We start from the raw sequence: 114,703 nt of genomic DNA, 5'->3' as shown, positions 1-114,703 counted from the left end.
GCCGCGGACTGCCTCCTTCTCGCCCTTCTCGTTGAGGTTGACGTCCACCCAACCGGTGAACAGGTTCTTCGCGTTCCATTCGCTCTCGCCGTGGCGGAGGAGGATCAGCTTGTACGGTGCGTCGGCCATGGCGTCGAGCGTAATGGAACGGACTGACGCGCCGCTCCCCCGGTCGGCAGACGGACAGCGACGCTCTGGCGAACGTCCGCCGGTTGACGGCTTCTGTTAATCGAGTGGCCCTCACGGGCCGGACTCTCGTAAGTTGTGCCCACCGCCCGAGCCGCTTACGCGCCTGCCTGACCTGGGGTCCGCCATGCCACTAGCCGTGATGAGACGTGCCGTCCGAGAGACCGTCTCAGGGCTGCCCCGTGAGTTCTGGTGGCTGTGGACCAGCACCCTGGTCAACCGGCTCGGCGCCTTCGTGGCCACCTTCATGGCCCTGTACCTGACGCTCGACCGCGGCTACTCCGCCTCGTACGCCGGTCTCGTGGCGTCCCTGCACGGCCTCGGCGGCGTCGTCTCCTCGCTCGGCGCGGGGGTGATGACCGACCGGCTCGGGCGGCGGCCCACCCTGCTCATCGCGCAGACCTCGACGGCGGCCTCCGTCGCGCTGCTCGGCTTCATGCACGACCCGGTGAGCATCGCCGCCGTCGCCTTCCTCGTCGGCATGGCGAGCAACGCCTCGCGGCCCGCCGTGCAGGCGATGATGGCCGACATCGTGCGGCCCGAGGACCGGGTCCGGGCGTTCTCCCTCAACTACTGGGCGATCAACCTCGGGTTCGCGGTCTCCTCGATGGCCGCCGGGTTCATCGCCGAGTTCAGCTACCTCGCCGGCTTCCTCATCGAGGCCGGCATGACGCTGGTCTGCGCGCTGGTCGTGTTCGCGAAGCTGCCGGAGTCCCGGCCGGTCCGCACCGCCAAGGAGAAGGCCGACGAGGCCGGGCTCGGGACCGTGCTGCGCGACCGCCGCTTCATGAGCGTCGTCGGGCTGTCCTTCCTGGTCGCCCTCGTCTTCCAGCAGGGGTCCGTGGGGCTGCCCGTCGCGATGGGCCGGGCCGGGTTCACCCCGGCCGACTACGGTCTGGCCATCGCCGTGAACGGTGTCCTCATCGTCGCCCTGCAGATCCCGGTCACCCGCTTCATCCAGCACCGGGACCCGCGGCGGCTGCTCGTGATCTCCTCACTGCTCGCCGGGTACGGGTTCGGGCTCACCGCCTTCGCCGGCTCGGTCGGCGTCTTCGCGCTCACCGTGTGCGTGTGGACCCTGGCGGAGATCGTCAACGCGCCGACGCAGACCGGGCTGGTCGTCCAGCTCTCCCCCACCCACGGCCGCGGCCGGTACCAGGGCATGTACACCCTCTCCTGGTCGCTCGCCGCGCTCGTCGCGCCCCTGATGTCCGGCGTCGTCATCGACCGGCTCGGCGCGGAGTGGCTGTGGGGGCTGTGCGCGGTGGTGGGCACGGCCGCGGGCCTCGGCTACGCGTTGCTGATGAGCCGCGTCCCGGCGGAGGAGCCCGCGGTCCAGGTGCCCGCGGTACCGGCGGCACCGGCCGTGCCCGCAGCGCAGATGCCCGCCGTACCGGTGGTGGCGGCACCGGTGGCATCGGCCGCTTCGGCGACACCGGCGGCACCTCTGAGGGACGCTTCCCCGGCGAAGGTTCCCGGGACGAAGGTCGCCGGGACGAAGGTGTCCGGTGCGAGGACGGGACCGGGCACGGCCGAGGAGACCGCGGTGGAGGCCTGACCGGCCGGCGACAGGGGTGCCGGCCGGTCGCCACGCGGTGACCTCACGGGCACCTGCCGCGCCCACCGGCCAGGGACGCGTCCGCACCGCCGGTCCCGGTCCCAGGGGCACACCCAGGTCCGCCGGGGCTCACCACCGCCCCGCCACACGGCCGCCCCGCACCACCCCGCCCTCAGGGATGCATCCGCGCCCCCTTGAACACCTTGTCCACCCCGTTCCGCGGCCCGTACACGGCGAGTCCGACCAGATCCAGTGCCGCGGTCGGCACGGCCCGTACCGCCGCCCGGTTGTCCCGGTCGTTGCCGGTGGCGAACAGGTCGGACGTGAAGACCGCCCGCGGCAGCGCCCGGACCAGCGCGCGTCCGTGCGCCGCGGCCAGCGTCTCCTTGCCACCCTCGAAGATCATGACCGGCTGGCGGAACATGGGCAGGTACGGGATGCCGTCCGCGTCGGCGTAGGGCTCGCCGACCACCTCGGGAAGGGTCGCGCCGAGGCCACTGACCAGGAAGGCGGTCACGTTGAGCCGCTGCCAGGGCTCCAGGTCGTCCCTCAGCAGCACGGCGATCTTGGTGTCGAAACGGATGGGCTCGTTGTCCGATGTGCTCATGGACCGAGACTGCCGACCGCCGTACGGCCCCGTCTTGTACGTTGTTTGCATGGCGGCCCAGCGGGAGATCTTCGCGTGGCGCCCGCGGATCCCGGGCGTCGTGGAGGTCTTCCACGCCCACTACACCGAGTACGCGTACCCGATGCACGTCCACGAGGCCTGGACGCTGCTGATCGTCGACGACGGCGCCGTACGCTACGACCTCGACCGGCACGAGCACGGAACCCCGCACGACACGGTCTCGCTGCTGCCGCCGCACGTCCCCCACAACGGTTCGCCGGTCACCGAGGACGGATTCCGCAAGCGCGTCCTCTATCTCGACCTGAGCCGGCTCGACGAGAGCCTCATCGGGCCCGCGGTGGACGGTCCCGATCTGCGCGACCCGCTGCTGCGCCGGCGCGTCGGCCAGCTGCACACCGCGCTCACACACCCCGGTGACGAGCTGGAGGCCGAGAGCAGGCTGACGCTGGTCGCCGAGCGGCTGCGCGGCCATCTGCGGCCGCGCGCCGCCGAGGAGACCCGCCCCGACCCCACCCTCGCCGACCGGCTGCGCGAGCTGCTGGACGCACGGCTCGTCGACGGCGTCTCCCTCGACGAGGCCGCCCGGCTCCTGCACGCCCATCCCGCCCATCTCGTCCGGGCGTTCAGCGGTGCCTTCGGGATCGCGCCGCACCAGTACCTGATGTCGCGGCGCGTGGACCGCGCCCGCCGGCTGCTCCTGGACGGCGGCAGACCGGCCGAGGTGGCGGCCACGGCCGGTTTCTACGACCAGTCCCACCTCACCCGCCAGTTCAAGCGGCTGGTCGGGGTCGCCCCGGGCCACTACCGCGGCGGAACACGCCCACGGCCGGGCCCGTCGGCCCGATGAACCCCACGGAACCGTTGAGCCCGACGGACCGGTGAGCCCAGGGCAGGCCGGTGAGTCCGTCGGACCGGTGAGCCCGGGACAGGCCGGCGAGCCCCCGCGCGCCCACGCCTCTCAGAGGTCGCGCTGCGCCTCGTACAGGTTGCGCGGCCGTACGACGTCCGTCGTCCCGTACAGCTCCAGGCGGGAGTGCAGGTCTCCGGTGAAGTCGGGTACGTCGATCTGGTCGAACTCCGTGCAGGTGTTGACGCCGACCGTGGCGCTGTAGGGGGCGAGCTCGTCGATCTTGGCGAGGCCGGCGCGGTTGTTGGTGACGCGGATGTTCCAGTGGGTGAAGCGGGCGCCGAAGAGCGGACCGGCGGAGGCGTCGCCGCCGTGCCGGCCGTTGTTGTTCACGGTGATGTCGGTGCGGACGTTGGCGAAGGGCATCCCGCGGTGGGAGTCGAAGGTGCCCATCCGCATGTCGCCGCGCGACCACACGTTGTGGGAGGAGAGCCCCTCCACGTTGATGCCGTGGAGCTGGGTGTCCGCCCGGGCCGGGACCGTGCGCTGCTCGACGGTGAAGTCCTCGACGAGGTTGTCGTGCGAACCCTCGCGGCAGAAGTACGGGTGGTGCGAGCCGCGGCCGGCGACCCGGGTGCGGCGCAGGGTGCAGGCGGAGGCCGCCACAAGTCCGAAGCCGTTGTCCACATGACGTACGACGACGTCGTCCGCCCAGCAGTCGTACGCGCACTGGAACACGACCCCGTTGTAGCCCTTGTCCAGGAGGTGCGGCGACTGCGGGGTCTCGACGGCCTCCAGGGTGAGGCCCTCGACGCCCGAACCGGTCAGCGCCTCCACATGGGTGGTCAGGCGCGGGTCCCACTCGGGGCGGATGTCGAGCGGCAGAGGACGTTCCAGGGTGACCTCGCGGCCCCGGACACCGGTGACGCGTACGGGCCACTCGTAGGGGACGTAACTCGTCAGCTTCGTCTTGTCGTCCCAGTAGTACGCCTCGGGGCCGGGGCCGCCGCCCGCCATGTGCTCCAGCAGGGTGTGGCCGACGTCGTCGGCGAGACGGAGCAGCACGAGCCGGCCAGCCCTCAGGCGACGGGGGTCGGTGACCGTCACGGTCCATGAACCCCGGCGGGCGGGCGCCACCGTCGTCAGCGTCTCCCACTCGTCGCGGCGGTTGCCGGTCCAGCCCTCGAACGGCCAGGCCTTCGCCCGGACGGCGGTGATCAGGGAGTCGAGGCGGGCCGTGGGCGCGAGCCAGACGAGACCGCCCGCCCAGGACCAGGAGGACTTGTCGCCGCCGTAGCGGGAGCCGTACACCCCGATGAGCTCGGTCAGGTTCTTGGTCGCGTACAGCGTCGTACGGTCGCTGCCCGCGCCGCGCAGGACGACGTTCGAGTGGCCGACGCGGATCAGGCCGTCGATGCGGAAGGTGCCGGACGGGATGAGAACCGTGCCACCGCCGGCCCTGCCGGCAGCAGCGATGGCACGGTTGATCGCGGGGGCGCAGTCCGTCACGCCGTCGTCCGCCACGGCACCGAAGTCGCGTACGTGGGCGACCACGGGACGGCGGGGGAAGCGCGCCGTCCCGCCCCGGAAGCCGGCCCGGCCCACGTACGGGATCTGCGGATGGGTGAAGGGAGCGCGGGCGAACTCCCGCCAGACTCCGGGGACCTGGCCGTGCGCCCCTGTGCGTGCGACCCCCGTGCCCGCCGCCGTCGCCCCGGACTCCGTGGCCGGGGGGCCCGCGGCGGTCGCGCCCGGTCGTGCCGCGGCCGACGCCGGTCCGCCGGTCACGGCGGCGGCCGCCACGGCCACCGCGCTGCCGAGCAGGACCCGCCTGCCGATGCCCACGTGCTCCCCGCCCATGCCCGCCCGCCTCTCATCGCATCCATGGATGTGAATGACGTTCAGATCTGCGTCGGCCGTGAGCATGCCATCGCACAGGGCCGACCGGAAGGGGGCGTGCAGGAGTTACTTGGACTGGACCATGAGTCAGTCGGTCGGACGCTCGGTCAGATGGGTGAACGCGTCCAGGTTGCGGGTCGACTCCCCGCGGGAGACCCGCCAGGCGTACTCCTTGCGGATCGCGGAGGCGAAACCGAGTTCGAGGAGGGTGTTGAACGAGCCGTCGGCCGCCTCCAGGACCGAACCGAGCAGCCGGTCGATCTCGTCCGGCGTGACCGCGGCGAGCGGCAACTTGCCCACCAGATACACGTCACCCAGCGGGTCGACCGCGTAACTCACGCCGTAGAGCTTGAGGTTGCGCTCCAGGAGCCAGCGGTGGACGCCGTCCTCGTTCTCGTCGGGGTGGCGGACCACGAAGGCGTTCAGCGAGAGCGAGTGCTTGCCGACGATCAGCGAGACCGTCGTCGAGAGCTTGCGCGTGCCGGGCAGTTTCACGACGTACGAACCGGGCGCGGGACTCTCCCACTCCAGCTCGGCCTCGGTGAGGGTCCGCTCGACGATCGACGCTGCGTCAGCCATGGGGCGAGCGTACGTCAGCGGCCCGACAGCGGACGGGTCGGCCGTCCGACGACCGGCGGGTCGGCAGTCCGGGCGGGGCGGGTCCGTGCTGGTGGCTGCGGGCGGTCGGCCCTGGCGGATACGCGCGAGTCCGTGCTGGTCGCTGCAAGCGGTCCGTCTTGACGGCTGCGCGCGGGTCCGTCCTCGTGGCCCCGCGCGGATCGGCGCAGGTCGGCGCGGACGGGCAGGCTCTGGACGTCGAATGGGCGCGTTGGCCCTCGCGACCGCGGGCGGTCAGCCCTGGTGGCCGCGGACCCCGCGGCGGTGGGTCTGCGCCGCGGCCGTGTACACGTCCGCGGTGGCCGCCGCCGCGGTGTCCCAGCCGAAGCGCTGCGCGTGCCGGGCGGCAGCGTCGCCCATCCGGGCCGGGAGCGTGCGGTCGTCGGCGAAATCGCGCAGCACGCGCGCGTAGGCGGCGGGGTCGTGCCCGGGGACGAGGAAACCGGTCTCCCGGTCGCACACGGCGACGGGCAGCCCGCCGACCGCGGCCGCCAGCACCGGAGTGCCGGCCGCCTGCGCCTCGATGGCCACCAGCCCGAAGGACTCGCTGTACGAGGGCATGACCAGCACCGACGCGGCCCGGAACCAGTCAGCGAGCTGCTCCTGGTCGACCGGTGGCCGGAAACACACCACATCGGCGATACCGAGCCGGGCGGCGAGCTTCTGCAGACCCTCGGGCTTGGCGAGACCGCTGCCGCTGGGACCGCCGACCACCGGGACGACGATGTTGCGGCGCAGTTCGGGGCACTCGTCGAGCAGGACGGCGACCGCGCGCAGCAGCACGTCGGGGGCTTTGAGCGGCTGTATGCGGCCCGCGAAGAGCGGGATCAGGGCGTCCTGCGGGAGCCCGAGCCGGGCGCGGGCCGCGGCCCGGCCGTCGGCCGGGCGGAAACGGTCGAGGTTCACGCCGGGGTGGACGACGGCGACCTTGTCGGCCTCGGCCTCGTAGTGGCGTACGAGTTCGCCGGCCTCCTCCGCGGTGTTGGCGATGAGCCGGTCCGCGGCGCGCACGATCTGGGTCTCGCCGATGACACGGGCGGCCGGCTCGGGGCTGTCGCCCTCGGCGAGCGCGGCGTTCTTTACCTTGGCCATGGTGTGCATCGCGTGGACCAGGGGCGCGCCCCAGCGCTCGGCGGCGAGCCATCCGACATGGCCGGAGAGCCAGTAGTGGGAGTGCACGAGGTCGTAGTAGCCGGGCCGGTGCCCGGCCCAGGCCTGCATGACGCCGTGTGTGAACGCGCAGAGCTGCGCGGGCAGGTCCTCCTTGGCGAGGCCCTCGTAGGGGCCCGCGTCGACGTGCCGGACGAGGACTCCGGGGGCCAGCTCGACGGTCGGCGGGAGGGCGGCCGTCGTGGACCGCGTGAAGATCTCGACCTCGATGTTGATCGCGGCGAGGCGCTGGGCGAGTTCGACGATGTAGACATTCATGCCGCCCGCGTCGCCCGTGCCGGGCTGGTGCAGCGGCGAGGTGTGCACGGAGAGCATCGCGACGCGACGGGGCCTTCGGTTCAGCCTGAGCCGTGACGACGTCGCCGGGGAGCGCCGTCCGAGCCTGCTGACGTACTGGCTCACGTGGCGTTCCTCCTCGCTGTGGGCATGCCGGACGGAGGGCGCGGGGCACCCTCCAATCCTGGGGAACGCCGGAGCAGGCCGCTCCATTTCCCCTTTGCCGAATCATTGCCAAATGTCGCTCAACCGTTCGATAGCGAGTTGCGTACGGGAGCTTTGTCCACAGGGGGTGGGAGACGGGCGAAGGTTGTCCACAGGCGTGCACGGCGTCGCGCACGGCCGCCTACTCTCGTACGCATGACAGCCCGCGCCGCATCCCGCCCCGTGGGAACGGTGACGCGCGGGACCACGAACCCCAACCGCCTGCGCCGGATGGACCGCTGGATCGCGGCCGTCCACGGCGCCGAACTGCGCGGCAGCGCCGACCCGGTGGCCGTCGACCTCGGCTACGGGGCGGCACCCTGGACCGCGGTGGAACTGCTGACCCGCCTGCGCACGGTCGCCCCGCGCACCCGCGTGGTGGGCGTGGAGATCGATCCGGCCAGAGTCGCGGCGGCCCTGCCGTACGAGCGGGAGGGCCTCACCTTCCGGCACGGCGGCTTCGAGGTCCCCGTCGAGGGCCGGCCGGTACTCGTACGGGCGGCCAACGTGCTGCGCCAGTACGACGAGGAGCAGGTCGCCGCCGTCTGGGAGCGCCTGTGCGCGCGCCTCGCACCGGCGGGTCCCGGCTCCTCGGGCGGCCTGCTCGTCGAGGGCACGTGCGACGAGATCGGCCGTCGGCACGTGTGGGTCGCGCTCGGCCCCGAAGGTCCTCGCACGGTCACCTTCGCCACCCGGCTGGGCTCCCTCGACCGGCCCTCCGACCTCGCCGAGCGCCTGCCGAAGGCACTGATCCACCGCAACGTCCCGGGCGAGCCCGTGCACGCGTTCCTGCGCGATTTCGACCGCGCCTGGGCGGCCGCCGCGCCCTACGCCTCGTACGGCGCGCGGCAGCGCTGGATCCGCGCGGTCCGCGACCTGGCGGCCGACTGGCCCGTGACCGACGCGATAGCCCGCTGGCGCCAGGGTGAAGTCACGGTGGGCTGGGAGGCCTTGGCGCCAGGGGCCTGACGACCGCGGGCACGACCGGGTCCGGAGCGCGCACGCTTCGGCGAACGCTCGCGGGCCTCACCCGCCTCACCCACCTCGCGGAACGAACCGGGTGAGTGGTTCGTCACACAGTCCGGGAGATCGTCTTGCGGATGCGCGACACGGGGAAGGGAGTTCTTGCCCGCCTCTGTCGCCTTGCGCGCCGACATGGCACGATTCCCCAGGCGTCCATAAGTTACTGACGGTAAATCAGTTGGGGGGCGGAGCAATGGGATCCGGCAAGCGGAGCCTGATCACCGCGGCCATGGTCGCGGCGTGTGCCTGCGCGGTGCTGTCGGCACCGGCTGTGGCGTACGCGAGCCCGACACCGGGATCCTCGCCGACACCCCACCCGTCGGGCAGTGCGTCCGGCGCGGGCGGTGCGGCCGTCCAGGACCCCCAGGCGATCCGCAAGAAGAAGGATCTCGAGGCGATCCGCGAGAAGCTGGACGACCTCTACCACGACGCGGCGGTCGCCACGGACGCGTACAACGCAGCCGAGGAGAAGGCCCGCCAGCAGTCCGCCCAGATCGTCGGCCTCGCCCAGGAGATCGTCAAGGGCCAGGAGAAACTCGACCGGCTGAAGGACCTGGCGGGTGCCGCGGCCCGGGCGCAGTACCGGGGCGGCGGCCTGCCTCCCCAGGCGCAGCTCTGGCTGAGCAGGAACCCCCAGGAGTATCTGGACGGCGCGGGCAGGGTCCGCCAGGGCGAGCACGCGACCAAGGGTCTGCTCGCCGAGATGGCCCGCACCCAGCAGGACTTGGAGCAGTACGCGAAGGACGCCTCCGCCCAGTGGCAGAAGCTGGAGGCCAATCGCGAGGCCAAGGCCGAGGCCCAGAAGAAGATCAAGAAGCAGATCGCCGCCGCCGAGAAGCTGGAGTCCCAGCTGGAGAAGGAGGAGAAGGAGCGCCTGGCGAAGCTGGAGGAGGAGGCCGCCTACAAGGCGCAGACGGCCTGGCTCAGCTCCGGCGTCCTCGCGGAGATCAGCGGCAAGGCGTCCGAGCAGGGCAAAAAGGCCGTGAAGTTCGCCACCGACCAGATCGGCAAGCCGTACGTGTGGGGCGCCGAGGGCCCGAAGTCGTACGACTGCTCCGGGCTGACCTCCCAGGCGTGGCTCTCCGCCGGCCACGGCATCCCGCGCACCTCGCAGGAGCAGTGGAAACAGCTCCGGCACGTCGACGTGAAGGACATGCGCCCCGGCGACCTGATCATCTACTTCGACGACGCCAGCCATGTCGCGATGTACATCGGCGACGGCGCGATCGTGCACGCGCCCCGGCCGGGGCGCACGGTGACCATCGCGGGCGCGGGATCGATGCCGATACTGGGCGTCGTACGACCGGACGCGTGAGGGCCCCTCGGCGAGGGCCGGACGCCGTGGGGACCCCACGGCGGGAGCCGGACGCGTGAGAGCCGCACGGCGAGAGCCGCCCCTCGGGAGCCGGACAGAGGGCCCTCGGCGAGAGCCGGACGCGTGAGGACCGGGTGTGGGAGGCGGGTCGTCCGGTCGGAGGTGTGACCGCCGGAGGCGCGGGGCCGGCCGCCCGGCCGGGCAAGCGGGGGCCGGGCAGGCGAGGCGTGCCACCGCACCGTTCGCACGACCGCCGGACGGCCTGGCTCAGGTCGCCCGACCGGACGCACGACCGCCGGACGTGCGAGGTGTGCGCGAGGTGCGGGACCGGGCGCCGGACCTGTCACGGCGGGCTCGGCGACTCGCGCGGTGGAGGCGAACGCGGCATACACGCGTGACCGCCCGGTGACCGGGACCGCACACGCCCGTCCCGCCGTGACCCACGGCACGTGACCTGCCCCACGAGGGAACGGACGGCCCCCGCCGGGGGACGTGACGTTCGTCATCTTCACCGACCCGGCATCCTGTCCAAGTGCGGTACAGGATGCGGCATATGACGCTGGCCGATTGCCGGACGCCCCGCCGCGCACCATTCCCCCGCGGCGTCCGCTACCGCTATGGTCCCCGTCGGTGGGTCGAGGACCTTCGCCCCACCACGCCCTCGGGGGGAGGGAAGGAACAGACGATGCCCGTACCCATACCGCGGCAGAGAGCGATCCCGGCCGTGGAAAGTGGTCAGGCTCAAGCCGCGTCCTCACCCGGCGGCCCATCCGGAGAACCGACCGGCGGCCCCGCCGGACACGCGGCGGGCGGCCCGGCCGAAGCCGTGCCGGCGCCCCGAGCCGCGACCCCGGTCGACAGCCCCACCCATCTGACCCTGCTCGTCATCGAGGACGACCCGGCCGGTTCGCTGAGCGTGCCCGAAATGCTCGACGCGGCCGGCAAGCCGATCCGTATCCGCACCGCCCGCAACCTCACCGAGGCCGAGCGGCTGCTCACCGACGACGTCCACTGCATCCTGCTCGACCTCGCCCTGCCCGCGCCGGGCCGAGCGGCCGACCCGGAGGACGAGCTGGCCACGCTCAAGCACGTCCTGCGGCTCGCGCCCCGGCACGCCGTCCTCGCGCTCACCGCGTCGGGGGACACCGAGCGCGGCACCGAGGCGGTGCGCGTCGGCGCCCAGGACTACCTGTTCCGCGACGAGCTGGACGGCCGGCTGCTGAGCCGGGCGATCCGCTACGCGGTGGAGAGGAAACGTTCCGACAGGGCCGAGCGGCGTCTCACCGAGTCCCGGCTGCGCGCCCAGGAGAACGCGCGACTGGAACGCGGCCTGCTCCCGACCCCCCTTCTGGAGGGCTCCTCGCTGCGATTCGCCGCGCGCTACCGCCCCGGACGTTCCCGGGCCCTGCTCGGCGGCGACTTCTACGACACGGTCCGTACGGCGGACGGCACCGTGCACGCCATGATCGGTGACGTCTGCGGGCACGGCCCCGACGAGGCGGCGCTCGGCGTGGAGCTGCGCATCGCCTGGCGGGCGCTCACGTTCGCGGGCATGTGCGGTGACGAGCTGCTCTCGACGCTCCAGCAGGTCCTGGAGCACGAGCGGGAGAGCGAGGAGATCTTCGCGACGCTGTGCACGGTCGACATCGCGCCGGACGGCCGCCGCGCCGGGCTCTGCCTGGCCGGTCACCCGTCCCCGCTGATCGCCCGCCCGGGCCGCCCGGCCGAACTGCTGCCGTACGAGAACGGCGGCCCGGCGCTCGGCCTGCTGCCCGGCGCCCGCTGGCCGCGCCAGCAGGTGGAGCTGGGCGGCGAGTGGAGCCTGATGCTCTACACGGACGGTCTGATCGAGGGCCGCGTCGGCGAGGGCAACCAGCGGCTCGGCCAGGACGGCATGGTGGACATGGTCCGTCGCCAGCTCGCCGAGGGCCTGCGGGGCGAGCAGCTGCTGCGGGCGGCCGTGAGCGAGGTCCGCGAGCTCAACGGCGGCGAACTGACGGACGACGTCGCGGTCCTGCTGCTGGACCGCGTGCCGTAGCTCCGCGGGTGTCCCCGGTGACGTACGCCTTCTCGACACGGGCGTACGTCTTTGCGAACCGTCCGCCGGTACGGCGAGGATTCCGCCCGGACGGAGAGAACATCCGTCCGTACGGCACAGACACAGATCCCCCGGGGCGCCGTGCGCCGTCCGAGGGACCGTGGTCGGGTCGTGCGAGGTGGTGTCCCGTGCGGAGGCGGTCAGCGGCCGCCGTTGTACGGGCCGTACGGGCCGTCGCTGCTGCTTCCGCCGCGGCGGCCTCCGCCTCCGGACACCTGCCGGAGCGCGGGACGCACGTCGACGAAGAAGACGATGGTGGCGACCAGTCCGGCGATCTGCAGGAAGATCATCGGGACCAGCAGGTTCACGGCCACCGTGACGCCCAGGATGATCAGCCAGAACATCTTGCTCTGCTTGTCCGCCGCGCGGTACGCGTCCTCGCGGGCGATCGCGGCCATCCCCAGTGCCACCACGGCGAGCACCAGAATGGCCAGGAAGATCAGCGACATGAAGCCGCCGAATGCCGTCAACAGCACTATGCCCACCGCCCGGGTCGAATCATCTCTACGGTCACCGTACCCGGAGAACGGGCCGGGAACTCTGAGAGTGCCCGGCCCGCCCCCGCTTCACCACGCCGTCCGCCCACCCGGTGCGCGGGCGGGCTCGCGGCGGTCGTTCACTTCGCGGGCGGGGTCGTCTTCTTGGCGGCGGGCTTGCGCAGCGGGGCCTTCTTCGCCGGCGGGGTCTTCCTCGCCGAGGCGGGCGCCGCGGAGGCGGCCGGCTTCGGCTCCTCCTTGACCGGGACGGACTGCGGCTGGGCGTCCGGCTCGACGGCGACGGCCAGCTCCTCGATGCCGTCGGCCGCCTCGCCGCGCCAGGTCCGCACGGTCTGCTCGCCGTGCTCGGCGACCTTCTCGTACGTCTCCCGGGCCTTCACGGCGTACTCGGCGGCGACGCCGACACCGCGCAGGGCGAGGTCCTGGGCGGACTCACCGAGCTTCTTGAGGTCGGTGTCGAGGCCGCTGATGAAGTCCGTGACCCGGGTCTGGATGGTCTCCTGCGCCTCCTTGGCGCGGGAGGCGGCCTTCTCCTGGACGGTGTTCGCGTCCATGTTCTTCACGGTCTCGATGCGCGCCGGTGCCTCGGTGCGGATCTGCTCCACGAGGCCGGGGACCTTCTTGGCCTGCTGGACGGCCAGGTCGGCGGTGCCGGCCAGGAAGTACAGCGGGGTCGGGTCCGTGGCGGCCTTGCGGATGTCGTCGGTGATGGCCATGGCGGTGATCCTCCCGGAGTCGCTTTCAGCTGAGGGTTTTGGGTGCTCCGCCGCGGAGCCGCCGGTCCGTACCGGTGGCGGCGGCACTGCCGTCGCCGGTACGGGGTCAACCGGCGGTCTGCTGCGGATCGGCATCGCTGCCGTCGGCCGTGCGGGGGCTGCGGACAGCGGTGTCCGGCGATGGCCGGGTGTCCGATATGTTCTGCGCCGGGTCCTGCACCGTCTCCTGGACCACACCCGGGCTCAGGTCCTGGGCCGTGCCCTGGACCGTGTCCGGCGCGATCTCGAATCCGTTCTCCTTGCGGAAGGACTCGTAGATCTGGAGCAGTACCTGCTTCTGCCGCTCGTTCAGCGTGGGATCGGCGAGGATGACGGCACGTGTCTCCACCTCGTCCCGGTCCCGCTCGGCGTCGAGGATGCCGGCCCGCACGTACAGCGTCTCGGCGGAGATCCGCAGCGCCTTGGCGACCTGCTGCAGCACCTCCGCGCTCGGCTTGCGCAGCCCGCGCTCGATCTGGCTCAGATACGGATTGGACACCCCGGCGGCGTCGGCGAGCTGCCGCAGTGACAGCTGCGCGGTGCGCCGCTGTTCACGCAGATACTCACCGAGATTGCCGACGTTGAGCGATGCCATGGCTCCACCTTGCCGCACCTCCGCTAACAATTGCAAGCACCCGCTTGCAAAAGTGCGCTACGCCACGCCGAAATCCGCCCGGTCGGACGCGGGCGCCCCGGCGCGAGGTCTCACCGACGGGCCTCCCTCGCGGGTACCCTGCCCCGGGCGCGTCGCACCGGGCCGCTCTTGATCTCGACCGGACTTCAGGTCGAAGACTGTCGGCGACATCCCCCTACGCCTACCGCTGTCGAGGAGCGTTCGGATGCGTGCGGTGCAGCTCAAGGAGTTCGGCGGTCCCGAGGTCCTGATCCCGGCAGAGCATCCCGATCCGGTTCCCGGGCCGGGCGAGGTGGTGATCGACGTGGCCTACGTGGACACGATCTTCGTGGAGACGCAGATACGGGCGGGACGGGGCCGCGACCACTTCCCGGTCACGCCTCCCTACGTCCCAGGCGGCGGGGTGTCCGGTGTCGTGCGGGTCGTCGGCGCGGGCGTCCCGGCGGAGTGGCTGGGCCGGCGGGTCTCCTCCTTCGTGACGGGCAGCTGCGCCGAACGGGCCGTGGCCCCGGTGTCGGCCCTGACGGCGGTCCCCGACCCGCTGGATCTCCTGCCCGCGGCGGCGCTGGTCCACGACGGTGTCACGGCACTCGGTCTGCTCGGGCTGACGGCCCTCGGCGAGACCGACCGTGTCCTCGCCCTGGGCGCCTCCGGCGGCATGGGCACCCTGCTCGTCCAGCCGACGCAAGCCCGGGGCGCGCGGGTGATCGCGGTGGCCCGGGGCGAGGAGAAGCTCGCCCTGGTGAGAGAGCTGGGGGCGGACGCGGCGGTCGACGCCACCCGGGACGACTGGGCGGCGTCCGCCCGCCACGCACTCGGCGGGAGATCGAGGGGGCGGACGTCGTGCTGGACGGGGTGGGCGGTGCCCTGGGCGCCGCCGCCCTCTCCCTCACGGCCGACGGTGGCCGCTTCTCCGCGCACGGAGCGGCGTCGGGAGGTTTCGCACCCGCTCGACACGGAGGACGCCGCCCGCCGCGCGATCGGACTCTTCGGCATCGCGGACGTCCAGTTCGATCCGGCGGACCTCAACCGCCTCACGTCCGAGGCCCACACGACGGCCGCGACGGGGAGACTGCGACCGGTGATCGGCGGGGTGTTCCCCCTGGCACGGGCCGCGGAGGCACATGCGGCGATCGAGGGGCGGGGGTTGGTGGGGAAGGTGATGTTGAGGGTGTGAGGGAACGAGGACTCGGGATGTCGTCGACGAGTCGTCATCCGGTGCCGTCGGTCCCGGGTGACGGCTCCGTGGCCTTCAGGCCGCGGTCCGTTGCCGCCAGTACGGCCTCGCCGCCAGCCTCCACAGATCGTCGAGATGCTTGTTCCATCTGGAGACGACGGCCTTGGAGTCCTCACCTCCCTGCCTGGACCAGACGTTGAGGTCGGTCCGGTAACCCTTGGGGTCGTAGTATTCCGGATCCGAACGGCGCTGCACGGTACGGGAGGCCACGTCGTAGAGGCCGTGCAACACCTGTTCCCGGTTGAAGATGCAGATCTTGTCCCTCGGTATGCCCGGGTAGAGCCGGTACTCGCACTCCGCGATCACCCGCCCCCCGGTGGTGAGGCGCTCCGCGATCCCCGACAGCATCTGGTCGTACTCCCGGCATTTCAATTCGAGACGCTTCCGGTAGTCCGGGTCGTCCACCGGTGTCACGCCGTCCTCGCCGACCCTGGACGGGACGATCATCGGCTGTCCGAAGTCCGGGATCAGTACTCTCACAGAGACGTTTCTGGTCGGTCCGGGGTCCTCCAGCAGCCCTTCCAGCCGGTGATAGAGCTCGTTGTAGAGCGTCTCCCCCGTGTAGCCGAGGAAACGGATCTCCACATCGCGCGCGCGAAAGGCCTCGCTCACGAAGCTGCCCAGCTCCGGTGAGCCGACCTGGGCCCGCACCGGCAGGCGGAGCGACGCGGCCAGGTCCTTCACCGTGTCGTAGAGCACGTAGCCGACCAGGCTGAGCAACGCACCGCCGAGGAACGTCTTGTCCTGCAGAGCGTCTCCGACGGGCTTCACGAACTGGGCCGTCACCCCGGTGACGAAGATCGCCAGGAGCAACACGCGTGTGAACATCGGCTCGTACCGGGCCTGGAAACGCTTCAGGCGTTCACCCATGCCGCTGTCGGCCGTTCCCCCCGGCCCATCGGACATCCGCAGTCCCCTCCCCCATGCCGAAGCTCGGCGGCGGTCAGAAATCCGCGGATACCCCGGCTGTCCGTCGGACTCCATGGTGTCGGTGCGGCAGCGCACGGGCAAGGTAGGGGTTCGCCGTCAATTTGCCCGGCAGTCCCAGCACCGCGGTGGCCTCGGCCAGGGTCATCGCGTAGGAGTCGACCGCCCGGCGGACGTTCGGGGCGTCCAGGCTGTCGCCCGTCACCAGGCGGTCCAGATCCACGTACGCCGAGCGGACCACCTCCATCCACCGGTAGACACGCCAGTCCTCCTGCCAGCCCGTGGTGCATTTCTCCGGCAGTAGACGGGCCCAGCGGGCGAACAGCCGCTCGCGGATCTCGGGCCGGGTGGGCGTCAGATGCATGTGACGGACCAGGTCGTACAGCGGGTCGCCGACGACGGCCATCTCCCAGTCGATGAGCACCAGGCCGCCCCGTTCACCGCGTACCAGGTTCCACGGATTGAGATCGCCGTGGAGCAGCACGGGCCGACGCTTCTCCAGCTTGTGCCGATCGAAGATCTCGCCCAGCCGGTACCCGTCGGGAAGCCCGAGTTCCCGCGTCAGGTCCCGGGTCGGCTTGGGGAGCTGGTTCACCATGCGGACGAGTTCGTCGCGGAGGCCGCGATAGAAATCCAACCCCTGTGCGCCCGCGTCCAGTTCATCGCAGTCGACGAAGGTCAGGGCGTGGAGCTGGTCCACAAGGTCGTCCGCCTCGAACGGGCGCAGCCCGTCGGTAGGGTGGTCCGGTGGCCGGAACGGGTCCACCGGCCCTTCGTACGAGTGGACGGTGAACTGTTCGCTGAGGCCGCTCATGCCCAGGGCGAGCACCCGCGGAGCGCGCACGGGAACGTGTGACCGGTCAATGGCGCCCAGGACGGCGTGCTCATTGAGAAATCTGCGCTCCCGGGCGTCGGACGTGCCGATCTTCCGGCGGACCATCACGGGAAAGTCCACGCCCGACACCCGTACCGCCGTGTTGAGATGGGCCGTCCCTTTGAACACCCGGTCCGCCGAGGCCGCGCCCTCCTCGAACAACGCCTCGCTCACTTCCGCCGCAGTGAGCGTCCGGGTCGGCGAGGTGAGTCGGGGATCGGGTGTCCAGGCGATCCGTGAACGCGGCCGGTGATTCTTGTGCCGGCCTCCTCGCGACTCGTTCCACCGGAAGAGAATGCGCTCGATCGCGGACTCGTCCGGCACACTCGCGAGCCGCAGCGGTCCCTCGGCCGCCAGCAGGGCCCGGTGCACCGCGGCGGTCGCGGCGTCCAGTTCCTGCTGACTGACGGAGACTCCCAGCGACATGGCGGCCCGGATCACGTCCGGGTAGACGGACTGGGCACGTTCGAAGGCGACGTAGTGCCGGAGATCGCGGTCGAGTCCGTGCGCGGCCGCGGGACGCCGACGGCCCATCGCCTCACGCCACGCCTCGATCACCTCGGGCCACTGGTACTCGGGGTACCGCATCCGCACCAGATGCGTGGCGAGGTCGTGCAAGGGGTCGCCGTAGGTCGCAAGCTCCCAGTCGACGCAGATCAGGGGCGGATCACCGTCGTACGAGACGATGACGTTGTCCCGGTGCAGGTCGGTGTGGAGGAGGCTGAAGGGGCGGCTGATGAGCGCGGGAACCCGGTCGGCGAAGCGCACCAGCGCGTCCTCGGGGATCCCGAGCATCGCGAAGAGTCCGCCGAATTCGGCCCAGTTGCGCTGCCTGATCTGCTCCTCCGCCGCGAACGCCAGCACCCGCAGGAAGGCACTGCTGTCACGGTTGGAGTGGGGCCAGGACGGCGGCAGCGGAGGGAGGTGCTGTCTGCGCACCCGTGTCAGGTCCGCAAGGAGATCCGCGAGGGCGACGATCAGGCCGGAGTCCAGGGGATTGCCGTTCGGGCAGATGCGCGACAGCGGCATGCCCTCCACGTAACTGAGGATCGTCAGATCGCGGTGCTTGACCAGGCAGCGTGGAACGTGAGGCAGGACGTCCCAGATCGTGTTGAGGATCTCCGCCTCGTCCTGCCAGGTCCTGATGACCACGGGTAGGGCGGAGGGGATACGTTCCCGCACCGTCACCGGCGCGCCGTCGTCACACGCCACCAGCCGGGAGTCACGCTCCGTGAGCGGCCGCACCATGTAGTTCAGGTTGTGGTGTCCCCGGCCGAACGATCCGAACGCCTTGGCGTAGCGGACGAAGTCGCGGAACGCCGTGTCCGACGCCTCTTCCAGGGCCAGGGGACCGGGCGGCCCGGACATCAGCGGAACGCCCACGGGTCACTCCTGAATGGCTGTGCGTTGTCGCCGATGTTCATGCGCCGCGACGAGGATGAGGACACACAGTAGTGCCCGGCCGAGGGTGCTGAGGCGGATTCGCCCCCGACTCGAGGAAGAGTTCTAAGCTTCCAGTGGACACCACGCCGGTGGAGAAGCCGCCGGAGAACCGGTGGACCCGGTCTTGTCTCAGGACGGCCGCGCGAGGAGATTCCAGCAGGAGTCGAACCAGGCGCGCATGCTCTCCACGAACACCGAGCCGGAGGAGTCCGGATCTCCCTCGTCGTTGACGTGACGGGTGAGCGTCGATCCGAGGCCCAGCACGTCGATGGCGTCGACCTCGGTCTCGTCGTCCATCAGGATCGAGCGTTCCACCACCTCGTACGGTCCGAACAAGGCCTCCACGCCTGGGCGCAGGTACAGCTTGAACGCGGGCGTGAGCGGCACGTACCGGACCTCCACCTGCACGGAGGGCACCAGTTTCTCCGTCTTCAGGTCCCGCAGCGCCGAACGCAGCGAGATCGAGTGCCGCCGGGTGATGTCGTTCAGGCGATCATGCAGTGTGCCGTTCAACTGGGCGACTTGCCCGTGCCCGTGCCCGGGCTCGGACCCGGCCCCGTCGTCCGGCCGCGCCTCCCCCTCACTCACGAGTTGCTTCGCGCGGGGGTAGGGGAGCGTCAGTGACGTGTCGGGCAACAGCATGCGCAACTCGATGCGCTCGGGGCGGACCTCCCCCAGACGGACGCGCTCGGCCTGCAGCCGGATGTGGGCGTCCAGGGATTCGGAGGTGAGGGTGAACACGTCCAATTGGACGACCGGTTGTGCGAAGGCGCGGGCGACGAACGTACCCAGGGTCGCGCGCACCCGGGGCACCTCCTGCTGCTGGGTGCCGAGTTGTGTGGGGCTCTTGACCACGCGTGACCCGCTGCCCTGCCGGGACTCGATCCAGCCCTCGCCCGCCAGCGCCCTCAGAGCTCGTTGGACAGTGTCCCGCGAGACTCCCAGCTCGTCGGCGAGGGTTCGCTGGGCCGGCAGTGAGCTGCCCAGCGGGTAGGCGCCGTTGGCCAGGCGGGCGCGCAACTCCTCCAGGACACGCCAGAACTCCTTGCCGCCCCCTTCGGTGCTCTGTCCCTCGTCCACACGGCGACCGTACCTCTTTCGGCTGACAAGCAAACCAGTTCCAGTCAAACCCTGGTCGTCACTGACGACGGGTTAAGGGATCAGTCCGACCGGGGAAACCAATTTCGAGCGAACCAGTCCAATTGGACGGGTAGTTGATCGAATCGCGGAAGTGGACGGGGTGGGGACATGGTCTTCTTTCAACTGGTGGCCGCCGTACTGGAATTCGGCGTGGCGCAGCTGGTCCGGTCCAGGCTCGGACTGGCCGGCCTGCTGGTCCTGACCTGTCTGGTGGTGGGGATACGCGCGGGCAGCGCCCGGCTGGCCTGGTGGTCGGCGGGCCTCTTCTTCCTGCTGACCCTGCAGATGCAGGCCTGAGCCGAGGCGTCGCAGCGGACACGTTTGGACCCAGGTGCTCGCCGAAGCCCCGCACGCGGCCGTCGTCACTGCACCGCCCCCGCCCCGCACCCCCTCAGCCCCGCCCCCTCACCCCTGCCCCCGCAGCACCCGGAGGAGCGGTTCCAGGGAGGTCACCACGTTCTCGGCGCCCGCGTCGCGCAGGAGTTTCTCCTTGGCGGCGTTGCGTGCGTAGCCCAGGAAGGGGACGCCGGCGCGTCGGGCGGCCTCGTGGTCGGACGGGGCGTCGCCGATCATCAGCGCCGCGGAGGGCGCGGCGCCCATGACGTTCAGCGCGCGGTTGAGGCAGTGCGGGTGCGGCTTGAGCTGGTTCAGGTCCTGGGTGCGGCCGTGGAGGTTGCGGGTGAAGCACTCGGTGAGGCCGCGGCTTTCGAGATAGCCCGAGACCGTGCGGGCCGAGTTGTTCGTCGCGACGGCCAGCCGTGCTCCCACCGCGCTCCAGGTCCGGATCAGGGGATCCGCGTACGGGGTCGGCCAGGCGGAGGGCACCGCCTTCAGCTCCTGCTGGGTGAGGCGCTCCTCCAGCTCGGCCACCAGGTCGCTGTGCGGATGGCGCCGGTGGACGGCGTACAGGACGACCATCGGATCCGGGTGGACCTGCTCCTCCTCCGTCAGCAGCCCCCGCATGCCCTGGTGTTCGAGCCACTCCACCAGGTCCTTCGCCACGTTCTCCGCCAGGTGCCCCGCGAACAGCCGGCAGATCGGCCCGTCGAAGTCGAAAAGCACGAAGCGAGCGCGTTCGATCACTTCTCGCAGGTTCTCGGTCTCCGCTGTCACCTGTTCGGTCTGCCTCGTATCAGAAGTCACTAGGAGAGTGTCAGGTCCGTGGTGATGGTTTCCCAGAGGGCGTCGAACCACTTCTGGGATTGCTCCACGAACGCGGCGTCCCGCTGACCGGACCTCTTCTCGAAGGAGAAGAGGAGGGAGCGCGACCCCACGGCGTCGTACATGTCCAGCGTCACGTCGGCCATCTCCTCCTCGCGCCGGGTGACCATGTAGTACGCGAGCAGGGCCTCGGCCTCGTTGAGAAGGTACAGCTTCACGGGTGGGGTGAAGGGCAGCGCGCGGAAGGCGACATCGACGTCGATGCCGTGCGAGGAGCGCAGGGCGCGCAGGTTGTGCTGGAGGACGTGGATCTGGGCGTTGCGCTGGGTCAGCCAGCGTCCGTGGACCGGGTCGTCGTCGGCCGGGGCGTCGACGGAGACCGGGAAGGCCAGGTTGATGTCCCGGGACGGCACCAGGATGCGCACGGCGATCGATTCGGGGCGCAGGCGGCCCTCGTGGATCAGCCGGACCGGTTCGCCGAGCGCCAGCATGAGCGTCTCCGCGGTCAGGCAGGCCGCGTCGATCCGGACGTGCGGCGCCGAGAACGCCTGCGCCAGCCGGGGCGCCAGGCCGACCATCGTCGTCTGGGGCTCGCCCTGGGTCGGGGCCCGCTCCGCGATCCGGGGCGGGCTCCCCTTGCTCACGTTACTGAGCAGGCCGTCGTCCTGAAGGGCGCGCAGCGCCTGCCGGACGGTCCCCCGCTCGACACCGAACTCCTCGGCCAGCTCGGCCTGCGTGGGCAGCCGGTCTCCCGCCTTGAGGTCCCCGGCCCGGATCCGATCCCTCAGGACGTCGGCGATCTCCTGCGGCGAAAGCCTTCTGCTGCCGTTCACTGCAACGTTCTCCTGGGTCACGACCAAACGTTACAACTCCTGCCCATCTACGGGGAGTTGTTTAAAAGTTGTTTATGACTGGCGGCCAAGTGGGGACAACCTATACAGAGTTGGCAACCAACTTGGTCAAGTTGGCGGAAGTTTTGCTTCCCCTGTCGGACCAGCCGCCCCCAGCTCCCGGACCCACCGCCGCACACCCCAGAGGAACCACCACGCCACAGTAGAAGCAGGAGATCCGCCCATGCCCGCCATCGCCCTTCTCTCCGCCCTCTTCGTCGTCGGCTTCGACCAGTTCGTCCAGTGGCAGTACGGCACGACCGGCGTCGTCGGTCTGCTGCTGCTCACCATCGGGGTCAAGGCGAAGAGCCCCACCTGCAGCTCCATCGGGGCGGTCGTCCTCGCCCTGCTGGTGGCCGGCCCCGCCCTGTGAGCCCCGGCCGGGAGACGGTCAGCCCGAAAGCTGCAGCTCGGAGCTGATGGTCTCCCACAGCGCGTCGAACCACAGATGGGACTGCTCCACGAAGGTGCTGTCCCGCTGCCCGGCTCCGTGCGCGAACGGGAAGAGCATCGACCGGGTGCCCTGGACGTCGTACATCTCCAGGTACTCGTGGTCTACCTCCTCCTCGCGCCTGGCCAGGGTGTAGTAGGCGAAGAGCGCCTCGGTCCCGTTGAGCAGGTACAGCTTCACGGGCGGGGTGAAGGGCAGCGCGCGGAAGGCGATGTTGACGTCGATGCCGTGCGTCGCGCGCAGGGCGAGCAGGTTGTGGCGCAGCACCTGGCCCTGGGCGTTGCGGTTGGTGAGCCAGCCGCGCTGGAGCCGCCGTGAGGACGATGCGTCCACCGGGGCCGGGAAGGCCAGGTCGATGTCACTGCTGGGGAGCAGCACCCGGACGTCCACCCTGGCTGGTTTCATACGCCCCGCGTGAATTTGCCGGAGGGGCTCGCCCATGGCAAGGGTGAGCGAGATGGAGGTCAGGCAGAGCGCGTCGATCTCCACGTGCCGGGCCTCGAAGGCGGCCGTGATCCGGCCGCCGAGGGCGACCGTGGTGGGCTGCGGCGAGGCTTCGGGGCCGGTCGGAGCCCCGTCCAGCATGTCGGCGACGGTGGCCGGGCTCCCCTTGGACACGTTCACGAGCAGGTGCTCGGACTGCAGGATGCGCAGCGCCTGGCGGACTGCCCCGCGCTCCACACCGAACTCGTCGGCCAGCTTCGCCTGGGTGGGCATGCGCTGGCCCGGCCGCAGCGTGCCGGACCTGATCCGGCTGCGCAGTTCGTCGGCCACCTCACGATGTGACCTCTGTGGCCGTGGTGACCTGTTCCGTCCACTGACGGAGGCGTGTTCCGGCTCCACGACCAAACACTACAACTTCGCGCCATCTTTGGGCAGTTGAAGGATAGGTGGTTATGAGTCGTCCCAACGCGGAGATAACTATCAATGAGTTGGTTGCCAACTTAAGCAACATGGTCAAACTTCCCTAGGGGTTGGCCGCCAGAGTCGTCCAGGTGCACGTTCTGTCGACCAGGTGGACGGTCCCAGCGGGGTCCGCCTCGCCGTCCCGAAGGAGGGACCGTCATGCCGCTCATCGCTCTCGCCGTCGCCGCCCTCGCCATCGGATTCGAGCAGGTCATCCAGTGGAGGTACGGCCCGATGGGCCTCATCGCCTTCGCCGTACTGACCGTGGGCCTCAAGGCCAAGAACACCACCATCAGCGGCATCGGGGCCGTGATCCTCGTCCTGCTGCTCTCCCAGTCCGGCTGACCGGGCACCATCGTCCGGCGGTCAGGCCGACCGGGCTCCCCTCCGGAGGGGAGCCGGGAGCCCGTTCGGTCCGCACGACGCACCACCGCACGTCGAAGAACAACCGAACAGCGACCGAGTGCTACGGAGCACCCACACCAGGAACAGGAAGACGACGGAGCAGAGGCGCCGAGGAGGCGGGAGGGGAGGAATCAGGAACCGGAACCACACACGTCAGAAGATGTCCGGGCACCACGGTCGCCTGGGCGTGCGGAGCAGGGCGTCGGCCGTCAGGGCGGCGCCCTCTCGTTCTTCCCGCACCCGCCCGAGCGCGGCGAGCCGCACCACCGACACGTCGCCGAGCCACAGGGCCGACAGCTCGCGCACGTCGAGCGTGAGGTCGGCGCTCTGCCCGGTCGGGGCACACACCGCGCCGTCCGGGCCCGCGTCCAGCCGATAGCGCCCGGCGGACAGACCGTCCCCGTCGGTGACCTCCAGGACCAGGGTCCCCGTGCCCGCGTACGTACGCGCCTCCAAGGCCCGTACGACGTCCAGGATCCGGACCCACAGCCAGTCCGCCTGCGTGGTGATCCTGGCGGCACGCGGGTCCGGCAGGAAGTCCGGGAGCAGGTCGTCGGGGGCGCGCCAGCCGGTCCTGACCCGGGTGATCCAGTCGATCGAGCAGAGGTAGTGCCACAGGGCGCGCTCGGCGGCGGGGGTCACCCCGATCAGCCATCGCACCGTCGCCGTGTCCTCCGGCTGCTTCGCGTCGCCCCAGTTGTCGTCCACGCCGTACGCGGCCAGGCCCTCCACCTCGCCGTCCGCCGAGCGGTACACGGCGTAGAACGGCTCCGTCCACGGGACGCGGTCGACCGTCAGCGCGCCGGTGTTCAGCTGCCACCAGCGCTCCGCGCGGTCGACCGCTCCCGGCTGGACGCGGGTGAGCCGGGCGTGCAGCCCGGGGCCGATCTTCCGTACCTCCTCGCCGTCCGTCAGGTCGATACGGCCGCCGTCGGCCGGGCCCGACCAGCGGCGGTCGAGGCCGGTCCTGGGGACGTCGACGGTCCACTGGGCGGCGGCGGTGGCCGGTCCGAAGCCGTACCGGCCGTAGATCGGGTACTCCGCGGCGATCAGCGTGGCGACCACCTCGCCGCGCTCCTTCGCGGCGGCGAGGGCGGTGCCCATCATCCGGGTGAGGAGGCCGCGGCGGCGGTGGGTGGCAGTGACGGTGACGTTCGTGATCGCCTCGGCGGGGACGGTGGCGCCGCCGACCGTGGTGAGCCGTTGCGGGAACGAGCGGAAGGTCGCGACGCAGCGGTCCGCGTCGAAGGCGCCGAGTGTGCGGGACAGGTCCAGGTACGAGGCGCGGTCGGCCGTCTCCTCGTCGGAGACGGCCGGGGAACGGAGGAATCCCGTGTTCAGGGCGCGGGTCCAGGCGGGGATCTCGGGCTCGGTGATCGGGCGGACGTCGATTCGATCAGGGCGGCGGCTCATGAAAGCACGCTAGGTGTACGGGCCTGGGGCTGTCGCGGGGTTTTCGCCCCGGCCGCCCCTGCCCGTCCCGACCTCCGGGGCTCCGCCCCGGACCCCGCCAGGGGCTCCGCCCCGGACCCCCTCATCGCCCGAAGGGCTCGTCCTCAAACGCCGGACGGGCTGATGATGCGCGCCCGCGCCGGAAGGACCACGTCCGTCACCGGCCCTTCAGCGCCGCGGAGAGCGCGAACACCCCGGTCAGAACGTCGCCCGGATCTCCCCCACCTCCACGCTTCCGCCCATCAGCGGGGCGTGTCCGATCCTCGACACGGCCGGCGCGTCCACGCCGAGTCCGGCCAGCGTGCGGGCCAGGACCGGACCCAGTGCCCGCCCGCCACCGTCGTCGATCTTGAAGGCGAAGGCCCGGCCGTCCGGAAGGGCCACCGCCTGGACGGCCTCCGCACCCATCTTGGACAGCACCCCGGGCACCTCCCGCATCAGCCACGTGTCGGGCCGCCGGGTACCGGCGACGTACTCGGGGTGGGTCCGCATCGCGTCGGCCACCCGCCGCTCCGCGGTGCCCGGCGCCGCGGCGACGAAGGACCGGAACGCCCGTGCCAGCCCGGTGAGGGTGAGGGCCATCAACGGCGCCCCGCACCCGTCCGTGCCGACCGCCGTCACCCGCTCCCCCGCCGCCTCCTCGACGACGGTGTGGATGAGCCGCTGCAGGGGGTGCCCGGGGTCGAGATAGGTCTCCAGCGGCCAGCCGCGCTGCGCGCACACCGCGAGCATCGCCGCGTGCTTGCCGGAACAGTTCATGGTGACCCGGTCGCGCACCCCGCCGGCGGCGAGGTAGGTCTCCGCCTCCACCGGGTCCAGCGGCAGGTCCGGCGGGCAGCGCAACAACCCGGCGCTCAGCCCGTGCTCGTCCAGCATCTTCCGTACGAGATCGAGGTGGAAGGTCTCACCGGAGTGGCTGGCGGCGGCAAGCGCCAGCCGTTCACCGCTCAGGTCGAGGCCGGCCCGCAGCACCCCGGCCGCCTGCATCGGCTTGTTCGAGGAGCGCGGGAAGACGGGTGTGTCCACGTCGCCGAGGGCCCGTTCGACCGTCCCGTCCGCGGCCAGCACCACCAGGCTGCCCCGGTGGTGCCCTTCGACGAATCCCGAACGGACGACCTCGGCCAGCACCGGAAGCTCCGGGCGGCTCCGCTCCGAGGGAGGGACCGGCGGAGCCGAGGGGGCCGAGGCGTTCGACGGAGGTATGGAGGGGTCTGCGGGGGCGGCGGACATCGGCGGTGGCCTTCCGGGACGGGGACCCGCGCGTGATCGGACCGGGACGCCGCACCGGGAGGGTCCCGGATGCCGCCGGCCGAGCGCCGCGACCGCGTGCCCGGGCCGTTCCCGGTGCGGTCGCGGCGACCACCGCACACCCCCGGGATCACCGGGGGCCACCGCGTCACATGAGCAGGTCGTCTACTTGTGCTTCCCCATCACGGTACCTGCGGGCGATCTCGGTGCTGCAATCGTCTGCCGTCCGCTGCAGCCGCTGGCGACGGCGGGAGACCTGCTGCTCGTAGCGCACCAGGCGGCCCATTCCGTCGGTCAGCTCCTCGTCCGTACGGGCCTCCAGGTCCGACAGCTCCACTTCGGAGAGCATGTCGGAGGCGAGCCGTCGGTACTCCTCGCCGTGCGGTGTGCCCACCGTCACATGGCGGGCCGAGGACCGGTGGCGGGCCGGCGCGTCCGTAAGGATCTCGGGCAGCCGGTCGACGACCGAGGGCTCCCCGCCCGCAGCACGCCCCACGGACGCCGGAGCCGGGACCGAGGCCGAGGCCGAGGCCGACAGCCGGAGCGGTGCCGAGGACCGCGAGGCCGACGAGGCCGCGGACGGCGCGGGCCCGGTCGTGGCCGTGCCAGGTGCCCGCAGTCCCCCTCGTCGCGCCAGCTCCGCCCGCAGGATGTCGATACGGCCCTGGAGCAGCCGTCGCACATAGCTGAGGTCCGCCTCGTCGCGCTGGGCGTCGCGTCGCAGGGTGCGCAGTTCGGGCAGCCGCAGCAGGGCCAGATCGGGCTGGGGCGAGTCCGGGGGCAGAGGGCTGCCACTGCGCTGCGCGGGAGGGCGGTGGGCTCCCGCGCGACCGCCTCCCGCCCGCGGATTCGTCCGGATCAACGACACGGTTCCGGGCGGCTGCCCCGTACTCGGTGTGCTCATGTGCCTCTTCCGTCCCCTCAACCGGCGCGGTCCACCCCACGGTTGCACCGCAACACACGCATCGTGCCACCCCAAGTGGCCGCTATGTGACCGAGTGCCCCTGATCGGACCTAGATGGGTGGTTAAGGACAAAAAAGAAAACCCGAAGGGCGTCACGGGAGCCTCCGGGGCCGGAGGGCGGCGCCCGGCCCCTTGGGAACGGTCCTCGCCGTACAGGGCATGATGGTCGCCATGCGTGCGGTGGTACAGAGGGTGGACGGCGCGAGCGTCGTCGTGGACGGCGAGACGGTCGGGGCGATCGACGGTGAGGGCCTGTGCGTGCTCGTCGGCGTCACGCACGACGACACCAAGGAGAAGGCGGCCCAACTGGCCCGCAAACTCTGGTCGATCCGCATGCTGACCGACGAGCGCTCGTGCAGCGACATCGACGCACCGCTCCTCGTGATCAGCCAGTTCACGCTGTACGGCGACGCCCGCAAGGGCCGCCGCCCCACCTGGAACGCGGCCGCCCCCGGCGATGTCGCCGAGCCGCTCGTCGACGAGGTCGTCGCGCGGCTCCGCGCCCTGGGCGCGACCGTGGCGACGGGCCGATTCGGTGCCCGGATGCGGGTCTCCCTGACGAACGACGGCCCGTTCACCGTCGTCGTCGACATCTGAGGGCCGCCCGCCGTCCGACGGGCGTCCGCGCCGCACGAGGGGCCGGTGGCCACGGCTCGATGACGGGCTACAGCCGCAGCCGCGGGTACGGCTACGGCTCGACGACGACCTCCTGGGCCGCGGCCGTCGTGTCCGCGAGCAGCGGCGCGTCGAGCGGTACGTTCCGCTTCACCAGGGCCAGGGCGATCGGGCCGAGCTCGTGATGCCGTACGGCGGTGGTGACGAACCCGATCTTCCGGCCGTCGGGGCCGTCGCCCGCCAGGCGGAGTTCGGCGCCGTGCGGCGGAAGGTGCACCTCGCTGCCGTCCAGGTGCAGGAAGACCAGCCGGCGCGGGGGCTTGCCCAGGTTCTGCACCCGGGCGACCGTCTCCTGGCCCCGGTAGCAGCCCTTCTGCAGATGCACGGCGCTGCCGATCCAGCCCAGCTCGTGCGGGATGGTGCGGTGGTCGGTCTCGAAGCCGAGCCGCGGGCGGTGGTGTTCGACGCGCAGCGCCTCGTAGGCGAGCAGTCCGGCCGCCGGGCCGGCCTTGCCCGCGTACGACTCCAGGTCCGCGCGCGGGAGGAGGAGGTCGCGTCCGTACGGGGTCTCGCGGACGACGACGCCGTCGGGGACCTCGGCGATCGAACCGGCCGGCAGGTGGACGACAGCGAAGTCGCCCGTGCGGTCGGCGACTTCGACGCGGTAGAAGAACTTCATGGACTCCAGGTACGCGATCAGCGCGTCCTGGGTGCCGGGCTCCACGTGGGCCCAGGTAGTGGTGCCGTCGTCGACGAGGTACAGCGCGTGCTCGATGTGACCGTGCGCGGAGAGGATCAGCGCCTCGGTGGCACGGCCCACCGGGAGGTCCGTGACGTGCTGGGTGAGCAGCAGATGCAGCCAGCTCAGCCGGTCCTCGCCGGTGACGGCGACGACGCCGCGGTGCGAGAGGTCCACGAAGCCGGTGCCGTCGGCGAGGGCGCGCTGTTCGCGGAACAGGTCGCCGTAGTGGGCGGCGACGTCTTCGTCGACGCCCTCGGCGGGGACCGCGCCGGGCAGGGCCAGGAGAGGGCTCTTCATATCCACACAGCCTACGACCCGGAAGCCGCCGAATTTATTTCTCATTTCCCGCAGGAACCGGTTCCCGGCCGGCCCCTCCCTCTCGGGCCCCGCCACCCAGCCGGCGGGGCTCTACTTCCCGGCCGCGCAGTCCTGGCAGCGGCCGAAGATCGCGAAGTGCTTCATGTCGGTCTCGAAGCCGAAGGTGTCACGGAGCTTCGCGGTGAACTCCGCGGCGACCGAGACGTCGGCCTCGATGACGTTCGTGCAGTCCCGGCACACCAGGTGGATGTGGTGGTGGCGGTCGGCCAGGTGGTAGGTCGGCGCGCCGTGCCCGAGGTGGGCGTGGCTGACGAGGTCCAGCTCCTCGAGCAGCTCCAGCGTTCTGTAGACCGTCGAGATGTTGACACCGGAGGCCGTTTTGCGGACTTCGACCAGGATGTCGTCCGGGGTCGCGTGTTCCAGCGTGTCCACGGCTTCGAGCACGAGTTGCCGCTGCGGTGTCAGCCGGTAACCGCGCTGCCGCAGATCGCTCTTCCAGTCGGTGCCTACCACGCGCCCCAGTCTAGGCCGCCAGCATCTCCCTGACGCGCGTCACGACGTTCTCCAGGCTGAAGGGCTTGGGGAGGAGGACCACCGGGACCTCACGGCCGGCGTCGCGCAGGATACGGGCGACGTCCGCGCCGTCGAAGTCGGGCAGCCGTACGTCGAGCACCACGAGGTCGGGGGTCTCGGCGTACGCGGTGTTCAGCGCGGCGACGCCGGTGCCGACCGCGGTGACGTCGAAGCCCGCCAGCCGGAAGGTCTCGGTCAGCAGGTCGCGCACGTCCTGCTCGTCGTCGACGACGAGCACCCGGGCGGGAGCGGGCACGGGCCCGGACCCGGAGACGGGTGCGGGTGCGGGTGGGTTCGGGGGGACCTCGGGAAAGGATGCGGGGCCGGTCACCCTCGTAGGGTTACCGGCCCCGCATCAGAGAAGCGTGAACTTTCCCTGTACATCGTTTGAGAGTCACGAACGGTGGCGCGGACCGCGCCGGGTCCGCCCGCCGTCTACTTGAAGAACGCGATCCCGTCGTCCGGCATGTCGTCCGGGAGGGCCTTGGCCCAGCGCTCGACGTCCTCCGGGGTGACGACCTTCTTGAGGTGCGCGGACATGTAGGGGCGCAGCTCGACCTCCGGGGTCTGCTTCTCGCCGACCCACATGAGGTCGCTCTTCACATAGCCGTACAGACGCTTGCCGCCGGTGTAGGGGCCGGAGGCGGCGGTCCGCGCCACCGCGTCCGTGACCAGGTCGATCTGCGGCTTCTTCTCGGCCAGGTCGCCGTACCAGATCTCGACGACGCCGTCGTCGCGGGTCATGACGACCTCGACCTTGCGCTGGGCGTCGATGCGCCAGAAGCCGGACTCGGACTCCAGCGGCCGGACCTTGTTCCCGTCGGCGTCGAGCACCCAGGTGTGGGAGTGGTACTCGAGGAAGTCGCGTCCGTCGTGGCTGAAGGTGACCTCCTGCCCGAAGTTGCACTTCTCGGAGCCGGGGAAGTCGTGGACACCCGCGCCCGCCCAGTCGCCGATCAGGAAGGCGAGGGGGAGCAGGTCCTTGTGGAGGTCGGACGGGATCTCGATCATGAGCAGCTTTTCGTCGTCGACGTCAGAGGCGGGGTCAGCGCTGGCCCTGGTACAGCTTCTTCACGGTCAGCCCGGCGAAGGCCAGAACGCCGACGCAGACCAGAACCAGCAGGGCTTCGAAGAATGCCTCAAGCACGGGGTGCTCCTCGGGGTGACGCGGTGGTGGGCGGTGACAGGCGGTACGGGAACCGGACCCCACTCTAGTCGTGCGGGGCCCGGCTCTCTCTGCGAGGTGCGCCCTGGCGGCTCAGCCCAGCAACTGGCTCTGCAGGGCGACCGTCTGCTGGAAGGGCACGGCCTTCGCGGCGCCCTTGCGGGACTGCACGATCACGGCGATGGTGTCCCCGGCCGAGAGGTACGCCTCACGGACCTGTTCGGCCCCGTACGGCTTGGTCTCGACGAAGGTGTTGCGGGTCACGTCGTCGACCGTGGCGTGGGCGGGGAACGCGTCGTCCGTCTTCGTCTGCTCGGCTCCGCGTATGGCGTGGGCCGGCGCGTCGTAGCTGGTCAGCCCTTGTGAGTGCACCTCGTCCGCGACGGCGGCCGTGCCGAACTGCAGCAGGTAGATCCGCGTGCGCGTACCGTCCGGCGTGGTCCACCCGCGTGCCGCGATGTGCCGCAGGCCGTAGTCGGTCAGCTGCTGCCCGAGCGTCTCCCGGTCGTCCCGCGTGGCGTACTCCGCCAGGAACGTCTTCGTGGCCAGCCAGCCGTCCGACCCGCGCAGCGCCGGGTCGGCGTGCGCGCCGTTCGGAGCGGGCAGTACGAGTCTGCGCAGGTCGGCGTAGTGCGTGCTGCCCCTGTTCGACTCGGCGAACGGGCGCGGGCTGCCGGAGGGCAGCGGCGGCAGGCTGATCGTCGGGTAGTCCCAGCGCCCGTCCGTCTCCGTCGCCAGACCGGGTACGTCCGTGCGGTCCATCCGCGTGATGCCGTACGCGGCGGAGGTGCCGGCCGCCGCGAAGACCACGGTGGCGACGGTCCAGCGCAGCACGGCCCGCAGCACCCGGCGGTCCTTGCGGTCCTTGCGCACCGGAGCCGGCGGCACCTCGGGTCCGGCGCCCGTGGAGGGTGCCTCGGGGCCGGGGGTCCCGTCCGGGGTCCCGTCCGTGGCGTCCGGACCGGCGGGCGCGGACGGGCCGGGCACGGTGGCCGGCGGCGGGACCTCGGGCAGGGGCGGCAGCTCGGCCCGCTCCTCCGCCGGGGCCGTCGTCCCGGTCTCTGCGGAGTCCGTCAGCTCGCTCATACCGCCTCCCCCGGCTCGGTGATGCGGTCGAGCTGCTCGCGCAGCAGCATCGCGACGCCCTTGGTGTCCAACGGCTTGACCGCGGAGGCGGTCGCGCTGACCAGCACGTCGCCCTCGTAGGCGGAGCAGACCATCATGTCGAGCTTCTCGTCCTTGTCCTTGGGCGGCAGGAAGCACTTCGCGTTCTTGTGATCCTTGATCGCGGGACCCTTGCGGAAGATCTTGAGGGCGCCGAAGAACTCGTTCTGGAACGTCGAGATCCCCTTGACCGCCGCCTTGTCCTCGATCTGGGCCAGCTCGATGCTCACGGTGAACGTGCTGTTGGCGTACAGCGTGGAGTTGAACCCGCTGGAGGTGCTGAGGTAACTGCGCATCGCGATGCCCTTGGTGTGCTGCTTGTCGATCTGCCTCTCCAGGTTCCGCCGCTGGGAACGCGGCAGATCGCGCAGCGCCTCCTTGCGCAGAGCCGTCGCCTCGGCGCCGCTCAGCGAGGCGTCGGAGCCGAACTCCCCGATGTCCGGGCCCCGGCTCCAGCCCTCGGTGCCGAACGGCACGAGCATCGCGGCGAGTCCCGAGGAGGCCTTCGCCTTCTTGGCCCCGTCGGGAGCCGGAACCGGGAAGGTCCATGACGGAGCGCCGGGATCCCGGTCGGCGTCCTGCACGGTCACGACGGTGTAGCCGGCGCCGCCGACGACGGCGGCGACGAGCAGCACGGAACCGGCGACGGCGGCGACACGGCCCCGGCGCAGCGGTTTCTTGACGGGGACGGCGGGGACGTCGGTAGCGCCGGGGGCGGAGGGTTCGGCCGCCCCCGGCCCGGCCACCGCGGAGGAGTCGGGCGCCGCGGACTCGGACACCGTGGCCTCGGGCGCGACGGAGTCCGGCACCACGGACGCACGCGCCGGAGCCTCCGGCCCCGTGACCTCAGGCGCCGCGGACTCAGGCGCCGCGGACCCCTGTGCGGCGCTGTCGCGCGCCGGTGTCTCGGGCGTGGGCTGCCGGGCGGGCTGCTCGCTCATCGGTCGCTCGTCGGTCACAGCCGCTCCATCTGCCGCTTGGCCACATCCATGATCTTCGCCTTGGGGATCGGACCGGTGCCGTAGATCCAGATCTCCATGGAGATGTCACCCCGCCAGGCGTGTGCCTCCGCGCTGTACAGCGGCATGTAGCCCGGCTGGGTCTCGGGCTTCGCCGACACGTACGCCATGCCGTCGCCCGTGCCGGGGATGGGCCAGCCGTGCTTGCCCTCCACGTTCCAGCCGTTGGCACGGTCGGACGCCGCGAGGTTCTCCTCCTGGCGGAACTGCACCAGCCTGATGTCGACGGTGTACGCGCTGCCCACCTGCCAGGCGGTGTCGGCCGCGCGCCGGAACTCCGCGCCGACCAGCTCGCTGAACTCCCGGTCCGGGTTCTTGAGCTGCTCCGCGTACTCGGCCATGGTGAGCCAGCCGTCCCCGCCCGCCACGAAGTCCGCCTCCCGGGCGCCCTTCGGACGCGTCAGCAGCAGCTTGCGGAGGTCGCCGTCGGCCTTCACCTGGTGGTCCTGCGCGGCCGAGAGGGGCTCCGGGCCCGCTCCGCGCGCCTGGGCGACCACGGGCTGGGAGAGCGACGGCAGCCCGGTGGGCTCACGGTCGGCCTGGACCAGGAAGCCGGCACAGGTACCGGCGACCAGCCCCAACACAGCGGCCGTGGCGATCAACAGGGTCGTGCGCCCGCGACGACGCCGACGCACGGCGGGTCCACCGGCCGCGTCGGACGCCTCAGAGACCTCGACGGCCTCAGGGATCTCAGGGGCCTCGGGGGCCTCGGCCACAGCGGACACCCCGGTCCCGGTCACGTCCGACGTGGCCGGTGTCTGCTCGGACGCCTGTCCCGGCGTCTCCTCACCCGTCCGGCCGGTGGACTCCTCCGCAGGCGCCGGCCCGGTCTTCTCCTCGGGCGTCCGCCCGGTCTTCTCCTCCAGCGGCGATGTCCGAGGTCCCTCGACGGGTGCCTCGGTCGCTCCGGATGCTTCGGGTACTGCCTCGACTTCCAACTCGTCCCCCCACGGAACGCGAAGCACGGATTCCGTATCCGCGCGCACAGGAGACCCATGGCTGCCGCACGGGGTTGTAAGGGGCTTGATCACGATTCGGACTCCGCCGACTACCATGCAGCCATGGCGAAGAAGCTCCTGATCAAGGTGACGGCCGGATCCGATGCCCCGGAGCGCTGCTCACAGGCGTTCACGGTGGCGGCGGTGGCCGTGGCCAGTGGCGTCGACGTCTCCCTCTGGCTGACCGGGGAGTCCGCCTGGTTCGCACTGCCGGGCCCTGCCGCCGAGTTCGAGCTTCCGCACGCGGCTCCGCTTCCCGGTCTGATCGACTCGATCCTCGCGGCGGGCCGCATCACGCTCTGCACGCAGTGCGCGGCCCGCCGGGACATCACCGAGCAGGACGTGCTGACCGGCGTGCGCATCGCGGGCGCCCAGGTCTTCGTCCAGGAGGCCATGGCGGACGACACGCAGGCGCTCGTCTACTGAGCGCTCGCCCGCGGGCGGACGCGGAGGCGCGCGGGGCGGGCTTCTAGGGCCCCCGCTTCTTGCCGTCCAGCTCGTCCCACCACTCGTCGGACTTGGGGTCCCCCGACGGGTCGTCCCACCAGCGGTCCTCGGGACCACGCCGGTTGGCCACCATCGCGGCGAGCGGCGGGATGACCATCGCCACCACGCACATCCCCACGGCCGCGGGAATCGACCAGATGCGCACGACCGCCCAGGCCAGGACGAAGAGACCGATGCACGTCCCCATCATGGCGAAGTACACGTGTCGCCGTCGTGCGTACATACGTCAAGAGTAGGTCCACGGAAGCGGTCCGGCGCGGGACCGTACGGGACGGTCCGCGCACGCCGACGGGCCGCGCCCCGGGCTGTGGTGCACCCGGAGCACGGCCCGTCGTCCGTGCGAGATCCTGCGGGGGCCGTCAGACGGCGATGGCCACCTCGGAGAGGCCGCCCGTCCGGGCGACGACCGTGCGGTCCGCGGTGCCACCGGGGACCAGCGCGCGTACGGTCCAGGTGCCCTCGGCCGCGTAGAAGCGGAACTGGCCCGTGGCGGAGGTCGGGACCTCCGCGGTGAACTCGCCGGTCGAGTCCAGCAGACGCACGTAACCGGTGACGGGCTCGCCGTCGCGGGTCACCTGGCCCTGGATGGTGGTCTCACCGGGCTTGATCGTCGAGGCGTCGGGACCGCCGGCCTTCGCTCCACACATATTCGGATTCCGTCCTTCAGGCCTTGGGGGTTACTTGCCGGCGCCGAGCTCGATCGGGACGCCGACCAGAGAGCCGTACTCGGTCCAGGAGCCGTCGTAGTTCTTGACGTTCTCGACGCCGAGCAGCTCGTGCAGCACGAACCAGGTGAGCGCGGAACGCTCACCGATGCGGCAGTAGGCGATCGTGTCCTTGGCGAGGTCGACCTGCTCGTCGGTGTAGAGCTCCTTGAGCTCGTCGTCCGACTTGAAGGTGCCGTCGTCGTTGGCGTTCTTCGACCACGGGATGTTGCGGGCGCTCGGGACGTGGCCCGGGCGCTGCGACTGCTCCTGCGGAAGGTGCGCCGGGGCGAGGAGCTTGCCGCTGAACTCGTCGGGCGAACGGACGTCCACCAGGTTCTGCGAGCCGATCGCGGCGACGACGTCGTCACGGAAGGCGCGGATCGCCGTGTTCTGGGCCTTGGCCTTGTAGTCGGTCGCGGCGCGCTCGGGCACCTCGACGACCAGGTCGCGGGAGTCGAGCTCCCACTTCTTGCGGCCGCCGTCGAGAAGCTTCACGTTCTCGTGGCCGTAGAGCTTGAAGTACCAGTAGGCGTAGGACGCGAACCAGTTGTTGTTGCCGCCGTAGAGGACGACCAGCGTGTCGTTGGCGATGCCCTTCGACGACAGGAGCTTCTCGAAGCCCTCCTGGTCGATGAAGTCGCGGCGGACCGGGTCCTGGAGGTCCTTGGTCCAGTCGATCCGGATCGCGTTCTTGATGTGGTTCTTCTCGTACGCGGACGTGTCCTCGTCGACCTCGACGATGGCCACGCTCGGGTCGTCCAGGTGGGCCTGGACCCAGTCGGCGTCTACCAGGACGTCGCTGCGGCTCATGCTCTTTCTCCTCCGGGGCAGTTGCGGCGGGGCGGTGCGATAGGGAGAGGGTGCGCGGTCATGCCGGTCTCGGCTGCGCGACGCGCACGGGGGTCCCCGGCGAGGAAGGGCCGGGGCAGGGCGGATGGGCGAACGGCCCCCGCTAGAAAGTGCGACAGAGCATGGCGGCGACGCGGCACAGGTCTACTGCCCGCCGCTTCGTGAGATCCGCCTGTCGCTTCATGCGTCCGATCGTAGGGACGGACAGCCGGACATGTCACCGGTGTGTCGCATCATGAGATGGGATCGTCCGGGATGTGGGATGAGATGACCATCGAAACCACTCCCGCCGCGCGCCGGGCCCCGGCGCCGGGCATCACGTCCCTCACGCATCTGCCGTACGGACGGCCTCGTCTCGCCTTTCGGACAGCAGCTCCCGGTACGGGCCGCGGCCGGCCGGGCCGCCCCAAGGCCCCCGCGGCTGTCTGCGGCCGTCTGCGGCCCGGTGCCGTCAACCGTCCTGGCGCCCGGTGCCGTCAACCGTCCTACCCGACCAGCTTGACGTCCGAACCCTTCACCGAGATGTCCACGCCGTCCGTCGCCGCCTCGACCTTGTCGAGCTTGATGCCGCCCGGCAGTCCGTCGATCTTCTGCTCGAAGTCGGTGATCGACCGGATCCGGCCCTCGGCGAGATCCACCCCCAGCTTGGGCAGCCCGTCCGCGTGCACCCGGACCGTGTCGCCCCCGACGACGGCGACGGAGCTGAGCACGGAGACCGGCTGGGGCAGCTTGGTGCCGAGGACGGTGGCCGTGACCTCGACCTTGATCTTGCCGTTCCCGCCGTCGGAGAGCCCGATGACCTGCGCGGTGACGCCGGGGGCGACCGCCGTGGGCTGGGACTTGGCGGCCTTGAGCAGTTCGGCGTAGGAGACGGTGGCGGAGCCGGAGGCGCTGTTCGCGGTGGCGGAGCTGTAGTCGCCGTTGAAGCGGACGCCGTGCATCTCGGCGTCGAGCGCGTCGATGCGGATGGTGGCGGTGCCGCCCGCGGTGCCCTTGCCGCCCTCGGCCGACGCCTCGAAGTCCTTGATGCCGATCTTCACGTCGTCGAGTTCGCCACCGGCCACCTGGGTGAGGAAGGGGAAGCCCTCGATGGACACGTCGGGGGTGGTGGCCAGGCCCTCGGAGCTCTTGATCCGGTCGGCGGCCTTGTCCTCCGCGAAACCGACCGCCACGCGGTCCGCGATCACGAACAGGCCGCCCAGGATGACGGTGACGACCAGAATTATTCGCAGTGCGCGCATGCTCGGGGTTCCCCCACCTAGACCGGGTCCGGGCGGCCGACATGGCCGTCCAGCGCGAACCTAACCCGAAGGGCCCCCTGACGGGGCCCTCCGGAACGGTTGTCGATCACCTGTGACGAACGGCGGGTTCCCCGGCCGGCTAGCCCAGCGCCCGGCCGAGCAGATAGACCGCCGGGGCGGCCGCCGCCAGCGGGAGCGCCACGCCGGCCGTGAAGTGCACGAAACGCGACGGGTAGTCGTAACTGGCGACCCGGTGGCCGATCAGCGCGCAGACACCGGCCCCGAGCCCGAGAAGGGCTCCCTGGCCGCCCAGGTCCGTCATGCCGCCGACCACGAATCCCGCGCCGGCGGCGGCCGCCAGGGCCACCGCCACGGAGACGGCGGTGGGCAGCGGCAGCGCGCGGACCAGGACCGTGACCGCGACCGTGACGGCGCCCACCGTGACGGCGTCCGGCTCGGCCGCGAGGTGGCCCGCCGCGATGATCGACAGCGCCGCCGAGACGACGGTCGCCATCAGGCCGTACATCCGGGTGTCCGGGTCGGCGTGGCTGCGCAGCTGCAGGACGAGGGTGAGCAGGACCCACACGCCGAGCGTGCCGAGGATCGCGGCGGGCGCGTTCTCCCGGCCGACCGCGAGCAGCACCACGTCGGCGGTGACCGCGCCCAGGAACGCCAGCGCGATGCCCTGCCGGGCCGGCCACATCCCGTTCAGCCGGAACCAGCCCGCCGCGGTCACGGCCTGCAGCAGCACCAGCGGGACGACGAGGGCGTACTGCCCGATCGCCGCCGTGCCGGCGAGCAGCAGGGCCAGCACCGCGGTGAGCGCGGCCGGCTGGATGCCGGGCTCGATGACGGGCGAGCGGCCCTCGGCGCGGGCGCGCTGGGCGTCGGTGACGCGGGCGTTGCCGGTGACGGTCGCGGGGCCGTAGCCGGTCGCCGCCCCGGCGCCGTCGGCCACGGACCCCGTCATGGGCGCGGGCGCCTCGGGGTGGTGCTGCGGCCGGGCGTGGTCCCAGCCCTGCGCGGCGGGTTCCTGGGGCAGCGGCCCGGCCGCGGCACCGTACCCGTACGTCTGCGCGTGCGGGGCGTCCTGCGCGTTCCCGGCGCCCTGCGGATGCCCGGCGCCGTGCGGCTCCGCGTAGCCCTGATAGGCACCCTGGCGGCCCTGCGGGGCGTTCCGGTCCCCGGGCGCCCGGGGCGGCGCGTACGCGGGGTCGGCGGCGGGCGTCGTGGGCTGTGCCTGGGTCTCCCAGGTCTGGCCCTCCCACTGCTGGGTCTGCTGCTGCCACTCGGCCTGCTGAGGCTGGTGGGGCCGCTGCGGTTGCTGATACGGCTCGCGCCCCTCCTGCGGGGGCTCGAACCGGGGCTCGTACGGCTGGTTGCTCATCGTCTCGCTCACCCTCCTGCGAACGGCGGGAGCACCTCGACCGTGCCGCCCTCGGCCAGCGGTACCGTCTCATGTCCGCGGGTGCCCACGGGAGCGCCGTCGATGAGGAACGAGCAGCGCCGCAGGACGCGGACGAGTTCGCCGGGGTGCCGCTCGCGGACCTCGTCGAGTGCCTCGGCGAGCGTGCCCGCGTCGTACGGCTCCTCGGCGACGCCCGCCGCGGCCTTGGCGGCGGCCCAGTAACGCACCGTGCCCTTTGCCATGTCGTTCCTCAATCGGTGGACCGGCGGATCCAGTGGACCAGCGGATCGGTCGGTACGTGCCATCAGTAGATACGTGCTTACGGGGATTACGGGGACTGCAGGGGTCACGGGGATCGTGGATCACGGGAACCCGCGGTTCCACGGACCGTGCGCCGGCCGGCCCGTGGGCCGGTGACACCCGTGCCGGTGGATCCCGTGAACCCCGTGCACCCCGTGAACATGGCCAGGCTAGCCCGCGGCCGACGCCGCCCACGCACCGATGCGGGCCAACAGCTCGTCGCGGGCCGCGTGCTCGGCGTGGCCCATGCCGTGCTCCACCCAGAGTTCGGCGTGGCCGCCGGAGGCCTCGGCCAGCATCCGCGGGTGGTCCAGGGGGAAGTAGCCGTCCTGGTCGCCGTGGACGATCAGCAGCGGGGTGGGCGCGATGAGCGGGACCGACTCGGCCGGCGAGGCCGGTACCGGATCCCAGTCGCGGGAGTGGATGCGGGTCTTCAGTCCGTAACGGCCGACCACGCGTCCCGCCGGCCGGGTGACGAGCCAGTGCAGCCGCCGCATGGGAGCCGTGCCCCGGTAGTACCAGCGGGCCGGCGCGCTCACCGACACCACCGCGTCCGTGCGCGCCTCCGTGCGTCTTTCGTGCTCCTGGCCGGCCTCGCCGTGCATCGCCGCGTGCCGGAGCACCACCGACCCGCCCATCGAGAAACCGACCGTGGCCACCCGTGGGTGCCCCAGCTCGCGGGCCCATGCCACGGCGGCGTCGAGATCGTGCACCTCGCGGTCACCGACCGTGGAACGGCCGCCGGAACCTCCGTGGCCCCGGAAGGAGAATGTGACGACCGCCGCGTCCCGGCCGAGGACACCGGCGACCCGGCGCACGTGCGGACGGTCGAGACCCCCCGTGAAACCGTGCGCCACGACGATCGCCAGGCTCCCGCCCGCAGCGTCGCGCGTCCCCCGCGCGGGGTCGTACGCCGCCTCGATCGTCACGCCGTCGACGGTGCGCAGGGACCGCCGCGAAGGGGCGTGCGGGGCCGTCTCAAGGGGTGGACGGATGGAAGATCCCGTCACTTGACCTGCCGGACCTGAGCTCATGTGGGCTATTCTGCTGGGCAGAGGACTCGGGCAGAGAAGCCCCCGGGTCCTTTTGTGCTTTCTGAGGCGTTGTATACGAAGCGGGAAACCGCCGGTGTACGGAGCCCACGGAGGCACGGCGGTTCCCCGGGACGCGGGAGCCGCGCACAGGGGAAGAAGCAAGGAAGCAGTGCCGCAGACTCCCCCACCGCCTCGTGCGCGTGGGAGGTACCCCCATACAGGGACCGAGGAGGAACCAGAGGTTATGGGCGAGCGAACCGTGCACGAACGCAGGACGAACCAGGCGTGGGGATACCCCCTGCTCGAGCGAGGCCGGGAGCTCGGAGGTGGGGCGCGATGAGTTCTCTGCTGCTCCTGACCAACGCCCTCCAGCCGTCGACGGAGGTGCTTCCCGCTCTCGGTCTGCTGCTGCACAACGTGCGGGTGGCTCCGGCGGAAGGCCCCGCCCTCGTCGACACCCCCGGCGCCGACGTCATCCTGATCGACGGCCGGCGGGACCTCCCGCAGGTGCGCAGCCTGTGCCAGCTGCTGCGCTCGACGGGACCGGGCTGTCCCCTCGTCCTCGTCGTGACGGAGGGCGGCCTCGCGGCCGTCACCGCCGACTGGGGCATCGACGACGTTCTCCTCGACACCGCCGGTCCGGCCGAGGTCGAGGCCCGGCTGCGGCTCGCCATGGGCCGGCAGCAGATCGTCAACGACGACTCCCCCATGGAGATCCGCAACGGCGACCTCTCCGTGGACGAGGCGACGTACAGCGCCAAGCTCAAGGGCAGGGTCCTCGACCTGACCTTCAAGGAGTTCGAGCTCCTCAAGTACCTCGCGCAGCACCCGGGCCGCGTCTTCACCCGCGCCCAGCTGCTCCAGGAGGTCTGGGGCTACGACTACTTCGGCGGCACGCGGACGGTCGACGTGCACGTACGACGGCTGCGCGCCAAGCTCGGCCCCGAGCACGAGTCGCTGATCGGAACGGTCCGGAACGTCGGTTATCGATTCGTTACGCCGGAGAAGGTGGAGCGGGCCGCGGACGAGGCGAAGGCCAAGGCCGCCCAGCCAAAGGCGGCGGATGCGGACGAGACGGCGCACCTCGACGCCGCGCCCGCCGTCGAGGCCGGAGCCGAGGGCCGGTAAGCCTCCGTACGCCCTGCCCAGAGGCGGGTCCATCCGCGTAGACTCCGCGCGTGGCCAAGGTGACGAGGGACGATGTGGCACGACTGGCGGGTACCTCCACCGCGGTCGTCAGCTATGTCATCAACAACGGACCGAGGCCGGTCGCCCCGGCCACGCGCGAGCGCGTTCTCGCCGCGATCAAGGAGCTGGGGTACCGGCCCGACCGGGTGGCCCAGGCGATGGCGTCCCGGCGGACCGAGCTCATAGGCCTGATCGTGCCGGACGCGCGCCAGCCCTTCTTCGGGGAGATGGCGCACGCGGTCGAGCAGGCCGCGGCCGAGCGCGGGAAGATGGTGCTGGTCGGCAACTCCGACTACGTCGCCGAGCGCGAGGTCCACTATCTGCGCGCGTTCCTCGGTATGCGGGTCTCCGGCCTGATCCTCGTCAGCCACGCCCTCAATGACAACGCTGCCGCGGAGATCGAGGCCTGGGACGCCCGGGTCGTGCTGCTGCACGAGCGCCCCGAGGCGATCGACGACGTGGCGGTGGTCACCGACGACATCGGCGGCGCCCAGCTCGCCACCCGCCACCTCCTCGAACACGGTTACGACTACGTGGCGTGTCTCGGCGGCATCGCGGAGACCCCCGTGGTCGGCGACCCGGTCTCCGACCACGTCGAGGGCTGGCGGCGCGCCATGCAGGAGGCGGGCATCCCCACCGAGGGCCGCCTCTTCGAAGCTCCGTACAACCGCTACGACGCCTACCAGGTCGGCCTGCAGCTGCTCGCCGGCCCGGACCGGCCGCCCGCCATCTTCTGCTCCACCGACGACCAGGCGATCGGCGTGCTGCGCGCCGCCCGCGAGCTGCGCATCGACGTGCCGGGAGAGCTGGCCGTGGCCGGCTTCGACGATGTCAAGGAGGCCGCGCTGACCGACCCGCCGTTGACGACGATCGCATCCGACCGGTCGGCGATGGCCCGCGCGGCGGTGGATCTCGTCCTGGACGACGGTCTGCGGGTCGCGGGGTCGCGCCGCGAGCGGCTGAAGGTGTTCCCGTCACGGCTGGTGGTACGGCGGTCCTGCGGCTGCGTGTGAGCCCCCGGCCCGGTCTCCGGTCGCGGCCCGTCACCCGGACCCCGTTTGGGGGCCCGGCGTCCGGGGCCGTCGCCCCGCCCCTGGACCCCGCTCGCCCCGACGCCTCGTCCGCGAACGCGCGGCGACCCGGATGCGCGGGTCCGCGCCCGAGGCAATCTCGCCGTGCCCAGGACACGGGTCCACGCCGAAGGCTCCGAGGGGGATCCCGGCCGGACGGCATGCGAGGCCGAGGCCGTGCGGGCGGAACAGGGCGGGCGTCCGGGGGCGGAGCCGCCGGGAATCGACACCGGCGCGGACGGAAACGGCACGTCGGCCCCGCGGATCGCGGGGCCGACGTGTGGGTGTCCGGCCCACGGGAACCGCGGGCCGGACCGGTCAGAACAGCAGGTTGTACTGGTTGAAGCCGGTACCGAGGCTCTTGCGCGCTCCGAAGAGGTCGCTGGAGGCCTTGTTGGTGCCGGGGTAGAGCCAGAGCGTGCCGCCCGAGTCGCGGGTGATGACATCGGCGATGCCGTCGCCCGTGAAGTCACCGTTGGAGACGTACGAGGTGAAGTTCCAGCCCGTACGCGCCTGGATGCGCGCCGACCACGGGGTGTGCTCGACCTGCGTGCCCCGGTAGAGGTACAGGACGCCGGAGCTGTTGCGGACCAGCAGGTCCGCACGGCCGTCGCCGGACAGGTCTCCGTGGCCGAAGATCTTGACGTTCTTCCAGGCCTTGTCCACGACCTTGACGCGGCCGTAGAACTCGCCGTTGCCCTTGCCCGGGTAGAGGTAGACCGAACCGTCGGCGTCCACCGCGACCAGGTCGGGGCGGGCGTCACCGGTCATGTCGCCGGGGATGGCGTACGACTTGTAGCCGCCCCACACCGACGTGATCTGCATCCACTCGAACTCGTTCGTGCTGTGGTTCAGGTAGCTGCGGTAGAGCTTGCCGTCGGTCTTGTCACGCTCGATCAGGTCCTGGAAGAAGTCCCGGTCCAGGTCGGCCTGCAGGACCCAGCTGGCGTACTGCCAGTTGGCACCCTGGTAGGCGCGCGTGGTGAGCGAGGTGCCCTTGCTGTCCTGCTCGAACAGGCCCCCGGAGGGGGTGCGCTCCAGCAGGTCGGCCTTGCCGTCGAAGGTCAGGTCCGCGTCGTCGATGCGCGGCTGCGCGGCCCAGGTGTACGAGGACACCTTGGTGAAGACGGGGTAGGCGCCCTTCGCGGTGCAGCCCGCGACACCCCACGAGACGATGCCGACGACCTTGCCGCCGACGATCACCGGGCCACCGGAGTCACCGTTGCAGGGGCTCTTGGTGCCCTCGTCGGTGCCGGTCGCCGGGGTGCCCGCGCAGAACATCGAGCCCTCGACGAAGTCGTCCTCGCCGAGCACCGTCCGCATCGCGCTGTTGCAGGTGGAGTCGGCGACGACCGGAAGGGTCACCTTGCGCAGCGTGGCCGACAGGTCCGCGCCGTCGGCGCCGGAGGTCAGTCCCCAGCCGTAGACGGTGGCGGAGCCGCCCGCCTTGTAGGACGCGCTGTCACCGGCGGCCACCAGCCGCTGCCACTGCTGCTCCAGCGGACGGTCCAGGGTGAGGACGGCGACGTCGTTCTGCAGGGTGTCGCTGTTGTAGTGCGCGTGGTTCCACTGGCGGTAGACGCCCGCGACCGTACCGGTCGTGTCGTCCAGCAGACCGGTGGCCCCGGCCAGCACCGCGCCGTTCTTGACCCAGTCCAGGCCGGCGACGCAGTGCGCGGCCGTCAGGACCTTGTTCGGGGCGACGAGCGTGCCACCGCAGAAGTAGCCGGTGCCGGCCGCGCTGTCGTAGTAGGAGAGCTGGACCATCCACGGCGCGGAGGAGATGGTCGTCTGGGTGCCGCCGATGATGAACGGCGTCTTCTTGGCGTGGGTCGCCGGGGTCGCCTGGTCCTTGACGGCCTCGGCGACCCGGTGGCGCAGCTCCTTGTCGGAGACGGTCGGCTTCGCGAGCTGCGCCTGGCCGACGTTCGGCAGCGAGGGTCCGTCCGCCGCCTGGGCGGGCTGCGCCGCGAGTGCGCCGGCGCAGGTCAGCGCCAGCGCGAGAGCGGCCGTGGGCAACGCCATGGCGGGGCGTCTCCAGCGGTCGCGCAGAGCACGTATCACTCAGGGCTCCTGGGATGGGTGCGGGTGGGTCATGACGTGAGTGGCCCGAGAAGGGGCGTACGACGCACCGGCCCGCCCGACGACAGCGGTCGTCGGCCATGGCCGATCAACCGCCCGCGTCGACGCAGGCACCACCGCGGAGCCCCCCTCCGGCGCGGTGATCGTAGGCCTCACGCGCCCCAGAACACATGTACTGGACAGCAGACAGAAAAGTATTCGTCCGTCGCATTCCGTGACATCACCGCGCCGCAACCTTCTGTTTCCCTGACTCGCGGGCGTCCGGAGCGCCTTTATATCGGGCATACGAGGTTCTGTCGGGCTTCTCAGCGGGGACTCAGGGAGCTCTCATGATCGGGCGGGAGTCTCATCTCATGACCGAGAGCTTCCGCCGCAGCGGCGAGTACCCCCAGGGCGACGACCACCAGTCCCCGTACCTCCAGCAGCAGCCTGCCTCCTCTCCCGTGAACCCCGAGTGGCCCGCTCCGCCGGCGTACGCGCCGGCCCCGCCGGCCGCCGTCGAACCGGGCACCACCGTGTGGCCGGGCTCCGGTCAGGACGGCAGCGGCGCGGCCGGCGGTCACGGCGGTGGCGCCCACGCCGGGTTCCCCGAGCAGCCGGCCGGGTCGGCGCGGAAGCGGCCGGCGAGGGGTCCGCTGGCCCTGATCGCCGCGGTCGCGATAGTCGCCGCCGCCATCGGGGGTGGCACCGCCTACGGCATCCAGGAGCTGACCGGCAAGGACACCGTGGCCGGCAGCAGCACCAGCACCACCGTGGTGCCCACCGCCAAGAGGGGCACCGTCGCCGGTGTCGCGCAGGCGGTCAGCCCCAGCATCGTCGAGGTCAGCGCGACCTCGAACGCCGGATCGTCCACCGGTTCGGGCGTGATCGTCTCGTCCGGCGGCGAGATCGTCACCAACAACCACGTCGTCGCGGGCGCCTCCGCGCTCAAGGTGCGGCTGAACGACGGGAAGTCCTACACCGCGAAGGTCGTCGGCACCGACAGCAAGAAGGACCTCGCGCTCATCGAGCTGCGGGACGCGCCCTCCGGTCTGAAGGTCGCCACGCTGGGCGACTCCGACGGCGTCCGGGTCGGCGACGACGTCGTCGCGATCGGCTCCCCCGAGGGGCTGACCGGCACCGTCACCAGCGGCATCGTCTCGGCCCTCGACCGCGACGTGACCGTCTCGACCGACGAGAGCCAGGGACAGGGACAGGGCCAGGGTCAGCAGGGCGGCGGCGACGGACAGTGGCCGTTCTCGTTCGGCGGCCGCCAGTTCAACGGCGACACCGGCTCCTCGACGACCACCTACAAGGCGATCCAGACCGACGCGTCCCTGAACCCCGGCAACTCCGGCGGCGCGCTGATCGACATGAACGGCAACATCGTCGGCATCAACTCCGCGATGTACTCGGCGGCTTCGGACTCCTCGTCCGGCTCGTCCGCCGCCGGCAGCGTGGGCCTCGGCTTCGCCATCCCGATCAACACCGTCAAGGCCGACCTGGCGAACCTGCGGGCCGGCGGCTCCGACAACTGACGGCGACCGGCTGCCGACGACGACCGGCGACCACCTACGACCGCTGACGACACCTGCTGACGACGACCGACGGCGACCGACGGCGACCGACGGCGACCGACGGCGACCGACGGCGACCGACGGCGACCGACAAGAGCACAGGACAGCACAGCACACCCAGGAGGTCGACATGATCAGGAAGCGGATCTCTCGGATTTCCCCGGTCACGCACTCCCGTGAGGGCGGCGATCCGGCCGGACTCGATCTGGCCCTCGCCGTCGCCCGTGAGCTGCACCTGCCGGTGCCGCGGGCCCCGGAGGTGACGCTCCCGCAGGCCGCCGTCCCGCAGTTGATGGGCCTGCGCACCCCCGCCACCCGCCCGCACCGCCGCAAGGTCCCGCTGAGCAGGCTCAGCGCGCTGCCGGGCTGAACCTTTCACGCCCGCACGGGGGACTTCTCCCGCACTCGACCCCTTTCCACCGGATCGAGACGGTTCTTCCCCGGCTGATCCTTTCCGCCCCCGCCCGGAAACGTGCGACGCTGAAAGCCGTCAGCCCCTCCACCCCACCGCACCCGAGGACTCCCGCCCATGAGCCCCGCCGAAGGCGACCGTGAACCCCAGCGCATCCTGATCGTCGACGACGAGCCCGCGGTACGCGAGGCACTCCAGCGCAGCCTCGCCTTCGAGGGATACGACACGCAGGTCGCGGTCGACGGCGCGGACGCGCTGGAGAAGGCGGCCTCCTACCGGCCCGAGCTGGTCGTCCTCGACATCCAGATGCCCCGGATGGACGGCCTGACGGCGGCCCGCCGGATGCGCGGCGCGGGCACCACGACCCCCATCCTCATGCTGACGGCCCGGGACACGGTCGGGGACCGGGTGACCGGCCTCGACGCGGGCGCCGACGACTACCTGGTCAAACCCTTCGAACTGGACGAGCTCTTCGCCCGGGTCCGGGCCCTGCTGCGGCGCAGTTCGTACGCGGCGACGGCGGGCACCGCCCCGGACGAGGACGCGCTCACCTTCGGCGACCTGCGCATGGACCTCGCGACCCGCGAGGTCACCCGGTCCGGCCGGGCCGTGGAGCTGACCCGCACCGAGTTCACCCTCCTGGAGATGTTCCTCGCGCACCCGCGCCAGGTCCTCACCCGTGAGCAGATCCTGAAGGCCGTGTGGGGCTTCGACTTCGAGCCGTCCTCCAACTCCCTCGACGTGTACGTGATGTACCTGCGCCGCAAGACCGAGGCGGGCGGTGAGCCGCGGCTCGTGCACACGGTGCGCGGGGTCGGGTACGTGCTCCGATCGGGCGGCGCGGAGTGATCAGACGCTTCAGGTCGCTGCCGATCCGTTCGCGGCTGGCGCTGCTGGTGGCGGCGGCGGTCGCCTTCGGGGTCGCGGCGGTCTCGGTGACCTGCTGGTTCATCGTGCGCGGCAAGCTGTACAGCGAGATCGACAACAACCTCCTGAGCCAGAAGCAGGCCCAGCAGTACCCCTTGGTCAAGTCCGTCCTCGACGACTGCCACAAGGAGCCGGCCAACGACGACAGCTTCTCCGGACGCTTCGACGACTACGCCCAGTTGATCAACTCGGACGGAACCGTCTGCGCCTTCGACTTCTCCGCGGGCGCGGTGAACGTCACCGACAGCGACAAGGCCGTGGCCAAGGACCCGCAGAGCATCGAGCCCACCCCGCGGAACGGGACCGACAGCAAGGGCAACGACGTACGGGTCCTGGCGCGACCGCTCATCGTCGTCAACTTCCCCAACGAACTCCCCACCACCCGGGTGCTCTTCAGCGACCGCGCCTACATGCTGGCCGTTCCCCTCAAGGGCACCGAGGCCACCCTGAACGATCTGGCGCTCGTCCTGCTGCTGGTCTCCGGGATCGGTGTGGTCGGCGCCGGAGCCGCGGGGCTCGCGGTCGCCCGCGCGGGCCTGCGCCCCGTCGACAAACTCACCGAGGCCGTGGAGCACGTGGCCCGCACGGAGGACCTCTCCATCCGCATCCCGGTCGAGGAGGACAACGACGACGAGGTCGCCCGTCTGACCCGCTCCTTCAACTCGATGACGTCCGCGCTGGCCAACTCCCGTGAGCTGCAGCAGCAGCTCATCGCGGACGCCGGGCACGAACTCCGTACCCCCCTGACCTCCCTGCGCACGAACATCGAGCTCCTCACCCGCAGCGAGGAGACGGGCCGCCCGATCCCCCCGGCCGACCGCAAGGCGCTCCTCGCCTCCGTCAAGGCCCAGATGACGGAACTGGCCTCGCTCATCGGCGACCTGCAGGAACTCTCGCGGTCGGACACGGGTCAGCAGGCGACCACCGTGACGACGGTCCCGCTCCAGGAGACGGTGGAGGCGGCCCTGCGGCGCGCACGGCTGCGCGGACCCGAGCTGACGATCACGGCGGACCTCCAGCCCTGGTACGTCCGGGCGGAGCCGAGCGCGCTGGAACGGGCCGTCGTCAACATCCTCGACAACGCGGTGAAGTTCAGCCCGGAGGGCGAGTCCGTCGACGTCGTCCTCAAGGACGGCGAACTGACCGTCCGCGACCACGGTCCCGGCATCCCCGCCGAGGATCTCCCGCACGTCTTCGACCGCTTCTGGCGCTCCCCGTCCGCCCGCGCGCTCCCCGGCTCGGGTCTGGGACTGTCGATCGTGGCGCGGACGGTGCAGCAGGCGGGCGGCTCGGTGTCCCTCCTGCCGGCCGAGGGCGGCGGCACCGTGGTGACGGTCCGGCTGCCGGGCGCGCCCACCCCGCCGCCGGACATGGCCCTGGAAGAGGAGTGACGGCCGGGCGCGCTCCGGCTTCCGGGGGCCGGCTCACCGGCCCCCGGACGGTGAGGAGCCCTCGGACCGCGCGTACGGCACGGGCCGGCCCGTGAACGCGTCCAGGAGGACACGGTCGCCGAGCGGCCCGGACGACCGCACCGTCACCTTCTGCCGCCGCATCTCGGCGGTGCACGGGCCTTTCCGCACCCCCGTGACACGGGCGGACAGCACCACGCTGTCCCGGCTCTCCAGCACGTCCACGACGGCGCCGCCGTCGCAGGACCCGTGCCCGGCGGCCACCGTGACCGACCGGCCGTCGGCGCCCACCCCGACCAGTCCGAGGAGGGGCGCCAGTTCGCCCTCGGACCGGTTCCGCGCCGGGCCGATCGGGGGTTCGGGCAGCCCGGAGGGGGCGACGGCGGCCCGCCGCAGCGGAGTGTCGTACCCCTCCAGGGAGAAGAGCCAGGCCGGCACCGTCGCCGGACCACGGCTGGTGGCGACCGTCATCGTGCCCCGCCGCGCCCCGGTCACGGTCAGGTGCGGACCGTCGTCGCGCCCGCGGGCCACGGACGCGTACGCCTCGCGTGCCGAGGTCAGCGGCAGGGAGAGCGGCGCGCCGCTCCTCCAGCGCACCTCCCCTTCCTCGTGCCCGGCCGCCGGCAGCGTGCCGCGCAGGACGAAGTTCTGTGCCGTGAAGGCCCGCTGGTCGGCTCCCTCGTGGAATCCGCCCGTCGGCGGCTGCAGCACTTCCCCCGCCGGGTGGTAGCCGGCGCGCCAGATCCGGGCCGCCCCGGAACCGTCCCAGGCGGCCGCGACCTGGCGGGCGCGGGCTTCCCTGCGCGCCTCCGCGCCGTCGTCGCCACCCCGCGCGCCGTGGTCCCCGGCCCTTTCACCGCCGCAGCCGGCCACGGCACCGGATCCGGTGGCGAGCAGGGCGAGTACGACCAGCACATACGCGGTACGCGGTGTCTTCGCAGTCGGTGTCTTCGTACGCGGTGTCCTCGTACGCATGGAATCCCCCAGGGCGGACGTCGGCCGACCGAGCTCGTGCGGTGCGGGACGGGACCCGCACCGCTCCTGTGACGCCCGGACCCCCCGCGGCGTTCGGTCCGGTCCGCCCCGGACCCACGCGATGCCGCGCCGTCACCCGTGACCGGTGACGCCCACCGGCCCGCCGGGCATCACCGGACGGCCCGCAGGGGGCGGGGCCCGGGCGCGGCCAGGCGTGTGTACGTTGCCGCCCCCCGGCGGGTGAGAGAGATTCTCAGGGCGGCCGGGGAACCTTTCGGCAGCTCACACAGGATCTGCACGGGGCTGGTCAGTGTCCGACGGAGAGTCCCGTTCCGGTCACCTCGACCCGTATCCCGTCCCGCTCCACCCTTACGTCCCGCAGCCGGATCCGTCCGTCCGCCGGATGCGGGAGCCGGAAGCCGAGGGAGAGCTGGTCGACGAGGACGGGACGGGTCAGCCGGGAGAGACCGTCGAGCAGGGCCGGGTCCAGTCCCAGCCGCTTCAGGAGCTCGGGATGGGCGGTCGCCACGTCGAGCAGGTTCAGGCGCATCGCCCGGTGGACGAAGGTCCGCGACCCCGTCAGGGAGGCGAGTTCGGCGTCGTCGCGCAGCGCCGTGCGCACGGCCGTGTCCGGCACGCCGAGCGTGCGGACGACGGACGGGACGGACAGCAGTGCCCTCGCCCTGGCGGTCTGGCTGCCGAGGCGGGCCGCCGAGCGCGGGGTGAGGTGCAGTCCCTCGGCGGCGCGGGCTCCGGGGCGGTACGTCGCCACGTCACCGATGTCCAGGCGCATTCCGTCGATGTGGGTGGAGATGCCGCGTGTCCCGTCCCGCCGGATGCGCGCGTCGGCCCGGAGCCGCAGATCGTGTCCGGCGACCGGCAGGGTGCCGCGCGCACGCACCCGGTCGCGGCCGTGTCCGGTGAACGTGACCTGCGAGGAGCCCAGTTCGCGGTTCAGGTCGGCGAAGGAGAGCAGCACCTCGCCGTGCAGCTCGGGGATGCGGGCGCCATGTACGGCGGTGGGCCCGTCACCGTCGAGCCGTACCCGCTCCGCGGTCGCCGACACCTTCGCCAGGGAGACCCGGTCGGCGGCCACGTCCGGCACGGTCACGCGCACGGAGTCCAGCCGCTCGTCGGCGAGTTGGGTCAGGAACGGGAAGCCGCCGATCTCGACCTCGGGGGCGGCGGCCAGGTGCAGCCGGTCCTGGAGCGTCCGCGAGGCCTGGTGCTCGGCGTACAGCAGCGCCCAGCGGTCGGCGAGCGTGAGGAACGCGGCGAGGGTCACGGCCAGGGCGGCCGTCTTCGCCGCGAACGGCAGTCCCGCGAGGCGCCTGCGGCGGCGCCGGCCGCCCCGGCGGTGGTCGGGCGGGGTCCACGGCTCGTCGTCCGGCTCCCCGGACGGCGGTCCACCGGGCCCGTGTTCCGGCTCCTCCTCATGGAGGAAGTCCTCCAGCGGGCCCGTGTCGCCGAGGGCACCGAGTTCGTCGTACGGGTTGGGGTGGCCGTACGGGTCCGGGCGGTGGTCCGGCGGGTCGTACGCGCCGGTGTTCAGAGGGCCGTCGGGGCGGGCGTGCGGGCGGCCGTGGGACCGGCCGTCCGGGTCCGGTCCGTGGGCGTCCGGAAGGGGATGCGCCGTCATGCGGTGGGGGGTACGCATCGTCTCATCCGACCATGCGTACCGCCCCCGGCCGCAACCGCAACCGTCCGGATGCGATCTACTTCACGATCTTCCCCGCCGCCGGTGTCCGGCCCCGACGGCGGGCCGAGCGGCCGCCCCGCTGGTCACCGGACGACCGTCACGCGGTCCGCCGCGGGCACCGGATACGGCGCCGTGGCCGAGGAGTTGGCCGTCAGATAGGCCTCGAAGGCGGCCAGGTCGTCGCCGCCGACCAGGACGTTCGTGCCCTTGCCGAGTTCGGTGAAGCCGTCACCGCCGCCCGCGAGGAAGGAGTTCATCGCGACGCGGTAGCCGGCGGCCGGGTCGATCGGCACGCCGTCGAGCCTGACCGAGTCGGCCACCACGCGGGCGGCGCCCGTCCTGGTGAGGTCCAGGGTGTAGGTCAGGCCCTTGGAGATCTGCAGGATCTTCGGCGAGGCCTCGTTCGCCCCGCTGACCTGCTGCTGGAGCGCGGTGATCAGCTGGGCGCCGGTGAGGTTCACCAGGTTGACGGTGTTGGCGAACGGCTGGACCGTGTAGGCCTCGCCGTACGTGACCACCCCGTCGCCCTCGCTGCCGCTCGCGGTGTAGATGAGGCCCGCGCGGATGCCGCCCGGGTTCATCAGCGCGACATCGGCCTCCGGGTCCACGGACCTGGCGTACGCGAGCTGCGCGTCGGCGATCATGTCACCGAGCGGGGACTCGGTGCCGGCGTTGCCGATCTCGCCCGCGATGTAGCCGATGGGGCGCGAGGCGACGGGGGCGGCGAGGGTGTTCCACTTCGCGATCAGGCCCGTCATGTCGGCGGCCTTCGCCACGTCACGGGTGACCACGTGGTTCGCGGACTTCACCGCCGTACGCGCGATGTCGCCCGTCCAGCGGTCGTAGGTCAGCGTGGTGTCCGTGTAGAGGCGGCCGAAGGAGGAGGCCGACGTCACCATCCGGGGGTTGCCCGCCGGGTCCGCGATCGTGCACGCGTACGCCTGGTGGGTGTGGCCGGTGACCAGCGCGTCCACGGCCGGCGTGACGTTCTTCGCGATGTCGACGATCGGGCCCGAGATGCCGTCCCCCGCGCCGGGGCTGTCGCAGTCGTAGTTGTACGACTGCGAGGCGGGCGCGCCGCCCTCGTGGATCAGCGCGACGATCGACTTCACGCCCTGGCGCTGGAGCTCCTTGGCGTACTTGTTGATCGTCTCGACCTCGTCACCGAACTTCAGGCCCTTGACGCCCTCGGCGGAGACGATGTTGGGCGTGCCCTCCAGCGTGACGCCGATGAAGCCGACCTTGACACCGTTCTTCTTCCAGACCCAGTAGGGCTTGAGGATCGGCTTCCTGGTCTTCTCGTCGGTGACGTTCGCGGCGAGGTAGGGGAAGTCGGCGCCCTTGAACTTCGCCTTCTTGTCGTAGCAGCCGTCCGTGGGATGGCAGCCGCCGTTCTGCAGACGGGCCAGCTCCTTGGCGCCCTCGTCGAACTCGTGGTTGCCGACGCTCGTCACGTCCAGGTCGAGCTTGTTCAGCGCGTCGACGGTCGGCTCGTCGTGGAAGAGCCCGGAGAGCAGCGGGGAGGCCCCGACCATGTCACCGGCGGCGGCCGTGATCGAGTACTTGTTGCTCTTCCGGGCGTCGCGCAGGTGCGTGGCGAGGTACTCGACACCGCCCGCGTCGACCGACTTCGTCGTCCCGTCCGGCTGCAGTTCCGTGACCCGGCCGGAGGAACCGGTCGGCGGCTCCAGGTTGCCGTGCAGGTCGTTGAAGGACAGCAGTTGCACGTCCTGGTAGCGGCCGCTGCCGTGGTGGTGCCGGGCGGTCGCGCGGTCCTGCCCCGCGCTCGCCGGCATCGCGGCGGCCAGGGCGGCGACGGTGGCCAGGCCCGCGGCGCCCGCGAGGAGGCGATGACTGCGTCTGTTCCGGAAGGTCGGCGGCATGAGATCCCCCTGGAGAGCGGTGAGAACGGTGAGCACGTCGAGAGCCACGAGTGTCACCGTCGCTGTGTGACGGCCGTGGCTTTGCACGCACTTTAGAATCAACGCGCGTAGCACACCAGGGGGTTCGGGGTTACGGACTGGTTGCCGTCGCCCCACCGGGGGACGCACGCACGGGGGCCGGGCGCGCACGCGCGGTGCGCGGGAGGGGGCGCGCGGGCCCGGGCGGGGAAGCGCCCCGGACGCCGCCGGGCGGTGCCGCGCCGCCCCGAAGGCCCTCCGTCCCGCCACGTTCCACATCCACGCCGCCCAGCTCCTTGTCCGGAAATGACCGCGCCGTACCCTCGTATCCATGACCAGCGACGACACCGCACCCCCCGCGCTCTCCCGTTCCATCGAGACCCGCGCCGCGCTCTCCCCGGCGCAGGCCGAGGACGTGCTCCGGCTCCTCGCGGAGGCCGCCCTGGCCGACGGGCAGCAGGCGGTCTCCGAGCAGGGCAGGCTCCAGCTCAAGGGCGGTGCGCGCGAGGGCGTACGGCACCTGCTGCTCACCCTCGGCGACACGCTGGTCGGATACGCCCAGTTGGAGGACACCGACCCGGTGGAGGCCCCGGCCGCCGAGCTGGTCGTGCACCCGGCGCACCGCGGGCACGGTCACGGCCGGGCGCTGGGTTCGGCCCTGCTCGCCGAGTCCGGCAAGCGGCTGCGGGTGTGGGCGCACGGCGGGCACTCCGCGGCCCGGCATCTCGCCCAGGTCCTCGGACTCACCCTCTTCCGTGAACTGCGGCAGCTGCGGCGGCCGTTGACCGACCTCGACCTGCCGGAGCCGAAGCTCCCGGACGGGGTGCGCGTCCGGGCGTTCGTGCCGGGCCGGGACGACGCGGCGTGGCTCGCCCTGAACGCCGAGGCCTTCGCCCACCACCCTGAGCAGGGTGCCCTCACTCAGCGCGATCTGGACGACCGCGAGGCGGAGCCGTGGTTCGACCCGTCCGGGTTCTTCCTCGCCCTGCGCGGCGACGAACTCGTGGGCTTCCACTGGACGAAGGTCCACGCCACGGAGGGACTCGGCGAGGTCTACGTCCTCGGGGTCAGCCCGGCCGCCCAGGGCAGCGGCCTCGGCAAGGCCCTCACCACGATCGGGCTCCGCCATCTCGCCGCGCAGGCCCTGCCGACCGCGATGCTCTACGTCGACGCCGACAACAGCGCGGCCGTCGCCGTGTACGAACGCCTCGGTTTCGTCACCCACGAGACGGACCTGATGTACCGCAGCGAGTCCTGACCCCCGGCGGGTCAGGGCCCACCGGCGCCGGTCCCGGCGCGCCTCCTCCCCGTCGGACCGGCAGGACCCGCGGGGACGAAGCGCCCACCCGCCCGGCGGGCCGGCCACGCCCGGGAGGCCCGGCACGGCAGCCGTGACACGACCGGTGCGATTCCGGGCGGGCGGGCCGCACCGGGCACGGGGTATCCGCCTCGCCTCGGACGCGGGTACCGGACGGCGGCCCCCGTCGGGTGCCCCGGACGGAGCCACCGTCGCCGCGGGCCGGGCCGAGGGGCCTCAGCGGCGGGCGAGGGCGCGCGGCCGCCAGGACCGTACGGGTTCCGGGCAGCACAGCGCGCAGAGCACCGCCGCCGCGGTCAGTACCACCGTCCACCGCTCGTGGGCGGCGTCCCAGTGCGGGTCGTGCACCGCCACGAGCAGCGCCCAGCGCTCCGGCAGCAGCACGGTCGGCACCGTCATCGCGGTGACCAGCAGCCCTGTCGCGACGGCCGGACCCGGCTCGGTCCGCTCCGTGAACCGCACGGCGGCGGACGCCACGGCCAGGGCGGTCACGGCGATCGCGGCCGCCTCCAGCGTGAGCGCGCCGGCCGGAGGCCGCGCCCCCTCGGGTACGAGGAGCAGCGCGACCGCCCACCAGAGCGCCGCGCCCGGCGCCACCAGGGCCATCCGCAGGGCGCTCCGCAGCGGCCTGCGGACCGGCACCGTCGCGGTGGTGTGCCGCGCCGGGTCGTCCAGCAGGAACGCCAGACCCACACCGAGCATCAGCGCGGCTCCCCGCAGCAGGTTGACGCACAGCCAGGGGTCCGGCGGCCCGGACTGCAGGCGGGGAATCCCGGCCAGCAGGAGCCCGAATCCGCCGCAGACCGCGAGGGCCGTCCGCGGCAGCGTGCGCCATACGGGCGGCAGCAGGGCCAGGATCACGGCGTACGCCCCGCCCGGCCGCGCGGTCCCGTCCGTAGCCGTGTCCGGCGCCCTCAGCCCCCGCACGAGTCACCGTCCGGGTCCGTAGCCACCGGCCCGGCGGGCACCCCCAGCAGCTCGGCGACCCGGGCCGTCGAGGTCTTCGGGGAGGTCAGCTGCGACCAGTGGGCCTTCACCCTGGCGGTGACCGCGTAGCGGGGCATCTTCAGCAACTCCCGTACGATCCGCGTCTGTTCCGCGGTCATCGCGAGCGGATCCGTGGGGGTCAGGACGATGGCGGAACCCGTGACGCTGTCGTCGAGGCGGACGTGCCGGAAGAGGGTCATCGGGTCGGACTCCGCGCCCAGCGCCAGCCACATGATGGTCACCATGCGGGCGTCGCACACCGCGCTGCCCGCCTTCTCGTTCCCCGCGACCAGGACGGAAGCGACGGCCACCGCGAACTCGGGGACCCGGTTGCCGCCCCAGGCGGTGCCCACGGTCACCCGGCCGGGCACGGCCGACGGGTCGAAGGCGGGGCTGTCCGTCAGACCGCCCCGGGCGTCAATGCGCTGCCGCACCGTCAGCCGCTCGCCTCCGGCGGCTCCGCCCGCGAGACCCTGGACCCGGTGGACGACCGCGGCCCAGTCGGCCGTGCGGCCCCTCCACTCGGGGAAGGCGCAGTACGTCGAGGTGCCGTGCTCCAGGCACGACTGGACCTTCTCGGGGGTGAGCGAGTCCCGTTCGCGGGCGGCGAGCGTCGCGGCCGGGGTGCCGCCGGACTGCGCGACCGCCCCCACCAGCGTCAGCGCCAGCGCACCCGCGAGGATCGCCTGGACGGTCCTCGAACGCCCGCCGGCGGCCAGCACGGCGAGCACCGCCACGGACAGGGCGAGCCCGAGGAGGTACAGCGCGTGCCAGGCCGCGGGGCGGCCCAGCAGGTCGGAGGGGAACGGCCTGGAACCGGTCTCGGTGACGACCGGCGCCAGCCAGGTCGTCCAGTCGCCCCCACCGGAGACGCTCGCGCCCAGGACCTGGGTGAAGAGCAGGAAGACGAGCAGGACCGGCGCGGCGAACGCGGAGCGGACCAGGCGGCCGAGGAGGACCCCGAGTTCACCGAAGAGCAGCACCGTCAGCGGGCCGACGGCCAGCTCCCCGGGTGAACCGTGCCCGACCGCACCGGGCTTGAGCGACTCCCAGGTGAACTGGACGGTGACGCAGACCGCGACGAACAGGGCCGCCGGGACGACGGACAGCGCGTGGCCGACCGTACGCCGCCACGGCTCGACGACGAGCACCCCGAAGTGGCGTTCCGTGTCGTGGCGGTGGGAGCGCAGGACGGCGCGGTTGACCCACAGCATGACCGAGAGTCCGACGAGCATCGGCACGCTCTGGGTGTCCCGGTCGACGTCCTGCAGCGCCGGGTAGTCGTCCGTCCCGCTGGTGCACTGCCACACGATCCAGGCGATGTACAGCAGCACGATCCCGAGGAAGGACAGTTGGAGGCGCAGTTCGCGTGCCTCGAAGCGGGCGAGGGCGGCCACGGCGGCCCAGCGGCGGCGCGGCTCCGGGTCCTGCCCGACGGTCCGCGCGGGGGTCTCCAGTGCGGTACTCATCCCGCGGTCACCTCCGCGGGCGTGCCGTCGAGGGTGAGCAGGTAGCCGTCCTCCAGGGTCGGTTCGAGGAGGTCGGCGCCCGTCGGCGGGTCGCCGACATTGCGGAAGGAGCCCGTGCCGGTACGCCATCCGGCGCGTGCGGCCGGGTCGCGCTCGGTGCTGCTCCACACATGTCCGGCGGCGCGTGCGGCCAGGTCGGCGGGGGTGCCCTCGAAGAGGACGCGTCCGCCGGCCATCACGATGACGCGGTGGCAGAGCATCGCGACGTCCTCGGTCTGGTGGGTGGACAGGAGCACGGTGCGCTCCTCCCCGGCCCGGGCGATCAGTTCCCTGAAGCGCATGCGCTGTTCGGGGTCGAGGCCGACGGTGGGTTCGTCGAGGACGAGGAAGCCGGGGTCGCCGACGAGGGCGGCGGCCAGCGCGACCCGCTGACGCATTCCGCCGGACAGCTTCTTGATCCGCTTGCCGCGTACGTCGGTCAGGTCGACGGATTCCAGGACCTGGCTCACCTCGCGGTGCCGGGCGGTCCGGTCCGTCCGCTCCTTGAGGATCGCCACGTAGTCGACGAACTCGAAGGCCGTGAAGTCCGGGTGGAATCCCGGGGTCTGCGGCAGATAGCCGAGCCTGCGCCGGACGTCCTGCCGTCCGGACGTCGTGGCCGGGTCGTGTCCGAGCACCGTGAAGGCGCCGCGGTCCGCGGGCACCGCGGTGGCGAGCACCCGCAACAGGGTCGTCTTTCCCGCCCCGTTGGGACCGATGAGCCCGGTGACGCCTTCCTGGAGCCGGAGCGAGACGTCGTCGAGGGCGGCGGTCCTGCCGTAGTGGAGGCTCAGCCCGGAGGCGGAGACGGTGGGGGTCATGCGGCGCTCCTGCGGAAGTGGTCGAAGGAAGGGAACGGAAGGGGCGGAAGGCAAGAAGACGAACAAGAGGAGCAAGAAGAACAAGAGGTAGAAGGGAGAGAAGGGCGAGACGGGGAATCCGCGGCGGGGGTGGACGGAAGGGGCCCGACGGTGCGGGCGGGAGGCGTGACCACCGGCGCCCTCATCCGTCGCCCCCGCCGGTGTCCCCTCCGGTGTCTCCTCCGAGGTCCCCTCCGAAGGCGCTTCGGCGACCGCGCGGGGCACGGACGGCCAGGAGGAGCAGTTCGGCCGCGAAGGCCAGGAGCGAGAGGGCCATCAGCAGCGCGGCCTTCAGGAGACGCAGCCGCCGCTCCCCACGGGTGACGGGGCCGGCCTGCGCCGCGGGGGTGCGGTCCGTCATCCCCGGCCTCCCTGGGTGAACCCCGGGAACGGCCGCCGGGGGAGCGACGCGTCGAATCCGTCGCGCAGCAGGTACAGCAGCCCGGCGGCCAGTACGGCCACCGCCGCGGCGACACCCTGTCCGGCCGCCGTGAACGGCGCGAGCGTCCCGTGGTGGGGGCCGCCCGCGGACGCCGTCAGCGCGAGCAGCGTCACCCAGACCGTGGCGACCACTCCGGGCGCGAGGACCGGGCCCAGCCGGGGGGTCAGGGCGAGCCCGGTCCCGGTGAGGGCCAGGGCGGGCAGCAGCCAGGCCAGTGCGCGCAGCCCGTACGCGGGCAGGGCGAGGGTGGCGAGACCGTTCAGGCCGAGGACGACGGCCAGCACGGCGAGGGTACGGATCATCAGCAGCCGGAACCCGTGGGTCGGCGAGACGACCGCCATCTCGTACGTCGGGTCGAGCGCGGGGCCGTAGGACAGCGCGACCCCGGCGAGCGGGAGCAGGGGCGCGAGGGCCAGGAACAGGTTGGGCGCGGCGGCGGACTGCGCCGAGTTGGCCGCGGCCACGGTCATGACCAGCACGGCGGCGACCGCTCCCAGCCAGGAGCGGCGCAGCACGGGTGCGGCGGCCAGCAGACGCGCGGTGTGGTCGGCGACGCCGACGCGCACCAGCAGCGACTCGACCAGGCGCGGGCGCGGCGCGTCCAGTTCGGCGTCGAGCCGCTCCCAGCCGGCCGCCAGCGCGACCGGGTCGGCCGCCGCGGCGAGCGTCTCCCGGCAGCGTGCGCACGCGGCGAGGTGGGTGTCCGCGGACCAGAGCCGGGGCGGGGTGAGTTCTCCTCGCGCGTAGGCCCGGATGTCGTCCTCCGGCACGTGCCAGGACGTGCCGGTGTCCCTGTCGATGCCGCTCATGCCAGTGCCTCCCGCAGCTGCTTGCGGGCCCGCAGGGCCCGCGTCTTGACCGTGCCGGGCGGAATGCCGAGCAGGACGGCCGCCTCCCTGGTGGTGAGACCGTCGATCACCGTGGCCTGGAGCACCGCCCGCAGTTCGGGCGAGAGCCGGACGAGGGCGCCCGCGAGGTCTCCGTGCTCCACCCCCGCGAGCACGCGTTCCTCGGCGGACGCCTCGTCCCGGTGGCGCAGGCGGGCCAGGGCCTGCCGCAGGCGGCCCCGGGCGCCGTCGCCGCGCAGGGTGTCGATCAGCCGTCGGGAGCCGACCCGCCAGAGCCAGCCGGCGGCGTCGCCCTCCTCCCGGTAGCGCGCGGTGCCGCGCCAGACGGCAAGGAAGGTCTCCTGCACGACGTCGTCGACGACCCCGGGGTCCGCGCACCGGCCGCGCAGGCGCGCGGTCAGCCACGGCGCGTAGCGCCGGTACAGCTCCTCGAAGGCGCGACGGTCCCCGTCCGCCGCGATGGCCCGCAGCAGCTCCCCGTCGCTTCTCGTTTCCCTCACGTCACCTCATCGGACGAGCCCTGGCGATCGGTTCACGTTCCGGCCGACGGATCTCGCACTTGACTCACGACCCCCTCTTGCACCACCCTTTCACTACTCAATTAGTGAAAGGGTGGTTGCCGCGTGGTGGAGTACCGCATCGACCGGCGCAGCGGTGTCGCCACGTACGTCCAGATCGTCCAGCAGACCAAACAGGCCCTGCGACTCGGGCTGCTCGAACCCGGCGACAAGCTGCCCACGGCCCGCGAGGTCGTGGAAGCCACCGCGATCAACCCGAACACCGTCCTCAAGGCCTACCGCGAGCTGGAGCGCGAGGGCCTGGTCGAGGCCAGACGCGGCCTCGGCACCTTCGTACGCCGCTCGCTCGGCACCACCACCCCGGCCGACTCGCCCCTGCGCGCCGAACTGGACGCCTGGATGACGCGGGCCCACGCGGCGGGGCTCGGCCGGGACGACATGGCGGCGCTCTTCACCTCCGCCCTCGACGACCGCTTCACTCAGGAACAGGCAAAGGGAGACCAGGAATGAGCAACTCCGCCATCGAGGCGGCCGGGCTCGGCAAGCGCTTCGGCCGACGCGGGAGCTGGGCACTGCGCGACTGCTCCTTCCGGCTCCCCGCGGGACGCGTCTGCGCCGTCGTCGGCCCCAACGGCGCGGGCAAGTCGACCCTGCTGTCCCACACGGCCGGCCTGCTCGCCCCCACCGAGGGCACCCTCACCGTGCTCGGCGCCCACCCGGCCGCCGCCCGCGAGCGCGTCGCGTACGTCGCCCAGGACAAGCCGCTCTACCCGCAGCTCACCGTGGACCAGACCCTGCGCCTGGGCCAGGAACTCAACCCCGCCCGCTGGGACCCCCGGGTCGCCGGACGGATCGCGTACGAGGTCGGCGGCCTCGACCCGAAGAAGAGGATCCGTGCGCTCTCCGGCGGCCAGCGCACCCGGGTGGCCCTCGCCCTCGCCCTCGGCAAGCGCCCCGAACTCCTGCTCCTGGACGAGCCGATGGCCGACCTCGACCCGCTCGCCCGGCACGAACTGATGGGCACCCTGATGGCCGAGGCCGCCGAGCACGGGACGACCGTCGTGATGTCCTCGCACGTCGTCGCCGAGCTGGAGGGCTCCTGCGACTACCTGCTGCTGATAGGCGACGGCCGGGTCCGGCTGGCGGGCGACCTGGACGACCTGCTGGCCGCGCACACCCTGACCACCGGCCCGGTCCGCGAGCTCGCCCCGCACACCGTGGTCGAATCCCGCACCACCGGACGCCAGCAGACCGCCCTGATCCGCCCTCAGGGCCCGTACCCCGCCGACGCCGGAGCCACCACGCCCTCCCTGGAGGAACTGGTCCTCGCCCATCTGCGCAACCCCGCGGCCCCCGCGCTGATCCTCACCCCCGCCCGCGCCCAGGAGCCCGCCGCATGACCGCCCTCGCCACCGCCGGCACCCCGGCGCCCCCCGTCCGCCGCCCGTCCGCCACCCGCGGCCTGGTCCGCACGCTGCTGCGGCTGCACCGCCCGGCCCTGTACGCCGGAGCCGGCCTGTTCGTGGTCCTCACGGCCCTGCTGCTGTGGCTGCACGGCCCGGCGATGGACGCGGCGGCCACCGCGTGGCGGCAGTACGACCGCTGCCGTGAGGCCTCCTGCGCCTACGACCAGGACGCGATCCTCACCTACAAGTCCGTCTCCCAGTACGCCACCCTCGCGGTGACCTTCGTCCCGTTCCTCGTCGCCGCGTGGGCGGGCGCGTCGCTGACCGGCCGCGAGATGGAGACCGGCACCGCACAGCTCTCCTGGACCCAGTCCGTCTCCCCGGCCCGCTGGCTCACGGTCAAGCTGGCCCTCCCGGCCGTGCTCGTCACCGCCGGGACGAGCCTGCTGGTCCTGCTGCACCAGCGGACCTGGCGCCGCAGCCAGGGCCGGATCGACACCGCCAAGGACTGGACCGACGTCCTCGTCTTCCACGCCAACGGCCCGACCACCGTCGCCTTCGCCCTGTTCGGGCTGGCCGTCGGCGCGCTGACCGGCCTCGCGCTGCGCCGCTCGCTGGCCGCCCTCGCCCTCTCGGTGCTCTGCACGGCCGCCGTCCGCGTCGGCACCGCCCTGGCCGTACCGCACCTGTGGCCCTCCGTGCGGACCGTCAGCAGCCTGCGCCACAACGGCCCCACGGGCCTCGGCCTCACCGTCGACGAAGGCCTCCTCACCTCCACCGGAGGCCGGCTCGCCAACCCGTACTGCGGCAGCGACCTCAGTACCGAGTGCCGCGAGCTGTACACGAGACTGCACGCCGTCAGTTTCTACAACGACTCCCACCCGTACTCCCACTACTGGCCCCTCCAGTGGGTCGCGACCGGGATCGTCCTCGCCCTCGCCGCGCTCGCCGTCCTCGCCGCCTTCCGGCTGCTGACCCGGCAGACCGGCCCCACCCCCGAGGAGGGCCGCCGGTGAACGCCGTCGACGGACTCCCCTGGACCGTCCTGCGCGTGCACCGCCCGGCGCTGGCCCTGTGGGGCGCCTTCGTGGCCGCCGTCGCCGGGCTCCTGGGGTGGGCGGTCGGGATCGAGGCCGACAAGGCCCGGGCGGAGCTTGCCTACTGCGCGCACCACGACACCTGCTTCCTCACCGCCACCGACGACTACGGCACCACCGTCCGCTGGGCCGCCGTCGTCCTGTGCTGCTGTTTCTACGCCGTGGCCGCCTGGGCGGGCGCCGCCCTGGTCGCCCGTGAACTGGAGTCGGGCACCGCACGGCTCGCCTGGACCCAGTCGGTGTCCCCGGTGCGCTGGCTGACCGCCAAGCTCGCCGTGCCCGCGCTGGTCCTCACCCTCGGCTGCGCGGTGCTCGTACCGATGTTCCGCTGGACCTGGTCGAACCACCCGGACCGGCTGGACAACGGCTGGAGCGACGTCAGCACCTTCGTCGCCCTGGGCCCCGCGACCCTCGCCTACGCCCTGTGCGCGCTGGCCGTCGGCGCCCTCGCCGGCCTGCTGCTCGGCCGCACGCTGCCCGCCCTTGGCACCACCCTCGCGGTGATGCTGCTGCTCAGCCGGACCCTGGCGGGCCTCCGCGCCGACCTGTGGCCCAAGGTCACCCGGACCGGCGCCACCGAGGTTCCGCCGCCGCACGGCGCGTGGCAGCTGGAGGGCGGGGTGCTCGTCCACGGGCGCCGGATCGCGGACCCCGACTACGGGCACTGCCTCGGCACGGCCGCCCGGATCAGGCGCTGCGCCGCCGACCACGGGATCACCGGGCACTACTCGGTCTACCACCCGCGCTCCCACTTCTGGCCCCTCCATCTGGTGGAGACCGGCATCGTCCTCGCCGTCGCCGGCGCGGCCACCGCGGCCGCCTTCGGGCTGCTGCGCCGCCGCACCGCGTAGACCCCGCCCGGCCCGCACGACGGCAACGGGGCGGGAACTCCCGTACGACCTGTCCGTACGCCCCCGCGAAGGCCGCGGGGGCGTACGCGGCCCTCGCGGAGGTGGACGTCCGGGAGCCGCCCCCCGATATCCCGCACGTCATGTCGCCGTAACCATCGATTCAGACGGGCTTGCGACGCTCAGCCAATGAAGCCCGCCGTGCCAGAGCCTTCGCCTCCACCGGAGAACGAGCCCCAGCCGTCGACGGCGGACGAACCCGGGTCCGTGCCCCGCCGGGGACACCTCCGGCCGGACGACGCCGCGAGCCGCGGAGCCGTCATCCGCCTCGCCGCGCTGCCGCCCGCCCGCTCCGACGCGCCGGTCTCCCGTCCGGCGCGGAAGAATGGGTCCATGAACCAGCCCAGCGCCCAGGCACAGGTCCAGCACCCGCAGCCGTCCGTCGGTTCCATCGCCGCGCACCGGCCGCACACCGTCGCCGCCAACGTCTCCGACCTGGAGCCCGACCTCGACGCCGACCTCGACGCGTACGAGGACACGGTGCAGGACGGCATCCAGCTCCCGCAGGGCCGGTTCCTGGACCGGGAACGCAGCTGGCTGGCGTTCAACGAACGCGTCCTGGAACTCGCCGAGGACCCGAGCACACCGCTCCTCGAACGGGCCAAGTTCCTGGCGATCTTCGCCAGCAACCTGGACGAGTTCTTCATGGTCCGGGTGGCCGGCCTCAAGCGCCGCATCGCGACCGGCGTCGCCACCAAGTCCGCCTCCGGCCTGCAGCCGCGCGAGGTCCTGGAGATGATCTGGGCCCGCTCGCGCGAGCTCATGGCCCGGCACGCGGCCTGCTACCAGGAGGACGTCGCCCCCGCGCTCGCGGAGGAGGGCATCCACCTGGTCCGCTGGAGCGAGCTCACCGAGAAGGAGCAGGCCCGCCTCTTCACGCTCTTCCGGCACCAGATCTTCCCGGTCCTCACCCCGCTGGCCGTCGACCCCGCGCACCCCTTCCCGTACATCTCCGGCCTGTCCCTGAACCTGGCCGTGGTGGTGCGCAACCCGGTGAGCGGCCACCGCCACTTCGCGCGCGTCAAGGTCCCGCCGCTGCTCTCCCGCTTCCTGGAGGCCTCCCCGGACCGCTACGTCCCCATCGAGGACGTGATCGCGGCACACCTGGAGGAGCTCTTCCCGGGCATGGAGGTGCTGGAGCACCACACCTTCCGCCTCACCCGCAACGAGGACCTCGAGGTCGAGGAGGACGACACCGAGAACCTGCTCCAGGCGCTGGAGAAGGAGCTCATGCGGCGCCGCTTCGGGCCGCCGGTGCGCCTGGAGGTCGAGGAGTCCATCGACCGGTACGTCCTCGACCTGTTGGTACGGGAACTGAAGATCTCCGAGGCCGAGGTGTACCCGCTGCCGGGCCCGCTGGACCTCACCGGCCTGTTCGGCATCGGCGCCCTCGACCGGCCCGAGCTGAAGTACCCGAAGTTCATCGCGGGCACCCACCGCGACCTCGCGGAGGTCGAGTCGGCGTCCGCGCCCGACATCTTCGCCGCCCTGCGCGAGCGCGACGTCCTGCTGCACCACCCGTACGACTCGTTCTCCACCTCCGTCCAGGCCTTCCTGGAGCAGGCGGCGAGCGACCCGGACGTTCTGGCGATCAAGCAGACGCTGTACCGGACGTCGGGCGACTCGCCCATCGTCGACGCGCTGATAGACGCCGCCGAGTCCGGCAAGCAGGTCCTCGTCCTCGTCGAGATCAAGGCACGCTTCGACGAACAGGCCAACATCAAGTGGGCCAGGAAGCTGGAGGAGTCCGGCTGCCACGTCGTGTACGGGCTCGTCGGGCTGAAGACCCACTGCAAGCTGTCGCTGGTGGTCCGGCAGGAGGGCGACACCCTGCGCCGCTACAGCCACGTCGGCACGGGCAACTACCACCCCAAGACCGCCCGGCTGTACGAGGACCTCGGACTGCTCACCGCCGACCCGCAGGTCGGCGCGGACCTCTCCGACCTCTTCAACCGGCTCTCCGGCTACTCCCGCCGCGAGACCTACCGCCGGCTCCTGGTCGCCCCCAAGTCCCTGCGCGACGGCCTGATCGCGCGGATCAACAAGGAAGTCCAGCACCACAACGCCGGACGGCCCGCCTACGTCCGCATCAAGTGCAACTCGATGGTGGACGAGGCGATCATCGACGCGCTGTACCGCGCGTCCCAGGCCGGGGTCCCCGTCGACGTGTGGGTGCGTGGCATCTGCGCGGTCCGGCCCGGCGTCACCGGCCTGTCCGAAAACATACGGGTCCGGTCCGTGCTCGGCCGCTTCCTGGAACACTCACGGGTCTTCGCGTTCGGCAACGGCGGCGAACCCGAGGTGTGGATCGGCAGCGCCGACATGATGCACCGCAACCTCGACCGGCGGATCGAGGCCCTCGTCAGGATCACCGACCCGGCCCACCGGGCAGCCCTCAGCCGGCTGTTCGAGACCGGGATGTCGGACACCACCGCCTCCTGGCACCTGGGCCCGGACGGCGAATGGACCCGGCACGCGACCGACCAGGATGGCCAACCGCTGCGGAACGTCCAGGAGATGCTCATAGACGCCCGGAGGCGCCGGCGTGGCACAGCGACACCTTGACCCCACCGACCCCACGGCCGGGTCCCCACCCCGGCTCGCGGCACCGCCCGACCGGCGGGAGACCCGTGAGCAGGGCGGTACGCCCGTCGGCGAGGTCCTCGCGGGCTATCTGCGGGACCAGGCCACGGAGTTCCTCCGCTCGCTGCGGCAGCACCGGGAGACCGGCGCCGCGGCGGGCGGCTCGTCGGAGTCGGTCGACGCGGCGCGTGCCCTGCGCCGCTCGGCCCGCCGCATCAGCGGCACCCTGCACACCTTCCGGCCTCTCCTCGACCCGGACTGGTCGGAGGGGATGCGTCCCGAACTCGCCTGGCTGTCGGGCACGCTGGCCCGCGAGCACGCCTACGCGGCGCGGCTGGAGCGGCTGCTCGGCGCGCTGAACCGGCTCTCGGGTCCGACCGGATTCCCCACCCAGGCCGCCGGCGGCGCCGACGTCCCGGCCAAGGGCCATCTGACGATCGGTGCGGCGAAGGCGGGCGCGCTGCTCGACCGCCAGCTGACCCTGGCCCGCACCCGGGCGCACTCGGCGGCACTCCAGGCGCTGGGCTCCTCCCGCTTCCACGCCGTCGCGGACAGCGTCGCCGTGCTCGCGAGCGAGGTGCCGCTCACCACGGCGGCCACCGCCGCCGACCTGCGCCCGCTCGCGTCCGCCGCGCAGGACCGGCTCGTCGACGCGGTCGCCGCGCTGCCCCTGCTCACCGCGGGCCATCCGTACAACGCGGAGGCTCTCGTGCACGGCCTCTCCGCGGACGCCGCTCCCCATCCCCAGGACGCGCCCTGGCACCAGGTCCGGCTGCTGCTGCGGCTGCACCGCTACGCGCGCGAGTGCCTGCACCAGGAGGGCGTCCCCTCCGACGCACGGCTGCTCGGCGCGGGACAGGCCCTCGACCGGCACCGGGACGCGGCGGAGGCGGCCGCGGCCGCGGCGTCGGCGGCCCGCACCCCCCGTATCGCCCCGGCGACCGCGTACGCGCTCGGCGTGCTCCACGCGGACCAGCGGCACGAGGTGGAGGCGGCCCGCTTCGCGTTCCAGCAGAGCTGGCAGAAGGAAGCCGTACGCACCCCCTGAGGGAGGCCCCATGACCGGCGGCACCGACATCATCCGGGCGGCGGGCTGCGTCCTGTGGCGCCGCTCGCCCGTGGACGGCGAGCTCGAGGTCTGTCTGGTCCACCGGCCGAAGTACGACGACTGGTCGCATCCGAAGGGCAAGCTCAAGCGCGCCGAGGACGCCCTGGCGGGCGCGCTGCGGGAGGTCGAGGAGGAGACGGGGTACACCGCGGTGCCGGGCGCGGACCTGCCCACCCTCGGGTATCTCGTCGGCGGGCGCGCCAAAGAGGTCCGCTACTGGGCGGCCGAGGCGGCGGACGGCTGCTTCCGGCCGAACAGCGAGGTCGACCGCGTCCTGTGGCTCCCGCCCACCGCGGCCCGGCACCGCCTGACCCAGCCCAGGGACCGCGACCTGGTCGACGCCCTGCTGCACTCGCTGCACCTGGCGTAGGCCGGTGCGGACGCCTCCGTGCAGACGCCCCCGTACGGACGTCCCCGTACGCAGGTCTCCGTGCGGGCCGGGTACGCGGGCCGTGGTGGGGCCGGCACGCGCGACCGCGCCCCTGAGCACCGGGACCGTCGCTCCGCATGCGCGCGCCCGCCGTCCCACCGCCCCGCCGCGAAACCTGAATGATTGCGCCCGGTTGCCTGGAGTTACCCATGCGACCCGAGTTGTCGGAAACCGCCCTGTGTCCTCGGCGTAAGCGTTCCGTGACCTCACCGCACCGTCCGCAGGGGTTCACCCTCCGTTCACTTATGGCCATCGGCGCCTTCACCTGTTCTGCCTAATTTCGGCCTTACGCGGTGCGGACCGCGTCCCGGGCAGGCCCCGGGACACGACCTCCGCCTACCACCGACTTCGCACGCCGCCACTCGACGGCGGCTCCTGGAAGGAACTCCCGAAAAGTGAAGCTTCAGCGCAAGAACCGGCTTCGCGCCCTCTCGCTCGGTGCCGTCGCCGTCTCCGGCGCCCTGGCCCTCACGGCGTGCGGCTCGGACGACACCGGCAGCAAGAGCGGTGGCGACAAGGCGACCTCCGCCGCCACCAGCAACAGCAGCGCCATCAAGTGCGACGACGCCAAGGGCCAGCTGCAGGCCTCCGGATCCTCCGCGCAGAAGAACGCCATCGACGCGTGGGTGAAGCAGTTCACCCAGGCCTGCTCCGGCGTCCAGATCAACTACAACCCGACCGGTTCGGGTGCCGGTGTGACGGCGTTCACGCAGGGCCAGACCGCGTTCGCCGGTTCGGACTCCCCGCTGAAGCCCGAAGAGGTCTCCGCGGCCGCGAAGGCCTGTGGCGGCAACCCGGCCATCGACCTCCCGATGGTCGGCGGCCCGATCGCGATCGGTTACAACCTGCCGGGCGTGGACGGCCTCGTCCTCGACGCGTCCACCATCGCCAAGATCTTCGACGGCAAGATCACCAAGTGGAACGACCCGGCGATCGCGAAGCTGAACACCACCGCGAAGCTGCCCAGCACCAAGATCCAGGCGTTCCACCGCTCGGACGAGTCCGGCACCACGGACAACTTCACCAAGTACCTGAAGGCCGTCGCCCCGTCCGACTGGAACTACTCCGGCGGCAAGGCGTGGCAGGCCAAGGGCGGCCAGTCCGCTCAGGGTTCCTCCGGTCTCGCCCAGCAGGTGAAGCAGACCGCCGGCGCGATCTCCTACTTCGAGCTCTCCTACGCCGCTGACGGCATCAGCACCGTGGACCTCAAGACGGACGCCGCCACCCCGGTCAAGGCCAGCGTCGAGAACGCCACCAAGGCCATCGCCACCGCCGAGGTCAAGGGCACCGGCAACGACCTGTCCCTCGGCCTGAACTACAAGCCGACCGAGGAGGGCGCCTACCCGCTCACCCTGGTCACCTACGAGATCGTCTGCGAGAAGGGCAACAAGGCGGACACCCTGCCCGCCACGAAGGCCTTCCTCAACTACATCGCGAGCGAGGACGGTCAGAAGCTTCTGACCGACGCGCAGTACGCGCCGATCCCCGCCGAGATCATCACCAAGGTTCGCGCCGCCGTCTCGAACCTGAGCTGACCTGAGTGTGCGGCCCGCCTCGCCGAGGCGGGCCGCACCGTCCGGTGCACCGCCGCCTGGAGCCGCCACCCCTTACGGTTCCGCAGACCGGAGAATCCTGATGGACATAACGACGCAGAACACCGAAGCACCACCTCCCACCCCACAGACTTCCGCCGTCGGCACGAAGATCGCCGACCAGGGCGCCTCCCCCACCGGAGACCGGGTCTTCATCGGCCTCTCCCGCGGGTCCGGCATCCTGCTCCTGGTGATCATGGCCGCCATCGCGGCCTTCCTCACCTATCGCGCCGCGAACGCGATCAGCAAGGACCACGGCAACTTCCTCACCACGTTCGAGTGGAACACCAACCTCGAACCGGCGAGCTTCGGCATCGCGGTGCTGGCCTTCGGCACGGTGGTCTCCGCGATCATCGCCATGGCCCTCGCGGTCCCGGTCTCGGTCGGCATCGCCCTGTTCATCACGCACTACGCGCCGCGCAAGCTCGGCGGACCCATCGCGTACGTGATCGACCTGCTGGCCGCCGTCCCCTCGATCGTGTACGGCCTCTGGGGCGCCATCGTCCTCGTACCGCATCTGAACGGCCTGTTCGGCTGGCTCGACCACTACTTCGGCTGGACCGGCATCTTCGAGTGGCAGGGCGGAGCGCCCCGCTCGATGCTCGCCGTCGGCATCCTCCTCGCGATCATGATCATTCCGATCATCACGAACGTGAGCCGTGAGGTCTTCCGCCAGGCGCCGCAGATGCACCAGGAGGCCGCGCTGGCCCTCGGAGCCACCCGCTGGGAGGTCATCCGCATGTCGGTGCTGCCCTTCGGCCGCTCCGGCGTGATCTCCGCCTCGATGCTGGGCCTCGGCCGCGCGCTCGGCGAGACGATGGCCGTCGCCACGGTCCTCTCCCCGACCTTCGAGATCAACGCCAGCCTGCTCGACCCGGGCGGCGGCACGTTCGCGCAGAACATCGCGAGCAAGTTCAACGAGGCCACCCCGTTCGGCCAGGACGCCCTGATCGCCTCGGGTCTCGTCCTGTTCGTCATCACCCTGCTGGTCAACGGCGGCGCACGCATCATCATCAACCGCCGCAAGGAGTACTCGGGGGCCAACGCATGAGCACCGCACCCGCCACCCACAAGCGCACCAGCACGCTTCGCGGCGGCAACCTCCCCAAGTGGTCCTCCTGGGCCATCGCCGCGGGCGCCGTCGTCGTGGCCGTGGGCATCGGCCTGGCAGGCGGCCTGGACAGCAAGGTCCAGTGGGGCCTGATCGCCGCGATCCTCTTCCTGCTCGGCACCTACGTCATCGCCACGCGCGTCGAGGGCCGCCGTCAGGCCAAGGACCGCATCGCCACCAACCTGGTGTGGGTCTGCTTCCTCCTCGCCGTCGTCCCGCTGGCCTCCCTGATCTGGGAGACCGTCAAGCGGGGTGTGAAGTCCTTCGACCCCTACTTCCTGGGCCACTCCATGGGTGTGGTCGCCGACAACGAGCCCGGTGGCGGCATCTACCACGCGCTCCTCGGCACCCTGGAGCAGGTGGGCATCGCGACGCTGATCGCCGTGCCGATCGGTGTGCTCACCGCGATCTACCTCGTCGAGTACGGACGCGGCAAGCTCGCCAGGGCGGTCACCTTCTTCGTCGACGTCATGACGGGTGTCCCGTCGATCGTCGCCGGTCTGTTCATTCTCAGCTTCTGGATCCTGATCCTGGACATGGGCTACTCCGGCTTCGCCGGTGCGCTCGCCCTGTCGATCCTGATGATGCCCGTGGTGGTCCGCTCCACCGAGGAGATGCTGAAGCTCGTCCCGAACGAGCTGCGCGAGGCCTCCCTCGCCCTCGGTGTCCCGAAGTGGCGCACCATCCTCAAGGTGGTCCTGCCGACGTCCATCGGCGGAATCACGACGGGTGTGATGCTCGCCATCGCGCGTATCACCGGTGAGACCGCTCCCGTGCTGCTGTTGGTGTGGGGCACCAACTTCATCAACAACAACCCGTTCTCCGGTCCGCAGGCCTCGCTCCCGCTGTACATCTACCGTCAGTACAGCGCGGGAACCGACGTGGCCACCGACCGGGCCTGGGCGGCAGCACTGGCGCTCATCCTCTTCGTCATGATCCTCAACATGGGCGCGCGTGCCATCGCACGCTGGAAGGCCCCCAAGACGGGCCGCTGACGCGGCCGATCAGCGACCCGAACCCTTGCGAAAGAAGCAGTGATTGACATGGCCAAGCGAATCGACGTGAGCGGCCTGACCGCTTACTACAGCGCCCACAAGGCGATCGAAGACATCTCGATGACGGTCGAGCCCCGCTCGGTGACGGCCTTCATCGGCCCCTCCGGCTGCGGCAAGTCGACCTTCCTGCGCACCCTCAACCGGATGCACGAGGTCACCCCCGGCGGCCGCGTCGAGGGCAAGGTCCTGCTGGACGACGAGGACCTGTACGGCCAGGGTGTCGACCCGGTCGCCGTGCGCCGCACGATCGGCATGGTCTTCCAGCGTCCCAACCCCTTCCCCACCATGTCGATCTTCGACAACGTGGCGGCGGGCCTCAAGCTCAACGGCAACTACCGCAAGTCCGAGCTGGGCGACATCGTCGAGAAGTCCCTCAAGGGCGCGAACCTCTGGAACGAGGTCAAGGACCGCCTGAACAAGCCCGGCTCGGGCCTGTCCGGCGGCCAGCAGCAGCGTCTGTGCATCGCGCGGGCGATCGCGGTGGAGCCGCAGGTCCTCCTCATGGACGAGCCGTGCTCGGCCCTGGACCCGATCTCCACCCTCGCCATCGAGGACCTGATCGGTGAGCTGAAGGAGCGCTTCACGATCGTCATCGTGACGCACAACATGCAGCAGGCCGCGCGCGTCTCCGACCGCACCGCGTTCTTCAACCTGGCCGCGGTGGGCCAGCCGGGCCGCCTCATCGAGATCGACGACACGGAGCGCATCTTCTCCAACCCGTCGGTCCAGGCCACCGAGGACTACATCTCGGGCCGCTTCGGCTGAGCCGCTCCCACAAGAACCCCTCGCGGTGCTGCATGGCGGTGCCACCGCGAGGACGAGAAGGGCCCGCCCCTGGCTCCCGGGGGCGGGCCCCTCCATTTCCCCTCCGGCGCAGGCTGCGGCCTGGCGTGCGGGCTCCTTACGGACAGGTGGAGAGGTCCGCAGGTCAACGGAGGTCGGCTGCCGGCCGACGCGGGATTCCACGGCCGGAAGGCGAGGCCGGAGCCGGTGCGCGATTCCCCGGTTCGGCACGCGAGGCCGGGGCCGGTGTTCGATACGCGGGCACTCAGCCCGGGGCACTTGAGACAGAGCCCGACACCCCAGCCCGTCCGGCGATTGAGGACGAGCCCTTCGGGCGATCGGGGGTCCAGGAGGCAGAGCCCCTCGGCGGGGTCCGGGGCGGAGCCCCGGGGATGGGTCGGGTAGGGGCGGCGGGGGCGAGAGAACCCCCTCGCGAACCTCCGACGCACTCCCTACAGAAACGCCAGATCCACGACCCAGAAACTCACCGCGGCCACCACCGCCGCCGCCGGCATGGTGATGAACCACCCCAGCACGATGTTCTTGGCGACACCCCACCGCACGGCGTTCACCCGCTTGGTCGCCCCCACACCCATGATCGCGGACGTGATGACATGCGTCGTCGAGATCGGCGCCTTGAACAGGAACGCCGTCGCGAACATGATCGACGCCCCGGTCGTCTCCGCGGCGAACCCCTGCGGCGGATCGAGCTCGATGATCTTCCGCCCCAGCGTCCGCATGATCCGCCACCCACCCGCGTACGTACCGAGGGACAGCATCACGGCGCAGGAGATCTTCACCCACACCGGAATCGGATCGTCGGCACCCTGGACGTCACCGATGACGAGCGCCATCACGACGATCCCCATCGTCTTCTGCGCGTCCTGCAGACCGTGCCCGAGCGCCATACCGGCCGCGGAAACCGTCTGGGCTATCCGGAAACCCCTCTTGGCCTTGTGCGGGTTGGCCCGCCGGAACAGCCACATGATCGCGCACATCACCAGATAGCCGCCGATCAGACCGACGACCGGCGACAGGAACATCGGGATGATGACCTTGTCCAGGACACCGGACCACAGGACGGTCGTACCGCCCGCGAGCGCCGCCCCCACGAGCCCACCGAACAACGCGTGCGACGAGGACGACGGAAGACCGAAGTACCAGGTGACCAGGTTCCAGACGATGGCTCCGATGAGCGCGGCGAAGAGGATGCCCATCCCCTTCGACCCCTCGGGCGTCGAGATCAGGCCACTGCTCACGGTGTGCGCGACCCCGCTGCCGAGGAACGCGCCCGCGAGGTTCATCACCGCGGCCATGGCGAGCGCGGCCCTGGGGGTCAGCGCCCGGGTGGACACCGACGTGGCGATGGCGTTCGCCGAATCGTGGAAGCCGTTCGTGTACGTGAATCCGAGCGCGACCAGGATGGTCACGACCAGCGCAAAGGTGTCCACGAAGCCTCAGGACTCCTTGACGGCGATGGTCTCCACCGTGTTCGCCACATGTTCGAACGCGTCGGCCGCTTCTTCCAGCACGTCCACGATCTGCTTGAGCTTCAGGACCTCGATGGCGTCGTACTTGCCGTTGAAGAGCTGGGCGAGCAGCTTGCGGTGGATCTGGTCGGCCTGGTTCTCGAGACGGTTGACCTCGATCCAGTACTCCGTGAGGTTGTCCATGGTCCGCAGGTTCGGCATCGCCTCGGCGGTCAGCTCGGCCGCCCGCGCCAGCACCTCGATCTGCTGCTCCACGCCCTTGGGGAGCTCCTCGACCTGGTACAGCACGACCAGGTCGACGGCCTCCTCCATGAAGTCCATGATGTCGTCGAGGGACGAGGCCAGGTTGTAGATGTCCTCGCGGTCGAAGGGCGTGATGAAGGAGGAGTTCAACTGGTGGAAGATCGCGTGCGTCGCATCGTCACCGGCGTGCTCCGCTGCCCGCATCCGTTCTGCGATCTCGGCCCGGGCGGAGGCGTCGGCCCCGAGCAGTTCCATCAGGAGTTTCGAGCCCGTGACGATGTTGTCCGCTGATGCGGAGAACATGTCGTAGAAGCTCGTCTCCCTGGGGGTCAGACGAAATCGCACGTGAGGTCCTCGGGGTCCTTTTGTTTCGGTCAGGCTGATGCTAGGCGCATCATCCGGCCACGGCTAACCGGCCGTCCCCCAGTGTCGCCCATGAGGCACAGTGATCAGCACAGGGTCCGGTCCCGCCGTCGGGCAAGGGCCCTATACCCAACGAAGTTCGATACCATATACCTACCAGGGGTATATGTAGCCGACCTTTCCGGCGGGATCAGCAGGAGGACGCGATGACGACCACCGAGGCCGGCGCGCCGGCCCCCTCCGGTGACCCGCGGGCGACCGCGGAGCCGGTCGTGACCGACCACGACCGCGGTGTCCACGGCTACCACAAGCAGAAGGACGAGCACCTCAAGCGGCTGCGCCGGATCGAGGGGCAGATCCGCGGCCTGCAGCGGATGGTCGACGAGGACGTCTACTGCATCGACATACTCACGCAGGTCTCCGCCTCCACCAAGGCCCTGCAGTCCTTCGCCCTGCAGCTCCTGGAGGAGCACCTGCGCCACTGCGTCGCGGACGCGGCGCTCAAGGGCGGCGACGAGATCGACGCGAAGGTCGAGGAGGCGACGAAGGCGATCGGCCGGCTGCTGCGCACGTAGGGCCTGCCGCCCGGACCGAGCGGTCCGGCGCGGACGCCCGACCGCACACCGCTCCCCCGCACCGCGTCGTCACGACGGAACCGCACCCACCCCGCACGCGCCACCGGGCCACGACACCACCCGGCCGGTGCCCCGCACCCCACCGTCAGACGGAACCCGGCCGGCGTCCCGCGCCCCACCGTCCCGACACAAACCGGCCCGTGCCCCGCATCACACCGTCGCGACAGAACCCGGCCGGTGCCCCGCACCCCACCGTCAGACGGAACCCGGCCGGCGTCCCGCGCCCACCCACCGTCCCGACAGACTCCGGCCGGTGCCGCCCGCCCCGACTCCGCCCGCCCGACCTGCTGCCGCCCGGCCTACTCCCCCGCGCCGCCCTCCCGCGCGCGTTCTTCGGCCACTTTCAGCACCTCGTCGATGCTCTCCAGGCTGAGCCGGTCCTCGTCGGCGGCCGACGCCGCGATGATCAGATCGCCGCACAGCTCGATCTCGGCGAGGGCCACGTGGTCCTGAACTGCCGTACCGCCGACCGGAGCCACGCGCGTCACCTCTTTCTGCCGTCACCGACTTCCTAGAGTAGGGAGCGGTCTACACACCGCGCATGGCACGGAAGGGCCATTTCCAGCCCCCACCCCCGCCGCACCCCATGCCTCCCGCGCGGGCGCACCGCGCTCCCGCACCGCCCCCGCGCCGCCCTCGGCCCGGACCCCGCGGGCCCGTCCCACACCCTCCACCACGCCCTTCGTCCGCGCGGGCCTCCGCACCCTACGGCTCCGCGATCTTCCCCGCGAAGATGTCCGCGGGCTCGGGAAGACGTACGGGCGCCGGAACCCCGAAGTCGTCCAGCCGGGTCGTCGAGACGACCGCGACGCTGCCCCGGTGCTGACCGCCCACGAAGCTGAACCGGTTCCGCAGCTCGCGGATCCGTCCCTCGTCGTCGAGGTAGACGTCGAACGGCACCTCCGCAGTGGCGAACCCTTTCGCCGCCGCCCGCAGCGCCTCCCGGTTCCCCTCCGACGCGCTCCGCGCGGCGAGGTCCAGGTCGGCGATCCCGCGATAGTGCGTCACCGGGACGCCCGCCACCTCCGTCCGGCCCACGTACGTCGCCGTCCGCGCCCCGCGCAGCAACTCGGCCGCCGCGAACGGGTCGGTGGCCCCGCCCGTCACCAGATTCCCGTCCGTGAGCGTGGCCGTCTCGACGCGCACCCACTTGTCGGCCGGCACACCCGCGCCCCGGTTCTTCATGAACAGGGCTCCCGGAGCGAGGAGTTCGGTGATCGGCCGGTGCTCCTCGGCTCCGGCCGGGTCCTGCGGCAGCTCCACCGTGAGCCGCCCCGACCGCTTCCGGAAGTCGTAGACCCCCTCGCCCCGGATGGTGACACGGGTCCCGCCGGTGGCCATCTCCATCGACGTACGCGCCCTCGCGCTGCCGGCCCGCTCCAGGGCCGCGGCCGCGCGGTGCAGCACCCCGGCGGAGACGGCGCCGGAGCGGGTCCCCACGGCGGCGGGACGCGCGTCCTCGGCACCGGCGCGGCCGGCCGAACATCCGGCGACGCAGCACATGAGCCCCGCCACCGCGACCGCGAGAACGCGCGTCTCCGTCCGCCTGCCCTGCTGCGCCACCATCGTCCGCCGACCCCCAGCCGGTCCGTCCCGGGCCTCCTGTCGTACCGGTTAACGACGGGTAGGGACGCCCGTCACGCGGGGGCGATTCCGTTTGCTTGCCCTGGGTAACGTTGTTGACGTGGCGCAGCAGGACGACATCGCATTCGCCGGAGAGCACCGGACCATCACCGTCGAGCAGGGCCGCTTCTGCGTGGCCCGCTGCTCCTGCGGCTGGAGAGGCCCCGCCCGCCGGGCCCGCAGCCTTGCCCGCACCGACGCCGAGTCCCACACGGCGGCCCCTCTCGCCTGACCCCTCTCCTGCCCCCGCGCCGCCCCGAGCGGCCTCCGCGCGGGCGACGGGCGGGCGTGAAGTGCCTGGCCGGAGGCCGCGATCGGGGTGCGATGTCCGTGATATCCGTCATACGGGGATCACGGTCCTGTAGCGATTCCGTTCTTCGGCCTCCCGTTGTGGAACCCTCGGAACCGGTCACCCGTCTCGTCCCACGGGAACCATCGGGAGGCTCATATGCAACGGCGGATGTTCATAGGCGGCGCGGCCGCGCTCGCGGCGGCGGTCACCACCGCCTGCAACGCGAAGGGCGGCCCCTCCACCCGGGCGTCGGCGGCGGCGCAGACGTCCGGGGCTCCGGTCCACGCGACCGCGAGCGCCACCCCCGCGGGCGTCCGCGCCGCCGCGAACTGGACCGCCCTCGCCAAGGACCTGGACGGCATCCTGGTCCGTCCCGGCGACCGCGCCTGGTCCACCGCGCACCAGCTGTACAACACCCGCTTCGACACGCTGAAGCCCGCGGCCGTCGCGTACGCCGCCCACGCCGACGACATACGTACGGCCATGGCCTACGCCCGCGCCCATCACATACCCCTGTCGATACGCAACGGCGGCCACTCCTACGCCGGCTGGTCCTCCGGCGACGGCCGGCTGATCCTCGACGTCTCCAAGCTCGACAAGATCCGGGCGTCCGCGAACGAGGCCGTCGTCGGCGCCGGTTCCAAGCTGATCGACGTCTACCGCGGACTCGCCGCGAAGGGCGTCACCATCCCCGCGGGTTCCTGCCCGACCGTCGGCGTCTCCGGTCTGACCCTCGGCGGCGGCCACGGTGTCGTGTCGCGGGCGTACGGCCTGACCTGCGACAGTCTCACCCAGGCGACGCTGATCACGGCGGACGGCAAGGAGCTCGTCGCGAACGCGAGCGAGCACAAGGACCTCTTCTGGGCGCTGCGCGGCGCGGGCAACGGCAACTTCGGGGTCGTCACCGAGCTCCGTTACCGGACCCACCCCGCCCCGCAGGCCGTCTCCGCGTACCTGACCTGGCCGTGGGCGAAGGCCGCCGCCGTGGTGAAGGCCTGGCAGGAGTGGGGACCGGACCAGCCGGACGAGATCTGGTCGTCCCTGCATCTCGAGAGGGCCGCCGGCGGCAGCCCCCGCGTCTCCGTCGCCGCCTTCTCCCTGGGCACCTACGGCGAACTCCAGAACGCCGTGGACCGCCTGGCCGACCGGGTCGGCGGGCCGGCCTCCAGCGTCTCCCTCAAGAGGCACTCCTACGAGGAGTCGATGGAGGCGTACGCGGGCTGCTCCTCCTTCCCCACCGACCCCCAGTGCCATCTGCCGGGCACGACGCCGGGCCGGTCCGCGCAGGGCGCCCTCGGCCGGGAGACGTACGCGGCCCGGTCGGACTTCTTCGACCGCTCGCTCTCCGCGGCCGGCATCCAGACCCTCCTGAACCAGCTGGGCTCGGTCCGCGGCGGTTCGGGCAGCATCGCGTTCACCGCGCTGGGCGGCGCGGTCAACCGCGTCGCACCGACCGCGACGGCCTTCGTGCACCGCCGGTCGAGGATGCTCGCCCAGTACATCGTTTCCTGGCAGCCGGGCGGTTCCGGCGCCACGGCCCAGTCCTGGCTGACCTCGGCGCACACGGCGATGGCCCGCCACGCCTCCGGAGCCGCCTACCAGAACTACACGGACCCGACCCTCACGGACTGGCGCAAGGCGTACTACGGCGACGCGGCTCCCCGGCTCACCGCGCTGAAGAAGCAGTACGACCCGAACCGCTTCTTCTCGTTCCCCCAGGCGCTGTAGCCTCCGCCCGCCGCGGACGGGGGTCGCCCCTCGCCGTCCCTGGCCCGGGACGGCCCTCAGGCCGCCAGATCGGACTCGTCCGGCCGCTCCGCCCGGGCCTCCGGAATCCGCGCCTGCTGCCCCGTGAGACCCGCGCGCCGCGCCCGGACGAGCCGGCCGGCCCGCGGGGACCCCTCGACGGCCTTCATCACCGGCGTCAGCAGGGCCATGGCCAGCGGGGAGAGCAGCAGCGCCACGGCCGTGCCCAGGGCGAATCCGCCGATGACGTCCGTCGGGTAGTGCACGCCCATGTAGACCCGGCAGAAGCCCTCGACGAGCGCGAGCCCTATCCCCGCCAGGCCGAACTTCCGGTGCACGACGAACAGGCCGACCCCCATCGCCATCGTGAGCGTCGCGTGGTCGCTCACGAACGAGAAGTCGGTCTTGCCCGACACCAGCACGTCGAGACCCTGGTGGTCGACGAACGGACGGGGGCGTTCGACGAAGCCCCTTATCGGCACGTTCACCAGCACGGCGATACCGGCGGCCAGTGGTGCCCAGACCAGCCCGGCCACGGACGCCGCCGCGCCCTCGGCGCCACCGCGCCGCACGGTCCACCAGCACCACAGCACCAGCAGGACCAGAGCGAGCAGCAGCCCGTACTCGCCCACGAACTCCATGCCCCGGTCGAACCAGCGGGGTGCGTCCTTGGCGAGTCCGTTGATGTCGTAGAGCAGGTCGACGTCGGGGTTCGAACCGGATTCGGCGAGTCCAGCCATGGTGCTGCGGCCCCTTCGTCGTCTTTCCCGCGGGCGCACCCTTTCGTGCGCCGCCCGAACCACCCCGTGGTGTGTAGATCCGCGGCCCGGAAGTCCTGGATCCGCTCTACCTCAACAGGAACGCACAGTGCCCTTCAGTACGTTCCACACTCCACCGAATGATCACGCAGACGTTATCGAAGAGAGATACATCGCCGCAGCTCAGGGGGTGGGTTCAGACCGTGGTCGGGAGTGCTTTCGCGCCATCCTCGGTCACGCGCGTGGCCCCGAAGTAGTCGGGGGTGTCGATCGGGTCGAAGCGGATGACGGCACCCGTCCTCGGCGCGTCGATCATGTAGCCGCCGCCCACGTAGATGCCCACGTGCCGGATCGCCCGCGAGTCGGTGAGGTCGTCGGAGAAGAACACCAGGTCCCCCGGCAGCAGTTCCTCCCGCGCGGGGTGCGGACCGGCGTTGTACTGGTCGTTGGCGACCCGCGGCAGGGTGACCCCGACGCTCTCGTACGCGGCCTTCGTCAGACCCGAGCAGTCGAAGCGTCCGCCCTGGTCAGCGGTGCCGTTGCCGCCCCACAGATAGGGCGTGCCGAGCTTCTTCTGCGCGTAGTAGATGGCCGCGGCGGCCTGCCGTGAGGGATCGACCCGGTTGACGGGCCGGGCGAAGCTCTTCTCCAGGGTCGTGATTGTCTTCACGTAGTTCTGGGTCTCCCGGTACGGCGGGACACCCCCGTACTTGATGACCGCGTACGCCCCCGCGTTGTAGGCGGCGAGCATGTTCTCCGTGATGTTCCCGGGCGCGTCCTTGACGTACGAGGCGAGCTGGCAGTCGTAGGAGGCGGCCGACGGAATCGCGTCATTCGGGTCCCATACGTCGCGGTCGCCGTCCCCGTCGCCGTCGACTCCGTGCGTGGCCCACGTCCCGGGGATGAACTGCGCTATTCCTTCGGCCTTCGCGGGGCTCTTGGCGTTCGGGTCGAATCCGCTCTCCTGGTACAGCTGCGCGGCGAGCAGGGCGGGGTTGATCGCGCCGCAGAGGTTGCCCCACTTCTGCACGAGCGTCTGGTACGCCGCCGGGACCGCGCCCTTGGCGAGTCCGACCGAACCGCCGCCGACCCCGTTGGCGAGGTTGCCCGCGACGACGAAGACCCCGACGACGAGCAGCATCACGAAGGAGAGTCCCACCCCGGCGACAGCGGCCGCCACGACCCATGCCTTACGCACCGTCAACCGCCCCTCGCCGCCCGGGAGTCCGCCGTCGCCAGTGTAGAGGCGGCCTCCGTGCCGCGGGACGATCACACACGAGGAGAAACCGCATGTGGCGGGCCTGCCGGACCGTCCGCCGCGCCCCTCGCGCAACTCCCCTGTCGCGCAAGGCGATATCACGCCGAAAAGGGCACGGCCGCCTGACCGGAAGCCGCGCGCGGCGCGGCGGACCCCCGCTACTGCGCCTGCGTCGACCGGTAGAGGTCGCGGGCCTCGTCGCCGAGGACGACGCTGTACGAGATGTCGTCGGTGTTCCCGCCCGCCTCGCGGCCGCCGATGACCCCGACGACCTCCCCGTACCCGTTCACCCAGGGGCTGCCGCTGGTGCCGCCGGCGAAGGCGGGGCAGGCGATGCGCTGCTGGGTGCGGCTGACAGCGGTGGGCCTGTTCGTGCAGGTGATCGGCGCTTCGAGGATGCTGGGGTAGCCGGTGACGGTCACGGCGGTGGCCCCGGTCTTCCGGCCGGTGACGAACGTGTTGGCGCCGACGACGTCCTCGACGCCCTTGCCGCCCCGGTCGGCGACGGTGGCGAAGGCGACGTCGCTGTCCTCGTCCTGGGCGCCGGTCCAGGCGTCACCGACGTAGGTCCTGCGGATCTCCCAGATGCCGTAGGGAGCCTTCCCGTCGCGGTATCCGGGCACGAAGCGGAGCTTGCCGCCGCCGTCCAGGCAGTGCGCGGCGGTCACGAGCAGGTTCCGCCCCGTGCTGTGCACGACGGACGCGGTACAGAAGTGGCCGCCCCGCAGAGCCCCGCTGCCGCCGAAGAGCGCGCCGACGCGGGAGGCGGCCACGGTGCCGGAGGCCCGCGCGGTCACGCCCAGGGGGCCGCGTCCGTCGTCGGCGGCGGCCACGGAGGCCGAGGTCACGGCCAGCACCGCGACCGCGACGAGCAGGGCGTTGCGCCGGGCGCCTGGGGGACGAGTGATGCGCTTCATCGGTTCACACTCTGGCTCACGGATCTGAGAGGAATCCTGAAACCACCTTGAGAAACTGCCATGAGTCGCGGGCCGGATCCACCGTACGGCCCACGTCCGCCGACCGCTCTCTCTCGCACTCCGATCAATTGACGTCACGCTACGTTACTCCAGTCCCGTCCCACGCGCGCGTCGGACGGATGTCCACAGCCTGTGGACATCCGGGAGGGGAAGACCCCCGCGGCCCGGGTACCCGCGAACCCCGGCCGGACGCGGCAGGGGTCACCGCCCCGGGAGACCCGGGTAGGGGGCCAGGACCGGGGTCGCCCCGCTCCCCGCCGGCGCTCGTCAGGGAGCCGGGGCAGGCGGGCCGCGACCAGGTGGACGCGGGCGGTGAGCTCCCACCCTCCCCGGCGACGGGCCCGTACGCACCCCGCGACGCCGCCCTCGCACGCGGCACGTGCGCCCCCGCGTCCGGGCGCCGCCCCAAGTACCGCCGGCACCAGGGCATCCCGGACCGCCTGACCGTCAACAACGTTTTCCGCGCGGCCAGTCGGACGGGAGCGTCCGGCGAAAGGACGGCGGGCGAACGGCCACGGCCCGTCTCCGCGCGCCACCGCGACGGGGGATAGCCTGCGTGACAGCGGCCGCGCGTCCACCTCCGGCAGACGCGCGACCCGGAGAACATCGGCTCGACAACCCGCCGCAACCGGGACGCGTCCGCGGTGGACCTACGGGACGAGCAGGGCGACCGCCCCACGAGGTTCGTAGAAGGGGTTAACGACGGAACCACACGACAGGTTCCGCATCGGCTTCATTGCCCGGCGTGACCTGCCGTGATACACAGAGTGACCATACGACTCTGCGCATACCGGCGCACGCCTCCCGAATGGGGCCCGCGTGCGCCGGTGGCAAGGGATTCGTACGAAACCCGCCAATCAATGACGCCAAGTCGACATGCGACGGCGCCATTGTCGGCGAGAATGGGCCCGACCTCTGCGCGCAGTGGCAGGGGGTGCAGAACTACCCACTAGGGGCGGTGACTTACATGCTTTTCGCAGCCGACAAGGGCGACATCACCACAATCATCGGCGGGATCGCCCCGGACTGGGGTCCCTTCGGCAGCCTGGGCAACGAAGCCAAGACGATGATCCAGGTCGTGATGGCGGTCGCCATCCTGCTCTGCCTCGGGATCGCGATCTGGGGAGCGGCCAAGCAACGCATCGGCGCGACGGCGCTGCGCGACACCTTCAGCGCGGAACAGGGCAAGGGCCTGATCATCGCGGGCCTCACCGGGGTCTTCATCATCGGGTCCCTGGGCACGCTGTTCACCATCGTGTACGGCATGGCCGTCTAGCCCCGGCCGGGGCGCCCGGCTCCTCTCTCCTACGTCTGTCCGATCCACCTGTCCGTCGCGCCCACCGGCTGAGGTTGCGTTTCCCTGATGTCGAGTCACCACACCGCGTCCGCGCGGAAACCAGCACGGCTACCGTCGTACTACGCGATTCAGCAGAGGTTGAGGGGGCGTACGCGGCATGAGTCTCGGTGACGAACCCGGATACGGGGACGGCTCTCGCGGTGACGACGGGAGATACGGGGGCACGGGCCAGACCCGGACCCGGCTCCCCGACCGCCCCGGCGACGTCTACGGCGGCGCCCGCCGCGGACGCTCGTCCTCACGCAGCCTGGTCACGGTGGTCGGCGTCGTCGTCCTCCTGATCGCCGCGATCGCCTTCGCGAACCGTGGAGGAGACGATTCCTCTTCCTCGGGCACCGGAGGGGGGAACGGCGGCGCCAAGTCCGGCACGTCCCCCACGGCGGCGTCCGGGAACCGGCCGGTGGACTCGAAGTCCGGCACCATCCCGACGGGATTCGCCCACAGCGAGCAGGGGGCGCAGAGCGCGGCGGCGAACTACGGTGTGGCGCTCGGATCAACTGGGATGTTCGACTCCGGCCAACGTCACGCGATCGTCGGCACTGTGTACGCACCCGAAGTCGCCGATGCCCGACAGTCGGACCTCGACAGCGCCTACTCCAGTGAGAAGTTCCTGACCAACATCGGTCTGGACAAGGACGGCGCGGCACCCGCGGGCCAGACCTTCATCTCGCGGGTCATCCCGGTGGGCACGAAAGTCACATCCTCCAGCGCGGACAGCGCCACGGTCGACCTCTGGTACACGTCGCTGTTCGGTCTGTCCGGACAAGGGTCGACGAACCCCGTCTCGGAGAGCTGGTACACCACCACGTACCGACTCAAGTGGATCAGCGACGACTGGAAGATCACGGACTTCTCGCAGAAGGACGGGCCGGTCCCCGTCGGACGCGACCAGAAGGCGTCCACCGCCGACGACATGACCAAGGCCGTTGAAGAGTACGGAGGGTTCACGTATGCCCGGTAGCCGCCGCGTACTCAAAGCAGCCGCCGCTGTCACGGCCATTCAGGCCACTACGGTGCTGCTGGCCACTCGCGCCATCGCAGCCCCCAAGCCATCGCCGACGAGCAGCAACGACCCCTGCGACCTCATCCGCGGTCCCGCCAAGGACTATTGCGAGAACGGCAGCCGATCGGGCCACACCGGCGGCTCCACCCCCAGCCTCACCTCCACCCTCGACCCCCTCTCCTCCCTCGCCAAGGGCTGTGCCGACGCCGCGTCCTGGACCATCGACAAGCTGTCCTCCGCGGTCAACGACACGGCGAACGTCGACTTCACGAACCCCAAGTTCCTCCAGCAGTACGCCGTCGTCTTCGCGGCGTCGACGATCCTCACCCTCCTGCTGTGGCTGCTCGCCGTGGCGAAGAGGGCGGTCCGGGGCGTCCCCCTCGGCACCGCGCTCTCCGAGGCCATCGGCTTCCTCTGGCTCACGGTCCTGGCGTCCGCGTTCACCCCGCTGATCCTCTACACCGTCGTCTCGGCCTCCGACGGCGTCACCGAGGTCCTCGCCAAGACCACCGGCAACCAGACCGACACCTTCTTCGGCACCTTCTCCGGCGCGCTCGCCAAGGGCGAGAACATCGGCGGCGGCCCGATCATGCTGATCGTGGTGTCCCTGGTGTCGATCCTCGCCGCCGGCGTCCTGTGGCTGGAGCTCGTCATCCGCGCCGCGCTCCTCTACGTCGGCGCCCTCCTCGGCACCGTCGTGTACGCGGGACTCGTCGACAAGAACCTGTGGGGGCACGTCCGCCGCTGGGCCGGCGTCATGATCGCCGTCATCCTGGTGAAACCGGTCATCGTGATAGTCCTGGGCCTGGCCGGCGCCCTGTCGACCGACGACGGCCCGGACTCCTTCTCCGCCGTCGTCTCCGGCCTCGCCATCATCCTGCTCGCCATCTTCGCCAGCGCCATGATCTACCGCTTCGTCCCCGGCTTCGGCGACGAGATCGCGAACTCTCGCAACAACCGCATCATGCAGGGCGCCGAAGGCAAGGCCGCGGCCGTGATCAGCTCCCCGGCCACGCTTGTCGCCCAGGGCATCAAGACGCACAGCGCCCGCGCCGACAACAACGGCGGCGGAGGAGGAGGCGGAGGCGGCAACCAGCCGGCCCGCCCCGCCAACCCCGCCTCCGGAGGCGTCGCGGCACACAGCACACGCACCCCGAACGCGGGCGGCGGATCCGTCCCCGCCGCCGCACCGCCACCACGCACGAGTCCCACCGGAAACACCCGCAACAGCAGTCCCAACCGCACGGGAGGTGAAGGGCGTTGACGACCGAGTCCCACGTGTCCCATCCGGTCACGCCCCGCCGTACATATCTGATCGGCCGCGCCCGGCCGAACGCGATGGTCGGCCGGAACCGCGAGTCCGGCGAGATCGTGCTCATCATCGCGGGCGCGTTCCTCGGCATGATGTGCGGTCTGCTCGTCCCCGTACTGTCCCTGCGGATCGTGCTGCTGATGGGCTTCCCCCTGCTCGCCCTCGCCGCCGTGTACGTCCCGTACAAGCGCCGCACGTTCTACAAGTGGTTCGAGATCAACCGCAGTTACAAGCGCAGCCTGCGCCGCGGCACGGCCTACCGCAGCAACGTCATGGAGGCCGGCACGCACCTCGACGGCCGGGAGATCGAGATCGGCCCGCCGCCCGGCATCGGCCGGATCTCCTGGCTCGCGGCCCCCTTCGGGCCCGACGAGATCGCCGTGCTCCTGCACGCCGACCGCCGCACCGTCACGGCCGCCATCGAGATCGAGGGCCCCGGTGTCGGCCTGCGCGACAGCGAGGACCAGGAGGCCCTCGTCGACCGCTTCGGCACCCTCCTCAAGCACGTCGCGAACGGCGACGGCTTCGTCACCCGCCTCCAGATGCTCGCCCGCACCCTCCCCGCCGACCCGGACGCCCACGCCAAGGACGTCGCCGTACGCGGCGACGAGAAGTCCCCCGGCTGGCTCCAGCAGTCGTACGACCAGCTCCAGTCCATGGTGTCCACCAGCAGCGAGCAGCACCGCGCCTATCTCGTCGCCTGCATGCACTGGACCCGCGAACTCGCCGCCGAGGCGCAGGCCATGGCCCGTGCCGCCCGGCCGCAGGGCGGGAAGAAACTGGACCGCGACGCCGGCCTCGCCGTCGTCATGGCGCGCGAACTGACCGACATCTGCTCGCGCCTCCAGGAAGCCGACATCCGGGTGCGCCAGCCCCTCGGCCAGGGCCGGCTCGCCTCCCTCGTGCACTCCATGTACGACCCCGACCACCCCATCGACCACATCCAGGCGATGACCAAGCGCAACGCCTGGCCCGCCGAACTCGACGCCATGGAACCCACCTATCTCCAGGCGAAGACCCGCGAGTCCTCCACCCGCGCGCCCTGGTGCCACGCCACGGCCTGGGTGAAGGAGTGGCCGATGACCCCGGTCGGCGTCAACTTCCTCGCCCCGCTGCTGGTCCACACCCCGGACGTCATCCGCACGGTCGCCGTCACCATGGACCTCGAACCCACCGAGATCGCCATCGAGCGCATGCTCACCGAGAAGACCAACGACGAGGCCGAGGCCAGCCGCCAGGCCAAGATGAACCGCACGGTCGACCCCCGCGACATCGCCTCCCACAACCGCCTCGACCAGCGCGGCGAGGACCTCGCCAGCGGCGCCGCGGGAGTCAACCTCGTCGGGTACATCACCGTCTCCTCCCGCTCACCCGAGGCCCTCGCCCGCGACAAGCGCACCATCCGCGCCTCCGCCGGCAAGTCGTATCTGAAGCTGGAGTGGTGCGACCGCGAGCACCACCGGGCCTTCGTCAACACGCTCCCCTTCGCCACCGGTATTCGGAGGTAAGGCCCTGATGCGGGATCCGCTGTCCGCCGCCACGGACGCCTTCACGTCCTTCCTCTTCGGCAAGGTCGAGACGACCCGGCTGCCGGTCCGCACCTCCACGGGCCAGGCACAGGCCGTCTACCTGCCCACCGCCGCACCCGGACTCGGCGACTCGGGCGTCATCATCGGACGCGAGGTGTACTCCGGGAAGGGATACATCTACGACCCCTTCCAGCTGTACGGGCAACAGCTCCCGGCCCCGCACTGGCTGGTCCTCGGCGAGTCCGGCAACGGCAAGTCCGCCCTGGAGAAGACCTACGTCCTGCGCCAGTTGCGCTTCCGCGACCGGCAGGTCGTCGTCCTCGACGCCCAGGGCGAGGACGGGGTCGGCGAATGGAACCTCATCGCGGAGGAGCTGGGTATAACTCCCATCCGCCTCGACCCGACGGCCGCCCTGGACATGGGGATCCGGCTCAACCCGCTCGACCCGGCGATCACCACCACCGGCCAGCTGGCCCTGCTGCGCACCATCATCGAGGTCGCGATGGGGCACGGCCTCGACGAGCGGTCCGGCTTCGCCCTGAAGGTCGCGCACGCCTATGTGAACGAGACCATCGTCGAGCGCCAGCCGGTCCTGATGGACATCGTCGAGCAACTCCGCCACCCCGAACCGGAATCGGCCGAGGCGATGAACGTCGCCATAGACGACGTACGGGCCTGGGGCCTGGACGTGGCCCTCGTGCTCGACCGGCTGGTCGACGGCGACCTCAGGGGCATGTTCGACGGCCCCACGACGGTCGGCATCGACCTGGACGCCCCCCTCATCGTCTTCGACCTCTCCCACATCGACCGCAACTCCATCGCCATGCCCATCCTGATGGCGATCGTCGGCGTGTGGCTGGAGCACACCTGGATCCGGCCCGACCGCAAGAAGCGCATCTTCCTGGTGGAGGAGGCGTGGCACATCATCAACAGCCCCTTCGTCGCCCAGCTCTTCCAGCGCCTGCTGAAGTTCGGCCGCCGACTCGGCCTGTCCTTCGTGGCGGTGGTGCACCACCTGAGCGACGTGGTGGACGGAGCCGCGGCCAAGGAGGCCGCCGCGATCCTCAAGATGGCCTCCACCCGCACGATCTACGCCCAGAAAGCCGACGAGGCACGGGCGACGGGACGGGTGATCGGTCTGCCCCGGTGGGCCGTGGAGATCATCCCGACCCTCACCCCGGGCATCGCGGTCTGGGACGTCAACGGCAACGTACAGGTCGTCAAACACCTGATCACGGAGACCGAACGGCCCCTCGTCTTCACCGACCGGGCCATGACCGAGTCCTCCGCGGACCATCTGGCCGACGACGCGCTGCGCGCCGCGGAGCTGGAGGCCGAGGAGCGGGCCGCGGCCTTCGTGGAGCAGCACCTCGGCGATCTCGACGGTTCATCCGAGTCCACGGTGGCATGAGATGAGACGGGACGAACGGGATCAGGAGCGCGCCGGAGGCGTCCCCGACGGTCTGCTGGTAGGCGTACTGGCCTTCCTCCTCGGCCTGACCCTGCTGGTGTGGTCCGCCACCGGACTCGCCGCATGGTTCGCCCGGGGCGCCTGGCCGGCGGCCGTCACCGTCGCCCGTACGCCCCTGGCCCTGCGCCATCTGATCGGGCAGCCGCAGGACGTCGCGGGCGCCTGGCCGGACACCCCCGCCGACCAGCTGTCGGGGTACGGGCTCTTCTGGGGGCTGTTCATCGGGCAGTTGATGGTGCTCATCGTGCTCACGGTCTTCGTAATGGGCACGGTGGCACGGTGGCGGGCGGTGCGCGCACGCCGGAAGGCCGGCGCCTACGCGGCGCGGACCGAGACCACCGCTCGGGTGCCCGAACCGGCGCGTGAGCCGGTCGACGCCCACGGCGAGGTCCCCAGGAGCGCCGAGGAGCCCGTACGTCACGAGGTCCCGGTGCCCCGGCCCGCACCCCTCCCCACCGAGCACCCCGCCGCCCTCCCCGCCGAAGCACCGCGGACGACGCCGGCCCCCCTGGCGGCCGGAGCCCCGCGGACGGGCGGCTGGGAGGGCACCCCGACCGCGGGCACGGTCGTCCTGGGACCCGCCGAGGACCGCCATCCCACCGCGGCCCAGGCAGTACGGGACGCGGAAGGCCCCGTCCTGGTCGTCACCTCGGACCCGCGGACCTGGTCGGAGACCAAGGACGCCCGGGCCAAGCTCGGCCCCGTGCTCCTCTACGACCCCACGCACCGCTGCGACACCCCGGCCCGCCTCCACTGGTCCCCCGCGGCCGGCTGCGAGGACAGGGCCACGGCGGCCGCCCGGGCCGCCGCGCTGCTGGCTCCCGTCCGCCCCACCGCCAAGGTCGACCACGCCATGGCCGACGTCGCGGAAACGCTCCTGCGGAGCTATCTGCACGCCGCGGCCGTGGACGGCAAGCCCTTCCGCCACGTCCACCGCTGGGCCCAGGGAAACCAGGTCCAGGACGCGGTACGGGCCCTCCGCACCCATCCCAAGGCCGCTTCCGGCGCGGCGGGCGAACTGGAGGCCGCGCTCACCTCGCACCCCGAACGCCGCGACATAGCGCAGGAGCTGACGGCCCGTGCGCTGTCGTCCCTGTTCACCGTCAACATCCGCGAGGCGTGCACGCCGAACCGAAGTGACGCCCTCGCGCTGGATTCCTTCGTCGACGAAGGGGGCACGCTTTATGTGGTCGGTGAACCCATCGAGGACCCCAGGGCGAATCCCGGCGCCATGCCGCTCCTGACGGCCCTCGTCTCAAGCGTGGTCGAGCGCGGCCGGCGCATGGCCGAACGGTCATCCTCCGGTCGCCTCGACCCACCACTTACGCTCGTCCTGGACGACGTGGCTGCCGTCGCCCCGCTCCCGCAGCTCCCCGACCTGCTGTCGGCCGGAGCGGGGCAGGGCCTTCCGACCCTGGCCCTGCTCCGCTCCCGCGAACAGGGCAGGTCCCGCTGGCCGCGGTACGAACTCCCGCTCTGACGGCCACCACCCGCCGGTCCTAGGACCGCGTGATCACGAACTCCAGGTCCCGCTCCCCCGTGTCCCCCGGGGTCGGTGCGCTCCCGCCGGTCGGCACGAACCCGACGCGGCGGTAGAACGCCTCGGCGCGTCCGTTCTTCTCGTGCACGAACAGCCGGACCCGGTCCAGGCCGGTCTCCCAGGCCCAGGCGAGCGCGGTCTCGAACAGGGCGTCCGTCACCCCGCTTCCCCGGTGCTCGGGCCGTACGAAGACACCCACCAGATGTGCCTGGTCCCACTCGCCGAGGTGCCCGAGGAAGTCCGCCTCCCCGGCCCTCTCGACCAGGACGACGACCGAGCCGATCCACACCCCGTCAGGGTCGACGGCGACGAACTGCCGCCGCTCGTCCACGCCTTCGGCGGCCCCCGCCGCCCGTTCCTGCCAGAACGCGTCAGGCCGTGCCACGGACTCCTCGTACGTCTCCCGGAAGGCGAGATGCGCGACGGGGTCCTGCAGCGCGACCAGCCGCAGTTCCCTCACCGAGCGCCACTCGTCGGCCCGTATGGAACGGATCACTTGATTCATACGGCCACGGTACGGGCCGGACGCCACCGCGCTCACCCGGATTTTCCGCACCCGGAAATCCACCCTGCCGATCCCCGCCGTACAGGCCCCCGTCATGCTCTTCCCTGTACGACGTGCTCGGCCGTGTCCTCGACGACGTTGCCCCGCCACGGAATCGACCCCCATCGTCACCGGCTTGCCAGGGAGAACGACGCATGCCCAAGGTCCCACTCGCAGAACTCCGCCACGTCATCCATCCTCCGGGCAAGCTGGAGAGCAGGGCGGAGCACTGGGCCGGCCGCCTCTACATGCGTTCCGTCTCCCTCCGGGTGACACGGCTGGCTCTCGGAACCCGTTTCTCGCCCAACCAGATCACGGCCGTGATGGTCGTCGCGGGTGTGCTCTCCGGGGTCGCGCTGGTCCTGCCGGGGCTGGGCGGCGCCGTGCTCTCCGTGGTGTTCATGCAGCTGTACCTGCTCCTGGACTGCGTGGACGGTGAAGTCGCCCGCTGGCGCAAGCAGTACAGCCCGCTCGGTGTCTATCTGGACCGGCTCGGTGCCTATCTCGCCGACGCGGCCGTGATGGTCGGTATGGGCATCCGGGCCGCCGAACTCGGCCTGGACCCCTACCTGGTGGCCGGCCTCGCGGCGGCCATCGGCGTCCTGCTGCTGAAGTCGTCCTCGGACCTGGTGCACGTGGCCCGTTCGGACAGCGGCATGGAGAAGGCGACCGACCAGTCCGTCGTCCCGCGTTCCAGCGGTCTCGCGCGGATACGCCGTCTCACCTCCGCGGTCGGCCTGCACCGCCTGGTCAACGGCATCGAGTGCACGCTGCTGCTGCTCGTGACGGCGGTCGTGGACCTCGCGCTCGGCGATCTGACCGCGACGCGGGTGGCGACGGTGGGTGTGACGGTCATCGTGTGGCTGCTCGTCCCCGCGCACATCGTCTCGATCGTCGCCTCGTCCCGTCTGAAGTAACGGTTCCCAGGACGGTCCTCGACGCGATCGGCCCCCACTCCCGGACACGGGGGTGGGGGCCGGAGCTCTGTGAGTTGCTCGGTGACCGCCGGCCCACGCACCGGACCGCCCGTATCGGTAACGGTGCCGAGGGACGATCCGGACCGACAACGCGAAGAAGCCCCAACTCACGGGTTCTATCCCGGAGTTGGGGCTTCTTCTCAATATTTGTTCGGCGGCGTCCTACTCTCCCACAGGGTCCCCCCTGCAGTACCATCGGCGCTGTAAGGCTTAGCTTCCGGGTTCGGAATGTAACCGGGCGTTTCCCTCACGCTATGACCACCGAAACACTATGAAACACAACCGGAGCCACAGCCAAAACGGCTACGACGGTTGTTCGTGGTTTCAGAACCAACACAGTGGACGCGAGCAACTGAGGACAAGCCCTCGGCCTATTAGTACCGGTCACCTCCAGCGGTTACCCGCCTTCCAGATCCGGCCTATCAACCCAGTCGTCTACTGGGAGCCTTAACCCCTCAAAGGGGTGGGAATACTCATCTCGAAGCAGGCTTCCCGCTTAGATGCTTTCAGCGGTTATCCCTCCCGAACGTAGCCAACCAGCCATGCCCTTGGCAGGACAACTGGCACACCAGAGGTTCGTCCGTCCCGGTCCTCTCGTACTAGGGACAGCCCTTCTCAATATTCCTACGCGCACAGCGGATAGGGACCGAACTGTCTCACGACGTTCTAAACCCAGCTCGCGTACCGCTTTAATGGGCGAACAGCCCAACCCTTGGGACCGACTCCAGCCCCAGGATGCGACGAGCCGACATCGAGGTGCCAAACCATCCCGTCGATATGGACTCTTGGGGAAGATCAGCCTGTTATCCCCGGGGTACCTTTTATCCGTTGAGCGACGGCGCTTCCACAAGCCACCGCCGGATCACTAGTCCCGACTTTCGTCCCTGCTCGACCCGTCGGTCTCACAGTCAAGCTCCCTTGTGCACTTACACTCAACACCTGATTACCAACCAGGCTGAGGGAACCTTTGGGCGCCTCCGTTACTCTTTAGGAGGCAACCGCCCCAGTTAAACTACCCATCAGACACTGTCCCTGATCCGGATCACGGACCCAGGTTAGACATCCAGCACGACCAGACTGGTATTTCAACGACGACTCCACCCACACTGGCGTGCGAGCTTCAAAGTCTCCCAGCTATCCTACACAAGCCGAACCGAACACCAATATCAAACTGTAGTAAAGGTCCCGGGGTCTTTCCGTCCTGCTGCGCGAAACGAGCATCTTTACTCGTAGTGCAATTTCACCGGGCCTATGGTTGAGACAGTCGAGAAGTCGTTACGCCATTCGTGCAGGTCGGAACTTACCCGACAAGGAATTTCGCTACCTTAGGATGGTTATAGTTACCACCGCCGTTTACTGGCGCTTAAGTTCTCAGCTTCGCCACCCCGAAGAGTGACTAACCGGTCCCCTTAACGTTCCAGCACCGGGCAGGCGTCAGTCCGTATACATCGCCTTACGGCTTCGCACGGACCTGTGTTTTTAGTAAACAGTCGCTTCTCGCTGGTCTCTGCGGCCACCCCCAGCTCAGAGTGCAAGACTCATCACCGGTGATGGCCCCCTTCTCCCGAAGTTACGGGGGCATTTTGCCGAGTTCCTTAACCATAGTTCACCCGAACGCCTCGGTATTCTCTACCTGACCACCTGAGTCGGTTTAGGGTACGGGCCGCCATGAAACTCGCTAGAGGCTTTTCTCGACAGCATAGGATCATCCACTTCACCACAATCGGCTCGGCATCAGGTCTCAGACTATGTGCTGTCCGGATTTACCTGGACAACGTCCTACACCCTTACCCCGGGACAACCACCGCCCGGGATGGACTACCTTCCTGCGTCACCCCATCACTCACCTACTACAGGTCTGGTCCGTCGGCTCCACCACTCCCCTTCGCCCGAAGGCTCCAGGGCGGCTTCACGGACTTAGCATCGCCTGGTTCAATGTTTGACGCTTCACAGCGGGTACCGGAATATCAACCGGTTATCCATCGACTACGCCTGTCGGCCTCGCCTTAGGTCCCGACTTACCCTGGGCAGATCAGCTTGACCCAGGAACCCTTAGTCAATCGGCGCACACGTTTCTCACGTGTGTATCGCTACTCATGCCTGCATTCTCACTCGTGAACCGTCCACCACTGCCTTCCGGCGCGGCTTCACCCGGCACACGACGCTCCCCTACCCATCACAGCGGGCGTTGGCCCTATTGCTGCAATGACACGACTTCGGCGGTACGCTTGAGCCCCGCTACATTGTCGGCGCGGAATCACTAGACCAGTGAGCTATTACGCACTCTTTCAAGGGTGGCTGCTTCTAAGCCAACCTCCTGGTTGTCTGTGCGACTCCACATCCTTTCCCACTTAGCGTACGCTTAGGGGCCTTAGTCGATGCTCTGGGCTGTTTCCCTCTCGACCATGGAGCTTATCCCCCACAGTCTCACTGCCGCGCTCTCACTTACCGGCATTCGGAGTTTGGCTAAGGTCAGTAACCCGGTAGGGCCCATCGCCTATCCAGTGCTCTACCTCCGGCAAGAAACACACGACGCTGCACCTAAATGCATTTCGGGGAGAACCAGCTATCACGGAGTTTGATTGGCCTTTCACCCCTAACCACAGGTCATCCCCCAGGTTTTCAACCCTGGTGGGTTCGGTCCTCCACGACCTCTTACAGCCGCTTCAACCTGCCCATGGCTAGATCACTCCGCTTCGGGTCTTGAGCGCGCTACTAAATCGCCCTATTCGGACTCGCTTTCGCTACGGCTTCCCCACACGGGTTAACCTCGCAACACACCGCAAACTCGCAGGCTCATTCTTCAAAAGGCACGCAGTCACGAGACATGTGCAAGCACACATCCGACGCTCCCACGGCTTGTAGGCACACGGTTTCAGGTACTATTTCACTCCGCTCCCGCGGTACTTTTCACCATTCCCTCACGGTACTATCCGCTATCGGTCACCAGGGAATATTTAGGCTTAGCGGGTGGTCCCGCCAGATTCACACGGGATTTCTCGGGCCCCGTGCTACTTGGGTGTTTCTCAAACGAGCCGCTGATGTTTCGACTACGGGGGTCTTACCCTCTACGCCGGACCTTTCGCATGTCCTTCGCCTACATCAACGGTTTCTGACTCGTCTCACGGCCGGCAGACCGTGAAAGAGAAATCCCACAACCCCACATACGCAACCCCTGCCGGGTCTCACACGCATATGGTTTGGCCTCATCCAGTTTCGCTCGCCACTACTCCCGGAATCACGGTTGTTTTCTCTTCCTGCGGGTACTGAGATGTTTCACTTCCCCGCGTTCCCTCCACATACCCTATGTGTTCAGGTATGGGTGACAGCCCATGACGACTGCCGGGTTTCCCCATTCGGAAACCCCCGGATCAAAGCCTGGTTGACGACTCCCCGGGGACTATCGTGGCCTCCCACGTCCTTCATCGGTTCCTGGTGCCAAGGCATCCACCGTGCGCCCTTAAAAACTTGGCCACAGATGCTCGCGTCCACTGTGCAGTTCTCAAACAACGACCAACCACCCATCACCCCCGGCTACAACCGGAGTTCACTGGGGCCGGCACTGAAGGCAGCCTTTCGGCCGTACCCTCAGACACCCAACAACGTGCCCGACACCCTCGCCACTCCGATCAGCTTTCCACACTCCGAAGAGCAGTACTGGCAGCCTGAGATGACTGAAAGTGCCGAATAATCAACGTTCCACCCATGAGCAACCACCGTCGAACGTTTGCCGACGTAATGGCCCTGGACCACCAGGCGAACCTGGCAGCCTAGATGCTCCTTAGAAAGGAGGTGATCCAGCCGCACCTTCCGGTACGGCTACCTTGTTACGACTTCGTCCCAATCGCCAGTCCCACCTTCGACAGCTCCCTCCCACAAGGGGTTGGGCCACCGGCTTCGGGTGTTACCGACTTTCGTGACGTGACGGGCGGTGTGTACAAGGCCCGGGAACGTATTCACCGCAGCAATGCTGATCTGCGATTACTAGCAACTCCGACTTCATGGGGTCGAGTTGCAGACCCCAATCCGAACTGAGACAGGCTTTTTGAGATTCGCTCCGCCTCACGGCTTCGCAGCTCTTTGTACCTGCCATTGTAGCACGTGTGCAGCCCAAGACATAAGGGGCATGATGACTTGACGTCGTCCCCACCTTCCTCCGAGTTGACCCCGGCAGTCTCCTGTGAGTCCCCATCACCCCGAAGGGCATGCTGGCAACACAGAACAAGGGTTGCGCTCGTTGCGGGACTTAACCCAACATCTCACGACACGAGCTGACGACAGCCATGCACCACCTGTACACCGACCACAAGGGGGCGACCATCTCTGGCCGTTTCCGGTGTATGTCAAGCCTTGGTAAGGTTCTTCGCGTTGCGTCGAATTAAGCCACATGCTCCGCTGCTTGTGCGGGCCCCCGTCAATTCCTTTGAGTTTTAGCCTTGCGGCCGTACTCCCCAGGCGGGGAACTTAATGCGTTAGCTGCGGCACCGACGACGTGGAATGTCGCCAACACCTAGTTCCCACCGTTTACGGCGTGGACTACCAGGGTATCTAATCCTGTTCGCTCCCCACGCTTTCGCTCCTCAGCGTCAGTAATGGCCCAGAGATCCGCCTTCGCCACCGGTGTTCCTCCTGATATCTGCGCATTTCACCGCTACACCAGGAATTCCGATCTCCCCTACCACACTCTAGCTAGCCCGTATCGAATGCAGAACCGGGGTTAAGCCCCGGTCTTTCACACCCGACGTGACAAGCCGCCTACGAGCTCTTTACGCCCAATAATTCCGGACAACGCTTGCGCCCTACGTATTACCGCGGCTGCTGGCACGTAGTTAGCCGGCGCTTCTTCTGCAGGTACCGTCACTCTCGCTTCTTCCCTGCTGAAAGAGGTTTACAACCCGAAGGCCGTCATCCCTCACGCGGCGTCGCTGCATCAGGCTTTCGCCCATTGTGCAATATTCCCCACTGCTGCCTCCCGTAGGAGTCTGGGCCGTGTCTCAGTCCCAGTGTGGCCGGTCGCCCTCTCAGGCCGGCTACCCGTCGTCGCCTTGGTGAGCCACTACCTCACCAACAAGCTGATAGGCCGCGGGCTCATCCTTCACCGCCGGAGCTTTCAACCCACCCAGATGCCCAGGCAGGTATTATCCGGTATTAGACCCCGTTTCCAGGGCTTGTCCCAGAGTGAAGGGCAGATTGCCCACGTGTTACTCACCCGTTCGCCACTAATCCACCCCGAAGGGCTTCATCGTTCGACTTGCATGTGTTAAGCACGCCGCCAGCGTTCGTCCTGAGCCAGGATCAAACTCTCCGTGAATGCTTACCGGTAATCCGGTGAGACACACACGAGAGCGGAACCGGAAGAGGAATAATCCCCCGGTTCACAGCGTCCTCGCTGTGCGCCTGCCCCGAAAGGCAGGACTTTTTCAAAGGAACCTCGCCCCGACCGATCGGCCGGAGACGGGGTATCAACATATCTGGCGTTGATTTTTGGCACGCTGTTGAGTTCTCAAGGAACGGACGCTTCCTTTGTACTCACCCTCTCGGGCTTTCCTCCGGGCGCTTCCCTTCGGTCTTGCGTTTCCGACTCTATCAGACCGTTTCCGTATCCGATTTCCTCGGCGCTTTCCAGGTTCCCGCTTTCGCGTTTCCCTTTCCGGCGAGTCCGACTCTATCAGATCCTTTCGGGCCTGATTCCCAGTCAGCGGGGGTTGTCTTCGCGGCCGTTGGGCCGTTCCGACGTCCCAAACTTTAGCGGATCCCTCCGGCAGGTCCTAATCGGGCCGCCGGACCCATTCGAATTGAATTCGGGCACACCGAATTCGCCCCGGCTGGGAGATCGTGCTGGTGGTTTGGGTGCCGCGTCCGCGGCGGAGGTGCTTCCGGAGAACCGTTACGGCTCCGTGGCAACTCGAAGAACCTTACGGATCCGGCAGGGGCGTGTCAACCGCCGCTGTCAAGATCTTTAATCGAGGTCCGTGAGCCGTCCGCCGGCGTCCGGCTGGGCGTGCTCCACGCGGCGCAGGAGCCGGGTGAGGACCTCGCCCAGGACACCGCGCTCCTCGGTGGAGAGGTCCTGGAGCAGGTCCTCCTCGAAGACCGTGGCCAGCCGCATGGCCTCCAGCCACTTCTCGCGGCCCTCGGAGGTCAGCTCCACGATGACCCGCACCCGGTTGGACTCGTCGCGCTCCCTGGTGACGAGTCCCTCGGCGACCAGGCGGTCGATCCGGTGGGTCATCGCGGCCGGCGTCAGCCCCAGCCGCTTCGCCAGGTCGCTCGGGCCCATGCGGTAGGGGGCACCGGAGAGCACGAGGGCCTTGAGGACCTCCCACTCGGCGTTACTGATGCCGAGGTTGGCGGTCTGGCGGCCGTAGGCCACGTTCATCCGGCGGTTGAGGCGGCCGAGAGCCGAGACGATCTTCTCGACCTGGGGGTCGAGGTCCTGGAACTCGCGCTGATAGGCGGCGATCTGCTCTTCGAGTGTCGGCTCGCCGCCGACGCCGGGGGTGTCGGCCATGGCGGAAGTATCGCATGGCTCGCTTGGCGTTGAAGTCCTTCGAGGTGTAGAGTTCAACTTCTAACTTTAGCTTCGAAGTCTTCAGGCCTGCACCCTTCCCGGTGCGGGCCTGAGCTTCGCGACCAAGGCAGGTGAAAGTGACCAGGGCGATGGGCGCAGCGATGCGCCGGATCCACGTGGGCAACGCACTCGGAGCGTTCGGGCTCGGCTTTACCGTCCCCTTCCTCTATGTCTATGTGGCGCAGGTGCGGGGACTCGGCTCCATGACGGCGGGCGTCGTGCTCGCCGTCTTCGCCGTGGCCGCGCTCGTGGTGCTGCCGTTCGCCGGACGGGCCATCGTCCGGCGCGGCCCGCTGCCGGTCCTGCTCACCGCCCTGGCCACCGCCGCCCTCGGAGCGCTGAGCCTGGGGCTCGCGAGCACCGCCACGACGGTGGTGCTGTCGGCGGCGGCGCTCGGTGCGGGGCAGGCCGTGATGCAGCCGGCGCTGGCGACGATGATCGTGGACTGCTCCACCGCGGAGACCCGTTCGCGCGCCTTCGCCACACAGTTCTTCCTGCAGAACCTCGGGCTCGGGGTCGGTGGGCTGATCGGCGGCCACATCGTCGACACCAGCCGGGCGGCTTCGTTCACGCTGCTGTTCGCGATCGAGGCGGCGATGTTCCTGGTGCTCGTCGTGATCATGGCGACGGTGCGGATGCCGCGTGCGCCGCGGATCCGGGACGCGGCGCCGCAGGCCAGGGGCGGCGGCTGGCGGCAGCTGCTCGGCGACCGGGCCATGGTGCAGCTGTCCGTGCTGGGCTTCGTGCTGTTCTTCGCCTGCTACGGGCAGTTCGAGTCCGGACTCTCCGCGTACGGCGTGGAGGCGGCCGGGATCTCGACCTCCGCGCTCGGTACGGCGATGGCGGCGAACACGGCGATGATCGTGGTGGCGCAGTTCGCGGTGCTGAAGCTCGTCGAGCGCCGGAAGCGGTCCCGGGTGATCGCCGCGGTGGGGCTCATCTGGGCCGTCGCGTGGCTCGCCGCCGGGTACGCGGGGCTCGGGCACGGCAGCCGGACGATGGCGACCGCCGCGTTCGTCTCGACGTACGCGCTCTTCGGACTCGGTGAGGCGATGCTGTCGCCGACCGTGGCGCCGCTGGTCGCCGATCTGGCACCGGCGGGCCTGGCCGGGCAGTACAACTCCGCCTTCGCCCTGGTGAAGCAGCTCGCGCTGGCCATCGGTCCGGCGGCGGGCGGTCCGATGGGTGCCTCGCTGCACGGTCCGTACGTCGTGACGTTCCTGCTGTTCTCGCTGGGCATCACGGTCCTCGCGGTGCGGCTCGGGCGGCACCTCACTCCGGTGCAGGACCAGCCGTGGACGGCGAGGAGCCGGGTGGTCGCCCAGGGCGGGGCGCCCGCGGAGCCGGTCACGGCGCACGCCTGACGGGCGGCACTCGGACGTACTGCACACGGCCGGACGATTTGCGGACGGGCCGTCACCACCTCGTGTGGTGGCGGCCCGTTCCGTATGAGGAAGAGGGTCGGCGGGGACGCCCGTCCGCGCCCGGTGCCGCGAGGGGTGGGGCTCAGTGGGCGGCGCGGGGGAGTGCGAACTCGCACCACACGGCTTTTCCGCCGCCGGGGGTGCGTCTGGAGCCCCAGCCCGAGGCGATGGTGGCGACGATCGCGATGCCCCGGCCCGCCTCGTCGGCGGGCTCGGCGCGGCGGCGGCGCGGGAGGTGGTCGTCGCCGTCGGTGACCTCGATGATCAGGCGGCGGTCGGTCCGGCGCAGTCGCAGCCGCATCGGCGGGGTGCCGTGCTGCAGGGAGTTGGCGACGAGTTCGCTGGTGGCGAGGACGCCCAGGTCGTGCAGGTCCGCGGGGAAACGCCAGCTCGTCAGGACGCCGGAGGCGAAGGCCCGCGCGCGGGGCGCGGCTTCGACCCCGCCCAGCAGTTCCAGCGCGGCGTTGCGGAAGAGCTCGCCGTCGGGGCCCGTGCGGGCGGGGTGCTGGAGGACCAGGACCGCCACGTCGTCGTCGTGGTCCGCGGTGACGCCCGCCGAGCGGACGAGCCGGTCGCAGACGACCTGGGGTGTGCCGGTGGCGCCGGCGAGGGCGCGCTCCAGGGCGGCGATGCCCTCGTCGAGGTCCTCGTTGCGACGCTCCACCAGACCGTCGGTGTAGAGGACGGCCGTCGAGCCGGGTCCGAGCGGGACCGATCCCGAGGCGTGCATCCAGCCGCCGGTGCCGAGGGGCGGTCCGGTGGGTTCGTCGGCCCGCAGCACGGTGCCGTTCTCGTCGCGCACGAGGATCGGGAGATGGCCCGCCGACGCGTACACGAGCCGGCCCTCGTTGGGGTCGTGGACGGCGTACGCGCAGGTGGCGATCTGGTTGGCGTCGATCTCGGTGGCGAGGCCGTCGAGGAGCTGGAGCACCTCGTGCGGGGGCAGGTCGAGGCGGGCGTACGCGCGCACGGCGGTGCGGAGCTGGCCCATGACGGCCGCGGCCCGCACCCCCCGTCCCATCACGTCACCGATGACCAGGGCCGTACGGCCGCCGCCGAGGGTGATCACGTCGTACCAGTCGCCGCCGACCGCGGCCTCGGTGCCGCCCGGCTGGTAGGTGGCGGCGACCCGCAGGTCGTCGGGCTCCTCCAGCTCCTGGGGGAGCAGGGAGCGCTGGAGGGTGACGGCGGTCTCGCGCTGGCGGCGCTCGCTGGCACGCAGCCGCTCGGCGGCCTCGGCGTGGTCGGTGACGTCGGTGGCGAAGACCAGCACGCCGCCGTCGGGTCCGTCGGGCGTGGCGTCGACGGGTGTGCAGGTGAAGGTGTACGAGCGGCCGCCGGGCGCCTTGCGGGACTTGACCGTACGGGGTTTGGCGCTGCGCAGGACCTGGTCGAGGAGGGGGAGCAGGCCGATCTCCGCGAGCTCGGGCAGTGCCTCGTGCGCGGGCTCGCCGACGGGCCGGGGCCCGAAGGCGGCCGCGTAGGCGTCGTTGACGTAGGCGAGGCGGTGCTGCGGGCCGTGCACGAGCGCGACGAGGGCCGGGACACGGTCGAGGACCTCGCGCACGGGAAGGTCGTCGACGGCGGGGGCGGGCTCCCGGCCTTCGGTCGGCCGCTCGGCGCGGGCCGCGGGCACGGCCCCCTCGCCTCGCCGGTCGGGGGAGGCGGTGTGCTCGGTCCGCGCTGCGGCGCGGCGCTGCGTTCCGGGGAGCCGGGCGCTCCAGCGCGTGAAATTCACCGAATCCTTGCCTCGTGATCCTTGCCTGGTGGTGGTCGTCTCCGGTCGGCTCCGGATCCGGTCGGGGTGGGCCCGCGGCGCGGTCGCCGAGGGCCGCGTCCCCTGGGGGTGCGGCGCTTGGGAAGAAGCCTCTTGGGTGCGGAGAGCGAGCCGTCGGCCCGCCCAGGGTCGTGGACCAGTCTGGCCGACCGGACCGACATCCGTCAGACGCCCGCCTGATCGGCGGAGTTCCTGACTCCGGTCAGGACGACCCCTTCGGGTCGAGCTTCGGGTCGAGCGGATGTTTTCCACCGGCCGCGAGTTCGAACTCCGCTCGGGGGTGTTCGAGGGATCCGAGGGACACGATCTCCCTCTTGAAGAGTCCCGCCAAGGTCCATTCGGCGAGTACACGGGCCTTGCGGTTGAAGGTCGGGACCCTGCTGAGGTGGTAGACGCGGTGCATGAACCAGGCAGGATAGCCCTTCAGCTTGCGGCCGTAGACGTGCGCGACGCCCTTGTGCAGCCCCAGGGACGCGACCGAGCCGACGTACTTGTGGGAGTACGTCTCGAGCGGTTCGCCGCGCAGGGAGTGCGCGATGTTGTCCCCGAGGACGCCGGCCTGGCGCACCGCGTGCTGGGCGTTGGGCGCGGTCTCCGTGCCGGTCTCCGCGGCGGTGACGTCGGGCACGGCGGCGGCGTCTCCGGCCGCCCACGCGTGCGGGGTGCCGTCGACGGTGAGCTGCGGGGTGCACCGGAGACGGCCGCGTGCGTTCAGCGGCAGGTCGGTCGCGGCGAGCACCGGGTGCGGCTTCACCCCGGCGGTCCACACGACCGTACGGGTGGGGAAGCGGGCGCCGTCACTGAGGACGGCGATCCGGTCGGCGCAGGAGTCGAGGCGGGTGCCCAGGCGTACGTCGATGTTGCGGCGGCGCAGCTCGGTGATCGTGTACTTGCCCATCTCCTCGCCGACCTCGGGGAGGATGCGGTCGGAGGCCTCGACGAGGATCCACTTCATGTCCCCGGGCTCGATGTTGTGGTAATACCGCGCCGTGTAGCGGGCCATGTCCTCCAGCTCGCCGAGCGCCTCGACGCCCGCGTATCCGCCTCCCACGAAGACGAAGGTCAGGGCCGCGTCGCGGATCGCGGGGTCGCGGGTGGAGGAGGCGATGTCCATCTGCTCGATGACGTGGTTGCGCAGGCCGATGGCCTCCTCGACGGTCTTGAAGCCGATGGCGAAGTCGGCGAGGCCGGGGATCGGGAGGGCGCGCGAGATCGAGCCGGGGGCGAGGACGAGTTCGTCGTAGGTGAGCTGTTCCGTGCCCACGCCCTCCTCGGTGGCGAGCGTGCTGAGCGTCGCGGTGCGCCGGGCGTGGTCGATGGAACGGACCTCGCCGATGACGATCCGGCAGCGGTCGAGGACCCGGCGCAGCGGGACGACCACATGGCGCGGGGAGATCGAGCCGGCGGCCGCTTCGGGAAGGAACGGCTGATACGTCATATAGGGGTCGGGCGAGACGACGACGAGCTCGACCTCGCCCCGTTTAAGTTCCGACTTCAACTTCCGCTGGAGACGGAGGGCGGTGTACATCCCGACGTAGCCGCCGCCGACGATGAGAATGCGCACAGGTTCCTTCACCATCCCATGACGCACCCAGCTCTGGAGTTTGTCCACAGGCTCGACAATTTGTGTGACCGGCCGCCGTGAACGCGGAGGGTTGGTCGATTTGCCGGAGTACGCGGGAAATTCGCAGGTCAGTACGGGTGAATAGGGGGTGCGGAGGGGGCGTAAACGGGAGGTATCCGGCCCGTACTCCGATCGGGGGGCGCTCCGTGCGGAACCTGCCCCTTCTGAATTGACCCTCACTCAACTATGTTCGTGTGTCGACGGGGTGTAGGGGGATGTGCTGGACGAGTCCGCGCGGCGGGTTCGGGAATCAGGCCCGTTCCACTCGCCCCGCCTTCCAATGGCGGGGAGTCTCCGGGGGGAGACGTCATTACCGGGGGAACGCTTATGCACATTCAGGACTCTCATTGGTCGTCCGCGTCTGCCATCGCATCCGGTGGCACGGTCGGCGCGGCAGCGGGCGGCAACGGCCGTGGTCCGGGGGACGGATCGCGGACGGCGCCGCTGCGCGTGGACGCACAGCGCAATCTGGAACACGTACTGCGCGCGGCGCGCGAGGTCTTCGGCGAGCTGGGATACGGCGCGCCGATGGAGGACGTCGCGCGGCGCGCCCGGGTCGGTGTCGGCACGGTGTACCGGCGCTTCCCGAGCAAGGACGTCCTGGTGCGCCGGATAGCCGAGGAGGAGACCTCCCGGCTGACCGATCAGGCGCGCACGGCGCTCGGTCAGGAGGACGAACCGTGGTCGGCGCTCTCGCGCTTCCTGCGGACGTCGGTGGCCTCGGGCGCGGGACGGCTGCTGCCGCCGCAGATCCTGCGGGTCGGTGTCGCGGAGGACGAGACCGTCGCGGACGAGGCCCGGGTGCCTCAGCAGCGGTCCCAGTCCGGCACCGAGCTCAGGCTCGTCGAGCAGAGGCCTTCGCCCGAGGACGTGGTCGACGACGCCGGAGCGGCCGCGCTGCTCGACGTGGTGGGCCGGCTGGTGGACCGGGCGCGGGCCGCGGGCGAGCTGCGCCCGGACGTGACCGTGGCGGACGTACTGCTGGTGATCGCCACGGCCGCGCCCTCGCTGCCGGACGCCGCCCAGCAGGCCGCGGCCTCGGCCCGGTTGCTGGACATCCTGCTGGAGGGACTGCGCTCGCGCCCGGCGTGAGCGGCCACGGACCCGTCCGGCGGCGACCGGATCTCCCGCGGCGGTGGACCACCGGGCGCGGGCGCTCCGGACACGGGCGCTCCGGACAGCCGCGCCGCGCGCACGCCGTCGCGCACGCCGTCCACGGGCGCGGGGAGCGGTGCTCACACCCCGCGCACCGTCCGCCCGTCCGAACCACCGCGCCACCCGCACGACCCGCACCACCGGCACGGCCCGTGTCACCCGTCGCGTCGGGTGGCGCGGGCCGTGCGGCTTTCTCCGGCCGACGCCCAACACGGGCGTACACAACGGTACATAGCGGTCATCGTGCCAACTCCCCCTCCGGAAGCATTTATTGACTATTCCCCAAACGGGTGACCGCTAGAGCTCTCGTGCGGCAAAACCCCACGGACGAGTGGTTGGTCCGTGAGACACGGTCCCGCCCCGGAACCGTGTGGCACTCTGTCCCGGTATTCGGGTCCGAGTGTGTGCAGGCGGGGGCTTTCCGCGATGAGCGTTGACGGGCGGGACGAGTCACTCGGTGACGGGGGCGCGGAGGCGGGTGGCCTGCCCTCGCAGCAGGTTCCCAGCCAGGGCGGACCCCCGGGAGACGATCTGGGCCCCTCCGCCCCCCCGAGGCCCGCGGGCGTCCCGAACCCGTCCGGCGCCCCGCACCTCCCCGGCCCCTCCGGGGGCGGCCAGGGCCCGACCGGCGACCCCAGCGTCCCGGCGCAGCGCGACCGGTTCGACCCCCGCGACGTCAGCAGTGTGCTGCCGTCCCCGCCCGAACAGCCGCCGTCCGACGCCGATCTGATCGGACGCATGCGCTCAGGCGACGACACGGCCTACGAGGCGCTGTACCGCCGCCACGCGGAGGCCGTCCGCCGCTACGCCCGTACCTGCTGCCGGGACGCGCACACCGCGGACGACCTGACCGCCGAGGTGTTCGCTCGCATGCTCCAGGCGGTGCGCGGCGGCCACGGCCCCGAGCACGCCGTACGCGCGTACCTGCTGACCACCGTCCGCCGGGTCGCCGCCCACTGGACGAAGACCGCGAAACGCGAGCAACTGGTCGACGACTTCGCGGTGTTCGCCGCGCAGACCGCGCGCGGCACGGAGAGCCCCGACGACGACACGCTCGGCCTCGGCGCCGACGCGCGCGCGCTGCGCGAGGCCGACCGGTCGATGGCCATGCAGGCGTTCCGCTCGCTGCCGGAGCGCTGGCAGGCGGTGCTGTGGCACACGGAGGTCGAGGACGAGTCGCCGAGCGAGGTCGCCACGCTCTTCGGGCTGGACGCCAACGGCACCCGTGTCCTCGCCAGCCGCGCCCGCGAGGGGCTCAAGCAGGCCTACCTCCAGGCCCACGTGAGCGCCACGCTCACCGGCGACGAGGAGTGCGCGCGCTACGCCGACCGGCTCGGCGCCTACGCCCGCGGCGGACTGCGCACCCGGGCCGAGCGCGGGCTGCGCAAGCACCTGGAGGAGTGCGCGAAGTGCCGGCTGGCCGCGGGCCAGATCAAGGAGGTCGCGAGCGGTATCCCGGCCGTCGTGCCGGTCGCGGTCATCGGCTGGTTCGGCGCCGCCGGGTACGCGAAGGCCGTCGCGCTCATCGCCGGCGGTGCCGGAGCCGGCGCGGCGGGCGCGGCGGGCGCGGCCGCCGCGGCGGGCGGCTCCGGTGCGGCCGGCGGCGGCGCGGCCGCCTCCGAAGGGCTCGGGGCGCCCGTCAAGGCCGGGATCGCGGCGGGCGTCGTCGCCGTGGCCGCCGCGGCGGTCGCACTCGCCCTGGTGGGCAACGAGACCGCCGCCAGGAAACCCGAGGCCAGACCCGCCGCCTCCCCCGCCGTCGAAGCGCCGCCCCGGACACCGGCGCTCCCGCCGTCGAAGAGGCCCGCGCCGCAGCAGCCGGTCGCGGCGACCGTGCCCACGCGCGCCCCCGCCCCCGCCCCGGCGCCGAAGTCCCCCCCGAAACCCGCGCCCACGCCGTCCCCGACCCCCACGAAGACGGCCGCGGACCCCACCCCCGACCCCACACCGCCCCCGCCCCCGTCGCCGCCGCTGCCCCCGGACCCGGCGCCCACCCCGACGCCCGCACCCGAGCCGGTCGTCTACCGGTGGAACCAGCTGCGCTACGACCTCACCGGCGACCACACCCGGCCCGAGATGCGGCTCGGCGCGAGCAGCTGGGTCTGGCAGCGCTGGGGGATGTCGATCGCGGACCAGCGGTACGCGTACGGAGTGACCGTCCACGGCGCGTCCTCCGTCACCGTCGACCTCAACCGCCCCTGCTCGGCCTACGAGGCCCGGGTCGGCGTCGACGACCTGACGATGGGGCTCGGCCGGGTCAGCTTCTCCGTCTACGCCGACGGAGCACACCTGTGGCGGTCACCCCTGGTCGCGGGCGGGGACCGCGCGATCCCCGTCCGGGTGGACCTCACGGGCCGCAGGACGGTCCGGCTCGTCGTGGAACCGCGCACACCGTTCGACTCCGTGACGCTGGCGGACTGGGCGGAGTCGAAGTTCGAGTGCCGGTGAGCCCCACCACGTCCGGGGCGGCGCCGTCAGCGGCGCCGAACCCTGCCGGCCGCCGGGCCCACCGGGCTACCGGCTCCCCACGGAGGGCTCCCGCGCGGGGTGCTCCCGCACCGCGTCCGCGAGATCGCGCAGCGCGTCGTCGGCGGTGAAACCGGCCCCCCTGCCGCGCTCCGACGCATAGCGGCCGGAGCCGAGGACCGCCCGGGCGGCGGCCTCGCCGCGTTCCGCCGCGGCACGCTCCAGGGCGAGCCGGGGGTGACCGCCGCGCCACCGCTCCCCCGCGGTGAGCAGCCGGGTCGCGCGGGCATGGTCGCCGAGCCCGGACAGCAGACCCGCCGCGCTCTCGACCAGGCTTGCCGTCACCGTGTCGGCGCACCGCCCCGCGACGGCCGCGTCCAGGGCGGCGGCCATCTTCCGCAGGCCGCGCTCCGGGCCGGACTCGGCGGCCGTGATGAGCGCCTCCACCCAGTTCAGCGCCGCCATGAACTGGGGCGGCGGAGTGCCGCGCAGGCTCATCTCGTGGGCCTTGCTCCACATGTCGCGCGCGAGGGCCGTCTCGTCGTCGTCCAGCGCCAGCTGGGCGCGCAGCAGCCGGACGAAGGCCCGGGAGTCCGTCACCCCGTACCGATCGGCCGCCGCGTCCGCCTCGTCAAGGGCGGCCAGCGTCTGCGCGCGCTCGCCGGAGCGGTAGGCGAGTTCGGCCAGCCGCGCCAGCAGGAACGGCGTCTCGGCGTTCGCGCCGACCTCGAAGGCGAGCCGCAGCGCCTCCTCGTACTCCGCCTTCGCCTCGTCGAAGAGGCCGCGCGCCATGGCCGCCTCCGCGGCGGCGCTGCACACCTGGGCGCGCATCCAGCGGTCGCCCACCCGCCTGCTCAGCACGCGCAGTTCGGCGAGGTCGTCGTCCACGCCGGGCATGCCGCCCGGAGCGTCGACGACCATGTGGGTACGGAACATCAGGGTGACGCCGATCGCCCAGTCGTCCCCGTAAGCACGGCAGTTGGCGACCGCCTTCTCCATCGCCGGGCGCACGTCGTACGAGCCGCTCAGGAAGAAGGCGGCCATCGGCCAGACGATGCCCGGCATGCTCGCCGCGTCCGGGCCGCCCTTCTCGAAGGCGTCCCGCACTCGCTCGACGTACTCCCTCAGGCGGGGGTTCGTCTCCTCGCCCAGCTGCTCGGTCTCCACCCGCATGAACAGGTGCAGCATCCGCACCCGCATCCGCAGACGGTGCAGCGGGTGGGACTCCTCCCTGCCCGGCGCGTCGAGGAAGGCGTCCAGCGGGTCGAAGCGTTCGAGCCCGGCGAGCCCGGCGCCTCCGTGCGCGCCGGGCGCGGATCCGGTCGCGTCCAGCGCCGCTCCCAGGCGCAGGACGCGGTCCGTCCAGTCCGTGCCCTCGTCACGGAAGTTGCGCAGCCACCAGAACCAGCCCATGGCCAGGACGAGCGAGCCCGCCTCCTCCTCGGCACCTGCGACGAGTGCGCGGTGCAGGGCCGCCCGGATGTTGTCGAGTTCGGTCTCCAGACGGCGGATCCAGGGCAGTTGGGCGGCGGAACGCAGCAGCGGCTCGGCCCGCTCGGCGAGCCCGCGTGCCCACACGCGGTGGCGGCGCTCGGCCTCGGCGCGCAGATCCGGAACCTCGGCGGCACGCTCGGCGGCGTACTCGTGGATGGTCTCCAGCATCCGGTACCGCATGCCTCCGCCGCCACGCGTCCCGGCGGCGCCGCTCCTGTCGTCGTCCGGGTCGTACGGGGTCGCGACGACGAGGGACTTGTCGACGAGGGCGCCGACGAGGTGGGCGGCGGGACCGGTGCAGACGGCCTCGGCGGCGGCGAGGTCCCAGCCGCCGGCGAAGACCGACGCCTCGCGGAGCACGGTCCGCTCCGCCTCGTCGAGCAGGTCCCAGGACCAGTCGACGACGGCGCGCAGGGTCTGCTGGCGGGGCAGCACGGTGCGGCTCCCGGAGGTGAGCAGCCGGAAGCGGTCGTCGAGGCGGTCGGCGATCTGCCGCGGGGTGAGCAACCGCAGTCGGGCGGCGGCCAGTTCGATGGCCAGGGGCAGGCCGTCGAGCCGCCGGCAGATCTCGTCCACCGCGTCCGGATCGCCCAGCGCCACGTCGGCACCGGGACGCACGGCGGCCGCGCGCTGGGTGAACAGACGCCGTGCGGGATCGGGCGGGAGCGGCTCGACCGGGCGCACCGACTCGCCGGGCACGCCCAGGGGTTCACGGCTGGTGGCGAGGATCGTGAGCCCGGGGCAATGGGTGAGGAGGGTCTCGGCGAGGTCGGCCGCGGCGCCGATGACGTGTTCGCAGTTGTCGAGGACGAGGAGCAGGGGGCGGGCGGCGCAGTACTCGACGAGCAGGGCGACCGGGTCGTCCTGGCCGGTGACCGTCTCGTTGCTCATCAGCGCGGTCTCGCGCAGGCCAAGGGCGCTGACCACGGCGCCGGGGACCGCCTCCGGCCGGTCGAGCGGGGCCAGTTCGACCAGCCACGCCTGCGGAAGCCCGGTGGCGGCCTCCTCGGCGAGGCGGGTCTTCCCCGAACCGCCCGGCCCGGTCAGCGTGACCAGGCGGGCCCCCCGCAGATCGGAGCGGATGGCCTCCAGATCGGTCTCCCTCCCGACGAAGGAGTTCAGCCGCGGGCGGATGTTGCTGTTCCGCCCGGGCCGGACGGGTATCGGCGTCGGCCCGCTCTCCCGGCCGAGCAGCTCCGCGTGCAGGGAACGCAGTTCCGGACCCGGATCGGTACCCAGGCCGTCCAGCAGGGCGCGGCGCACCTCCTCGTACGCGGCCAGCGCGTCCGCGCCGCGGCCCGCGTCGCGCAGGGCCCGGAGAAGCAGCGCGCGCAGGGCCTCGTCGTACGGGTGGTCGGCCGTCAGCTCCCGCAGTTCGGGTACGAGGTCGGGGGCGCGGCCGAGTCGCAGGTCCGCCTCGATGCGGGTGCGCGTCGCCTCCAGGCGGAGTGCCTCGACGCGGGTGGCGGCGCCGCGGTCGGGGAGGTCCGCGAGGGCGGGGCCGCGCCACAGGGCGAGGGCCTCGCGGAGGCTGCGGGCGGCGGTGGGGGCGTCGCCGTGTCCGAGGGCCGCGGTGCCTTCGCGCACCAGTCGCTCGAAGACGAACAGGTCGATGTCGTCGCTGGTGGCGCGCAGACGGTAGCCGCCGGGCTCCGAGACGACGGCGTCCCTGCCGAGGGCGCGGCGCAGACGGCCGACCAGGGCCTGCAGGGCGGCCGGTGCGTCCAGCGGGGGGTCGTCGGCCCACACCTCGTCGATCAGGGTTTCCGGGGAGGTGGTGCGGTCGGGGCGGCGGGCCAGGGCGGTGAGGAGCGCGCGGACGCGGGGGCCGCCGACCGTGGTCGGGGTTCCCCGCTCGTCCTCCGCCTGGGCGACTCCCAGGATTCTGTACCGCACGTACCCATTCTCACCGGCGCGGGTGAGTGGGGCCGAGGGTTTCCCCTCCGACCGGGCGTCGCGCCCGTCGCTGCCGCCGAAACCCGTCCCTCGCCCCCGCCGCCCCTACCCGTCCCATCTGTACCTGGGGGCTCCGCCCCCAGACCCCCACCAGGGGGCGCTGCGCCCCCTGGCCCCCCATCGCCCGAAGGGCTCGTCCTCAAACGCCGGACGGGCTGAAGATACGCGCCTGCCCCGCCACCGATCCGCACCCGGACCCGGACCCGGACCCGGCGACGCTCGGAAGGGGCCGTGCCGGTGTGCCGAGGCCGTCGCTTACGTCCGGGTCGAGCAGCGGCTCGCATGCCCGGTCCACGTCTGATCCAGCGGCGACGGCCTCGGTACACCGGCGCGGCCCCGACCCACCACCGCCGCCCGCACCACCCGCGGACGTCGACCCGGCGGCCTACCCCCGCCCCCCGGCCCCCGCCCCCAACGCCCGCCCCTGCGGAACGATCCCCGCGGGTACCGCCCGCTGCCGGGCGGGCGTCCCCGTCCAGCACGTCCCCCGGCGGGCCAGCAGCCGTCGCAGCCACAGCTCCAGGGCGACCAGGTCCGCGAGCCCGTCCAGCGGCAGCGGCTCCCCCGCCGCGGCCGCCCGCAGGGCCTTGCGGACGACCCGCGCCTCCACCAGCCCCGCCTGCGCGAGCAACGGCGTGTCGAAGAGCGCGATCAGGGAGTCCGCGGCCACCCGCAGCCCCGTCCGCGCGGCCGCCGCCGAGGACGCGTGCGACGGCGCCCCCCACCCGGGCGGCAGTTCGGCGACCCCGGCCCCCTCCAGCACCGAACGCAGGATCTCCGCCCGCGCCCCCGGCTGCACCCGCAGCGCCTCCGGAAGGACACGGCAGGCGCGGACCACCTGGTTGTCGAGGAACGGCATGTGCAGCCGCTGGAACCGGATCTCGGCGGCCTGCTCCAGGACACGGAGATCCCCGGCATGCCGGGCGAGCGCCGCACGGGCCCGGAAGTCACCGGGCCGCTGTCCGGGCCCGACCCCCGGCCGACCTGTGATTCCCTGCAGGCGAACCGATACTTCAGCCAACGCCTCACCGGTCAGCCAACGCGCCGCGGGACCGGGCCTGGCCCAGGTGAGCGCGGCGAGCGACGCCCCGACCGCTCCGCCGGGTTCCTCGAACCGCCGGTGCAGCAGCCGGTCGGCGAGGACGTCGACACCGGTCCGGTACGGCGTGCGGGCCAGCTTGCGTGCCGCGCCGTACACGCGCGCGGGAACCATGACCGAGCCGTCGGCCTTGGCCAGCGCGGCGACGGGCCGCACCAGATGACGTCTCTTGCGGTCCATCAGCAGGTCGGCCAGTCGCGCCGGATGGGCGTCGAGCACCTGCCGGGCCCCGTACCCCGTGAAGTGGTCCGCGCTGCCGGCGGCGAGCCGCGCCCGGTGCCGCGCCGCGGTCACCAGCGAGGGTCCGGGCTCGTCGGTCAGCGGTCCGTCCAGGTCGGCGTAGGGGAGGGTCTCCTCGGTCCCGGCGACGACCACGTGGTGCAGCCGCGGGTTGGCGGCCAGCGTCCCGGCCCGCTCCAGTTCGGCCTCCCGCCCGCGCGCCGTGAGGTCGTTGAACGTGACCGCGAGCAGCCGTTCGCCGGCTCCCGTGCCATGCCCCAGTACGGTCCCGGGCGCACCGGGGAGCCCCGCGGCGAGCAGGGCCAGCGTCCCCGAGGCCGGTCCGCCCGAGAGGTCGGCCCCGATCCCGGGCACCGGCATGCCCCGCGCCGCGCGCCGTTCCGCCGGGCCCATCCCGGGCACGGGCCCGGGGTCGATGTCGGTGCCGGGCACGTGCCGGGGCGCCGCGAGCCGCGCGCGCACCGCCTCGACCAGCGCGTCGCGGACGCCGTCCACCGCGCGCTCGGGGTCGGCGGAGGGCGCAGCGACGGCGAGCGAGGCGACGGGTTCGTAGCCGGCGATCTCCCGCGCACCGGTACGCAGGATCAGTGCGTGGCCCGGCGGGATGCGCCGCACGCCCTCGTAGGGGGTGGAGTCGTGGACGGCGGCCGGGACGTCCGGGGCCGCGAGCACGGCCGCCAGGTGTCCGAAGTCGAGGTTGGCCTCGATGAGGTCGGCGAGGGGGAGCGCGGCGGTCGCGTACGCCGTGCCGTCGGCCCAGGGGGTGTAGAAGACGGGCCGGACGCCCGCGAGATCGCCCGCGACGGTGACGCGGCGGCCGACCTGGACGACGGCGGTGTAACTGCCGGACCACGCGGTGAGATGCCGCAGTGCGCCGCCGCGCGCCGCGAAGAGGCCGACCCTGAGCTCCTCGTCGCTCGCGCCGCAGATGCCGAGGACCGCGATCCGGTTCTGCTCGTCGGCCTTCACGACGCGGACCTCGTCGGGGCGCCAGTCACCGACCGCCCAGAGCGGATCGGGGTCGCCCCACAGGAGTTGGGAGCCCACCGGGTGCACGGTCTCGCCGTCGCTTCCGGTGGCGCCCGCCGAACCGATCTCGGGCGCCCTGGCGGCGGTACTGCTCCACCCCACCAACCACCGCATCGACGCCTCCACGGACTGTGGACAACCAGTGCACCGTACGAACTCGGCACCATGCTGCCACGAAGAGTGCGCGCGGGAGGCTTCCTGCGACGGCTCGCGCCCCCTGGAATGCGCCCCCGCGAACGCCTGCGCGCCGCTGGGGGGCGACTGCAAAGCCGATCCGGAACAACTGCGAACGCCCGCCGGGACAGGCGGCGTTCGGGGGAGACGGGGGGACGGTGCACCGAGGACGGGGGTGGATCTGCGACGCGAATGCGCCCCCGATACGCTCCCCCGAGACACCCTGCGCGCCCTCAAGTCGCGTGGTAGGAGCGGTAATCACCCACGCGAGGCACCGTCGATTTTCGGCCAAATCGGCCACGGGCGGACAGTCGTGGACACGCTCCGTACAGGCCCTGCGCACCGCTCGGCCGACGCACGGTCCGGGAGGCGGAGTTCGCCTCCCGGACCGGTCCGCCGCCCGCGGGGATGGAGGCGGCGGTGTCCCCCAGCCCACTGGATCCAGTACAGCGGGCCGACCCACGCACCCTCCATGGAAGCGCTCTCCCGATAGCCGGAGAAGAGCGCACGGGCGGGCGCACGGCCACACGCCAGGAGCACGCCGCAACCGTCCGTACTTCCGTACGGACCACAATCCCGCCATCCGGAACAACGCCCCTTAACGCATGGGATGCGGCGAACTACGCTGGGTTTACGAATGCCGCATGGTTATGCCAGCGCGGCAGCCGTCTGTGTCGAGGGGTGGCGCATGTCCAGGGAGCAACGCGGGCCGAACGAAAAACTCGGCGCCGTTCTCGCCCTCGCGGGAATCAGCAACGCAGGACTCGCGCGGCGCGTCAACGATCTTGGCGCTCAACGCGGGTTGACTCTTCGCTACGACAAGACGTCCGTGGCGCGCTGGGTGTCGAAGGGGATGGTGCCCCAAGGGGCGGCGCCCCATCTCATCGCGGCCGCCATCGGACAGAAGCTCGGCCGCCCGGTGCCGCTCCACGAGATCGGCCTGGCGGACGCGGATCCCGCCCCGGAAGTGGGCCTCGCCTTCCCCCGGGACGTCGGGCAGGCGGTGCGTTCGGCCACCGATCTGTACCGTCTCGACCTCGCCGGCCGCCGGGCCGGCAGCGGCGGCATCTGGCAGTCGCTGGCGGGTTCCTTCGCCGTCAGCGCCTACGCGACCCCCGCCTCACGCTGGCTGATAACCCCGGCCGACAGTTCGGTGGCGCGGGACGCGAACCCTGCCGAGGGCTCCGCGGCGGCACTGAAAGTCGGCCACAGCGACGTGCAGAAGCTCCGCGAGGCCGCCGAGGACGCCAGACGCTGGGACTCCAAGTACGGAGGCGGCGACTGGCGTTCGTCGATGGTGCCGGAGTGCCTGCGGGTCGAGGCGGCTCCACTGCTGCTCGGCTCGTACTCCGACGAGGTCGGAAGGGCCCTCTTCGGGGCGTCCGCCGAACTCACCCGGCTCGCGGGCTGGATGGCCTTCGACACCGGCCAGCAGGAGGCGGCGCAGCGCTACTACATCCAGGCGCTGCGGCTCGCCAGGGCGGCGGCGGACGTCCCCCTCGGGGGCTATGTGCTCGCCTCCATGTCCCTCCAGGCGACCTACCGGGGCTTCGGCGACGAGGGCGTCGACCTCGCCCAGGCCGCCCTGGAGCGCAACCGCGGCCTCGCCACGGCCCGCACGATGAGTTTCTTCCGGCTCGTCGAGGCCCGCGCCCACGCGCGCGCCGGGGACGCCCACGCGGCCGGCGGCGCCCTGCGGGCGGCCGAGGGCTGGCTGGAGCGCGCCCGGGACGGCGACAACGATCCCTCCTGGCTGGGCTTCTACTCGTACGACCGGTTCGCCGCCGACGCGGCGGAGTGCTACCGCGACCTCAAGGCGCCCCGCCAGGTCCGCCGCTTCACCGAGCAGGCGCTGTCGAAGCCGACCGAGGAGTTCGTCCGCTCCCACGGTCTGCGCCTGGTGGTGTCGGCGGTCGCCGAGCTCGAGTCGGGCAACCTGGACGCGGCGTGCGAACAGGGCGTACGGGCGGTGGAGGTCGCCGGGCGCATCTCCTCGGCGCGCACGACCGAGTACGTGAAGGACCTGCTGCACCGGCTGGAGCCGTACGGCGACGAACCGCGCGTGGCGGAACTCCGCGAGCGCGCGCGACCGCTGCTGATGGCTCCCGCGTAACCGGAACCGCCCCGGTGCGCGGGGACGGGACGGGCCCCCGCGGGACACGGGCCCGCCCGTTCCCCGCCCGCGCGACGCCCACTCGTCCGTCTGTCCGATCTTCGCGGCGCTTTCCGGGTTTGAGGGCATTGTCAGTGGCGCAGTGCACTATCGGAGCCGGGAGGTGGAGCAGGTGCGGATCGTCCACGACTGCGATGTGCTGGTGATCGGCGGCGGGATCGTGGGCTTGTCGACGGCCTACGCGATCACGCGCGCCGCGCCGGGCACACGGGTGACCGTGCTGGAGAAGGAACCCGGCCCGGCCCGGCATCAGACGGGACGCAACAGCGGGGTGATCCACAGCGGGATCTACTACCGGCCGGGCTCCCTGAAGGCGCGGTACGCGGTGCGCGGCGCCGCCGAGATGGTCAAGTTCTGCGCGGAGTACGGCATCGCGCACGCCGTCACCGGCAAGCTGATCGTCGCCACGGAGAAGTCCGAGCTGCCCCGCCTGCACACCCTCGTGCAGCGGGGCCGGGAGAACGGCATCCCGGTGCGGGAGCTGGGCCCCGGCCAGATTTCGGAGTACGAACCGGAGGTGCGCGGCCTCGCCGCCATCCACGTCGGCACGACGGGGACGTGCGACTACGTGGCGGTCGCCCGGCAGCTCGCGGAGTCCTCCGGCGCGGAGATCCGGTACGGCGCCGAGGTCGTCCGCATCGACCGGCGGGACGCCCTCGGAGTCGCCGTCCTGACGGGCGACGGCACGATCGTCCGCGCCCGGGTGCTGGTCAACTGCGCGGGACTGCGGTGCGACGAGATCGCGCGGCTCGCGGGGGACGAGCCCGGCATGCGGATCGTGCCGTTCCGCGGCGAGTACTACTCGTTGGCGCGGCCCGAGCTGGTGCGGGGGCTCGTCTATCCCGTGCCGGACCCCGCCTTCCCGTTCCTCGGGGTGCATCTCACCCGGGGGATCGACGGGGACGTCCACATCGGGCCCAACGCGGTGCCCGCGCTCGCCCGGGAGGGGTACGGGTGGGGGGTGATCCGGCCCCGGGAGGTGGGCACGACCCTGGCCTGGCCCGGGTCGTGGCGGATGGCGCGGCGGCACTGGTGGTACGGGGCGGGGGAGCTGCGGCGGTCGGTGTCCAGGACGGCGTTCACCAGGGCCGTGCAGCGGTTGCTGCCCGCGGTGACGGTGGACGATCTGCTGCCGGCGGCGGCGGGGGTGCGGGCGCAGGCGGTGCTGCGGGACGGGACGCTGG

General features: G+C 71.3%; 99 protein-coding genes and 3 rRNA genes (2 of these 102 running past the window's edge). 44 read left to right on the top strand and 58 right to left on the bottom strand.

Annotated elements, in window-relative coordinates; translation table 11 throughout:
- Positions 1–129 carry the start of a phosphoglyceromutase gene (locus tag OG776_RS23010; RefSeq protein WP_148009063.1) on the bottom strand. The gene continues 633 nt to the left of window position 1, outside the view, so 129 of the gene's 762 nt are visible here — the first part of the coding sequence; its start codon is at positions 127–129; its stop codon lies off the left edge, out of view.
- 184 nt (positions 130–313) lie between these two features.
- On the opposite strand from OG776_RS23010, the gene OG776_RS23005 reads away from it, so the two are divergent.
- Entirely contained in the window at positions 314–1,744 is a 1,431-nt protein-coding gene (locus OG776_RS23005) for an MDR family MFS transporter (RefSeq protein WP_187285599.1), read from the top strand.
- A 172-nt stretch (positions 1,745–1,916) separates the two neighbouring features.
- Here the strand turns inward: OG776_RS23005 and OG776_RS23000 are convergent, their stop codons facing one another.
- The gene (locus OG776_RS23000) at positions 1,917–2,402 is read right to left on the bottom strand and encodes a DUF2000 domain-containing protein (RefSeq protein WP_148009065.1); all 486 of its coding nucleotides are present in this window, start codon (positions 2,400–2,402) and stop codon (positions 1,917–1,919) included.
- On the opposite strand from OG776_RS23000, the gene OG776_RS22995 reads away from it, so the two are divergent.
- Positions 2,401–3,219, top strand: a complete 819-nt coding sequence (locus OG776_RS22995; RefSeq protein ID WP_148009066.1) for a helix-turn-helix domain-containing protein — start codon at positions 2,401–2,403, stop codon at positions 3,217–3,219. The genes OG776_RS23000 and OG776_RS22995 overlap by 2 nt on opposite strands.
- Positions 3,220–3,330: 111 nt before the next feature.
- Here the strand turns inward: OG776_RS22995 and OG776_RS22990 are convergent, their stop codons facing one another.
- The 3 genes from OG776_RS22990 to mshA all read right to left on the bottom strand — a co-directional run bounded on the left by OG776_RS22990 (position 3,331) and on the right by mshA (position 7,308).
- The gene (locus OG776_RS22990; RefSeq protein WP_329322478.1) at positions 3,331–5,079 is read right to left on the bottom strand and encodes a glycosyl hydrolase family 28-related protein; all 1,749 of its coding nucleotides are present in this window, start codon (positions 5,077–5,079) and stop codon (positions 3,331–3,333) included.
- Positions 5,080–5,205: 126 nt separating this feature from the next.
- Positions 5,206–5,697, bottom strand: a complete 492-nt coding sequence (locus OG776_RS22985; RefSeq protein ID WP_148009067.1) for a YbjN domain-containing protein — start codon at positions 5,695–5,697, stop codon at positions 5,206–5,208.
- 273 nt (positions 5,698–5,970) lie between these two features.
- Positions 5,971–7,308 (bottom strand): D-inositol-3-phosphate glycosyltransferase, encoded by a 1,338-nt coding sequence (mshA, locus tag OG776_RS22980; protein ID WP_329322477.1) that lies wholly within the window; start codon positions 7,306–7,308, stop codon positions 5,971–5,973.
- Positions 7,309–7,542: 234 nt separating this feature from the next.
- Between mshA and OG776_RS22975 the strand changes: the two genes are divergently transcribed.
- The 3 genes from OG776_RS22975 (at position 7,543) to OG776_RS22965 (ending at position 11,762) form a co-directional block, all read left to right on the top strand.
- The gene (locus OG776_RS22975) at positions 7,543–8,355 is read left to right on the top strand and encodes a class I SAM-dependent methyltransferase (protein ID WP_148009069.1); all 813 of its coding nucleotides are present in this window, start codon (positions 7,543–7,545) and stop codon (positions 8,353–8,355) included.
- A gap of 247 nt (positions 8,356–8,602) precedes the next feature.
- Positions 8,603–9,724, top strand: a complete 1,122-nt coding sequence (locus OG776_RS22970; protein WP_148009070.1) for a C40 family peptidase — start codon at positions 8,603–8,605, stop codon at positions 9,722–9,724.
- 685 nt (positions 9,725–10,409) lie between these two features.
- Entirely contained in the window at positions 10,410–11,762 is a 1,353-nt protein-coding gene (locus OG776_RS22965; protein ID WP_187285601.1) for a PP2C family protein-serine/threonine phosphatase, read from the top strand.
- A 200-nt stretch (positions 11,763–11,962) separates the two neighbouring features.
- On the opposite strand, the gene OG776_RS22960 is transcribed toward OG776_RS22965, so the two are convergent.
- The 3 genes from OG776_RS22960 to OG776_RS22950 all read right to left on the bottom strand — a co-directional run bounded on the left by OG776_RS22960 (position 11,963) and on the right by OG776_RS22950 (position 13,669).
- Positions 11,963–12,298 (bottom strand): DUF2516 family protein, encoded by a 336-nt coding sequence (locus OG776_RS22960; RefSeq protein ID WP_148009072.1) that lies wholly within the window; start codon positions 12,296–12,298, stop codon positions 11,963–11,965.
- A 140-nt stretch (positions 12,299–12,438) separates the two neighbouring features.
- A complete protein-coding gene (locus OG776_RS22955) occupies positions 12,439–13,035 on the bottom strand; it encodes a hypothetical protein (RefSeq protein ID WP_329322476.1) in 597 nt (198 codons plus the stop codon).
- 106 nt (positions 13,036–13,141) lie between these two features.
- On the bottom strand, positions 13,142–13,669 hold the full coding sequence (locus tag OG776_RS22950; RefSeq protein WP_329322475.1) for a helix-turn-helix domain-containing protein: 528 nt from the start codon (positions 13,667–13,669) through the stop codon (positions 13,142–13,144).
- 244 nt (positions 13,670–13,913) lie between these two features.
- Here OG776_RS22950 and OG776_RS22945 point away from each other — a divergent pair, with 244 nt between their 5' ends.
- Positions 13,914–14,885 carry a zinc-binding dehydrogenase gene (locus tag OG776_RS22945; protein WP_329326477.1) on the top strand — a complete coding sequence of 324 codons (972 nt, stop codon included), beginning with the start codon at positions 13,914–13,916 and terminating at the stop codon, positions 14,883–14,885.
- 75 nt (positions 14,886–14,960) lie between these two features.
- Here OG776_RS22945 and OG776_RS22940 read toward each other — a convergent pair whose 3' ends face one another.
- The 3 genes from OG776_RS22940 to OG776_RS22930 all read right to left on the bottom strand — a co-directional run bounded on the left by OG776_RS22940 (position 14,961) and on the right by OG776_RS22930 (position 19,269).
- Positions 14,961–15,851 (bottom strand): hypothetical protein, encoded by an 891-nt coding sequence (locus OG776_RS22940; protein WP_148009075.1) that lies wholly within the window; start codon positions 15,849–15,851, stop codon positions 14,961–14,963.
- Positions 15,852–15,888: 37 nt separating this feature from the next.
- The gene (locus OG776_RS22935) at positions 15,889–18,114 is read right to left on the bottom strand and encodes a phosphotransferase family protein (protein ID WP_443077375.1); all 2,226 of its coding nucleotides are present in this window, start codon (positions 18,112–18,114) and stop codon (positions 15,889–15,891) included.
- Positions 18,115–18,318: 204 nt separating this feature from the next.
- Entirely contained in the window at positions 18,319–19,269 is a 951-nt protein-coding gene (locus OG776_RS22930; protein WP_329322472.1) for a GntR family transcriptional regulator, read from the bottom strand.
- A 168-nt stretch (positions 19,270–19,437) separates the two neighbouring features.
- On the opposite strand from OG776_RS22930, the gene OG776_RS22925 reads away from it, so the two are divergent.
- Complete coding sequence (locus OG776_RS22925; RefSeq protein WP_148009077.1) at positions 19,438–19,626, top strand: hypothetical protein; 189 nt, start codon at positions 19,438–19,440, stop codon at positions 19,624–19,626.
- Between the two features lie 108 nt (positions 19,627–19,734).
- On the opposite strand, the gene OG776_RS22920 is transcribed toward OG776_RS22925, so the two are convergent.
- A complete protein-coding gene (locus OG776_RS22920; RefSeq protein WP_261994513.1) occupies positions 19,735–20,472 on the bottom strand; it encodes an HAD family hydrolase in 738 nt (245 codons plus the stop codon).
- Positions 20,472–21,350: a GntR family transcriptional regulator gene (locus OG776_RS22915; RefSeq protein WP_148009079.1), complete on the bottom strand. Its 879-nt coding sequence runs from the start codon at positions 21,348–21,350 to the stop codon at positions 20,472–20,474. The genes OG776_RS22920 and OG776_RS22915 overlap by 1 nt, the downstream gene beginning before the upstream one ends.
- 214 nt (positions 21,351–21,564) lie before the next feature.
- Between OG776_RS22915 and OG776_RS22910 the strand changes: the two genes are divergently transcribed.
- A complete protein-coding gene (locus OG776_RS22910) occupies positions 21,565–21,753 on the top strand; it encodes a hypothetical protein (protein WP_148009080.1) in 189 nt (62 codons plus the stop codon).
- 18 nt (positions 21,754–21,771) lie between these two features.
- Here the strand turns inward: OG776_RS22910 and OG776_RS22905 are convergent, their stop codons facing one another.
- Positions 21,772–22,680: a winged helix-turn-helix domain-containing protein gene (locus OG776_RS22905; protein ID WP_329322471.1), complete on the bottom strand. Its 909-nt coding sequence runs from the start codon at positions 22,678–22,680 to the stop codon at positions 21,772–21,774.
- A 216-nt stretch (positions 22,681–22,896) separates the two neighbouring features.
- Between OG776_RS22905 and OG776_RS22900 the strand changes: the two genes are divergently transcribed.
- Positions 22,897–23,082, top strand: coding sequence for a hypothetical protein (locus OG776_RS22900; protein WP_148009082.1), 186 nt, complete (start codon positions 22,897–22,899; stop codon positions 23,080–23,082).
- 213 nt (positions 23,083–23,295) lie between these two features.
- Here OG776_RS22900 and OG776_RS22895 read toward each other — a convergent pair whose 3' ends face one another.
- From OG776_RS22895 to OG776_RS22885, 3 genes are all read right to left on the bottom strand, one after another.
- A complete protein-coding gene (locus tag OG776_RS22895) occupies positions 23,296–24,555 on the bottom strand; it encodes a GNAT family N-acetyltransferase (RefSeq protein WP_148009083.1) in 1,260 nt (419 codons plus the stop codon).
- A 237-nt stretch (positions 24,556–24,792) separates the two neighbouring features.
- On the bottom strand, positions 24,793–25,824 hold the full coding sequence (locus OG776_RS22890; protein WP_148009084.1) for an asparaginase: 1,032 nt from the start codon (positions 25,822–25,824) through the stop codon (positions 24,793–24,795).
- A 166-nt stretch (positions 25,825–25,990) separates the two neighbouring features.
- Complete coding sequence (locus OG776_RS22885) at positions 25,991–26,746, bottom strand: RsiG family protein (RefSeq protein ID WP_329322470.1); 756 nt, start codon at positions 26,744–26,746, stop codon at positions 25,991–25,993.
- 231 nt (positions 26,747–26,977) lie between these two features.
- Between OG776_RS22885 and dtd the strand changes: the two genes are divergently transcribed.
- The gene (gene dtd, locus OG776_RS22880) at positions 26,978–27,403 is read left to right on the top strand and encodes a D-aminoacyl-tRNA deacylase (protein WP_148009085.1); all 426 of its coding nucleotides are present in this window, start codon (positions 26,978–26,980) and stop codon (positions 27,401–27,403) included.
- Between the two features lie 91 nt (positions 27,404–27,494).
- Here the strand turns inward: dtd and ygfZ are convergent, their stop codons facing one another.
- The 7 genes from ygfZ to OG776_RS22845 all read right to left on the bottom strand — a co-directional run bounded on the left by ygfZ (position 27,495) and on the right by OG776_RS22845 (position 33,118).
- Entirely contained in the window at positions 27,495–28,460 is a 966-nt protein-coding gene (gene ygfZ / locus OG776_RS22875) for a CAF17-like 4Fe-4S cluster assembly/insertion protein YgfZ (RefSeq protein WP_329322469.1), read from the bottom strand.
- A gap of 111 nt (positions 28,461–28,571) precedes the next feature.
- On the bottom strand, positions 28,572–28,994 hold the full coding sequence (locus tag OG776_RS22870) for a Fur family transcriptional regulator (protein WP_148009087.1): 423 nt from the start codon (positions 28,992–28,994) through the stop codon (positions 28,572–28,574).
- A 10-nt stretch (positions 28,995–29,004) separates the two neighbouring features.
- Positions 29,005–29,310 (bottom strand): response regulator transcription factor, encoded by a 306-nt coding sequence (locus OG776_RS22865; RefSeq protein ID WP_329322468.1) that lies wholly within the window; start codon positions 29,308–29,310, stop codon positions 29,005–29,007.
- A gap of 179 nt (positions 29,311–29,489) precedes the next feature.
- Positions 29,490–30,065: an FABP family protein gene (locus OG776_RS22860; protein WP_148009089.1), complete on the bottom strand. Its 576-nt coding sequence runs from the start codon at positions 30,063–30,065 to the stop codon at positions 29,490–29,492.
- A 247-nt stretch (positions 30,066–30,312) separates the two neighbouring features.
- A complete protein-coding gene (locus tag OG776_RS22855) occupies positions 30,313–31,296 on the bottom strand; it encodes a hypothetical protein (RefSeq protein ID WP_410093182.1) in 984 nt (327 codons plus the stop codon).
- A 5-nt stretch (positions 31,297–31,301) separates the two neighbouring features.
- A complete protein-coding gene (locus tag OG776_RS22850; RefSeq protein WP_329322467.1) occupies positions 31,302–32,342 on the bottom strand; it encodes a hypothetical protein in 1,041 nt (346 codons plus the stop codon).
- On the bottom strand, positions 32,339–33,118 hold the full coding sequence (locus tag OG776_RS22845) for a hypothetical protein (protein ID WP_329326476.1): 780 nt from the start codon (positions 33,116–33,118) through the stop codon (positions 32,339–32,341). The genes OG776_RS22850 and OG776_RS22845 overlap by 4 nt, the downstream gene beginning before the upstream one ends.
- 345 nt (positions 33,119–33,463) lie before the next feature.
- Between OG776_RS22845 and OG776_RS22840 the strand changes: the two genes are divergently transcribed.
- Complete coding sequence (locus tag OG776_RS22840; RefSeq protein ID WP_329326474.1) at positions 33,464–33,826, top strand: DsrE family protein; 363 nt, start codon at positions 33,464–33,466, stop codon at positions 33,824–33,826.
- A 43-nt stretch (positions 33,827–33,869) separates the two neighbouring features.
- Here OG776_RS22840 and OG776_RS22835 read toward each other — a convergent pair whose 3' ends face one another.
- From OG776_RS22835 to OG776_RS22805, 8 genes are all read right to left on the bottom strand, one after another.
- Positions 33,870–34,130: a DUF3099 domain-containing protein gene (locus tag OG776_RS22835; protein ID WP_148009091.1), complete on the bottom strand. Its 261-nt coding sequence runs from the start codon at positions 34,128–34,130 to the stop codon at positions 33,870–33,872.
- 136 nt (positions 34,131–34,266) lie between these two features.
- Entirely contained in the window at positions 34,267–34,554 is a 288-nt protein-coding gene (locus tag OG776_RS22830; RefSeq protein ID WP_148009092.1) for a DUF1416 domain-containing protein, read from the bottom strand.
- 30 nt (positions 34,555–34,584) lie between these two features.
- Positions 34,585–35,424, bottom strand: coding sequence for a sulfurtransferase (locus tag OG776_RS22825; protein ID WP_148009093.1), 840 nt, complete (start codon positions 35,422–35,424; stop codon positions 34,585–34,587).
- A 142-nt stretch (positions 35,425–35,566) separates the two neighbouring features.
- Positions 35,567–35,647, bottom strand: a complete 81-nt coding sequence (locus tag OG776_RS42445; protein ID WP_350310325.1) for a putative leader peptide — start codon at positions 35,645–35,647, stop codon at positions 35,567–35,569.
- Between the two features lie 301 nt (positions 35,648–35,948).
- Positions 35,949–36,704 carry an LmeA family phospholipid-binding protein gene (locus OG776_RS22820; RefSeq protein WP_148009094.1) on the bottom strand — a complete coding sequence of 252 codons (756 nt, stop codon included), beginning with the start codon at positions 36,702–36,704 and terminating at the stop codon, positions 35,949–35,951.
- Positions 36,705–36,843: 139 nt separating this feature from the next.
- Entirely contained in the window at positions 36,844–38,091 is a 1,248-nt protein-coding gene (locus OG776_RS22815) for a hypothetical protein (protein WP_148009095.1), read from the bottom strand.
- A gap of 8 nt (positions 38,092–38,099) precedes the next feature.
- Positions 38,100–38,354 (bottom strand): MoaD/ThiS family protein, encoded by a 255-nt coding sequence (locus tag OG776_RS22810; RefSeq protein WP_148009096.1) that lies wholly within the window; start codon positions 38,352–38,354, stop codon positions 38,100–38,102.
- Between the two features lie 228 nt (positions 38,355–38,582).
- On the bottom strand, positions 38,583–39,446 hold the full coding sequence (locus tag OG776_RS22805) for an alpha/beta hydrolase family protein (RefSeq protein WP_148009097.1): 864 nt from the start codon (positions 39,444–39,446) through the stop codon (positions 38,583–38,585).
- A gap of 336 nt (positions 39,447–39,782) precedes the next feature.
- On the opposite strand from OG776_RS22805, the gene OG776_RS22800 reads away from it, so the two are divergent.
- Positions 39,783–40,574, top strand: coding sequence for a winged helix-turn-helix transcriptional regulator (locus tag OG776_RS22800; protein WP_148009098.1), 792 nt, complete (start codon positions 39,783–39,785; stop codon positions 40,572–40,574).
- A gap of 50 nt (positions 40,575–40,624) precedes the next feature.
- Positions 40,625–41,647, top strand: a complete 1,023-nt coding sequence (locus OG776_RS22795; protein ID WP_148009099.1) for a LacI family DNA-binding transcriptional regulator — start codon at positions 40,625–40,627, stop codon at positions 41,645–41,647.
- Positions 41,648–42,022: 375 nt separating this feature from the next.
- Here the strand turns inward: OG776_RS22795 and OG776_RS22790 are convergent, their stop codons facing one another.
- Complete coding sequence (locus tag OG776_RS22790; RefSeq protein WP_261994516.1) at positions 42,023–43,729, bottom strand: trypsin-like serine protease; 1,707 nt, start codon at positions 43,727–43,729, stop codon at positions 42,023–42,025.
- Positions 43,730–44,139: 410 nt separating this feature from the next.
- Between OG776_RS22790 and OG776_RS22785 the strand changes: the two genes are divergently transcribed.
- From OG776_RS22785 to OG776_RS22770, 4 genes are all read left to right on the top strand, one after another.
- Positions 44,140–45,303: a S1C family serine protease gene (locus OG776_RS22785; RefSeq protein ID WP_329322465.1), complete on the top strand. Its 1,164-nt coding sequence runs from the start codon at positions 44,140–44,142 to the stop codon at positions 45,301–45,303.
- A 169-nt stretch (positions 45,304–45,472) separates the two neighbouring features.
- A complete protein-coding gene (locus OG776_RS22780; RefSeq protein ID WP_148009102.1) occupies positions 45,473–45,712 on the top strand; it encodes a hypothetical protein in 240 nt (79 codons plus the stop codon).
- A gap of 159 nt (positions 45,713–45,871) precedes the next feature.
- Entirely contained in the window at positions 45,872–46,603 is a 732-nt protein-coding gene (locus OG776_RS22775; RefSeq protein WP_148009103.1) for a response regulator transcription factor, read from the top strand.
- The gene (locus tag OG776_RS22770; protein ID WP_148009104.1) at positions 46,600–48,072 is read left to right on the top strand and encodes a sensor histidine kinase; all 1,473 of its coding nucleotides are present in this window, start codon (positions 46,600–46,602) and stop codon (positions 48,070–48,072) included. The genes OG776_RS22775 and OG776_RS22770 overlap by 4 nt, the downstream gene beginning before the upstream one ends.
- A 33-nt stretch (positions 48,073–48,105) precedes the next feature.
- On the opposite strand, the gene OG776_RS22765 is transcribed toward OG776_RS22770, so the two are convergent.
- From OG776_RS22765 to OG776_RS22755, 3 genes are all read right to left on the bottom strand, one after another.
- The gene (locus OG776_RS22765) at positions 48,106–49,065 is read right to left on the bottom strand and encodes a hypothetical protein (RefSeq protein WP_329322464.1); all 960 of its coding nucleotides are present in this window, start codon (positions 49,063–49,065) and stop codon (positions 48,106–48,108) included.
- Positions 49,066–49,372: 307 nt separating this feature from the next.
- Positions 49,373–50,722, bottom strand: a complete 1,350-nt coding sequence (locus OG776_RS22760; RefSeq protein ID WP_443077278.1) for an LmeA family phospholipid-binding protein — start codon at positions 50,720–50,722, stop codon at positions 49,373–49,375.
- 125 nt (positions 50,723–50,847) lie between these two features.
- A complete protein-coding gene (locus tag OG776_RS22755; RefSeq protein WP_329323747.1) occupies positions 50,848–52,647 on the bottom strand; it encodes a bifunctional metallophosphatase/5'-nucleotidase in 1,800 nt (599 codons plus the stop codon).
- 349 nt (positions 52,648–52,996) lie between these two features.
- Between OG776_RS22755 and mshD the strand changes: the two genes are divergently transcribed.
- A complete protein-coding gene (gene mshD / locus OG776_RS22750) occupies positions 52,997–53,923 on the top strand; it encodes a mycothiol synthase (RefSeq protein ID WP_148009107.1) in 927 nt (308 codons plus the stop codon).
- A 276-nt stretch (positions 53,924–54,199) separates the two neighbouring features.
- On the opposite strand, the gene OG776_RS22745 is transcribed toward mshD, so the two are convergent.
- The 6 genes from OG776_RS22745 to OG776_RS22720 form a co-directional block, all read right to left on the bottom strand.
- Positions 54,200–54,844, bottom strand: coding sequence for an ABC transporter (locus OG776_RS22745; protein WP_329322462.1), 645 nt, complete (start codon positions 54,842–54,844; stop codon positions 54,200–54,202).
- Positions 54,845–54,897: 53 nt separating this feature from the next.
- Positions 54,898–56,439, bottom strand: a complete 1,542-nt coding sequence (locus tag OG776_RS22740; RefSeq protein WP_148009108.1) for an ABC transporter permease — start codon at positions 56,437–56,439, stop codon at positions 54,898–54,900.
- On the bottom strand, positions 56,436–57,299 hold the full coding sequence (locus OG776_RS22735; RefSeq protein WP_148009109.1) for an ABC transporter ATP-binding protein: 864 nt from the start codon (positions 57,297–57,299) through the stop codon (positions 56,436–56,438). The genes OG776_RS22740 and OG776_RS22735 overlap by 4 nt, the downstream gene beginning before the upstream one ends.
- Positions 57,300–57,480: 181 nt before the next feature.
- Positions 57,481–57,699, bottom strand: coding sequence for a hypothetical protein (locus OG776_RS22730; protein ID WP_148009110.1), 219 nt, complete (start codon positions 57,697–57,699; stop codon positions 57,481–57,483).
- A complete protein-coding gene (locus tag OG776_RS22725; RefSeq protein ID WP_148009111.1) occupies positions 57,696–58,589 on the bottom strand; it encodes a zf-HC2 domain-containing protein in 894 nt (297 codons plus the stop codon). Before OG776_RS22725 ends, OG776_RS22730 begins: the two co-directional genes overlap by 4 nt.
- The gene (locus OG776_RS22720; RefSeq protein ID WP_148009112.1) at positions 58,586–59,128 is read right to left on the bottom strand and encodes an RNA polymerase sigma factor; all 543 of its coding nucleotides are present in this window, start codon (positions 59,126–59,128) and stop codon (positions 58,586–58,588) included. Before OG776_RS22720 ends, OG776_RS22725 begins: the two co-directional genes overlap by 4 nt.
- A gap of 123 nt (positions 59,129–59,251) precedes the next feature.
- Between OG776_RS22720 and OG776_RS22715 the strand changes: the two genes are divergently transcribed.
- The 11 genes from OG776_RS22715 (at position 59,252) to pstB (ending at position 71,201) form a co-directional block, all read left to right on the top strand.
- Positions 59,252–59,656 carry a GntR family transcriptional regulator gene (locus OG776_RS22715; RefSeq protein WP_148009113.1) on the top strand — a complete coding sequence of 135 codons (405 nt, stop codon included), beginning with the start codon at positions 59,252–59,254 and terminating at the stop codon, positions 59,654–59,656.
- Complete coding sequence (locus tag OG776_RS22710; RefSeq protein WP_329322461.1) at positions 59,653–60,546, top strand: ABC transporter ATP-binding protein; 894 nt, start codon at positions 59,653–59,655, stop codon at positions 60,544–60,546. Before OG776_RS22715 ends, OG776_RS22710 begins: the two co-directional genes overlap by 4 nt.
- Entirely contained in the window at positions 60,543–61,568 is a 1,026-nt protein-coding gene (locus tag OG776_RS22705) for an ABC transporter permease (RefSeq protein WP_329322460.1), read from the top strand. Before OG776_RS22710 ends, OG776_RS22705 begins: the two co-directional genes overlap by 4 nt.
- Positions 61,565–62,500: a hypothetical protein gene (locus tag OG776_RS22700; protein WP_329322459.1), complete on the top strand. Its 936-nt coding sequence runs from the start codon at positions 61,565–61,567 to the stop codon at positions 62,498–62,500. Before OG776_RS22705 ends, OG776_RS22700 begins: the two co-directional genes overlap by 4 nt.
- Positions 62,501–62,890: 390 nt before the next feature.
- Positions 62,891–65,122 carry an RNA degradosome polyphosphate kinase gene (locus tag OG776_RS22695; protein WP_187285603.1) on the top strand — a complete coding sequence of 744 codons (2,232 nt, stop codon included), beginning with the start codon at positions 62,891–62,893 and terminating at the stop codon, positions 65,120–65,122.
- The gene (locus tag OG776_RS22690; RefSeq protein WP_148009117.1) at positions 65,103–66,188 is read left to right on the top strand and encodes a CHAD domain-containing protein; all 1,086 of its coding nucleotides are present in this window, start codon (positions 65,103–65,105) and stop codon (positions 66,186–66,188) included. The genes OG776_RS22695 and OG776_RS22690 overlap by 20 nt, the downstream gene beginning before the upstream one ends.
- A 10-nt stretch (positions 66,189–66,198) precedes the next feature.
- Positions 66,199–66,618: an NUDIX hydrolase gene (locus tag OG776_RS22685; RefSeq protein WP_148009118.1), complete on the top strand. Its 420-nt coding sequence runs from the start codon at positions 66,199–66,201 to the stop codon at positions 66,616–66,618.
- A 455-nt stretch (positions 66,619–67,073) separates the two neighbouring features.
- Entirely contained in the window at positions 67,074–68,213 is a 1,140-nt protein-coding gene (pstS, locus tag OG776_RS22680) for a phosphate ABC transporter substrate-binding protein PstS (RefSeq protein ID WP_148009119.1), read from the top strand.
- 100 nt (positions 68,214–68,313) lie between these two features.
- On the top strand, positions 68,314–69,321 hold the full coding sequence (gene pstC / locus OG776_RS22675; protein WP_148009120.1) for a phosphate ABC transporter permease subunit PstC: 1,008 nt from the start codon (positions 68,314–68,316) through the stop codon (positions 69,319–69,321).
- Positions 69,318–70,376: a phosphate ABC transporter permease PstA gene (gene pstA, locus OG776_RS22670; protein ID WP_329322458.1), complete on the top strand. Its 1,059-nt coding sequence runs from the start codon at positions 69,318–69,320 to the stop codon at positions 70,374–70,376. Before pstC ends, pstA begins: the two co-directional genes overlap by 4 nt.
- A 48-nt stretch (positions 70,377–70,424) precedes the next feature.
- Positions 70,425–71,201 carry a phosphate ABC transporter ATP-binding protein PstB gene (gene pstB, locus OG776_RS22665; RefSeq protein WP_148009122.1) on the top strand — a complete coding sequence of 259 codons (777 nt, stop codon included), beginning with the start codon at positions 70,425–70,427 and terminating at the stop codon, positions 71,199–71,201.
- 470 nt (positions 71,202–71,671) lie between these two features.
- On the opposite strand, the gene OG776_RS22660 is transcribed toward pstB, so the two are convergent.
- Together OG776_RS22660 and OG776_RS22655 are read right to left on the bottom strand one after the other, a co-directional pair.
- Entirely contained in the window at positions 71,672–72,670 is a 999-nt protein-coding gene (locus OG776_RS22660) for an inorganic phosphate transporter (protein WP_148009123.1), read from the bottom strand.
- A gap of 6 nt (positions 72,671–72,676) precedes the next feature.
- A complete protein-coding gene (locus tag OG776_RS22655; RefSeq protein WP_148009124.1) occupies positions 72,677–73,297 on the bottom strand; it encodes a DUF47 domain-containing protein in 621 nt (206 codons plus the stop codon).
- 224 nt (positions 73,298–73,521) lie between these two features.
- On the opposite strand from OG776_RS22655, the gene OG776_RS22650 reads away from it, so the two are divergent.
- Positions 73,522–73,890, top strand: a complete 369-nt coding sequence (locus tag OG776_RS22650) for a metal-sensitive transcriptional regulator (protein WP_329322457.1) — start codon at positions 73,522–73,524, stop codon at positions 73,888–73,890.
- Positions 73,891–74,249: 359 nt separating this feature from the next.
- On the opposite strand, the gene OG776_RS22645 is transcribed toward OG776_RS22650, so the two are convergent.
- Entirely contained in the window at positions 74,250–74,438 is a 189-nt protein-coding gene (locus tag OG776_RS22645; RefSeq protein ID WP_329322456.1) for a hypothetical protein, read from the bottom strand.
- A gap of 217 nt (positions 74,439–74,655) precedes the next feature.
- Positions 74,656–75,516 carry a hypothetical protein gene (locus OG776_RS22640; RefSeq protein ID WP_329322455.1) on the bottom strand — a complete coding sequence of 287 codons (861 nt, stop codon included), beginning with the start codon at positions 75,514–75,516 and terminating at the stop codon, positions 74,656–74,658.
- 118 nt (positions 75,517–75,634) lie between these two features.
- Here OG776_RS22640 and OG776_RS22635 point away from each other — a divergent pair, with 118 nt between their 5' ends.
- Both OG776_RS22635 and OG776_RS22630 read left to right on the top strand, forming a co-directional pair.
- On the top strand, positions 75,635–75,805 hold the full coding sequence (locus OG776_RS22635) for a hypothetical protein (protein ID WP_187285604.1): 171 nt from the start codon (positions 75,635–75,637) through the stop codon (positions 75,803–75,805).
- Between the two features lie 216 nt (positions 75,806–76,021).
- The gene (locus tag OG776_RS22630; protein ID WP_148009126.1) at positions 76,022–77,593 is read left to right on the top strand and encodes an FAD-binding oxidoreductase; all 1,572 of its coding nucleotides are present in this window, start codon (positions 76,022–76,024) and stop codon (positions 77,591–77,593) included.
- 56 nt (positions 77,594–77,649) lie between these two features.
- On the opposite strand, the gene OG776_RS22625 is transcribed toward OG776_RS22630, so the two are convergent.
- From OG776_RS22625 to OG776_RS22615, 3 genes are all read right to left on the bottom strand, one after another.
- The gene (locus tag OG776_RS22625; protein WP_148009127.1) at positions 77,650–78,351 is read right to left on the bottom strand and encodes a phosphatase PAP2 family protein; all 702 of its coding nucleotides are present in this window, start codon (positions 78,349–78,351) and stop codon (positions 77,650–77,652) included.
- Between the two features lie 214 nt (positions 78,352–78,565).
- Positions 78,566–79,573: a C40 family peptidase gene (locus OG776_RS22620; RefSeq protein WP_261994518.1), complete on the bottom strand. Its 1,008-nt coding sequence runs from the start codon at positions 79,571–79,573 to the stop codon at positions 78,566–78,568.
- 212 nt (positions 79,574–79,785) lie between these two features.
- Complete coding sequence (locus OG776_RS22615) at positions 79,786–80,544, bottom strand: trypsin-like serine peptidase (protein ID WP_148009129.1); 759 nt, start codon at positions 80,542–80,544, stop codon at positions 79,786–79,788.
- Positions 80,545–81,571: 1,027 nt separating this feature from the next.
- Here OG776_RS22615 and OG776_RS22610 point away from each other — a divergent pair.
- From OG776_RS22610 to OG776_RS22585, 6 genes are all read left to right on the top strand, one after another.
- The gene (locus OG776_RS22610; RefSeq protein WP_054232206.1) at positions 81,572–81,880 is read left to right on the top strand and encodes a hypothetical protein; all 309 of its coding nucleotides are present in this window, start codon (positions 81,572–81,574) and stop codon (positions 81,878–81,880) included.
- Between the two features lie 178 nt (positions 81,881–82,058).
- Positions 82,059–82,922, top strand: a complete 864-nt coding sequence (locus tag OG776_RS22605; protein ID WP_148009130.1) for a hypothetical protein — start codon at positions 82,059–82,061, stop codon at positions 82,920–82,922.
- Positions 82,912–84,228 carry a hypothetical protein gene (locus tag OG776_RS22600; RefSeq protein WP_148009131.1) on the top strand — a complete coding sequence of 439 codons (1,317 nt, stop codon included), beginning with the start codon at positions 82,912–82,914 and terminating at the stop codon, positions 84,226–84,228. The genes OG776_RS22605 and OG776_RS22600 overlap by 11 nt, the downstream gene beginning before the upstream one ends.
- A gap of 14 nt (positions 84,229–84,242) precedes the next feature.
- Positions 84,243–85,784 carry an SCO6880 family protein gene (locus OG776_RS22595; RefSeq protein WP_148009477.1) on the top strand — a complete coding sequence of 514 codons (1,542 nt, stop codon included), beginning with the start codon at positions 84,243–84,245 and terminating at the stop codon, positions 85,782–85,784.
- A 7-nt stretch (positions 85,785–85,791) separates the two neighbouring features.
- Positions 85,792–87,216 (top strand): ATP-binding protein, encoded by a 1,425-nt coding sequence (locus OG776_RS22590; protein ID WP_148009132.1) that lies wholly within the window; start codon positions 85,792–85,794, stop codon positions 87,214–87,216.
- Position 87,217: 1 nt separating this feature from the next.
- Positions 87,218–88,756: a type IV secretory system conjugative DNA transfer family protein gene (locus tag OG776_RS22585; protein WP_329326473.1), complete on the top strand. Its 1,539-nt coding sequence runs from the start codon at positions 87,218–87,220 to the stop codon at positions 88,754–88,756.
- 19 nt (positions 88,757–88,775) lie between these two features.
- On the opposite strand, the gene OG776_RS22580 is transcribed toward OG776_RS22585, so the two are convergent.
- Positions 88,776–89,321, bottom strand: a complete 546-nt coding sequence (locus OG776_RS22580; protein WP_329322453.1) for a GNAT family N-acetyltransferase — start codon at positions 89,319–89,321, stop codon at positions 88,776–88,778.
- Positions 89,322–89,515: 194 nt separating this feature from the next.
- On the opposite strand from OG776_RS22580, the gene OG776_RS22575 reads away from it, so the two are divergent.
- A complete protein-coding gene (locus OG776_RS22575) occupies positions 89,516–90,277 on the top strand; it encodes a CDP-alcohol phosphatidyltransferase family protein (RefSeq protein ID WP_148009134.1) in 762 nt (253 codons plus the stop codon).
- Between the two features lie 209 nt (positions 90,278–90,486).
- Here the strand turns inward: OG776_RS22575 and rrf are convergent.
- From rrf to OG776_RS22555, 4 genes are all read right to left on the bottom strand, one after another.
- Positions 90,487–90,603, bottom strand: a 5S ribosomal RNA gene (rrf, locus tag OG776_RS22570).
- 88 nt (positions 90,604–90,691) lie between these two features.
- A 23S ribosomal RNA gene (locus OG776_RS22565) occupies positions 90,692–93,811 on the bottom strand.
- Between the two features lie 311 nt (positions 93,812–94,122).
- Positions 94,123–95,648: ribosomal RNA gene (locus OG776_RS22560) — 16S ribosomal RNA — on the bottom strand.
- Together the 16S, 23S and 5S rRNA genes form the textbook arrangement of a ribosomal RNA operon.
- Before the next feature lie 648 nt (positions 95,649–96,296).
- Positions 96,297–96,848, bottom strand: a complete 552-nt coding sequence (locus OG776_RS22555; RefSeq protein ID WP_148009135.1) for a MarR family winged helix-turn-helix transcriptional regulator — start codon at positions 96,846–96,848, stop codon at positions 96,297–96,299.
- Positions 96,849–96,997: 149 nt separating this feature from the next.
- On the opposite strand from OG776_RS22555, the gene OG776_RS22550 reads away from it, so the two are divergent.
- Positions 96,998–98,272, top strand: coding sequence for an MFS transporter (locus tag OG776_RS22550; protein ID WP_329322451.1), 1,275 nt, complete (start codon positions 96,998–97,000; stop codon positions 98,270–98,272).
- 142 nt (positions 98,273–98,414) lie between these two features.
- On the opposite strand, the gene OG776_RS22545 is transcribed toward OG776_RS22550, so the two are convergent.
- On the bottom strand, positions 98,415–100,070 hold the full coding sequence (locus OG776_RS22545) for an ATP-binding SpoIIE family protein phosphatase (protein WP_148009137.1): 1,656 nt from the start codon (positions 100,068–100,070) through the stop codon (positions 98,415–98,417).
- A 241-nt stretch (positions 100,071–100,311) separates the two neighbouring features.
- On the bottom strand, positions 100,312–101,688 hold the full coding sequence (locus OG776_RS22540; protein ID WP_329322449.1) for an NAD(P)/FAD-dependent oxidoreductase: 1,377 nt from the start codon (positions 101,686–101,688) through the stop codon (positions 100,312–100,314).
- A 372-nt stretch (positions 101,689–102,060) separates the two neighbouring features.
- Here OG776_RS22540 and OG776_RS22535 point away from each other — a divergent pair, with 372 nt between their 5' ends.
- Both OG776_RS22535 and OG776_RS22530 read left to right on the top strand, forming a co-directional pair.
- Positions 102,061–102,825: a TetR/AcrR family transcriptional regulator gene (locus OG776_RS22535; RefSeq protein ID WP_148009139.1), complete on the top strand. Its 765-nt coding sequence runs from the start codon at positions 102,061–102,063 to the stop codon at positions 102,823–102,825.
- A 489-nt stretch (positions 102,826–103,314) separates the two neighbouring features.
- Complete coding sequence (locus tag OG776_RS22530) at positions 103,315–105,336, top strand: sigma-70 family RNA polymerase sigma factor (protein ID WP_329322447.1); 2,022 nt, start codon at positions 103,315–103,317, stop codon at positions 105,334–105,336.
- Positions 105,337–105,402: 66 nt separating this feature from the next.
- Here the strand turns inward: OG776_RS22530 and OG776_RS22525 are convergent, their stop codons facing one another.
- Positions 105,403–108,744 carry a BTAD domain-containing putative transcriptional regulator gene (locus OG776_RS22525; RefSeq protein ID WP_329322445.1) on the bottom strand — a complete coding sequence of 1,114 codons (3,342 nt, stop codon included), beginning with the start codon at positions 108,742–108,744 and terminating at the stop codon, positions 105,403–105,405.
- A 445-nt stretch (positions 108,745–109,189) separates the two neighbouring features.
- Positions 109,190–111,286 (bottom strand): asparagine synthase-related protein, encoded by a 2,097-nt coding sequence (locus tag OG776_RS22520; protein ID WP_329322443.1) that lies wholly within the window; start codon positions 111,284–111,286, stop codon positions 109,190–109,192.
- A 748-nt stretch (positions 111,287–112,034) separates the two neighbouring features.
- Here OG776_RS22520 and OG776_RS22515 point away from each other — a divergent pair.
- Both OG776_RS22515 and lhgO read left to right on the top strand, forming a co-directional pair.
- Positions 112,035–113,459, top strand: a complete 1,425-nt coding sequence (locus OG776_RS22515) for an MFS transporter (protein ID WP_148009140.1) — start codon at positions 112,035–112,037, stop codon at positions 113,457–113,459.
- Positions 113,460–113,601: 142 nt separating this feature from the next.
- Positions 113,602–114,703: the 5' portion of an L-2-hydroxyglutarate oxidase gene (gene lhgO, locus OG776_RS22510; protein WP_329322440.1), read on the top strand. 134 nt of this gene lie beyond the right edge of the window; 1,102 of the gene's 1,236 nt are visible here — the first part of the coding sequence; it begins with the start codon at positions 113,602–113,604; its stop codon lies off the right edge, out of view.

The sequence above is a fragment of the Streptomyces sp. NBC_01689 genome (assembly GCF_036250675.1).
GTDB lineage: Bacteria > Actinomycetota > Actinomycetes > Streptomycetales > Streptomycetaceae > Streptomyces.
This window is presented reverse-complemented; position numbering and strand designations above follow the sequence as displayed.

What these genes read in the sequence shown, in the direction of transcription:
- OG776_RS23005 (WP_187285599.1), top strand. Translation starts at nt 314, where the DNA reads ATGCCACTAGCCGTGATGAGACGTGCCGTCCGAGAGACCGTCTCAGGG.
- OG776_RS22995 (WP_148009066.1), top strand. Translation starts at nt 2,401, where the DNA reads ATGGCGGCCCAGCGGGAGATCTTCGCGTGGCGCCCGCGGATCCCGGGC.
- OG776_RS23000 (WP_148009065.1), bottom strand. Translation starts at nt 2,402, where the DNA reads ATGCAAACAACGTACAAGACGGGGCCGTACGGCGGTCGGCAGTCTCGG.
- OG776_RS22990 (WP_329322478.1), bottom strand. Translation starts at nt 5,079, where the DNA reads ATGGGCGGGGAGCACGTGGGCATCGGCAGGCGGGTCCTGCTCGGCAGC.
- OG776_RS22985 (WP_148009067.1), bottom strand. Translation starts at nt 5,697, where the DNA reads ATGGCTGACGCAGCGTCGATCGTCGAGCGGACCCTCACCGAGGCCGAG.
- OG776_RS22975 (WP_148009069.1), top strand. Translation starts at nt 7,543, where the DNA reads ATGACAGCCCGCGCCGCATCCCGCCCCGTGGGAACGGTGACGCGCGGG.
- OG776_RS22970 (WP_148009070.1), top strand. Translation starts at nt 8,603, where the DNA reads ATGGGATCCGGCAAGCGGAGCCTGATCACCGCGGCCATGGTCGCGGCG.
- OG776_RS22965 (WP_187285601.1), top strand. Translation starts at nt 10,410, where the DNA reads ATGCCCGTACCCATACCGCGGCAGAGAGCGATCCCGGCCGTGGAAAGT.
- OG776_RS22955 (WP_329322476.1), bottom strand. Translation starts at nt 13,035, where the DNA reads ATGGCCATCACCGACGACATCCGCAAGGCCGCCACGGACCCGACCCCG.
- OG776_RS22950 (WP_329322475.1), bottom strand. Translation starts at nt 13,669, where the DNA reads ATGGCATCGCTCAACGTCGGCAATCTCGGTGAGTATCTGCGTGAACAG.
- OG776_RS22945 (WP_329326477.1), top strand. Translation starts at nt 13,914, where the DNA reads ATGCGTGCGGTGCAGCTCAAGGAGTTCGGCGGTCCCGAGGTCCTGATC.
- OG776_RS22940 (WP_148009075.1), bottom strand. Translation starts at nt 15,851, where the DNA reads ATGTCCGATGGGCCGGGGGGAACGGCCGACAGCGGCATGGGTGAACGC.
- OG776_RS22935 (WP_443077375.1), bottom strand. Translation starts at nt 18,114, where the DNA reads ATGTCCGGGCCGCCCGGTCCCCTGGCCCTGGAAGAGGCGTCGGACACG.
- OG776_RS22925 (WP_148009077.1), top strand. Translation starts at nt 19,438, where the DNA reads ATGGTCTTCTTTCAACTGGTGGCCGCCGTACTGGAATTCGGCGTGGCG.
- OG776_RS22910 (WP_148009080.1), top strand. Translation starts at nt 21,565, where the DNA reads ATGCCCGCCATCGCCCTTCTCTCCGCCCTCTTCGTCGTCGGCTTCGAC.
- OG776_RS22900 (WP_148009082.1), top strand. Translation starts at nt 22,897, where the DNA reads ATGCCGCTCATCGCTCTCGCCGTCGCCGCCCTCGCCATCGGATTCGAG.
- OG776_RS22895 (WP_148009083.1), bottom strand. Translation starts at nt 24,555, where the DNA reads ATGAGCCGCCGCCCTGATCGAATCGACGTCCGCCCGATCACCGAGCCC.
- OG776_RS22890 (WP_148009084.1), bottom strand. Translation starts at nt 25,824, where the DNA reads ATGTCCGCCGCCCCCGCAGACCCCTCCATACCTCCGTCGAACGCCTCG.
- OG776_RS22885 (WP_329322470.1), bottom strand. Translation starts at nt 26,746, where the DNA reads ATGAGCACACCGAGTACGGGGCAGCCGCCCGGAACCGTGTCGTTGATC.
- dtd (WP_148009085.1), top strand. Translation starts at nt 26,978, where the DNA reads ATGCGTGCGGTGGTACAGAGGGTGGACGGCGCGAGCGTCGTCGTGGAC.
- ygfZ (WP_329322469.1), bottom strand. Translation starts at nt 28,460, where the DNA reads ATGAAGAGCCCTCTCCTGGCCCTGCCCGGCGCGGTCCCCGCCGAGGGC.
- OG776_RS22860 (WP_148009089.1), bottom strand. Translation starts at nt 30,065, where the DNA reads ATGATCGAGATCCCGTCCGACCTCCACAAGGACCTGCTCCCCCTCGCC.
- OG776_RS22840 (WP_329326474.1), top strand. Translation starts at nt 33,464, where the DNA reads ATGGCGAAGAAGCTCCTGATCAAGGTGACGGCCGGATCCGATGCCCCG.
- OG776_RS22835 (WP_148009091.1), bottom strand. Translation starts at nt 34,130, where the DNA reads ATGTACGCACGACGGCGACACGTGTACTTCGCCATGATGGGGACGTGC.
- OG776_RS22830 (WP_148009092.1), bottom strand. Translation starts at nt 34,554, where the DNA reads ATGTGTGGAGCGAAGGCCGGCGGTCCCGACGCCTCGACGATCAAGCCC.
- OG776_RS22825 (WP_148009093.1), bottom strand. Translation starts at nt 35,424, where the DNA reads ATGAGCCGCAGCGACGTCCTGGTAGACGCCGACTGGGTCCAGGCCCAC.
- OG776_RS42445 (WP_350310325.1), bottom strand. Translation starts at nt 35,647, where the DNA reads ATGAAGCGACAGGCGGATCTCACGAAGCGGCGGGCAGTAGACCTGTGC.
- OG776_RS22820 (WP_148009094.1), bottom strand. Translation starts at nt 36,704, where the DNA reads ATGCGCGCACTGCGAATAATTCTGGTCGTCACCGTCATCCTGGGCGGC.
- OG776_RS22815 (WP_148009095.1), bottom strand. Translation starts at nt 38,091, where the DNA reads ATGAGCAACCAGCCGTACGAGCCCCGGTTCGAGCCCCCGCAGGAGGGG.
- OG776_RS22810 (WP_148009096.1), bottom strand. Translation starts at nt 38,354, where the DNA reads ATGGCAAAGGGCACGGTGCGTTACTGGGCCGCCGCCAAGGCCGCGGCG.
- OG776_RS22805 (WP_148009097.1), bottom strand. Translation starts at nt 39,446, where the DNA reads ATGAGCTCAGGTCCGGCAGGTCAAGTGACGGGATCTTCCATCCGTCCA.
- OG776_RS22800 (WP_148009098.1), top strand. Translation starts at nt 39,783, where the DNA reads ATGAGTTCTCTGCTGCTCCTGACCAACGCCCTCCAGCCGTCGACGGAG.
- OG776_RS22790 (WP_261994516.1), bottom strand. Translation starts at nt 43,729, where the DNA reads ATGGCGTTGCCCACGGCCGCTCTCGCGCTGGCGCTGACCTGCGCCGGC.
- OG776_RS22785 (WP_329322465.1), top strand. Translation starts at nt 44,140, where the DNA reads ATGACCGAGAGCTTCCGCCGCAGCGGCGAGTACCCCCAGGGCGACGAC.
- OG776_RS22780 (WP_148009102.1), top strand. Translation starts at nt 45,473, where the DNA reads ATGATCAGGAAGCGGATCTCTCGGATTTCCCCGGTCACGCACTCCCGT.
- OG776_RS22775 (WP_148009103.1), top strand. Translation starts at nt 45,872, where the DNA reads ATGAGCCCCGCCGAAGGCGACCGTGAACCCCAGCGCATCCTGATCGTC.
- OG776_RS22765 (WP_329322464.1), bottom strand. Translation starts at nt 49,065, where the DNA reads ATGCGTACGAGGACACCGCGTACGAAGACACCGACTGCGAAGACACCG.
- OG776_RS22760 (WP_443077278.1), bottom strand. Translation starts at nt 50,722, where the DNA reads ATGCGTACCCCCCACCGCATGACGGCGCATCCCCTTCCGGACGCCCAC.
- OG776_RS22755 (WP_329323747.1), bottom strand. Translation starts at nt 52,647, where the DNA reads ATGCCGCCGACCTTCCGGAACAGACGCAGTCATCGCCTCCTCGCGGGC.
- mshD (WP_148009107.1), top strand. Translation starts at nt 52,997, where the DNA reads ATGACCAGCGACGACACCGCACCCCCCGCGCTCTCCCGTTCCATCGAG.
- OG776_RS22740 (WP_148009108.1), bottom strand. Translation starts at nt 56,439, where the DNA reads ATGAGTACCGCACTGGAGACCCCCGCGCGGACCGTCGGGCAGGACCCG.
- OG776_RS22735 (WP_148009109.1), bottom strand. Translation starts at nt 57,299, where the DNA reads ATGACCCCCACCGTCTCCGCCTCCGGGCTGAGCCTCCACTACGGCAGG.
- OG776_RS22730 (WP_148009110.1), bottom strand. Translation starts at nt 57,699, where the DNA reads ATGACGGACCGCACCCCCGCGGCGCAGGCCGGCCCCGTCACCCGTGGG.
- OG776_RS22725 (WP_148009111.1), bottom strand. Translation starts at nt 58,589, where the DNA reads ATGAGCGGCATCGACAGGGACACCGGCACGTCCTGGCACGTGCCGGAG.
- OG776_RS22710 (WP_329322461.1), top strand. Translation starts at nt 59,653, where the DNA reads ATGAGCAACTCCGCCATCGAGGCGGCCGGGCTCGGCAAGCGCTTCGGC.
- OG776_RS22705 (WP_329322460.1), top strand. Translation starts at nt 60,543, where the DNA reads ATGACCGCCCTCGCCACCGCCGGCACCCCGGCGCCCCCCGTCCGCCGC.
- OG776_RS22695 (WP_187285603.1), top strand. Translation starts at nt 62,891, where the DNA reads ATGAACCAGCCCAGCGCCCAGGCACAGGTCCAGCACCCGCAGCCGTCC.
- OG776_RS22685 (WP_148009118.1), top strand. Translation starts at nt 66,199, where the DNA reads ATGACCGGCGGCACCGACATCATCCGGGCGGCGGGCTGCGTCCTGTGG.
- pstC (WP_148009120.1), top strand. Translation starts at nt 68,314, where the DNA reads ATGGACATAACGACGCAGAACACCGAAGCACCACCTCCCACCCCACAG.
- pstA (WP_329322458.1), top strand. Translation starts at nt 69,318, where the DNA reads ATGAGCACCGCACCCGCCACCCACAAGCGCACCAGCACGCTTCGCGGC.
- pstB (WP_148009122.1), top strand. Translation starts at nt 70,425, where the DNA reads ATGGCCAAGCGAATCGACGTGAGCGGCCTGACCGCTTACTACAGCGCC.
- OG776_RS22650 (WP_329322457.1), top strand. Translation starts at nt 73,522, where the DNA reads ATGACGACCACCGAGGCCGGCGCGCCGGCCCCCTCCGGTGACCCGCGG.
- OG776_RS22640 (WP_329322455.1), bottom strand. Translation starts at nt 75,516, where the DNA reads ATGGTGGCGCAGCAGGGCAGGCGGACGGAGACGCGCGTTCTCGCGGTC.
- OG776_RS22630 (WP_148009126.1), top strand. Translation starts at nt 76,022, where the DNA reads ATGCAACGGCGGATGTTCATAGGCGGCGCGGCCGCGCTCGCGGCGGCG.
- OG776_RS22625 (WP_148009127.1), bottom strand. Translation starts at nt 78,351, where the DNA reads ATGGCTGGACTCGCCGAATCCGGTTCGAACCCCGACGTCGACCTGCTC.
- OG776_RS22615 (WP_148009129.1), bottom strand. Translation starts at nt 80,544, where the DNA reads ATGAAGCGCATCACTCGTCCCCCAGGCGCCCGGCGCAACGCCCTGCTC.
- OG776_RS22610 (WP_054232206.1), top strand. Translation starts at nt 81,572, where the DNA reads ATGCTTTTCGCAGCCGACAAGGGCGACATCACCACAATCATCGGCGGG.
- OG776_RS22605 (WP_148009130.1), top strand. Translation starts at nt 82,059, where the DNA reads ATGAGTCTCGGTGACGAACCCGGATACGGGGACGGCTCTCGCGGTGAC.
- OG776_RS22600 (WP_148009131.1), top strand. Translation starts at nt 82,912, where the DNA reads ATGCCCGGTAGCCGCCGCGTACTCAAAGCAGCCGCCGCTGTCACGGCC.
- OG776_RS22590 (WP_148009132.1), top strand. Translation starts at nt 85,792, where the DNA reads ATGCGGGATCCGCTGTCCGCCGCCACGGACGCCTTCACGTCCTTCCTC.
- OG776_RS22585 (WP_329326473.1), top strand. Translation starts at nt 87,218, where the DNA reads ATGAGACGGGACGAACGGGATCAGGAGCGCGCCGGAGGCGTCCCCGAC.
- OG776_RS22580 (WP_329322453.1), bottom strand. Translation starts at nt 89,321, where the DNA reads ATGAATCAAGTGATCCGTTCCATACGGGCCGACGAGTGGCGCTCGGTG.
- OG776_RS22575 (WP_148009134.1), top strand. Translation starts at nt 89,516, where the DNA reads ATGCCCAAGGTCCCACTCGCAGAACTCCGCCACGTCATCCATCCTCCG.
- OG776_RS22555 (WP_148009135.1), bottom strand. Translation starts at nt 96,848, where the DNA reads ATGGCCGACACCCCCGGCGTCGGCGGCGAGCCGACACTCGAAGAGCAG.
- OG776_RS22550 (WP_329322451.1), top strand. Translation starts at nt 96,998, where the DNA reads ATGGGCGCAGCGATGCGCCGGATCCACGTGGGCAACGCACTCGGAGCG.
- OG776_RS22540 (WP_329322449.1), bottom strand. Translation starts at nt 101,688, where the DNA reads ATGGTGAAGGAACCTGTGCGCATTCTCATCGTCGGCGGCGGCTACGTC.
- OG776_RS22535 (WP_148009139.1), top strand. Translation starts at nt 102,061, where the DNA reads ATGCACATTCAGGACTCTCATTGGTCGTCCGCGTCTGCCATCGCATCC.
- OG776_RS22530 (WP_329322447.1), top strand. Translation starts at nt 103,315, where the DNA reads ATGAGCGTTGACGGGCGGGACGAGTCACTCGGTGACGGGGGCGCGGAG.
- OG776_RS22520 (WP_329322443.1), bottom strand. Translation starts at nt 111,286, where the DNA reads ATGCGGTGGTTGGTGGGGTGGAGCAGTACCGCCGCCAGGGCGCCCGAG.
- OG776_RS22515 (WP_148009140.1), top strand. Translation starts at nt 112,035, where the DNA reads ATGTCCAGGGAGCAACGCGGGCCGAACGAAAAACTCGGCGCCGTTCTC.